Origin of the sequence: Rhodococcus sp. 06-235-1A, from assembly GCF_002258785.1 — a bacterium.
Taxonomy (GTDB): domain Bacteria; phylum Actinomycetota; class Actinomycetes; order Mycobacteriales; family Mycobacteriaceae; genus Rhodococcoides.
Genome location: NZ_NOYI01000027.1, coordinates 393,647 through 508,989, shown reverse-complemented (window position 1 = coordinate 508,989; position 115,343 = coordinate 393,647). Strand labels below are relative to the sequence as shown.

Sequence of the window (115,343 nt, the reverse complement as noted above, 5' to 3'; positions counted from 1 at the left end):
CGCCTGATTCTTGCCTGCCCTATAGTTCCACCTGACGCCGACAGGCCCCCAGCGGCACCCCCGAATCGACCCCGAGAGCGGCCATGACCAACGCACTTCCCGCAGGTAGGTACCCGTCGGGTTCCGGCCCCAACGGAATTCGGCAGGCCCCCAAACGTGCGACGAAGATCGCATTGGTGGCGCTGGTTCTGCTGGTCGGGCTGGGCGTGGCCTACTACGCGTACTCGAAGTTCTCGGTCAAACCGATCGAAGGCAGCCAGCTGTCGTTCGACATCGTCGACGACTCCACGATGTCGATCCGTTTCAGTGTCACTCGGCAGGATCCCGAACAACCGGCCGTGTGCATCGTTCGCGTTCGCTCTCGCGACGGGTCCGAGACCGGCAGGCGTGAGGTCTACATTCCGCCCGAGTCCAGGTCCACCGCCGTGGAGTTGACCACCGAGGTGACGACGTCGGCTGCGCCAGCCGTCGGCGACGTCTACGGCTGCAGCCTCGATGTTCCCGAGTATTTACGAGCTCGATAGGCGAACTGCCTGTTCGTGGTAAGCTGGGGGCTATACACGGCCGCCGTACAGGTGCCGTGTATTGCTGCATTGCGGGCAGGGTTCACCTGCGAACGATGACGACGGCTCCAGGATGCGGGCCGACCAAGGGGATCCAACCATTGGAGTCCCCTGTTCGTTGCGTGCCCTACCTGTTCAGAAAACGGAATCGATGTCGAGATTCCGACTACGAGGGAGTGATCGAGATGACCGAGACCCAGGTGACCTGGCTGACCCAGGAATCACACGACAGGCTCAAGAGCGAACTCGACCAGCTCATTTCCAATCGCCCCGTCATCGCCGCCGAGATCAACGAGCGTCGCGAAGAAGGCGATCTGAAGGAGAACGGCGGATACCACGCCGCGCGCGAGGAGCAGGGCCAGCAGGAAGCACGCATCCGCCAGCTGCAGGAACTGCTCAACAACGCGAAGGTCGGCGAGGCGCCAACCCAGTCCGGTGTCGCACTGCCCGGCTCGGTCGTCAAGGTCTACTACGACGGTGACGAGTCCGACACCGAAACGTTCCTCATCGCCACCCGCGAAGAGGGTGCCCGCGACAACAAGCTCGAGGTGTACTCCCCCGCGTCCCCGCTGGGCGGATCGCTCATCGACGCGAAGGTCGGCGACACCCGCGAGTACACGCTGCCCAACGGCAAGACCATGAAGGTCACGCTCGTCAGCGCGGAGCCGTACCACACGTAAGCCTGCTCGCAGAAGACTCAGAACTGCACCCCCGGTCGCTCAGCGGCCGGGGGTGCAGTTCTGTGTGCAAGGTCAGGCGGTCATCGTTTTCTGGTACTTACGTACCGACAACGGCACGAACACCACCAGCATCACCACGACCCAGATCAGGGTGTAGAGCACTGGATTCTGCAGTGGCCACACCTCCGGCGGCGGCGCCATCGGGTTGGTGTTGCCGAATTGCTCACGTACCGCCAACGTCACCGAAGAGATCGGATTCCATTCTGCGATCGTCTTGAGCACGCTCGGGAAATTGTCGATCGGGACGAAGGTGTTGGCGATGAACGTCAACGGGAAGATCACGATGAACGACGCGTTGTTGAAGATCTCCGGGGAGCGCACGATCAGCCCCACCAGAGCCATCACCCACGAGATCGAGTACGCGAACAACAACAGCAACACGTACCCGAGCAGGGCGTCGAAGAACGACGACGTGATGCGCCAGCCGACGATGAGTCCGGTGATGGACATGATCGTGATGGTGACGATGTTGTTGCCGACGTCGGCTGCAGTGCGTCCGATGACCACGGCCGATCGGGCCATCGGCAACGACCGGAACCGGTCCATGACGCCCTTCTGCAGATCCTCGGCCAGCGAGGATCCGGTGATCGACGCGCCGAAAATCATGGTCTGGACGAAGATGCCGCCCATCAGGAAGCTCTTGTAGTCGATGCCGGGCACGTCGATCGCACTACCGAAGACGTACGCGAACAACAGCACGAACATGATCGGTGACAGCGTCGCGAAGAACAGCAGATCGGGAACTCGCTTGAGCTTGATCAGGTTTCGCTTGGTGATGATCGCCGAATCCAGGAGAACGTTGCTCATTTCTCTTCCTCCGCAGCCTCGGGCTCGCCGGTGGTCTGACCGGTCAGAGACAGGAACACATCGTCGAGGTTCGGCCGACGCAGACCGACGTCGACGACCCCGATCCCCGCAGCCTCGAGGTGGCTCAACGCCGAGGACAGATCCTTCGATCCACCGTTGACCGGCATGACGATACGACCCACCTGCTCGTCCAGGGTGGGCGGCTCGACGCCGATGGGCGAGAGAATCTCCTTGGCTCGATCGGCCTGGGAGCGATCGGTGAGCACGAATTCGACTCGCTCACCGCCGGTTTGAGCCTTGAGCTCGTCCGCGGTGCCGCGGGCGATGATCTTGCCCTTGTTCAGCACGATGATCGAATCGGCGAGCCGATCGGCTTCTTCGAGGTACTGCGTGGTCAACAGAATGGTCGTTCCGTCGCGGACGAGGTCTGCGATGAACTCCCACATGGTGATTCGGCTCCGCGGATCCAGTCCGGTGGTGGGTTCGTCGAGAAACACCACCCGTGGTCGCCCGATCAGGCTGGCCGCGATGTCGAGTCGCCGACGCATGCCGCCGCTGTACTGCTTGGCGGTCCGGTCGCGTGCGTACTCGAGGTCGAATCGCTCGAGCAGTTCGTCGGCGCGTTTCTTGGCCTCGGCCTTGCGTAGGCCGAACAGTCGCCCGACCATCTCGAGATTCTCGTATCCCGTCAGATACTCGTCCACGGCCGCGAACTGGCCGGTCAATCCGATCGTGCCGCGGACCTCGTTCGCCTGCTTCAACACGTCGAGGCCGAAAATTCTCGCCGAACCCGACGTCGCCTTGAGCAAGGTCGCGAGAATGCGGACGGCCGTCGTCTTGCCTGCACCGTTGGGGCCGAGCACACCCAGCACCGTGCCCTCGGGAACGGTGAAGTCGATCCCTCCGAGCGCGACGTTCTTGCCGTACCGAAGTACGAGCTCCTCTACTTCTATAGCGTTCGCCATGGCCCTATCCCCGTTTCTTTCCTGGTCGGTGTAAGGACTTCCGAACGCGTAGAGATTAACCGGTCTTGATCGGACCCGGAGTCCACAGGCCCGAACGCTGGACCTCGGTGGCGGTGATCTGCGCAGGCTCGGCCGACCGATCGTAGGGCGTGTACTGCTCGATCGATCCCCAGTCGCGGTCCCAGTCGTCTTTCAGATACGACGGTATGGTGCGGGCCGAGGCCACGATGTCGATCCAGCCGAGCGGTCCACCGCCGAAGTGGTCCTGCCACGCATTGGTGATGACGGCACCACTGCGATCCGGCAGTACCCGGAACTGCGGAATCTCGGCCACACCGAGGCGGTGGTCGAACGGACGCTGGCAGGGGAAGTTGAACCCGACCTCCCAGTCCAGCAGAACCGGATTCTCTCGCCCGACGACGTCGTTCAGCGTCTGGGTGCGTGGTACTCGCGGCGGGGTGATCGCGAGCCACTGGTCGGGATCACGATCGGTATCGGAGAGCACGAGGCGAATCGTGTTTGCACCGGCTGGAATCCGGTCCATCGGAACTCGCAGGTTGCGCCAGGACGGCGTCGGACCGATGTCGATGGGCGTCACCCGTCCCTGAGCCCGTCCGTCGACTCCGTACTCCAGTTCCAGATTCTGGCCGTAGGTGACAATGCCGTCGGAGTCCACCGAGCGGATGCGTCCGGCAGCAGCGATGGAGATCAGGTCTCCCGGATCGGCGGGCAGCGCGTACCAACCGGTCGTCAAAGTTGCGGGGGTGTCGGATCCGAATGAGCCGAGCACCGGCACGGCCCCGGGATCCAAGCCGTACGGCAGTGCGCTGCCGCCTGTTCCGGCACCGGTGGTCGACGTCGGCTGCTGTTGTTCGTCGGTGTCGACGGTGTTCGAGGTACCCGACGCCGACGCCTCCTTGTCTGCGGTGAGGTCGCCCGCAACCCCGTCCGGGGTGAACCCGTCGTTCTCGGCACCCAGCGCGGCGAATGCGTCGCCGCTCACCGGTTGCAGCACATCGGCATTGGGGTCTGTTTCGAGCAGCACGTCGTTGGCGAGACCGCACGTGTTGCCGGTCAGCGCCGAGATGTTCGACTTCGCGATCGAGTACGACGGCCATTGCGCCACAGCACCCTTGGCCATCGATGCCACGGCCAGCAGCACCATCAACGCGGCCGCGACGGCGATCGGCGGAACCGACCACCACCGAGCCAATGGCTTGTCGGTGCGCACATACGGCGCGCGCAAGTGGAACCACACCGCCGCGAGCAACAGCAGTAGCGTCAGCCCGAGGAACATCGTCGAGATACCGAGGCCTGCGATCAGAATCGGCTTGTCCCAGAACGGAACTCCCCACGCCGAGACGTACCAGTACCCATTGGTTCCGGTGAACGCGACGGCCATCAGGAACGAGACTGCCGCTGCGAACAACAGTCGATTGCGCCGCGAGCGCAGCACTGCCGCGCCGGTCGCCACGGCTGCCAGCACCACCACCGATGCGGCGAGACCGGCGAACACTCCGAAATGGTGCGTCCACTTGGTCGGGGTGATCATCATCAGCGCCATGGACCCGACGGTGATGCCGACGATCCTTCGCGCCGGGCCGGTTGCGGTTCCGGGGATCTTGCCGCCCTTGCGCAGCATCGCCACGACCACCGTGATCAGCGAGACGATCATGACGAACACCCCGAACCGGCGGGCGAGCGAACCGTCGATGTCCATGTTCATCAGCCACTGGTAGCGCAGATACTCGTCGAACCACGCCTGACTGGGGCCGGCCGCGTCGTGCACGCGCTGCATCTCGAGCATGCCGGCGACGGTCTGGTTGCCGAACGCGAACACAAGCACCACCGTGCCCGACGCCACCAAGGGGGCGAGCAGCGTCGCCGCGCCCAGTGCGGTGCTGCGGAACTCGCGGGCGCGGGCCACGACGATCTGCAGCACCGGCCGGGCTCCGGCGATCAGCGGCGCGAAGCAGATGAAACCGGAGGGCGCACACGTGACCGTCAACGCCGCGATGAGAATCGCCGCGGCAGCGGGCAGCAATCTGCGGGTCGCGATGGACCGCTCCACCGAACACCACGTCAGCAGGACTCCGATCGCCACGAACGGTTCCGGGCGCAGCCCGTTGTTGTACGGCAGCCAGAACGCCAGCAGCACCAGGCCGCCGCTCCACAGCGCGGTCTTCGACGCGCGAGCGGCAGCACCGAATCGCGGAATCACCTCACGACTGAGAACGAGCCACGCGACGACAGCGCAGATCAGCGTCGGCAGACGCATCCAGACACTGGCCGTCGAGACGTGCGACATGAAGCCGAACATGTCGTAGAGCGGTGTGCCGAACGGCGTCTCGGGCACACCGAAATAGCGGAAATAGTTGGCCATGTACCCGGCGTGATCGGCCGTGCGGGCCATGCCCAGTTGGTAGCCGTCGTCGGAGGTATTTGCCCCGATCATGTGCCACACCAGCAGCGTCCCGATCACCACCGCGTCGGCCGGCCCGAAGCTCCACCAGCGACGCGGCAGGAACCTCCGGGCGCGCCTACCGTCGGAAAGGTCGAGGCGGTGCAGCGCTATCAGCGAGACGATGGTGGCGAGCACACCGACGATCATCGCGAACCACTTCAGGACGCTCGGCGTCGAGGAGAATCGGCTGTCCAGCTCGGCCTGCAGTTGCAGACCGGGAACGGCGCCCTGAAGATCGCTGAACACACCGACCATCTGCGGCCGAATGTCGCCCTCGCGCGTCACGGTGTCTTCACCGGTCAGTCCGACGGTGGTCGCGGTGCCGTCCGAGGCGATCGTCAACGAGCAGTCGCCCGCAGCCGATGGGCTCAGTTCCGAGACCGGCTTCTCGAGGAGGACCGAATCGCGCAACGTCACCTTCAGTTGCGACGCCTCACCACCGGTTACTTCCGCGACGAGACCGTATCGATAGGCGTCGGGCGATCCCTTGGGCGACGTGGACAGCAGTATCCCGCCGCCGGGGAGCCTGGCCGCGGCGTCACACGGGACGGTCGCGTCGACGCTGATCGGCGTATAGCCGACGAGCGGAGCTGCGACATTACCGACAGTGTCGCTCTGCGGCCAGGTCAACGACGACTGCTGCTGATCGATCGGCAACAACGGTATCGAGATCGTCAGCAGAATTCCCAGGACAGCGGAGACAATCGCGACGAGCCGAGCCATGCAAATATCTCCCACCGATGTCCTGGTCCAGGTCGCTGATCAAGGTACCAGTCGGGTATTGCCGGGCCCGTCCATCGGCGCTAGCATCGGTTCCGCGCCCCCGATGGGCCTACTCACGAGGTACACGATCATGTCGATCACGTTCGATCACACCATCATTGCCGCAACCGACCGCACAGAATCCGCGCAGTTCTATCTCGACGTCCTCGAAGCAACACCCGCCCCGTCCTGGGGCCCGTTCACCAACATCACCCTTGGCGCAGGAGTCATGCTCCAGTTCGCAGAGCCGCCCTTCGAGTACCACCCACAACACTATGCATTTCTCGTCGACGACGAGCTTTTCGATCGGGCCTGCTCGCGATTCTTGGACCTGGGCGTCGAACATTGGGGCGACCCACAGCGCAGTCGCCCGAATGAGACCAACACCGAGCACGGGGGCCGAGGCGTCTACTTCCTGGATCCCGGAGGGAATTTCCTGGAGCTGATCACCAGGAGGTACTTCTAGCTCTCGACGTGCACCGCATATCCCGCTGCGCCCAGGGCATCGAGCACCGAGCCTCGGTGATCGGGTCCGCGGGTCTCGACGGTCAACATCACGTCGACTTCCTCCAATCCCAGGCGCCCACCGGTACGGGAGTGGACCACGTCGACGACGCTGGCCCCGGCATCGCGCAACACGCCGAGCACTCCGGTGAGCCCGCCCGGCTTGTCCGAAATAGTCACGCGCACAGCAAGATAGCGGCCACCCGCCCGGAGTCCGTGGGTGATGACGTGGGTGAGCAGCAGCGGGTCGATGTTTCCGCCGGAGAGGATGGCGCACACCGAGCCGGTCAGTCCGAGCTCGTCGGCGGAATGCGTCATCAGCGCGGCCACCGCCGCCGCACCGGCCGGTTCGACGATGAGCTTCGCTCGCTCGATGCACAGCACCAGGGCTCGGGACAGCGCGTCCTCACTGACGGTGACGACGTCGTCGACCCAGCCCTGCACATGATCGAAGGGCACCGATCCGGGCAGGCCGACAGCGATACCGTCGGCCATCGTCGACATCGATGCCAACGCGATCGGATGCCCCGCCTTCAGCGACGCGGGCCACGCCGCAGCGCCTTCGGCCTGGACACCCACGACCCTGATCTCGGGCTTGGTCAGCTTGACCGCCGCGGCGACACCGGCCAGCAGTCCCCCGCCGCCGGTGGGTATCACGATGGTGCCGACGTCCGGCATCTGCTGCAGCAGTTCGGTACCGAGCGTCGCCTGGCCCGCGACGATGTCGAGATGGTCGAACGGATGGATGAGGGTGGCACCGGTACGGTCGGCGAATTCCCGGGCCGACTTCAGCGCCTCGTCGACGGTGTTGCCCACCAGATGTACCGTCGCGCCGTATGCCTTGGTGGCCACCAGCTTCGGCAGGGACACGCCCACCGGCATGAACACCGTGGATTCGATCCCCACCTGCGACGCCGCCCACGCGACACCCTGAGCATGATTGCCCGCGCTGGCCGCAACGACCCCCAATGCCCGCTGCTCGAAGTCGAGCCGGGCGATGCGGTTGTACGCCCCGCGCGGCTTGAATGATCCGGTGCGCTGCAGGTTCTCGCACTTGAGGCGCACCTCGTGGCCGGTCAGGTCGGAGAGAATCCGCGAGGCCACCACAGGCGTCCGGCGCATGACCGGCTCCAGCAGTTCCTCGGCCGACGCGATATCCGACGCAGTCACCCGCACAATTTCCGACACGGTCGCAGTATGCCAGGAACAATTACTCCTGCGACGGCATCCGCCGTCGGTCGTCACTACAGTTGTGGAGCGCGTGCCGCACCCGAGCGACCCGCGACCGGCAGGAGGATTCTCGGTGACGACGCAGGCTGGATCCGACGAGGTCAGCGATGACCTCGAGATGCGCGGCAGCCTCGAGATCAAGGACCGGGCGATTTCCCGGACCGCCATCGCTGCGGCTTTGAAGGATCCGCGGGTCACCCGCACCACCGGTGGGCTTTCGCGGCTGACCGGGCGAGAGCTTCCCCGCGCCGACGTCACCCTCGGCGAAGACACGATTGCCGTCAACCTCTACATCGGCGTCCGGTGGCCGTCGCAGATCACCGAGGTCACCGAGGCGGTGCACGCAGCCGTCGAGGGCGCACTGGCAACGATGACCGGGCTGCACGTGCATCGAGTCAACGTTCTGGTCTCCGACACCGAACTGCATCGCGCGGAGCGCGCTCCAGCGAAGGAGATTGCCTCGCAAGTGATCTCACCTCGTCCACCCACAGCCGGGCCGGCGGCGATGCCGGTGGCTCTGCTCTTCGGGTTCGCACTTCTCGGTCTCGCCTTCGTGGCCGGTAGGGAATTTCTGATCGCGCAGGGACACTTCGGCGGTGACCAGTGGATCGCCGATGCCACCTCATGGGTCGCTCGATTGCATTGGCAGAGTTGGATGATCGCCGCCGCGATCGGTTCCGCCCTCGTCGGACTGTTACTCGTGTTCGTCGGAGTCAAACCACGAACGAGAACTCATTCCGGCCTGGGCGGCGAGGCGGCGACCGTATGGGCAACTCCCACCGATATCGCTCGGTTGTGCAGTGCTGCAGCGCAGTCCACCCGCGGAGTCGTGGACGTTCACACCGTCGTGACACGGAAGAAGATCGAGGTGCGGGTCGAGCGAGATCCGGTCTTCGACGTCGACAGAATCGACGCGGCCGTGCGCGATGCCCTCGCTCCGGTACTGTCCGTCGCCGCGGGCGGACGGCGTCTGACGGTGCAGCACTCGGTAGCCCAGCCGACGAGGGTCTCGTGAAGACATTCGTCGCGGGGGCGGATCGGCTCCTCGCCGTCGTCGCAGGGCTCGGGCTCGTGGCCGGTGGGAGCTTCGCACTGGCCTGGCACTACGACGTTCCCTGGGCACGAGAGACGCTGTCTCGCTTCGATCGTGCAGAGATTGCGGATTTGCCGCAGCAGGGCTGGTGGGTCGCGACGCTGGCGATCGTGGTCGCAGTCGCCGTCGTGGTGGCTCTGGTGTTGTTGATCGGCAACTTCTCTCCGCGAAGTACCGCGACGGCGAGCGTCATCGAACAGCCACACTTCTCGGCGCACGTGGACCTGAGCGCCATCGCATCGGGGGTGGCGGCGGAGTTGGCCGAGTTCCCCGGAGTTCGGCGAGCCAAGGGGACGGCGATCGATGACAGGGGTATGCCCACCATCGCTGTGTCGGTCTACGCTGCAGCGGATTTCGATGTAGTTGCTTTCACCACGGACGCCGAGTCGCGCGCCGCCTTCGTCGCCGAATCACTCGCGGGGACCCACGTCGCTACCCGCATTCAGTTGCACGTCGACAAGCGGGGATAGTGTTGTCATGACGGTATCGACGCGCAGCAAGTTCGAGCGATGGTCCGGTGGAATGCCTCTCGCGGCCCCTGTGGCATTCGGAGCGGTGCTGGTGATAGCCGCCGTCGCTTCGAATCTCGGCCACAGTTCGGTCTACTTCTACGTCCCCTTGGTATTCGCGGCGACGGGAACGATGATCTGGCTCAAAGGCCGTCGTACCCCCAACCGAAGCGGCATGATGCACGCCGCAGTCGGATCGGCGCTGCTGGTCGGATGCGGCATCGTCGTCGCGGTCTGCGGCCTCGCCGGCGGTCTGATGCTGGACTCGCAGACCTTTTGGGCGTCGATCGCGGTAGCTGCTGCAATCGCGGCACCGATCAGTGCCGGAATCAGTCCGTTCTCGTCGCCCCAGAACTAGTGCCGTTGCCCGCCCCGGTTCGGATCAATGCGCCTTTGTTGCATTCTGAGCGACTGAAACCCACATTGATCCCAGCTGGGGTGGGCGCAGCACTCCCGGTCTAATGGACTGCCGCACCTTCGACTATCAGTACTCGGGCTGGTCCCGCTCGAAACTGTTTGTTCGCGGCATCCGCGTCGAGCATGTGCGGCGCATCGTCGTGGGCTGCCAACGCCTCCGCCGACTCCCAGTGTTCGAGGATGACGAACCCATCCGCGGTGCCGACGACCCGGTGCAGGTCGTACTGGAGGCAACCCGATTCCGCTCGAACCAGTGGTGCCAGCTCGGCGAACGCCTGGACCTGACGTTCGCCGAGACCGGCCTTCGTTTCCACGGACACAACGACTCTGATGGTCATTGCCGCATAGTAGTGCCTGCGGCAGCTACAGGCGCGGGTCCACCGGCTCCGATTCCAGTGCCAGTACGGCGAATACGGCCTGGTGGATGCGATACAACGGCTCATCGCGCACGGATCGGTCCAGTGCTTCCATTCCGAGTGCGTATTCGCGCAGAGCCATCGACTGCTTGTGTCCCACGTTCCGGTTCCGCAACGCTGCAAGTCGGTCCGGGTCGGTGTAATCGGCACCGTAGATCAGCCGCAGATACTCTCGGCCGCGAACCTTCATGCCGGGCTGCATCTTTCCACGCGGAAAGTTTTCGGCCGGTTTGACGACCATGCCCTCACCGCCCAGCGCCGTCAACTCCTCCCACCACTTCTCGCCTGCCGCAACCGAATCGGCCGATGACAGATCCACCTCGATCCGCCGGGTAACGGCGAACACCTCAGGGGCGGCCGCCACCAGCCGGTCGGCAAGATCGAGGTGCCACTCGTGCGGACGATCGGCATAGGTTCCGAGGTTCGACGCCAACACCTGGAACGGCGCGATCCTGACGCCGCTCAACCCGTCGGTCGGCCAGATGTAGCGCCGATAGGCAGCGGTGAACTCCACCAGATTGTCCTGACGAATTCTGTTCCGGTCTCGCAGTTCCTGCATGTCCAGGCCACGCGACGCAGCCTGGGCAAGCACACCTGCTTCGGCCTCGAGAGTGGCCCGAGACTCCGCGGCAACAGCGGCATACTCGGACTTGATCAGCCCCTCCGCCTTCGCAGACCAGGGCATCAGTTCACAGTCGAGAATCAGCCAGCGCGAGCCCAACTCGTCCCACACACCGGCTTCTTCGAGCGTGTAGGCCACCCCCGAGATCAGCTCTCCCGTCAGTTTTTCGTCGAAGACGGGACGACCGGTGCGGGTGTACGCGGTACCGAGAACACCCTCCGGTGCGTCGAACTTCTCCCGCGCGGTGTCGGCGTCGCGACACACCACCACGACGACCCGCGAGCCCATGTGCTTCTCCTCGCAGATCACCGCCGACGCACCGAGCCCCCGATATGCGTCGAACGCCTCCGTCGGATACTCGAGGTAGCCGTCGCGCTCCGAAGTTCGACTCGGTGCCATCGTCGGCGGCAGATAGTGCAGCCACTGCGGAGCGAGGGCAAACCGACTCATCACCTCCAATCCCCCGGCCGCATTCTCTGGCCGAATCGACACGCGACCACGCAGCGACGTCTCGACACCCGTCGGGCCGATCACGTCCGACAGATCGAGCGACGCCGCATCTCGCACGAATGCACCCACCGGACGGGCCGGCTCGTACCAGACCTGCTCGGCCGGCACCGAGACGATCTCGCGCCCCGGGTAGCGCAGCGCCGTCAACTTGCCACCGAATACGCAGCCGGTATCGAGACACGCAGTGTTGTTCTCCCACTCCACTTCCGGCACCGGAGTGTGCCCATAGAGAACGGTCGCCGACCCGCGATAGTCCTTGGCCCAGGGATACCGAACCGGCAGGCCGAACTCATCGGTCTCCCCGGTGGTGTCGCCGTACAGAGCAAAGCTTCGAACTCTGCCCGACGCCCGGTTGTGGTACTTCTCGATCAGTCCGGCGTGCGCCACGACGAGCTTGCCGCCGTCGAGCACGAGGTGCGCGACGAGACCGTCGCAGAACTCGAGTACCTCCCGGCGGAACTCTGCCGGCTCGGCGTCGAGCTGTACGAGGGTCTCGGCGAGACCGTGCGAGGCCGTCACCTTCCGACCCCGCAGCGCCTTGACGAGCTTGTTCTCGTGGTTGCCCGGGACTGCCAGCGCCGCACCGGCACCGACCATCCCCATCACCAGGCGCAGTACGCCGACCGAGTCGGGCCCACGATCGATGTAGTCACCGAGGAACACAGCCGTTCGTCCGTCCGGCGGCGTTGCGCCGACCGCGCGACCGGCCTCGTCAGGCTCCACCGTGTAACCCAATGCTGCGAGCAGGCTTTCGAGCTCGGCGAGACACCCGTGGATATCGCCGATGACGTCGAACGGCCCGGTCAGCTCACGTCGATCACTACGCAGTGGCGTACGAACGAACGTCGCCGACGCCACCGCATCGACACCGTCGAGCACATGGACCGAACGAAACCCTTCCTTGGTCAAACCTCGCATGGACCGCTGCAACTGTGACTGTTGGCGGCGCAACACATCTCGGCCGAAGGTCCTGTCGGTGCGCTCGGCATTGCGCTGTGCACACACCGATTCCGGCACATCGAGCACGACGGCAACCGGGAGCACGTCGTGTTCCCGGGCCAGCGCGATCAACGCCTTGCGGGCCGCCGGTTGCACGTTCGTGGCATCGACGACAGTGAGCAGACCTGCCCGGAGTCTGGTCGCGACCAGGAATTCCAGCAGCGCGAACGCATCCTTGGTTGCGCTCTGCAGATTGGGATCGTTGCTCACCATCCCTCGACACGCATCACTCGACACCGTTTCGTACGGACCGAAGTGCTGCGCCGCGAACGACGACTTCCCTGATCCACTGATGCCGACGAGGACGACGAGGGACAGGTCCGGAATGTCGAAGGTACTCACTGGGACTGCTCCTCTCGGGTGAAGACGGCCATCTGGGTCGGGGTGCCGTGCGTGTCGTCGGCCGGGCCGATTCCCTCGACACGCACCTCATAGGCATGTTCACGTGCCACCGACGAACCCCATTGCTCGAACTCCGCGCGGGTGAACTCGAATCGGTGGTCGACATGACGGAAGGCACCCGGTTCGAGCCCCGGATACAGTGCGTTGTACTCGGAATTGGGTGTGGTCACCAGCACCGTCCGGGGACGAGCCTCGCGAAAGACCGAGCGCACCAACGCCGGAAGCCGATCGAGGTCGACGTGCTCGATCACCTCCATGAGCACCATCGCGTCGAATCGCTGCAACCGCACGTCGCGGTAGGTCGCCGACGACTGAACCAGTTCGATGCGCGTCCGTTGCCGATCCGCCATATCGTCCAGACGGAGCCGACGGTGCGCCTTGGCGAGTGCACGATCGCTCACGTCGGCACCGACGATCCGCTCGAACGTGTTGTTCGCCAACAGCTCTCGAAGCAGACGACCTTCACCGCAACCGAGATCGATCACCGACTTCGCGCCGACGTCTGTCAGTGAAGCCAACACGGCGCGCACCCGCTGCTCGGCCAGAGTCGGATCCCTCGGGGCAACGTCGTCCTGCGGAGCGTCGGGCACCAATCGGTCCAGCGCCGAAGCCACGAGCTCGCGGCGGTGCGCCAGGTAGCGGGACGCGATCAACGACGACTCGGGGTGATCTCCGAGCCAATCCCCTGCTGCTCGAACGAGTTTGTCGGCCTCGTCCTCCCCCACCCAATAGTGCTTGGCGTCGTCGAGAACCGGAAGAAGAACGTACAGGTGTCGCAGTGCTGCCGACAGAGTGAACGTGCCGGTGAGAACGAGGTCGACGTATTCGGAGTCGCCCCATTCCGGTTGCGTCGGATCGAGTGGAATAGGCGTCGCCTCGACGGTCCAGCCCAGGGGACCGAACAACCGTGACGCGAGGTCGGTCGCACCACGAGACGGCGCCGCAGGCATCGACACAGTCAGATCGATTGCAGCAGAAACCAGTTCCGGCCTGGTGGCGCACACCCCGGTCAATGCCTGCTTGAACAACCGAGACAGTGCCACCGCAAGCCCCGATGCGGCAGGACTCTTGTCGTCGGTAGCGTCGAGCAGTACGGCGAGTGTTGTCCGCTCTGCCGAGACCTCGGGATACAGCACCGTCGCGGCACCCATGGGCAGATTTCGACTCAGCACGCGATCGGGGTGCTTGTGCAACAAATACCCGATGTCGGAGGTGTCCGGGAAATCGGTTGTGGCATTTGCAGTCACGGTCAGTAGCACCGCAGCGACGTTACGGGACCGCCGCATCCGATGCGTCCCATTTTTCGGCCGCCACCTCGGGCCGCGTCAATGGACCATTGCATACGTCTGACCGCGGAAAAGGTCCATTCACCCTCTGGGGGTGGCCACCTCATTCTGCGTGAATGGACCATTGCACACGTCTGGGCGGTGCAATGGTCCATTGACGCGGGCGGCGGAGCCGCACGCACATACGCAAAAGCGGCACCCACCCTTTCGGGTGAGTGCCGCTTCGGTAGAGCAGGGTGAAACTAGATCACTTGACGATCTTCGTGACGCGACCGGCTCCGACGGTACGACCGCCCTCACGGATGGCGAAACGGAGGCCGACATCCATGGCGACCGGCTGGATCAGCGTGACGGACATCTCGGTGTTGTCACCGGGCATGACCATCTCGGTGCCCTCGGGAAGGGTCACAACGCCCGTAACGTCCGTGGTACGGAAGTAGAACTGCGGGCGGTAGTTGTTGAAGAACGGCGTGTGGCGGCCGCCCTCGTCCTTCGAGAGGATGTAGGCGTTGCCCTCGAACTCCGTGTGGGGAGTCGTGGTGCCGGGCTTGATGATGACCTGTCCACGCTCGACGTCTTCGCGCTTGATGCCACGAACGAGGAGGCCGACGTTGTCGCCTGCCTGACCCGAGTCGAGCAGCTTGCGGAACATTTCGATTCCGGTGACGGTGGTCTTGGTCGAGCCGGGGCGGATGCCAACGATCTCGACCTCTTCGTTGACGTTGACCGAGCCGCGCTCGATACGTCCGGTGACCACGGTGCCACGACCGGTGATGGTGAAGACGTCCTCGACGGGCATGAGGAACGGCTTGTCGGTCTCACGGACGGGGTCCGGCACGGAATCGTCGACGGCCTGCATGAGCTCCAGAACCGACTCGCCCCACTTCTCGTCACCCTCGAGTGCCTTGAGTGCGGAGACCTTGATGACCGGTGCGTCCTCGTCGAACTCCTGCGAAGCGAGGAGCTCGCGGACCTCCATCTCGACGAGCTCGATGATCTCGTCGTCGTCGACCATGTCGGCCTTGTTCAGTGCGACCAGGATGTACGGAACACCGACCTGGCGGGCGAGCAGCACGTGCTCGCGGGTCTGCGGCATCGGGCCATCGGTGGCTGCCACGACCAGGATTGCGCCGTCCATCTGAGCCGCGCCGGTGATCATGTTCTTGATGTAGTCGGCGTGACCCGGTGCATCGACGTGCGCGTAGTGGCGCTTCTCGGTCTGGTACTCGACGTGGGAGATGTTGATCGTGATACCACGAGCCTTCTCCTCCGGAGCCTTGTCGATCTGATCGAAAGCCGATGCCTCGTTCAGGTCCGGGAACTTGTCGTGCAGAACCTTCGTGATTGCAGCCGTCAGCGTCGTCTTACCGTGGTCAACGTGACCGATGGTGCCGATGTTGACGTGCGGCTTCGTCCGATCGAACTTCGCCTTCGCCACTGTGTGTCCTCCTGGACTGATCTGTGTGTACCCCTGCGGGGCAAACACGCGTATGTGTTGTTACTTATTACAGGTCGAGCGTGGTCCAGCAGCCGAAGAGAATTACTCTCCGGTCGCCTTCGCGATGATTTCCTTCGAGACGTTCGCAGGAACCTCTGCGTACGAATCGAAGACCATGGAGTAGTTAGCGCGGCCCTGCGTCTTCGACCGAAGGTCTCCGATGTAGCCGAACATCTCCGACAGCGGAACCAGTGCCTTGACGATACGGGCACCGCTGCGTTCCTCCATGGCCTGGATCTGACCACGGCGGGAGTTCAGGTCGCCGATGACCTCACCCATGTAATCCTCGGGCGTGATGACCTCGACGGCCATGACGGGTTCGAGAATGACGGGGCTGGCCTTACGGGCGGCTTCCTTGAACGCTTGTGAGCCGGCGACCTTGAAGGCCATTTCCGACGAGTCGACGTCGTGGTACGCACCGTCGAGCAGTGTGACCTTGACGTTGACCAGCGGGTATCCGGCGAGAACACCGTACTGCATGGCGTCCTGTGCACCTGCGTCGACCGAGGGGATGTACTCCCTGGGCACACGACCACCGCTGACCTTGTTCTCGAACTCGTAGGTCGCGCCGTCTTCGCCCTCGAAAGGCTCGAGCTTGATGATGACCTTCGCGAACTGGCCGGAGCCACCGGTCTGCTTCTTGTGCGTGTAGTCGTGCTTCTCGACCGTCTTGCGGATGGTCTCGCGGTACGCGACCTGCGGCTTGCCGACGTTGGCCTCGACCTTGAACTCGCGACGCATACGGTCGACGAGGATGTCGAGGTGCAGCTCGCCCATGCCGCCGATGACGGTCTGGCCGGTGTCCTCGTCCAGCTTCACCGAGAAGGTGGGATCCTCTTCGGCGAGCTTCTGGATGGCTGTTCCCAGCTTCTCCTGGTCGGACTTGGTCTTCGGCTCGATCGAGACCTGGATGACCGGGTCCGGGAAGCTCATGGACTCGAGGATGATCTGGTTCTGCGGATCGCAGAGCGTGTCACCCGTCGTGGTGTCCTTGAGGCCGATGACGGCGTAGATGTGACCGGCGGACGCGGTCGCGATCGCGTTCTCCTTGTTGGAGTGCATCTGGAAGAGCTTGCCCAGACGCTCCTTCTTGCCCTTGGTCGAGTTGATGACCTGAGCGCCGGAGTCGACCTTGCCCGAGTACACCCGGACGTAGGTCAGCTTGCCGAAGAAGGGGTGCGTCGCGATCTTGAACGCGAGAGCCGCGAACGGCTCGTCTGCGGACGGCTTGCGAGTGATCTCCTTCTCCTCGTCGCCGACGGCGTGTCCGATGGTCTCGGCAACGTCGAGGGGAGACGGGAGGTAGTCGATGACCGCGTCGAGCATGGGCTGAACGCCCTTGTTCTTGAACGCGGATCCACACAGGATCGGGTACAGCTCGCTGTTGACCGTCATCTTGCGGATGGCGCCCTTGATCTCGTCGATCGTGAGCTCTTCGCCACCGAAGTGCTTCTCCAGAAGCGCTTCGTCGGACTCGGCCACGGTCTCGAGCAGCTGGGTGCGGTACTCGTCTGCGCGCTCCTTGAGGTGTTCCGGGATCTCCTGGATCTCGTACTTCTCACCGAGCTTGGTCTCGCCACTCCACACGAGCGCCTTCATCTGCACGAGGTCGATGACGCCCTCGAAATCGTTCTCTGCGCCGATCGGCAGCTGGATGACCAGCGGCTTGGCACCGAGGCGATCGATGATGGTCTGCACGGTGTAGTAGAAGTCCGCGCCGAGCTTGTCCATCTTGTTGACGAAGCAGATACGCGGCACGTCGTACTTGTCGGCCTGACGCCACACCTGCTCGGACTGCGGCTCGACACCTTCTTTGCCGTCGAACACTGCGACAGCGCCGTCGAGGACGCGGAGCGAACGCTCCACCTCGACGGTGAAGTCGACGTGACCGGGCGTGTCGATGATGTTGATCTGGTTGTCGTTCCAGAAGCACGTCGTGGCAGCAGAGGTGATCGTGATGCCACGCTCCTGCTCCTGCTCCATCCAGTCCATGGTGGCTGCGCCATCGTGAACTTCACCGATCTTGTAGGAGATACCGGTGTAGAAGAGGATGCGTTCGGTAGTGGTGGTCTTGCCGGCATCGATGTGGGCCATGATGCCGATGTTGCGGACCTTGTTGAGGTCGGTCAGCACGTCCTGTGCCACGAGTTAACCCGCCTTGGTGTTGGAAGAGGTATTGCCTGAGCTGATCAACGCTCCGGCGGTATCGGATAGTTCCGAATACCGCCCGAGCGAGGAGATCACCAGCGGTAGTGGGCGAACGCCTTGTTGGCTTCGGCCATCTTGTGAGTGTCCTCACGACGCTTCACAGCGGCACCGAGGCCGTTGCTGGCGTCGAGCAGCTCGTTCGCCAGACGCTCGACCATGGTCTTCTCACGACGAGCGCGCGAGAACGTGACCAGCCAGCGCAGTGCCAGCGTGGTGGAGCGGCCGGGACGAACCTCGACGGGCACCTGGTAGGTAGCGCCACCGACGCGACGGCTGCGAACCTCGAGGGCCGGCTTGACGTTGTCGAGTGCACGCTTGAGCGTGACGACGGGGTCGGTGCCGGTCTTCTCGCGAGCCTGCTCGAGCGCCTGGTAGACGATGCGCTCTGCGGTCGACTTCTTGCCGTCGAGGAGGATCTTGTTGACGAGCTGCGTGACCAACGGCGATCCGTAGACCGGGTCGTTGATCAGCGGCCGCTTGGGTGCTGGGCCCTTGCGTGGCATATCAGCTCTTCTCCTTCTTGGCTCCGTAGCGGCTGCGAGCCTGCTTGCGGTTCTTGACACCCTGGGTGTCGAGCGAGCCGCGGATGATCTTGTAACGCACACCCGGGAGGTCCTTCACACGACCACCGCGAACGAGCACCATCGAGTGCTCCTGCAGGTTGTGACCCTCACCGGGGATGTACGCGGTGACCTCCACCGAGGAGGTCAGGCGAACACGCGCGACCTTACGGAGAGCGGAGTTCGGCTTCTTGGGGGTGGTGGTGTACACGCGAGTGCACACGCCACGGCGCTGGGGACTGCCCTTGAGGGCAGCGGTCTTCAGTTTCGCGACCTTGTCGGTGCGTCCCTTACGGACCAGCTGGTTGATCGTTGGCATAAACCGGCTTTCTTCGTGTCGATAAACAGGGATCTAGCAGTTGGAGCAAGAGAACACTGCTCCTCACCCGGTACCGCTGCTGCTCCGGTACTACTTCTGCGGGTCTCTTGCACCCCGCGGTCGGGTGTGTCGCATACCCCCACACGTCCAGCCGGTTGCGCGCTCTTTCACACGAACGTGCGCACGGCTGTACCTCGCATAGGCACACAAACGTTCCGGCCAGGCCGGACACGACCCATAACGATACCCGGCGGCGTCGCCTCGGGTCAAAACACCCCCGGTTCTGCTATGTGCCTATCGGCTCAGGTTGAGGGTGAGGTCTGCGAGCTTCGCCGCGGCCTGGCAGGGATCGGGGTGGTTGGCACCGGGTCGGTACTGCACCCACCACCCGAATATGCCGTCCCGATCCGCACCGGCCGAGACCCCGCACGAGTCGGGATCGTCCGGACGCTGAGCCTGTATTGCCTTGCGGCCCTGCACCGTTGTATCGGTGACGGTGTACATCATCTTCTCGTCGGCGGCCCGCTCCGCGGCCAGAGTGCCGGACTCGAACCAATTGAACGTCACCTTGACCGTCCCCGCGGAGCCGACCAGATCCCACCGACAGATGGCCCCGAAGAAGCCGCGCTCGATGGCGTCGGCACCGGTGGTCTCGGCGATCTGGTCGTCGGAAACGGCGTCGCACTCGGTCAACAACTTGGTGAATTCTTGGCCATCGGAGCCGGCGAAGCTCGCCGGTCTCGCGGTCCCCTCGACCGTCTGGGCGCATCCGGCAACGAGCAACAGGGTCGACGCCGCCGCGATCACTCGTCTGCGCGTCATCGCTTGCGCTCCACTGGTCATCGCTTGCGCTCCACTGTCAGCGTCGCGAGTTCGTTTCCGACGTCGCAGGGAGGGCGCGCCGCAGGTCCGAGCGAGTACGTGATGGACCAGTGGAAGAAGTCGTCGCCGAACTGCACGCCTATTTCACACAGAGTGTCTTGCTCGGCCTCGAACCCCGGGTTGCCGTCGATCTCGATGTCCTTCGCCGGACGGCCGATCAGCTCGGAACCGGCGCGTTCGCGTCCGATAGGGCTACCGCGATACCAGGAGAAGCTGACGCCGGGGCCACCGAAACCCACTGTTTCCCACTGACAGCCGACGGAGTTGCGGGTGATCTGCACGAAGGGTCCCGCTCCGAACGCAGATTGCACCTCGGCGTCGGTGACGGAACCGCATTCGCCGAAGAACGGACCGGGCTCGTAGGCCTCGGCGGTCGTCGACGTTGCCTCCTCGGGGACGGCAGCGTCCTCGGAACCGCCACAACCTGCGACCAGCGCGGCGACCGCGGTGATCACCAGTGCCACTCGCTTCATGCCGTCCTTCGCGTGCTGTTCGATGCTGCAGTTCGACGTTTACAGCAGTTCGACGTCGCAGTGAACCTATCAATCGGACGGCACTCCAGTCATGTGCCGTGCACTGCGCGTCCTCGCACGTACACGCCGACGATGGCAGGTTCGCGCATGGCCATCAGGAGGGCGAACAGAACCTGATCCCGGGCCAGCTCTGGATCAGCGGAACGGACGCCGTTGTCGATCGCCGCGGACAACGGCGGCCACGCACCGGGATCGACGACGACGAAGTCGGCTTCCTTACCGGTGTCGAAATTGCCGATCCGATTCTCCATGTCCAGGGCGCGGGCCCCGGCGAGGGTTCCGGTGAACAGCAGTTCGGCCGGATGCAGCGACAACCCGGCGTCTCCGGGCTCGGAGATGTGCACCTTGAAGGCGTCCGCGAGTACCTGAGGCAGCAGCCATTCGTCGCCGCCGCCGAAGTCCGACCCGATGGCGATGTTCACCCCGGCGGCGACGGTTCGTTGCCACGGCATGGTGCCCGAGCCCAGAAACTGTTGCGAGGTAGGACAGTGCGCGACGGAGGTGCCCGTCTCTGCCATTCGCTCCAGTTCGGCGTCCTGACAGTGCACAGCGTGCGCGAGGATCGTGCGTTTACCGAGAAAGCTCTTCCCACCGACCTGCGATCCCGGCAGAAACTTGCCGTCGTACGTGTCGAGGTACGTGTCCACCCCGTAGGCATTCTTGGTCGCGTCGATCTCGCCGGTGCCCGGGCGGTTGTTCTCGTTCAGGTGCGTGTGGAAGTAGACGCCCCGGTCGCGGACGGAATCGTAGAGCTCGCCGAGATTCTTCAGCGTCTCTGTCGTCACCGAGAGCGAGAACCGCGGTACGACGGCCACGTGCAGCATCGCCGTGTCGACGTCGCCGGTATCGGCGGCGTGCCACTTCTCGATCTCCTCGGCGACCAACCGGATCGCCTCGTCCTCACCGGTGATCAACGCCTTCGCCGACGCCGGGCCAGTGGTCTGCACACCGCGTCCGCTGACGATGCGCAGTCCGTGCTCGAGTGTCTGGGAGAACAACGCATCCTGCGCGTGCGGGAAGGCCGATCCGAACACCATCGCCTGCGTGGTTCCGGCCCGGATTCGCGCGGCGCAGAAGTCCCTGGCCGCCGCCGCGGCGAACTCGGGATCGGCGAAGCGCGACTCGGACGGAAAGATGCACGTGTTCAGCCATTCGAGAAGCTGACCGCCGCCATAGGAATCGCCGGCATAGGTCTGCGGAAAGTGAATGTGGGTGTCGACGAATCCAGGCAGTAGAAACCCCGGTCGGTGATCGGCCACGGGGGCCTGCGCGAATTGGGTTGGGAGAGAATCGAACTCGCCGCAGAACTCGATCCTCCCCCCGTCCGATACCACGAGCACACCGTCGGGAATCGACACCAACGCGGCTGCGGCGTCCGTCACGGTGGGCGAGCCTGCAACGTGAAAAATGTGGCCGCGGTACACGCGCGCGATATCGGAAGTCACCCGCCAGACTCAAGCACAGGTCGGTCTGTGCTGCAGACCGTGTGGGTCAGCGCACTCCCGCCGGAGCGGCGGACAGTCGCGTGTTCAACGACGCGTCCAAGACATCGGCCCACGACCGCACCACTTCGGCACGTCGCCGCGCGTCGTCGGTGAGCACGTCGGCAAGACCGAGACCGCGGGCGAGGTCGAGGGTCGCCTGTACCAGACGGTGGGTGACGGGATCGTTGTCGTCGACCCCGAGATTCTCGACGGCCATCTGGTGGGCGCGGCGACCGAACCGTTCCTCGAGGGGCACGATCCGATCGCGCAACTCGGGGTCGGCCGAGGCTGCCGTCCAGACCTGAAGTGCCGCTTTGAACATCGGGCCGGTGTAGTACTCGACGAGCCGCTCCACCACCAGCTTCGTCCGTCCGGGCCCGGGCGGAATGTCCTGGGCTTCGCGACGCGCGTCGTCCATTCGAGTGTCGAACATGTACTCGAGGGCACCGGTGATCAGGTCCTCACGCGTCGGGAAATGGTGCTGGGTCGCGCCACGGGAGACGCCTGCCCGTTCGGCGACGACGCCCACGGTCGTGGCACTCCAGCCCTGCTCGGCGAGTGAATCGATCGTCGCCTCGAGCAGTCGCTGACGCGTGACCCTGCTGCGGTCCTGCTTGGGTTCGCGCGCCATCACCATCTCCCTACCTACTTGTTTACCGACCTACTTGTCGACCGCCCAGGACGGAGGTCTCTTCTCCAGAAAGGACATCATCCCCTCTCGGGCCTCGTCCGATGCAAACAACCTGGCCGATTGCCCGGCGACGGCCGTTCCGCGCTCGTCGATCTCGCGCCTGATCGCCGCCGTGGTGAGTTGCTTCGACTCGGCCAGGCCCTGCGGCGAGCACTTCCGAAACATGATCATGTAATCGGCCACCACGGCCGCGGGGATGGCATCGGCCACGGTGATCAGGCCGATCGATTCGGCTGTGGCACCGTCGAACGTCTCGCCGGTGAGGAAGTACCGACTCGCGGCTCGGGAGCTCAGTCGCGGCAGCACGGCCACCGAGATGACCGACGCGGCGAGGCCGAGGCGAACTTCCGTCAACGCGAACGAACTCTCGGGTCCGGCGACGGCGATATCGCAGGCCGCGACGAGCCCCATCCCACCGGCCCGCACATGCCCGTCGATCTGCACGACGACGGGTTTCGGGGTGTCGATGATCAGCCGCATCAGATCCAGCATCTGCCGGGTACGAAGTTCCGGCGACGCCCCGGCTTCCCTCAGGTCGGCACCGGCGCAGAACGTGGTGCCGGTGTGGCCGAGCACGATCGTTCTGATGTCATCGTCGTGCGCCGCAGCGATGAGGCCGGCCGTCAGCTCCTCGACCAACACCGACGACAGCGCGTTCCTGTTCTCCGGCGAATCCAGCGTCAAATACGCTGTGTCCTTGCCCGACTCGACGAGAACGGCCATCAGTAGCTTCTCGGCAGTCCCAGCGAGTGCTGGCTCACGAAGTTGAGGATCATCTCCCGACTCACCGGCGCGACACGGGCGATACGGGCGGCCCCGAGCATCGCAGCCAATCCGTACTCGCTGCTCAAGCCCGCACCACCGTGGGTCTGGATCGCCTGATCGAGCGCCTTGATGCTGGCTTCGGCGGCAGCGTACTTGGCCATGTTCGCAGCCTCGGCCGCACCGAAATCGTCGCCGGAGTCGTAGAGCACCGCAGCTTTCTGCATCATCAGCTTCGCAAGTTCGAGCTCGATCTTGCACTGCGCCAACGGATGAGAGAGACCCTGGTGAGCCCCGATCGGCGTCTTCCATACGGTGCGTTCCTTGGCGTACTTCACCGCTGCGTCGATGGCGTACCGACCCATCCCGATGGCCATCGCGGCACCGAGAATGCGCTCGGGGTTCAGGCCCGCGAACAGCTGCATCAGGGCAGCGTCGGCCTCACCGACGAGAGCCTCGGCGGGCAGCCGAACGTCGTCGAGGAACAGCACGAACTGGTGATCGGGCTCGACGATGTCCATCTCCATCTGCGTCTTCTGCAGACCGGGAGCGTCCGTGGGCACGATGAACAGGGCCGGCTTGAGCTTGCCCGTCTTGGAATCCTCGGTGCGCGCCACGATCAACACGGCGTCGGCCTGATCGACACCGGAGATGTAGATCTTGTTGCCCTTGAGAATCCACTCGTCGCCGTCGCGACGGGCAGTGGTGGTGATCTGATGCGAGTTGGATCCGGCGTCCGGCTCGGTGATGCCGAAGACCATGATCTTGGACCCGTCGGCGAGAGCGGTGAGCCACTCCTGCTTCTGATCCGCGGTGCCGTACTTTCCGATGATGGTGCCGCAGATGGCCGGACTGACGACCACCAGCAGCAGACCGGCACCGTGCGCGGCCAACTCTTCTTGCACCAATGCGAGTTCGTAGATGCCTGCGCCGCCGCCGCCGTACTCCTCGGGCAGGTTGACGCCGAGGAAGCCGAGCTTGCCCGCCTCGTTCCACAGTTCGGTCAGGGGCTCACCCTTGCGCGCCTTGGGCAGCACGTAGTCGATGTAGTTGTAGCGCTTGCCGAGTGACGAGACTGCGTTGCGCAGCCCCTTCTGCTCTTCGGTTTCGATGAAACTCATGCTTGTTCCTCTCCTACTGTCCTGTCGGTGACCACTGCCAAGACCTGTCCCACTTCGACTTGTTGACCCTGCTTCACATTCAGTTCGGTGAGCACCCCATCTGCAGGCGCGGTCACCGTGTGCTCCATCTTCATCGCCTCCAGCCACAGGATCGGCTGACCTGCTGTGACGGTATCGCCCTGCACGGCAGCGATTCTGATGACACTGCCCGGCATCGGAGCCAGCAAGGAACCAGCCGCGACCTCGTCCGTGGGATCGGTGAACCGCGCCGCCCGGACCAAGCGAACCGGGCCGAGTGCCGAGTCGACGAACACGTCCGACCCGTAGCTCCGCACCTGAAAGATACGACGAATCCCGTTGTCGTCGAGCGTCACCGAGGTCGGCGTGTGCTCGATCAGTTCGACGCCGTCCACCGAGGAGGTGAGTCCGCTGCGTCCGATCGAATATTCGACGGTGATGTCGTTGTACGTTTTGCGCTGCGGTTGGGACCGGAGATTGCGCCAGCCACCGGGCAATCCACGGTTCACCCGCGCCTGCGCCGTGTTGTTCGCCGCGTCCGCGAGCGCTGCAGCGAGCGCCGACAGCTCCTCGGATCGTCCCTGTGCGATCGGCTGCGCCAGCACGTCGAGCCCGTGCGTGTCGAAGAAAGCCGTGTCGGTATCTCCAGTCAGGAACGCCGGGTGCCGCAGAACGTTGACCAGTAGATCGCGGTTGGTCTTCAGTCCGTGAACGATGGCCTTCTGCAACGCTTTCGCCAGCAGATTCGCCGCCTGGTCCCGCGTCGGCGCGAAGGAGATGACCTTCGCGAGCATCGGGTCGTAGTGAGTTCCGACCACGCTGCCGGTCTCGACCCCGGAGTCCACTCTGATGCCGGCCTTCTCGAGCACCTCGAACTGCACACCGGGGATCTCGAATTTGTGCACGGCACCGCTCTGTGGCTGCCAGTCCTGGGCCGGATCCTCGGCGTAGAGGCGAACCTCGATGGAATGACCGCGCGTCGCGGGCTGCTCGGCGGGCAGTCGCTCCCCCGCCGCCACCCGAATCTGCAGCGCTACCAGGTCGAGTCCCGTCGTGCACTCGGTCACCGGGTGCTCCACCTGCAGGCGAGTGTTCATCTCCAGGAAGAAGAAGTTGCCCTTCTCGTCGGCGAGAAACTCGACCGTGCCTGCACCCTCGTAGCCGATGGCCTCGGTGGCGAGTGCCGCCGCATGGAACAGCTTCTCGCGCATGCCGTCGATACGTTCGACGAGCGGCGACGGTGCCTCTTCGACGACCTTCTGGTGTCTGCGCTGAATCGAGCACTCACGCTCGCCCACCGTCCACACCGTGCCGAACCTGTCGGCCATGACCTGAACTTCGATGTGGCGTCCGGTCTCGATGTACCGCTCGACGAACACGGTTCCGTCGCCGAACGCCGAGAGCGCCTCGCGCCCGGCCGCTTCGAGCTCCGACTGCAGGTCCTCGAGATTGCGCACGATCCGCATGCCGCGTCCGCCGCCGCCGGCAGAGGCCTTGATCAACACCGGGAGTTCGTTCTCGGTGACCGACTCGGGGTCGAGCTGGGTCAGCACCGGCACTCCGGCGTCGGCCATCATCTTCTTGGACTCGACCTTCGACCCCATCAATTCGATGGCCTTGACGGGCGGCCCGATCCACGTCAGTCCGGCGTTCTGGACCTGCTGCGCGAAATCGGCGTTCTCGGACAGAAATCCGTACCCCGGATGTACTGCGTCGGCTCCGGCCTGCACGGCGGCGGCGATGACGAGCTCGCCCCGGAGATAGGTCTCGGACGAGCTGTTACCGGGCAGGCGGACGGCCGCATCGGCCTCCCGCACGTGCGGGGCATTCGCGTCGGCGTCGGAGAACACCGCGACGGTATCGATCCCCTCGGCGCGGCAGGTGGTGAACACCCGTCGGGCGATTTCGCCGCGGTTGGCTACGAGAACGGACGTTATGGTCATGGCTTCACATCCGGAAGACACCGAAGTTGGCGGTGCCTTCGATCGGGGCAGAGGCGATGGCCGACAGGCACATTCCCACTACCGTACGAGTATCACGAGGGTCGATGACGCCGTCGTCGTAGAGGCGTCCGGACAGGAACATCGGCAGCGACTCGGCTTCGATCTGAGCCTCGATCATTGCGCGCAGGCCGGCGTCGGCCTCGGCATCGAAGGCCTGGCCTCGGGCCTCGGCAGCGGCGCGTCCGACGATGGAGATGACGCCTGCGAGCTGTGCACCACCCATGACGGCCGATTTGCTGGACGGCCACGCGAAGAGGAACCGCGGATCGAAGGCGCGGCCGCACATGCCGTAGTGGCCGGCACCGTAGGAGGCACCGAGCAGGATCGAGATGTGCGGGACCGTGGAGTTGGAGACGGCATTGATCATCATCGATCCGTGTTTGATCATCCCGCCTTCCTCGTACTCCTTGCCGACCATGTAGCCGGTGGTGTTGTGCAGGAACAACAGTGGAGTGTTCGACCGGTTGGCGAGTTGGATGAACTGCGTCGCCTTCTGCGATTCCTCACTGAACAGCACGCCGCGGGCGTTGGCCAGGATGCCGATCGGATAGCCGTGCAGCTCTGCCCATCCGGTGACGAGCGAGCCGCCGTACATGGGCTTGAACTCGTCGAAGTCGGAACCGTCGACGATCCGGGCGATGACCTCACGCGGGTCGAACGGAATCTTGAGATCGGTGGGCACGATGCCGAGCAGATCTTCTGGGTCGGCCAGCGGCTCGATGACCTCGGTGCGAGGCTCCGGGCCCTTCTTCTTCCAGTTCAGCCGGGAGACGATGCTGCGTCCGATCCGGATCGCATCCTGCTCGTCGACGGCGAAGTAGTCTGCGAGACCGGACTTTCGGGCGTGCATCTCCGCCCCGCCGAGGGACTCGTCGTCGGAGTCCTCGCCGGTGGCCATCTTCACCAAGGGCGGTCCGGCGAGGAACACCTTGGATCGTTCCTTGACCATGACGACGTGATCGGACATGCCGGGGATGTACGCGCCGCCCGCGGTGGAGTTACCGAACACCAACGCGATCGTGGGAATGCCCGCCGCCGAGAGCTGCGTCAGATCACGGAACATGCGACCGCCCGGGATGAACACCTCCTTCTGCGTCGGCAGATCTGCCCCGCCGGATTCGACGAGAGAGATGACCGGAAGCCGGTTCTGCGTGGCGATGTCGTTTCCACGGAACCCCTTCTTGAGAGTCCACGGGTTGCTGGATCCACCGCGCACCGTCGGGTCGTTGGCCACGATGAGGCACTCGACTCCGCAGACGACGCCGATGCCCATGACGGTGCTGGCTCCGACCGGAAAGTCGCTGCCCCAGGCCGCGAGTGGGCAGAGCTCGAGAAATGCGGAGTCCTCGTCGATCAACAGCTCGATGCGTTCGCGGGCAAGAAGCTTGCCGCGCTTCTTGTGCCGCGCCACGTATTTTTCGCCGCCGCCGAGGAGAGCCTTGTCGTGTTCGGCGTCGATCTCGGCGAGTTTGGTGTTCATCGCCTCGACGCTCCCGGAGAACTGCTCCGATGCGGTGTCGAGGGTGGACTTCAGCACGCTCATGCCTGGTACCCCAATCGTTTTGCTGCCAGCCCGGTGAGAATCTCGGTCGTCCCGCCGCCGATGCCGAGTATGCGCATGTCGCGGTACTGCCGCTCGACCTCGCTCTCGCGCATGTACCCCAGCCCGCCGAAGAGCTGCACCGCCTGATTGGCGACCCACTCTCCCGACTCGACGGCGGTGTTCTTCGCGAAGCAGACCTCGGCGATGAAGTCTTGGTTCTCCTGCAGCGACCGTTCGACGAGCGAACGGGTGTAGACGCGGGCGATGTCGATCTTGCGCGCCATCTCGGTGACAGTGTTCTGTACGGATTGCCGTGCGATGAGCGGCTTTCCGAAGGTCTCACGATCGCGAACCCACTGCAGCGTCAGATCGAGGCACCGCTGCGCGCTGGCATAGGCCTGGGCCGCGAGCGCGATGCGCTCGGTGAGGAACGCCTGCGCGATCTGCGCGAAGCCGCTGTTCTCGGCACCGACGAGGTTGCTCACCGGTACTCGGGCGTCGACGAACGACAGCTCCGCGGTATCGGATGCGCGCCAGCCCATCTTGTCGAGCTTGCCGGTAACCTCGAATCCGGGCGTGCCCTTCTCGATGACGAGCAGTGAGACGCCTGCCGCACCCTCGCCGCCGGTGCGGACCGCGGTGACGACGAAATCGGCTCGGCATCCCGAGGTGATGTACGTCTTGGATCCGTTGACGACGTAGTGATCGCCGTCCTTGACCGCCCTGGTCCTGAGGTGGCCGACATCGGAACCGCCACCGGGCTCGGTGATCGCGAGAGAGCCGATCTTCTCCCCCGCCAGCGTGGGCCGGACCCACTTCTCGATCTGATCGGCGTCACCCGCGGCAACCAAGTGCGGCAATGCGATTCCGCTGGTGAACAGCGATGCGAACAGTCCGCCCGACGCACCGGCCTGATGCATCTCCTCGCAGATCACGACCGCGTCGGCCAGGTCTCCGCCGTCCCCGCCGACCTCCTCGGGAAAACCGGCCCCGATCAAACCGAGGGCTGCCGCCTTCTTGTGCAGATCGCGCGGAATTTCACCGTCGGTCTCCCACTGATTCATGTGCGGCGCGATGTCCTGCTCGACGAAGCTGCGCACGGTCTTTCGAAGCTGCTGACGCTCGGCCGTCGTCCAGATGCTCATACGAGTGCTCCCTTGTACGCGAGTGTTTCGGGGATGTCGATGTGCCGCGACCGCAGCCACTCACCGAGTCCCTTGGCCTGTGGATCAAATCTGGCCTGCGACGCCACGCCTTGGCCGAGGATGCCCTCGATGACGAAGTTCACGGCCCGCAGATTCGGCAGCACGTGCCGGGTCACGGTGAGCTCCCCGGCCTCGGGCAGCATCTGCTTCAGGGTCTCGACCGTCAATGCATGGACCAGCCAGGAGAATTCGTCGTCGGTGCGAACCCAGACTCCGACGTTGGCGTTGCCGCCCTTGTCCCCGCTTCGGGCCGCAGCGATGGTGCCGAGCGGAAGCCGGATAGTCGCTTCGGCTGCCCTCGGTGCCGGCAGCGGCGGTTCGTCGAGAGGTTCCAACACCCGCGTGTCCGTCGACGGTGTGACGGTGGTTTCGGTGCCGTCGGCGAGATGCGCAACGTGCGGAACCTGGGCCGCATCGACGAATCCTGCCGTGAACACTCCGTACGGTGCTCCGTTTCCGGGCGGCGCAGTGACCGAGAATCCGGGGTAGCTGGCCAGTGCGAGTTCGACTGCAACCGCGGAGAACTGACGTCCGACGGCGTCGGGATTGCTGTCGCGGGCGACACAGCGCAGCAGGGCGCTGGCCGTCTCCTCCGTCTCGGCGTCCGGCTTGTCGGTGCGTACCAGGGTCCAGTCCAACTCGGTCGGCCGCGCCGGGAGCCAGGACTCGAACTGCCGCTGCGCCAGTGCCGCTTTGGCCTCGATATCGAGTCCGGTGAGCACCATCGTGAATTCGTTGCGGAAGCCGCCGAGTGCATTGAGCGAAACCTTGTAGGTGGGCGGCGGCGCTTCGCCGGTCACACCGGTGATCGACACTCGATCGCTGGTCTCCTGCGTGAGAATCGCCGTGTCGATGCGCGCCGTCACATCGGGGTTCGCGTAGCGACCACCGGTGATCTCGTACAGCAGCTGGGCAGTCACGGTGCCGACGCTGACAGCCCCGCCGGTGCCCTCGTGCTTGGTGATGACGCTCGATCCGTCGCGGTGAATCTCGGCGATGGGAAAGCCGGGACGAGACAAGTCGGCGATCTCGGTGAAGAAAGAGTAGTTGCCGCCGGTCGCCTGCGTTCCGCACTCGATGACGTGTCCGGCGATCACGGCCCCCGCCAACGCGTCGTAATCGGTTGGAGTCCAGCCGAAGTGGGCCGCCGCAGGTCCGACGATGACACTGGCGTCGGTGACGCGCCCGGTGACCACGACGTCGGCACCGGAGTTCAGGCAGTCCACGATGCCCCACGCGCCGAGGTATGCGTTGGCGGTCAGCGGGTTACCGAGACCGAGTTCGGCGGCTCGGCCGAGGAGGTCGTCGCCGTCGACGTAGGCGATCTTCGCGCCGGAGTCCAGCTTCTCCAATGCCTCGGCCAGGCTTCGGGGGTTGAGGCCGCCTGCGTTGGCGACGATCTTGACCCCCTTGTCGAGGGCCAGACCCAGGCAGTCCTCGGCCTGGCGCAGAAAGGTTTTGGCGTAGCCCCGGGTGGCGTCCTTCATCCGATCGCGGCCGAGGATGAGCATCGTGAGCTCGGCGAGGTAATCGCCGGTGAGGTAGTCCAGTTCGCCGCCCTCGAGCATTTCACGCATGGCGGAGAGGCGGTCTCCGTAGAAGCCTGAGCAGTTGCCGATTCGTACGGTCATGCTTTGTCTCGTCCTGACTGTGGCCGTCCGCCCCCTGGAGGGCCTGCGAATGCTTGGGCGATGGTGATCCAGTGCGCGGCGTCGGGCCCCTCGGCACGGATGTCGAGGTTGTCGCGATGAGCGCGCTGGGTGACGAGAAGACAGAAGTCGAGCGCTGATCCGCTCACGCGCTGGGCGGCGTCCTCGGGTCCCCATGTCCACACTTCACCCGAGGGCGCGGTGAGTTCGATGCGAAACTGCTCGGTCGGCGGGGTCTGCTGGTTGACCATGTAGGCGAAATCTCTTGTGCGCACACCGATGTGCGCGACGCCGCGGATTCTGTCGGTGGCAACGCGGGTGATGCCCAGTGCGTCGGCGACATCCTGACCGTGCGCCCACGTCTCCATCAACCGGGCCGTCGCCATCGACGCGGCGCTCATCGGGGGTCCGAACCAGTCGATCTTGGTTCCGGGCGGTACCTGCACGAGAGCATCTGCCATGGCGTGGCGACGGCTACGCCAGATGCTCAGCAGGTCGGGATTGCGCGACTCCTCCTCGGCGGCCTCGTCGACGAAACCGGTGGGGTTCTCCCATGCCTTCTTCAGAGTGAGTGCGAACTCCTCCTTCGCCTCGACATCGCCGGATGCACCGGACGTGGTGCGCTCCGCGACGTGATCGGTCCAGGAAAGATGCCCGATCTGGTGCGCAACGGTCCAACCCTCGGCCGGTGTCGGTGCCGACCACCGTTCCGGAGTCAGCTCGGCCACCAGGGCATCGAGGTCGTCTCCCTCGGCACGGAGGTCGCCGACGAGTGTGTCGAGGTCTGCCATGGGGTCAAGCTTCACAAAGGCACGAGAAAAAAGCAAGCACGCTTGCTTGTTAATTCGTAACCTTACGTTCGCCTGCCGTCTCTACGGTGAGGAACGTGGAAATGTCGAGACTTGTGGCCGTCACCGTTACCCTCGCCTTCATGTCCGCCGGTTGCTCCTCTGTGAATCCAACCGCTGGGGACCCGGCCACCGACGAACCGTCGAGCATTCGGGTGGCGACGTTCAACGCCAGCCTCAATCGATCCGCGGCCGGCCAGTTGGTAACCGACCTGCGGGGCGACAACGCTCAGGCTCGCGCGGCGGCCGAGGTGATCGCCGCGAACTCACCGGATGTGTTGTTGGTCAACGAGTTCGACTACTCGGGTGATGAGGCGGTGAGGCTGTTCAACGACAACTACCTGGACAAGCAGTACCCGTATTCGTTCACTGCGCCGGTGAACACCGGCGTCGATTCGGGACTCGACCTGGACCGGAACGGCACACTCGGCGGGCCGGGCGATGCCTGGGGGTTCGGTCAATTCCCAGGTCAGTACGGGATGGTCGTGTACTCGAAATTTCCGATCGACACAGAATCGGTACGTACGTTTCAGAATTTTCTGTGGAAGGACATGCCGGATTCGCTGTTGCCACGCGACTACTACGGCGACACGTCGGACGCACTTCGGCTGTCCAGCAAATCGCACTGGGACGTGCCGATCGACGTGAACGGGAAGACCCTGCACGTGCTGGCCTCGCACCCCACTCCCCCGTCCTTCGACGGGCCCGAGGACCGCAACGGTAAGCGCAACCACGACGAGATACGCCTCAGTGCCGACTACATCTCGGGTGCGGATTACCTTTACGACGACAAGGGAGTTCGCGGCGGGCTCGACGAGGGAGCGTCGTTCGTGATGGTGGGCGATCAGAACAGCGACCCGGTCGACGGAGACTCGGTGGCCGGCTCCATCGCGCAGGTCCTCGACCTTCCGCGGGTTCAGGATCCTGCAGCCACCTCGGCTGAACATGGCACGGACACAGCCGATTTCGCCGACCCGACTCCCGGTGACCTTCGGGTGGACTACGTGCTGCCGTCGAACGATCTGACGGTGGTCGATTCGCAGGTGTATTGGCCGGACCAGGCCGAGCACCCCTCGGACCATCGACTGGTGTGGGCCGACCTCGAAATATGATGAGCCGGTGACCGATCTACCGATTGTCGAATTCGCCTACCCCGGCCCCCTACGAGACAAGCTGGTTGCGGCCGTGCTGTCCGGTGCAAAGACCACGACGGCAAGTCTGCTGGTGCAGTACATAGACGAGGAGTTGCCGCGAGTCGGCGAGCGCGGTGCAGTGGTGAATTCGGCGGGAGTCGTGGTCGGGGTCATCGAGACCACGGGTGTCGATATCGTTGCGCTGAGAGATATTTCGCTCCAACATGCCCTTGACGAGGGTGAGGGGTACGCCGATGTGGCGCAGTGGCGCGCCGGCCACGAGAGATTCTGGCAGTCGACCGAGGTTCGCGCGGAACTGGGCGATCCACACTTCACCGTCGACGACGACACTCAGGTGGTACTGGAGCGGTTCACACTCGTGTGAAGTCGTTCTCCGCTGTGGTCCGTCGGTTCGATGCCTACTGCTCGGAGGGTTGCCGCTTCTGCGCTGTCCGGATCATACGGCCGTGCCGCTGTCATGATGACCCGCGCATTCTCCGGAGTGTGGATCTCGAGCTCGACGGAATTCCATGGTCGAGTGTGCGGCCCGGTAACCGAGCCGGGTCGGATTCGGGTGCAGGCCTCGACTACGGCGTCGAGCTGGTCGAGAACACAGGCGAAGCTCACCGTCATCTCGGGCAGAGTGGCCGACCGGGCCGCAGGTACGAGCAGAACATCTTGGAACGCCCAGCGGCGCAGATGAACCAATCGACCTGGGATCGCGAAGAGCTCGAAGAAACCCAGAGCATCGATCCAGAATTCGGTCGACTCCGCGAGATTCGCGGCGGGGATGGTGACGAACATGGGCATGCCGTACAGGCCACGAAACAGTTGGGGTGCGGTGGCGTCCGGGCCCGGAATCGGTACGGGGCTCACTTCGAAGGCGGGGTAGTTCTCGATCATGTCCACCATCCTGAAGCCTGACGCGGCGTGAGGGTCAAACAGTTTGTCGGTGGGTGGGTGTAGAGACGCTCTGCCTCTAATCCTTCTTCATAACAACATGATTGGGGTTGACGGATGGTGTGATCCCCGATATCATCGAACACACGTTCTATTTTGTTGGAACACCTGCCGGGGGGCGAATACACAGTGACCACATCTGCGCGCAGTCGATTCGCGGCCTACCTGGGGCCGCAATCGAAGCCGTACATCGAGCCTGCTTCGTTGGCCGAGATTCGGGATGTCGCGATTCTGGAGAATCAAGCGTGCGCTCGGAAAGTAGCTGTGGCCGCCGCCATCTGGGATTCGTGTATTCATCAGAATGTGCTCGTCGGTGATGTCATTCAGGACGCGGGTAACTATGCGGCTTCCGAAATTGCGCACGTTCTGGGCTGCTCGAAGACCGTTGCGAACACCTACGCCGAGGTCGGAATGGACCTTCGGCTTCGGCTTCCTGCCGTCGCGGCTGCGTTCGAGGCCGGCGAGATCGACCTACCTCGGGTGCGTGCGATCTACCGCTGCACTCACAATCTGACGCAGGACGCGGCGACCGCCGTCGAAGGCGAGGTTCTACTGGCCGCCCGACGCCTGTCGCCCGGTCCGCTCGCGACGGAAATCTGGTCGATCATGTACCGCGTCGCACCCGAGCAAGCCGCCGCTCTCCGCAAGGACTTGGAACGGCACACCAACGTCACGTACACCGACAAAGACGTGCTCTCGACGCTGAAGGCCGACCTCACCGCAGCAGAGGCCGCAGCGGCCTGGCAGTTGATCAACGAGATGGCCGCGACCGTGTGCCGGCGTGATCCGCGAAACCGGGGGCAGAAGCGTGCCGCAGCGTATGTGGCTCTGCTACAGCAGGAGTCGTCGATGGCATGCATGTGCGAACCCGATGACGACAATCCGTGCACGGCCGATACTGTGCGTCCTGATCGACGCGCCCCACTGACGGTGATCACGGTCGACCTCGCCACGCTCGCCGGTCTGCTGTCGAATCCTGCTCACCTGGCCGGCCACGGGACCATCGATGCCGAGTACGCCCGAGAACTCGCCGACAACGCGCACTGGCAGATCCTCCTTACCGAAGCCCGCAATCTGGCGGAGAAGGTCGGTTACGGCGAAGATCTGGAGTCGTTCATCGACCTCGACACCGACACCGACACCGAGACCGAGAACGGCGCAGGCACCGAAGACAAGGGTGCAGAATGCAAGGCCGACAGCGGTGGCAGCAGCAGATCGCATGTGGTGTTTCATCCGCTGGGGCGCGGTCGTCGTCGTGTCGGCGGTTCTGTTCCTCGGCCCCCACGAGCGCAGAACTCCTCACTTCCACCGCGAAGCAGCTGTGTCGCCACTCCGTATCGCGGTACCTACACGTTCGTTGCCGAACTCGAAGCCGCGATTGCAGCCGATCCCGCTCTCGGGATCGCGCTCCATCCCGACGGTCACGGCGGTCTCGTGCTGCCGCCACCCGGAGCGCTCGTCTATCGGCCCACTACTGCGCTCGCAGAACGTATTCGGTACCGCGATCGCACCTGCCGGCACCCCGGCTGCGACGTCTCGGCCCAGCAGTGCGAGATCGACCATGTAGTTCCGTATTTCCATCGCGACCCCGAGTCCGGTGGCTGGACCATCGACTCCAACCTGCATTGTCTGTGCCGCTATCACCACAGCCTCAAGACCATGGGCCTGTGGACTCCTGTCATGCTCGCCGATGGTGTCGAGTTCTGGGTCTCCGAAGCCGGCACCACCGCAGTCACCGTCCCCGGCACCACGCAGTTCGCAGACCTGAGCCATCTGCCGGACGTCTATCGCAGGCCCAAGGGTGAAGTTGTGCAGGCGGATACCTCGAGCCTCGAGATTGCCCAGCCGCTGCCCGCGCCGGTACCTACGTCAGCACCGGACGATGATCCTCCGCCTTTCTGATTGATCTCGGATCAGTACACAGAAGTTCCACCGCAGTCGAAGTGTCTGCGGTGGAACGACTGTGCGCGTTGGGTGTCGCTCTGTTCGGTCGGTGTCAGCCCGTGTAGGTGCTGAGGTCGTACACCGTCGTACTGCCGACCGTGGTGGCGGTGAAGCTCGCCTCGACCCATTCCTGGATCTGCGAGGACGTACTCGCCGAGTCGCCGTCCGCTCCCCCACGAGCCATTCCGCCACCCATTCCGCCCGACACGTAGTACGTCACTTCGTGATCGGCCACGTACTGGATGAACTGGTCGAGCGACGGCGCAGGATCACCGCTCCAACCTCCGATGGCCATGACCGCGGTATCGGACGACAACTCGTAACCCGCAGCCGACATCGAACCGTTCACCGCAGCAGACCATTTCGTCGTCGTGGACTCGAGCAGAGTCGTCAACTCCTCGTCGGTCTCCCCCATACCGCCCATCGACATACCGCCCATCGACATACCGCTCGGCAGGTCGCCGCTGCCGAAGCCGGCCGGAAGATCGGCCGGCATACCCGCATCATCGCCCGACACAGCATCAGCCGGCACAGCATCGCCCGGCATCGCTCCCGTCGGCATCCCACCACTGGGCATACCACCACTGGGCATTCCACCGCCCGGCATACCGCCTGGGCCGCCGTCTTCGACCGCACCTGTCGGGCCTGCGGTGGGGACGGATCCGCTGTGCGCGTTGGTCGTCGTGGCAATGGCATACGACGCACCGCCGCCCAGGCCCGCCACCGCACCGAGTATCAGTGCTGCCGCAGTGAGCTTTCGGTACCGTCCGGCGAGCAGAATCATCACGGCCGCAACGACGGTTCCCACCAACAGGATCCATTTCAACGCCGGCAGCCAGTCCGCGTTGCGGTGCAGCAGTACCCAGCTCCAGACACCTGCCGCAATCATCATCGTTGCCATACCTGCTCGGCCCCACATCGATTCGCGCCGCAGCCACAGTGCGTAGCCGCCGGTGCCGATCATCCCCGCGATAGCCGGAGCGAGTGCGACGGTGTAGTACGGGTGAATCGTGCCGGACATGTAACTGAAGATCAGTGCCGTCACCAGGAACCAGCCGCCCCACAGAATCAGGGACGCTCGCAGCAAGTCTGTCCGCGGCGCTCGGCCACGAGCAATGAGACCGAAGACCAACGCCACCAGCGCCGCAGGAATCAGCCACGAAATCTGAATCCCCATCTCACTGCCGAACAGTCGATCCAGGCCGGTCGACCCGCCGAAGCTCGATCCGGCAGCGCCTGCACTCATTCCGGCCGGAGCCTGCATGCCGCTCCCGCCGGTGTTACCGAAGATGCGGCCGAGGCCGTTGTATCCGAGCACCAGATCCATCACGGTGTTGTCGGTGGACCCGCCGATGTACGGTCGAGCACTTTCCGGCCACAGCTGAACCGTCACCACCCACCATCCGGCGGCGACCACCAGTGCAGCGAACGCACCGACCAGATGCAGCAAGCGTGCCCGCAACTGCGCCTGTCCGGCAACAAGATAGGTGAGACCGAACGCGGGCAGCACCAGCAGTCCCTGCAGCATCTTGGTGAGGAACGCGAATCCCAGCGCCACACCAGCCAATGCGAGCCACATCGCGGCCCGTCGTCCGGCCGCTGTCTGTAGAGACCTGACGACGAAGTACCCGCCGAGCGTCATCAAGAGAACCAGCAGCGCGTCGGGGTTGTCGAAGTTGAACATCAACGCCGCCGCCGGGACCGACGCCAACGTGAAGCCGGCGAGCAAACCGGCCGTGGGGTTCGCGACCCGCTTGACCGCGGCATACACCGTCGCCACGGAAGCGACACCCATCAGCGCCTGGGGAAGTAGCAGGCTGAAGCTCGAGAACCCGAACAGGCGTGCCGACAGTCCCATCACCCACAGCGAGGCCGGTGGCTTGTCGACGGTGATGAAGTTCTCGGAGTCGAGCGATCCGAAGAACCACGCCGTCCAATCCTTGGTACCGGCCTGCACCGCAGCGGCGTAGAAGGTGTTCGCGTAGCCACTTGCGGTCAGGTTCCACAGATACAGCGTTGCCGTGGCCGCGAGCAGAACCAGCAGCCCGAGCAGGTGCCGGCGGCGATACCACCACTTGTCCTGCCAGGACGGCTGGCGGGCGTGCGATGGAGGCATCGCTGCCGGTCGGTCGAGTTGGGCGGTCATCGCAGTCCTGTTCGTCGAAGTTGTCGACTACGAGAATGTGCGATGGACCGTCGGACAGCCTGGGAGCAGCCTGGAAGTCAGCTGTGAATGGAGCCTGCGTTCACGCCCGGCGAATCGGCGCGCATCACAGCAGTCCCGTACCCGCCTCGTTCGCTCGTTCTTCGTCACGCTCCTGCTGAGCTGCGGCAAGGCCCGACATCGTGCGCAACGGCACCTCCTTCAGGAACAGCACCAGCACGAAACCGATGACCATCAGGATCGACACGGCCAGGAACACGTAATCCATGGCATCGGAGAACCCGATGCGGAACGGCTCGGCGAGTGCGGGTTCGAGCTTCTGGATGAAGGAGCTGTCCTGCAATGCGCTGCCTGCGACCGAGGCGTCACCCGATGCAATGGCCCGAGCGAAGCCGGATTCCAGCGGATCGGAACTGGTTGCGGCACTTTGCACTGCCTGCTGGAACGCAGGCGTCGAACTTGCGGCGATCAGCGCGTCGCCCGTCTTCGGGGTCAGCTGTGTGAACAGCATCGACAGGAACACCGCCACACCCACTGTCGCACCGATCTGCCGAAAGAACGTTGCGGCAGAGGTCGATACGCCCATGTCCTTGGGTGGCATCGCGTTCTGGATCGCCAGCGTCAGCGGTTGCATCATCGAACCGAGCCCCAGGCCGAACACACCCATCACGACCATCGTCTGCCACAGCGGCGTATCGGCGTGCACGTAGTGGAATGTGAACATCGCTATCGCCATCAGTGCGGTACCGACGATCGGAAAGATCTTGTAGCGCCCCGTCTTCGAGATCATGCGACCCGAGACGATCGACGCGATCATCAGGGCACCGACGAGCGGAAGGGTCTGATAGCCGGCCAGAGTGGGCGAGGACCCCTTGACCACCTGCAGGTACTGCGGGAGCAACGAGATGCCACCGAACATTGCTGCGCCCGCGATGACGCTGACGGCAATACACAACGAGAACAAGGGGTTTCGGAAGAACCGCATGGGGATCAACGCGTCGTCGCCCATCTTGATCTCGGCGAGCACGAACGCAACGACACCGACGATGCCGACTCCGAAGCACAGCAACGCTCGCGGTGAGCTCCATCCCCACACACGACCCTGCTCGGCGATGATGAGCAGCGGCACGAGCCCGACACTGAGCAGCACTGCGCCCCACCAGTCGACGCGCGCTTCGCGTCGGTACACCGGCAGGTTCAGCACCCGCCACACGACAACGAGTGCGATGATGCCCAGCGGCACGTTGATGTAGAAAACCCAACGCCAGCCGGTGATTCCGAGGATCGACGACTGCCCGGCGAGCAGTCCACCGATGACCGGCCCGAGCACGCTCGACGTACCGAACACGGCCAGGAAGTAGCCCTGGTACTTCGCACGTTCGCGCGGCGGGACGATGTCGCCGATGATGGCCAGAGCCATCGACATCAGACCACCCGCACCCAGGCCTTGGATCGCGCGGAAGGCGGCGAGCTCGTACATCGACGTAGCGATGCCGCACAGCATGGACCCGACGACGAAGATCGAGATGGCCGTCATGAAGAACGGCTTGCGCCCATACAGATCGGAGAGCTTGCCGTACAACGGAGTCGAGACCGTGGAGGTGATCAAGTAGGCCGTCGTCACCCAGGCCAGCACCGAGAATCCGTTGAGATCGTCGGCGATGGTGCGCACGGACGTCGAGACGATGGTCTGATCGAGCGCAGCGAGGAACATGCCCATCATCAGGCCCGACAGGATCGTCATGATCTCGCGATGCGAATACTCGCCGGACGCGGGTGTCACTTCAGGCTCGGTTACCATCTCTTTGACGCACCTTTACGTAGCATTTGCTTGTGTCCTACAACAATATTGGGACACCAGCATGCGCGCAGAAAGCCGTCAGTGCAAAGAATTATTTACGCCGCATCCGGTCGCGCACCTCACGCATCGTGTGCGGATGAATTCCCTCCGCCGCGAGCACTCTTCTGGTCTTGCGGCGCGTCAGCAGAACTCCGGTGATCGCGACGATCCACACCGGGAACTGCACGAGCAACGCCACCCGGAAGCCGTCGAACGTGTAGCCGCCCATCGCGTCGAGAATCCATCCGATCCCCGCGATCACCAATAGAGACGCCAAGAAACCACCGATGTTGACCATCCCCTGGGCCGTCCCCAGATTTGCGCTCGGATTGAACGTGCGGGCGAGGTCGAAACCGATCACCGAACCGGGGCCGCCCACCGAGATCACCACCACGAGCAGCACCAGCAACCACAGCGGCGCAGGGCCGGGCAACGCCAATACGATCGCCCACATCGCGGCGTTGCTGACCATGATCGCCAGCACCAGCCACGACCGTCGCATCGGATAACGCCCGGTGAGAAGACCGACCACGATGCCCGACACCACCGCGGCCGCCACCGACACCGTCAGCAGAGCTCCGGCCGTCGCCGCCGACAAGCCCTGCGCCGACGTCAGGTACGGCACACCCCACAGCAACGCGAACACGGTGATCGAGAACTGGGTGCCCATGTGGGAGAAAAAGCCCAGCCGGGTGCCGGGGCGTCGCCACACCTCGGCAATGGAGGTGAGAGTCTGCCGCAGCGACGTCGGCTCGAACACCGGTTCGGCCCCGTCGCTCGGGCGATCGCGCACGAGAGCCAGGACCAACACCAGGGCGAGGAGCCCCAGCGCTGCGGCACTGCCGAACGCGAACGTCCAGCCCGGCCCGTTCAACAGGATCAGAAACGGCACCGCCGAGAGCACCTGACCGAGCTGGCCGAGCAGACCGGTCAGCTGCGAGACGATCGGCACCCGCCGCGGCGTGAACCACAGCGGTACCAATCGCAGCACCGAGATGAAGGTGAGAGCATCGCCCACGCCGACGAATGCGCGCGCGGCCACCGCGACCGGGAGCGACTCGGTGAGTGCGAGGGTGATCTGCGCGGACGCCATGATCAGCGCGCCCGCCGCGATCATCCTGCGCGAGCCGATCCGGTCCAGCAGCACGCCGGCCGGAATCTGCATCGTCGCATAGACGATCACCTGCAACACCACGAACGACGACAGCAGAGACGGCGACACCGAGAAACGATCCGCAGCGCTCAAACCCGCGACCCCGAACGACGTTCGATGCAGCACGCCGACGATGTAAGCGAAGACACCGACGCCCCACACCACCCACACGGTTCTCACTCGGTCACTGTTCTCACTCGGTCACTGCCTTCACCGGACGATTGTGTCAACCCGCTGTGAAATGATCGGACTCGGTAGTACCAGAAGCAGGAAGTAGTTCTCGAAGCAGGAGAAGGAGTGACGTCGTGGCCAAGCAGCTGTTGGTGCTCAACGGTCCGAATCTGAACATGCTCGGCACCAGGCAGCCCGAGGTGTACGGCCACGCCACCCTCGCCGATGTCGTCGCCCTGTGCGAGAAGACCGCCGCCGACCTCGGACTGACGGTCAGGGCCGAGCAGTCCAACCACGAGGGACAGATCATCGACTGGATCCACGAGGCCCGCGGGGTGGCGTCGGGCATCGTCATCAATCCGGGCGGACTGACCCACACCTCGGTCGCGCTGCGCGACGCCCTCGTCATCCCCGAGGTCCCGATCATCGAGGTGCACATTTCCAACGTGCACGCTCGGGAGGAGTTCAGGCACCACTCCTACGTCTCCCCCATCGCCAGCGGCGTCATCGCCGGACTCGGGATCGACGGATACCGCTTCGCCATCGAAAGACTGGCTGCACTCATCTGACACACGCTCTCATTGACACGAGCTCTCATCTGACACTCAGGTTGCCCTGCCTAAACTGGTCGCCGTGAACACCAGCAACAAGGCATCGAGAGACGGCAGAGCATCCAAGGACATCCGGGCAATGCAGAACGGCGACAAGAATCGCCGAACGCTGATCCAGATCGTCGTCGCAGTGGTTCTCATCGCGCTCGTTGCAGCAATTGCCTTGTTCATCGTCAACAAGGATTCGACGTCGGGCGAGGCGTCACCGACCATGGGGGCCGGCATGTCGAGCGGGAACCAGCTCACCCCCACGTCGCTGACCGAGAACGGTGCCATTCGCTTCGGTAATCCCGATGCCACCACCGTGATCAGCGTCGTCGAGGACTTTCAATGCCCGGCGTGCAAGAACTTCGAGTCCATCAGTGGGTCGACTCTCGAGCAGCTGGCCGATGCAGGCAACGTCGCCGTCGACTACCGACCCATCTCGATCCTCGACCGCTTCTCCAGCGGCACGATGTACTCGACGCGTGCCGCGAGCGCCTCGATCTGCGTTGCCGAGAACGATCGAGACAGCTGGATGAACTGGCACAACGCGATGTTCGCGGAGCAGCCCGCCGAGAACGGCACCGGATTGACCGACGACAAGCTCGTCGAGATCGCGGCCTCCGCGGGTGCCGACTCCCCGGCCACCGCGTCGTGCATCACCGACGGCAGCTACACCGACTGGGTCACCAGCCAGACGCAGACCGTCATCGGCGAGGGCATCAACGGAACGCCGAGCGTGCGCGTCAACGGCACGGACATCTCCAACCCGACGCCCGAGAACATTCTCACCGCCGCAGCAGCAGCCGGTAACTGAGCGGCAGCCGGTACCAGAGCATGAGGACCCGCGTCGGTGCCGCCGTCTTCACCGTCTTCAGCGCTTTCGGCCTGCTCGCTGCGTCGACGCTGACGATCGAGCGATTCAAGCTGCTCGAGGACGCGTCGTACGTCCCGTCGTGCAGCCTGAATCCGGTTCTCTCGTGCGGATCGGTGATGGTGACGAAACAGGCCGCGCTCTTCGGTTTTCCGAACCCCATTCTGGGCATCGCGGCATTCTCGATCGCGCTCGTCGCCGGCGTCCTGTGGCTCGGCCGCGTCGAACTGCCGCTTTGGTTCTGGCTCGGCATGAGTGGCGGACTCCTGCTCGGCGAAGTGTTCGTGCACTGGCTGATCTTCGAGAGCCTGTACGAGATCGGTGCGCTGTGCCCCTACTGCATGGTGGTGTGGGCGGTGACGATGCCGCTGTTCGTGCTGGCGCTGAGCCGATTGATCGAGACCGGCTCGGCCAACACCGGAGAAGCCCCCGGCACGGTCGGCCGTCTTTTCCTCGAATGGCGGTGGACGCTACTCGCCGTGTGGTACGCAATCGTTATCGCGCTCATCGGAATCCGCTTCTCGGACTACTGGGCCTCGCTGTTCTGAAAACCCTGATCTGACAACCCTGCATTTCCTTTTGCGAATCTCATGAGTCGATCGGCTGCACCGTGCATGATGGGTGCAGCACCCGAGTGAGCCTGATCACAGCTACTGGCTCGGGGAAGATCGTTCGAGTAGCAGGAGTCGATACATGGCAGGCGATCCATTCGCAGTCATCGTTGCCGTCATCGTGTCCGCCGCCGGTGTTGTTGCCGGAACCGATGCCCCGGCTCCGATTCCGGATCAGGCGGTGACGGATCAGGCGGCAGAAATTGCTGCGACCGCCGAGGATCAGGCGAAGACGATGAGCGATCAGTGGACCGAACTCTTGGGCACGATGCCCGAGCCGGCCGCCGACATCGCCGACCGCACGTTGTCCGACGCCGCCGACGGCCTGCACACTGCCGTCGAACCGATGCTGCCGAACCTACCGACGGTGGACGATATCGAAGCCGCCGAGGTTGCTGCAGTACCGACCGACTCGGCGGATGCAGTGGCCGGTCTACCTGCGGCAGTTGCGGCTGCTTCTACTGCAGGAGCGGCGTCCAGTCCTCTGCCGTTCAGCGTGTTCTCGTCCAGTGCTGTCGCGTCCAATGCTGTCTCCACCGCCGCCGCAGCTCTCGGGGCCGGAGCCGTTCAATTCGCCGGCCGCACGTACACCGCAGTCGATATCGCCACCCAGACGGCATTCATGGCATCGGCCGAGGCCATTCGCCGCGCACTGTTTCCCGGGCTGCCCGTGACCTTCACCGGTATCAACGTTGGCCCGATCGGTTTGGGTGCAGTGGGAGCCATCACCGCATTCGTGCCGTGGCTACAGAAGGCGGGCAACATCTGCGGGGGCGTCAAGGCCACCACGATCGCCGCACTCTATGCCGCCGAGAACGGCTTTCGGTACGGGCCGACCGCTCCGGTCTCGAGCACCGGTGCGCAGGGACCAGGGCAATTCATGCCGGGCACGTGGGCGACCTACGGCAAGGACTACGACGGCAACGGCGTGGTCGATGTCAACAGCGTCGGAGACTCGGTCATGGCGTCGGGCACGATGCTGTGCGATATCTACGGGCAGGTCGACGGCTGGAAGCGAGAGGGCAAGGTCTCCGGTGACACGATGGACCTGACCCTCGCCGGCTACAACGCGGGTGCGGGAGCGGTGCTGCGATCAGGTGGTATGCCATCGGGCACAGTCGATTACGAGACACAGACCAAACCGTACGTCGCCCGCATCAGGGCGACCGAAGCGCAGTTCGCCGCGATACTGACCCCGTTCGCGGGGCTCGACCTCACCGGAATGGGCGGCCGCGCAGTGCAATTGGCGATGGACTACCTGGGGCTGCCCTACGTATGGGGTGGCGGAAACATCAACGGTCCGTCCGGCGGTGGGTTCGACTGCTCCGGCCTTACGTCGTACGCCCTGTTCAAGGCATCGGGCGGGAAGGTGACGCTGCCCCGGACCTCGGAGACCCAGTGGAACGTCGGCACCGAGGTACCGATGGAACTGGCGCAGCCCGGTGATCTGCTGTTCGGAAACTGGGGACCGGCCGGTCCCGGACACGTGGCGATCTACATGGGCAACGGCCAGATGGTGCATGCTCCGACCACCGGCGACGTCGTGCGCGTGGCACCGGTGTTCGACGGAATGCGCGCCCGTCACATCGTCTAGAGGTGCACTGTCGGCCTGTCCGCGTACAGTGCGAACGTGACCAACGCACGCGTGGAACCGGCCGGCTTCGACGACGAACTGGCACCGGAGCCGCCGCCCGGTGAGGGCTTCGAGACCAGCTGGCCGGTGCGGACCGGGGACATCGATCCCAACAACCGACTGCGGTTCGACGGAGTCGCTCGCTATCTGCAGGACATCGGCACGGACAATCTCGATGCCACGCCGCTGGGCAAGACCGATCCGATGTGGATCGTGCGACGCACCGTCATCGACGTCTTCGAGCCCATCCACTTCCCGGACCGCGTGCACATGCGCCGGTGGTGTTCCTCGATGTCGACGCGATGGTCCAACATGCGGGTGGCGCTCACGACGCCGAAGGGTGGCCGCATCGAAACCGAGGGCTTCTGGATCAACATCAGCAAGGACACGGGAATGCCGACCCGCATCAGCGACGGGGCATTGGAAATGCTAGCCAGAACCACCGACCAGCACCGGTTGCGTTGGAAGGCGTGGCTGACCGAACCGGCGCCGGACGAATCTCCCACCGACCTCCACTTCCCTTTGCGGGCAACCGATATCGACCCCTTCAACCATCTCAACAATGCTGTCTACTGGCACGCGATCGAGGAGTTGTTGGTGGACGTGCCCGAGCTGGCGGCGTCGCCGCACCGCGCCGTCATCGAGTACCTGACCCCGGTGCTGGCGAACGAACGCGTCACTCTGCGCCACCGCTACGACGGCAGTGCGCTCACCGTCTGGTTCGTCGTCACGGGAGCAGCGGGAGAATCGTCGGTCCGCACCGTCGCCAAGGTTGCCGCCAAGGCCTGACGGTCGAGCTTGCCGCGCGGTGTGCGTGGAAGCCCGTCCACGACGGCGATCACCACCGGTAGGCTCGGACCGGGCACCATCGGCCGGAGCTGCAGTCGAATCTGCTTGGCGGACAGCGCATTCCTCTGTGCAACAACCACTCCGACTACCGGAACCTCCCCGGCTCGTTCGTCTTCCACGCCGACGACGCCGGCATCGAGAACGCCGGGGATCGACAACAGAGCCGCTTCGATGGGAGCCAGTTCGACGTTGAGTCCGGCTCGGACGATCGTCTCGCTTCCGCGGCCGAACAAGGCCAGTCGACCTTTGTCGATGCTGCCGCGATCGCCGACCGTCATCCACCCGTCGACCGGCCCGTTCGTCAGGGTGGTGTGGTCGCCCACCCGGCTCAGGTAGCCGTCGAACAGCATGTCGCTGCGCACGTACAGCAGTTCGTTCCTGGTCTCCGCCTCCACCCCGCCGAACAGCCGTCCGCTGACCTCTGTGCCACTGCTTTCGGTTCGGTCGTAGGAGACGAAACTGAGCTCGGACGCCCCGTAGAAGTGCGTCATGGTTGCGTTCGGTAGCACCGTCGCCAATGCCGTGCGGGCAGACTGCGGCCATCGCGCCGCAGACGAGAGCACCTCGCGGACGCCGGGATACCGGCCGCCGGAGCGAGCGATGTCCCAGGCGATGGTCGGTACCGAATACAGATGTGTCGGAGCATCGTCGAGAGCCACCGCGGCCTTGCGTAGGTCCACCGTCGCACCGCGGGTGAGCCCGTGCACCGCACCGTAGAGAAAGTGCGTGTGATCGAGGGTGCCGGATGCAGACACTCGATCGCCCGGCTCGAGCTCGAACAGCGCATCGGAGCGGTCGAGGGTGGCTGCCCACGATGCCTGATTGCGCACGAACAACTTCGGTGGCCCGGTGGTGCCGGACGTGATGCCGACCAGCAGTTCGGCACTGCGTGCGGGTGCATCGAGCGGCGCGGCACGGCCGGTGGTGAGCTCCTCGGGCGCCAGCACGGTGTCGGCACCCCAACGATGCACTCGTGCGTGCTGGCGCGGATGCGCGACAATCAGCGAGGGTTCGCACACCCTCACGGCGTCGGCGAAGTCCCCGGGGAGCAGATATCGGTGCAGCAGAACAACACTCACTCCCGCCTGCATCGCCGCAAGAACCACGACCAGCGACCCGATGTCCGACGTCGGCAGCACCGCGATGCGTCGCATCCCCGTCAACGATGCTGCGGTGCGCACCACCCGATCCCAGAGTTCGCGGTAGGTGATCCGGTCGGTCGCATCGACAATTGCGATGTCTTGGCGGTCGGAATGCCGCGCTATTCGGGCGGCAAGAAGCTCACTGGTCATCGCGTGTTTCGTCTACACCGTCGTCGTCTACACCATCGTCGTCTACACCACGGGCCACGAGGGCATCACCCATCGCGTCGGCGGTACGGAGGGCGCGCACGAGGACCGGGGTGGCCAGAGCCGTCATCGACCACTGGAGTCCGCGGGCCTTGCGGGCCTGCGACACCTCCTGCACGATGGTCGCCAACAGTGGGATGCACCGAATGGCAAGGGCCAGGAGCAGTCCGATGCGATCCGGGTCGATCCCGAAGCGGCGGACGGGTTCGAGTGCCCTCGTGACGGTGTCGAGCATGTCGGTCACCCGGGTCGTCAGGGTGACCAGTGCCGCCAGAGCAACGGAAATCACCAACACCCCGCACACCACCACGGCGCGCTGCCACGTGGTGATCAGTATCTGGAACACACCGATGATCAGCAGCATCCACAGCACCGGACGAAGTTGCGCCAGTGCTACTTTCGCCGGAATGCCGGCCACAGCGAACAGGGCGGCGACCACCAGAGCCACCACGCCCACCTCGACCGGGGTGCGCGCGAAGATCACGGTCGCCAAAATTGCAACTATGAGCGACAGGAGTTTCCAGACCGGACTCATCCGGTGCAGCAGCGAGGTGCCGGGGCGGTAGAGACCGATCATCCGATCAACTCCCGATACGCCGGAACCGCGGCTGCGGGGGCACCGTCGAACGCGACGCGGCCGTCGTCGATGACGATGACGCGCTCGAAGCTGTCCAGCAGAGCAAGTTGATGGGTCACGACGATCACTTGCTGATCCATCGAATCAAGGGCCTGCGCGACGACGCGTCCGTTGCGCAGATCGAGCAACGTGGTCGGCTCGTCCGCAACGACCACCTCCGGCCGCCTGATCAACACGGCACCGATCGCGAGCAATTGCTTCTGTCCGCCGGAAAGCAGGTGCGCCGGGTGATCGCGATGCTGATCCAGTCGAAAGCGGACGAGAATTTCGTCGACGCGGTCGGCTACCTCTTTCTTGCTCAGCCCGGACCTACGCAGAGAGAACGCGAGATCCTCTGCAACAGTGGGCATGACGATCTGCGAGTCGGGGTCGGTGAACACGAACCCGACCTTCTTGCGAACCTGCGCGCCCTTCTTCGCGGCGTCGACGCCGTCGACCGTGACGCGGCCGGAGTCGGGCTTGATCAACCCGTTGATCATCCGAGCCAGCGTCGACTTCCCCGACCCATTTGATCCGATGATGCCGATGCGTCGCTCGTCGAATTCCAGGTCGATGCCACGGAGCACCTGCCGCTCCCCGAAGGAGTGGGAAATGTTCTCGAACTTGATGCTGCTCATGTAACCCTGCTCATGTCACTCGCTCCACCAACATCGCTATTCCTTGACCGCCGCCGATGGCGCAGGCCGCCAATCCCAGTGCCGGACCGTTCGGTTGCAGCATCCGAGACGCCAATCGCACCAGCAGAATTGCGCCCGAGGCTCCCCACGGATGACCCATCGCGATGGCCCCACCATCCGGGCAGATGCGCTCCTCGTCGAGACCGAGCGCATCCGAGACCGCGAGCACCACCGACGCGAACGCCTCGGTAATCTCGATGACCCCGATGTCGTCGAGTGACACCCCGGTGCGCGCGAGTAGCTTCTCGATCGCCGGTACCGGGCCCAGACCGGGAAGTGCGGGATCGGACCCGGCCACCGCGCTGCCGAGAATGCGCAGTGCCGGCATTCCGGCGGCACGTTCGCTGGAGGTGATCGCCAGAACCGCTGCGCCGTCGGAGATTCCGCACGAGTTGCCCGCAGTCACAGTGCCGTCGGAGGTGAATGTGGGGCGCAGTCTGCCCAGGCGCTCGGCAGTCATGTTGGGGCGGATGCGCTCGTCTGCGCCCATCTGTCCGATCGGGACGATCTCGCTGGAGAAGTCGTGGGCCGCAGCTCGGGCGAAGGACCGTGCGGCGTATTCGTCCTGCCGCTCCCGGTCGATTCCGCGGATCCGTGCGAGATCGTCTGCGGCGAGCCCCATGTCGGGATCGTCGAAACCGTGGGGAGCGAATGGTGCTCGGGTGTACCGAACAGGTTCTGCGCCGTCGACCGGCGGCCAGAACCGCCACGGACTCGTACTGGCCGATTCGACGCCTCCCGCCAGAATCAACGTCTCGTCGCCGCTGCGAATGCGCGATGCAGCCTGCATGACGGCGTCCAGCCCGGATCCGCATTGGCGATCGACAGTGACGCCGGGAACGCCGACGCCGAGTCCCGCGAGCAAGGCCGATACACGCGCAACGTCGCCGCCGGGGCCGAGACAGTTGCCGAGGATCACGTCGTCGATCGGGATTGCGAGCGAACTGATCTCTGCTGCAACAGCTTTCAACACCGGTGCAGCGAGGTTCGGTGCGGTTGTTCCGGCGAAGCCGTGACCAGCGATACCTATTGCCGAACGTTTAGCCGCAACGACGACGGGGGTGATCACAGCAGCGACATTCACAGCAGGGCTTTTCGGGCGATCTTGCCGCTCGCGGTACGAGGCAGCTGCTCTACCACCGTCCACTTTCGCGGCAGAGCCTCTTTGGCCATGATCGCGCGGGCATCGGCGCGGATACGGTCGAGATCACGAGTCCCGTCGAGTTCGACGACAGCACAGACTGTTTCGCCCAATATCGCATGGGGAGACCCGATGGCAGCCGCGGCTCGAACGCCGTCGAGTGCGGTCAGGATGTTCTCCGCGTCCTCGGCGATGACGGTGGTGCCGCCGACATTGATCGCCGCATCCCCTCGGCCGTGGACGAGAAGGTCGCGGCCACGGAGCTCGGCCAGATCACCGACACCGAACCAGCCCGTGGAGCCGAGTGCCGAGTACGGCGAGCGGACGAACAGATACCCGTCCTCGATGCGCGCCTCGACATCGCGGAGCAGACGCAGTGACGAGTGTTCGCCCATCACCCGCGCCGCCACCAGCGACAGTTCAGCCGATCCGTAGTAGTCGACCAGCCGTGTCTCACCCGCGGAGATCGATTGCACCGCAGCTGAATCCAGTCCTGCCCCGGCCGCGATGGCAACCCGCACGTTGGGCATCCGGCCGACGACGTCGCGAAGAACAGCGGGCACCGCATGCACGACGGTGGCCGCGGCCGGATCGTCGGTGACGCAAGCCCCCAGCCACAGTGCGTGCACCGCGGCGAACAGGTACATCGTGGCGTGCAGCGGGCCAGTGATCAGTACAGAATCGGTGGGGCGGATGTCTGTGATCTCGGTGAATTCGGGAAAGCTGTCGACCCACGACGCGGCGGTGCGCTCCAGCGGCTTGGGGCGTCCGGTGGAGCCGGAGGTCGCGACCAGCAGGAATGCGTCGGGATCGATGTTCGCAGGGCGCTCGGGACGGGCGGCCGGGTCCTCCACACGGACCGCGCTGCCCCGCCGCGCTGCGGCGAACACACAGATCAACGCCTCGGGTAGATCCAGCGCTGATGCGTCGTGCACCGGGAGGTGAGGCCACTGCTCGATGGCGTCGTCCAGGTCCGCGTGCGTGAGCGCGCGACCCGCCCAGACGATGGCGGTGCCGTTGCCTCGACCTCCCAGCTCCAGGGTCACGCCTTGATCAGGCCCGGGTACGCACGGTGGACGCTCTTCGCGACGACAGAGGCGACGACGACTTTGGCGATGTCGCCGGGCAGGAACGGCCCGTTGCTGGTGATCGCAGCCCAGACTCCGACGTCGGTTCGCAGAACGAGTCCGATGATGCCGAATGCGTAGACGACCACGATGCCACCGAGCGCGTTGATCAGCAGACCGAGCACGATCGAGTACTTCGGCAGGATGCGCGCTGTGAGCAGGCCGATGAGGAAAGCTGCCGGGATCCAGCCGATGAGGTACCCGACGGTGGGCCCGGCCATGGCGGCGAGACCGGTGCGTCCGCCGGCCAGCAACGGCAGACCGATCATCGTCAGCGCGAGGAACACCAGGACTGCAGCGGTGCCCTTACGGGGCCCGAGGATGGCCCCGGACAGGATGATGCCGAGGGTCTGCAGGGTGATGGGGACGCCCGAGAACCCGACCGTGATCGATCCCGGCAGGCCGAGTGCAGCGATGAGTGCTGCGAACACTGCGATCTGCGCCATGTCGCGGGCGGAGACGTTCATTCGGTTGACCTTACGGCTCGGCGGACGAGTACTGCTGTCGACTTCTGACACGGATGGCTCCTCGAGGAGTGGGGCGGTGACCTACCCCAAAGACTTGAACGGCGTTCAAGGTAGCAGGTGCGCGGCTCCGACCACACGTTGCAGGTCTAGGTTCTAGAAGGGCGCGGGGTCGTACCGACTGCGATCGGCCCGAACCCGGACGTGGACGACGCGGCAATGGTCGAGGTAAGCCCGCCTCTTCTCTGCAACTTTCCTTCTCTCGTTTTCCGTTGATGCACAACGAAAGTCCTCGAGCGTCGGCGGTGCAGATCCATTGAATTCGAGCTCCCATCGGGTGGGTTCGCACGGGGACAGCGAAGTCTCGGCCGACTTCTTCCGGCGACGGCGGCGTCGAGGAGGCGATGCGATCGAGAAGTCCGGCAACGTGACCGCACGTAGACCGACGGAGTTCGACCACAGAATCGCCCCTCCGGCGAGCATCACCGCCGACCAGGCCTTCGAGGTCTTGGCTTGATGATGGAACACGCACACCGGCTGAAGATTGGTCACGATCGTCCAGCCGCCACGCTCGGGATCGTCGTGATCGAACGGAACCAGATGATCGATCTGACACCGGGCCGACGGCACGGAGCAGTTCGGGAACGTACACGTGCGATAAGCAGCCCGAACGAACGCGGCGACCCGGGCACTCGGCCGATACGTCACCCTCGACTGCGACGGATCGGACTCGCCACCATGACCGTCGGGAAAGATGCCGCGAGCACGCTCGGGCTGTTCGGCAATCCAGGCAAGCCACCGTGCAACAAGCCCGTCGCGGACAGACTCCTCCCCCAGTATCGGGGCGGCGTGTGGGCGGCAGTGGGCATCCGCAAGACGTACGGACGGAAGCTCGGCGGCACCGCACACACGGCCGATGCCCACCACTGTGCGCAACAGGAGTAAGCCGGGTGGAGACGGTAAGACCGGATCGTCAGGGTTTTCGGGATCGTCACGATTACGTGGGTCAGCCGAGTGGTTCGAGCCCTTGATCGAGGGACCGCGACCGTCATCCGGGTCGTCGCTTCCGATGGAACCAGCGCCCCCATCATCGGGACTGCCGGGTCCATCGCCGTCAGAACCGCCGGGTCCATCTCCGTCAGGACCGCCGTCGTCATCAGGACCGTCGTCATCGTCAGGACCATCGTCATCCGGGGTGTCGTCGTTCGAGTTCTTGCCCTTCGGGCTTTTGCCGTTCGGGCTCTTGCCGTTTGAGCTCTCGCCATTCCGCCCGACCTCGTCGGGATTGTCCTGTTCGGGCTTCAGCATCTCCACCAGCTCGGTCAGCAATGCCTGCCATTTCGCGTCGGTAGCGACGATGCGCGCCACCTCGGGATCGATGGGAGACCCGTCGGCCAGGGTCGCCGGATCCGAGGACAGCCCTAGCAGCGTCTCCACCGCCACTACGATCTGCAGGAGATGCCCACGCCGAGGAGGGAGATCATCGGCGGCACCGGCAACCGGGCACTCGTCTCCGCGATCGCACTCACAGACCAAAGAATGCTCGCCGTGCAGCAAGGCCATCAACCCGGCGGCCCGCAGCATCCCCGTCGACCGCGGATCGTCCTTGCAGACCGTGCCGACGATCTCGACGATGAGCGCATCTGCCTCGGCCGCTTCCAGATCCGTTATCTTCGCGATGAGCGACGAGATACCGCCGGGACCGGTTCGGTCGATCCGCACTCCGACTTCCTCTGACTTCGACGATTCTCGAGCCGCCGCAGCACCGTCCGGATCGGCCTTCATCCACAGTCGCCAGATCCGGTTCCTCAAGGCCTGTGGGCGCATTCGCCCACCCGCCGCACACACCTCGAATTCGATTGCGGCGATCGTCTCGTCACTGGCGCGATGCAACACCGAGGTGATGGTGACCACCGTCGACCAGTCGAAGCTGCCGGTCACGAAACGCAAGGCCGTCAACGGCATTCGATGCAGACGCTCCGCGACGTCGTGAACCACCGACGCATCGCGACGCGTGCCGGTCATCGTCACTGCCAAGTCGCACAAGGCACCGCGGACGGTCTCGGCCGGATCTCCACCGGCGGCTTCGGCTGCTTCGAGCCGCATCTCGAGCACGTCGCAGTACGCGAGCACAGTCGCGGCGCGAGCAAGGTTCTCGTGGACACGGTTGAGCGCGATGACATCGAGAAATCCCGCGATGCAGTCATCGACCGGCGGCGTCTCCGCCACCCCCCACCCACCGATATCGAACATGCATTCGATAGTACGAGAAGGGTCCGACAAGAAATCGACGTGACGTCAACCGTGCGCAGATACTCGATCCGTCGCGCATTCGGCCGACCATGGAATCACCGAGACGTCACCTGCGCCGGGTCGGCCGGGACGAACTCGCGCAGCGCCGCAGCGAACCGTTCGGGCTGATCTTCCGGAATGAGCGTCCACGAGTCGTCGACGAGCACCTGACGTGCGTCGGCGAACAATTTCCGAAGCCTGTCCGCATGAGCGAGTGGCATCATCGGGTCCTCTGTCGCCCAGACGACGAGGACCGGGCGGTCGAACGTCGAGAGTCGAGCGGCCCACGCCAACAAAGTCTTTCGCGATGGAGTGCCGGTGGCGAACTTCCGTAGATCGCGGCGGATCTCCGCGTTGCGCGTCGCAGGCGCGAACCAGTCGTCGAGCACCTCGTCGGGAATCCCGCGCTTGCTGAGCCCGCCCCACGCGCGCTTGTCGTGTCGGACGAACTGTGTGCCGAGGAGTTTCAGAAACAGCGAGGTACCACCGGGAACTCGACAGAGCGCCACTGCCGGCCGGGCGGGCTTCGGCGGAAAGTTGTCGAACGCCTCGCATGACGCCAGGACCAGACGCCCGACTCGATCGGCGCGGCCGTCGGAGACGATGAATTGCCCGCCGCCGCTGTCGTTGAGGACCAACGTGACATCGGTGAGGTCGAGCGCGTCGAGGAAATCGGCGATGATCCTGGCGATGCCACGCTGCGTGAGGTCTGCGTCCGGATTCATCGGGCTCCGATGGGCACCCAAGGGCAGCGTCGGAGCGATGCAGCGATAGCCCCCGAGAAGTGGGATCACTTTGCGCCACTGAGTCTCGTTCATGAGCAGTCCATGCCCGAAAACCACCACCGGGCCGTCACCGCCGGTGTCGAGGTAGTCGATAGGTCCAGCCGCCAGGTCGACTCGCTTCACAGATCCTCCACTGGATAGATCGTTCTAGTGAATCGGAAGGTACTCTGGGGCACTCTCGGATGCAAGGCTCGGATGCAAGGACGATATTCATGGCCAATGACACTCGCGCGCGAATTCTCGACGCGACCGCAGAGCTGTACCGGCGTCAAGGCATGACCGCGACCGGACTCAAACAGATCGCTGCGGCGGCCAACGCCCCCTTCGGTTCCATCTACCACCACTTCCCCGGCGGCAAAGAGCAGATCAGCGAAGAGGTCATTCATGCCGAGGGCGTGCGCTACGGCCTCCTGGTCGGCAGGCAACTTGCCGCCGTCACCGATGTCGTGGACGGGATACCCGAGATTTTCGCCTCGGCGGCAACGTTGTTGGTCGAACTCGACTACACCGAGGCGTGCTCCATCGAGACCATCGCACTCGAAGTGGCCAGTACCAACGAACGATTGCGTCTCGCAACGGAAGCCGTGTTCACCGGCTGGATCGACGGCCTCACACAGTGGTTCGCCGAAACCGGCCTGCCGCACGAAGTATGTCGGAGCCTGGCTCTGGGATGCCTGACGAGCCTCGAAGGTGCCTTCGTGTTGTGCCGCAGCTTGCGGTCCACAGAACCGATGATCGCCGCCGGCCTTGCGGTCCGGGATCGCACGCGCGCCGCTGTGCGCGCGGGTACCCAGTAGTGAGGGTCAGGGCTTGACGGGCGGGTTTCGTGTGGGTGCATCCGGATCGAGCTTCTCGGGATTGAGCACGACCTCGGCCACCATGGGTGTTGCCTCGACGGTCGAATCTGCGTACCGAACGGCCACCGTGTTCGGCAGAAACGCCTCGAGCGCCCTCGGGGTCAGCCACCAGAGCAGCGCGGTGAACAGGATCAGGATGTTGACCCACTGCATGATCGTTGCGGCGTTGTCGGACGGAATCACTCGATCGAACACCTGAACGTTCATCACCAGACCGTGCACGGCGATCAACACCCACAGCCGTCGGTAGCGATAGAACACCCACACCGCCGCCGCGCCCCAGCACAACGCCCAGAGGAAGCCACCACCGCCGAAATACAGATAGAGGAAGCCCCGCATCGTCGCCGACAACGCCATGATGGCCCAGATCGGCACCCTGCCGACGAGCAGCAGCACCGGAAGCGCCACCAGGATCGGCTCCTCGCGCAGACCCACGGCTAGAGCCGAAACTACTGCAAGCCAATCGGATTCGACCGAAGCCGGAACCGAGAAGCTGAAGCGGAGCACATCCATCCGAGACAGTACGAGCAGCAATGCGGACGCAGCACCGATTGCAGCGCACCAGGTGATCGCCGCCTCGAGCGCAGTACCGCGACGCATCGGCCATACCGCGGGCAACGTGCGACGCCGAACGAAATACACCGCAGCGATCGCCGCGACCCCTACCGCCACCTGAACCAGGCCGACCGCAAGGTCCATCCATTGATCCGACAGCGTAAGGACGGGCGCAGGCGCATTGGGCTCGCGGAATCGCCACAGCGCACCCACCAGGCCGATGAAGTAGACGACGCCCCAACCGGCCACCAGGCACAGAACCATCAACGTAGTACCGGCTGCAGTCAGGCCACGCCGACGCGAGTGAGCCATGGCATTCGCATCCAGACTGCTCGCCACCAGGTCACCACCATCCACTCAGCACCGCATCGCCTGTTATCGAACAGCTGTCGACCCCCGGACCTGTTTATCACGCGGGGACCGAAAATTCAGTACCGTGGCGGCGATGTGAGTCACCGTCGACCATCGCAGTCCGGTGCGTCGGTCGAATCGTCGCGTCCCAAAATGCCCTCGCGTCCGAAAATGTCGTCGCGTAACTCGCGGACAATCCCGCGCCTGCCGGTGGCGCGCCGCGAGTCCCATACGTCGACCACAGCAAGGACCATCAGGACGCAGCCGAGTGGGCCGCCCTGGAACCAGAACACCCGCAGGTCCCAGAAGAACAGTGCCAACACTGCGCCGACGACGATCATGACGATGCTGCGCGCATCGGTTGCTCGGATTCTTCCTGCTTTCACGTGCATCCTTTCATCGGGTCAGACCAGATTCATTTCGATGGCAGCATCTGCGACCAGCAGAGCACCCACGACGATCAGTACCGTCCCCACCACGTCCTGACTCCAGCGTTGGACGCGACGCATCAGACGCCGCTGAAGTGCCGGAAACCGTTGCGATGCAGCGACTCTGACAGCGAGCAGACCCAGAGCCGGCAGCAGGGTGATGAGCACGTAGACCGCGAGAATCGAGACCGAGAACGCCCATCCCCGGCCGGACGCGGCCACCGTGTCGATCGCGGCAAAGTAAGGCAACATCGTCGCCACCTCGACCGCGCCCACTGCAACAGCGAGTAGGGCCACCCCTCGCGCGCTCGCCGGTGCCCGCATCCACCACGTGCCGCTCGGGCGTCGACGCCGTCGATCGCAGACGAGCCCCGCAACCAGGACGACGACACCCACTGCCATCCGCACCCACGCATTTCCGGGCACGGCATTGGCCACAGACGCAAGGGTCACGTCTTGGAACACCGTCAGCAGCGTGATGCCGACCCCGAGATACAGCAGCCCCAGCACGCCGAGGTGCAGCAGTACCACTCGAACCCGAAACGACGGCCGCAGCATCATCCACAGCGGAACCGCAAGAGTCCCGACTCCGATGCTGTCCACCACCGCGAACCCGGCCAGCTGAATTAACACAGCTGTACCGTAACAGGATTTCAGTACAGTTGTGTGAAAAAATTTCCTCGTGCTAGAACAGAGCGATGCCGAAGATCGTCGACCACGACGCACGCCGGGCGGAGATCGTCGCTGCCGTCTGGCGCGTGATCGAGCAAGCAGGCATGAACGGGGCGACTGTCCGCAGCGTCGCCGCCGAAGCCGGCGTCTCCCCCGGATCGCTGCGGTACTACTTCTCCGATCAGGGAGAACTCGTCCTCTTCGCAGCCGAGGCCATGACGCAACGCATCGTGCATCGGTTGGAAGCACACTCCGCCGACGGCGATGGGCTCACCCGCGCGGTCCGCATACTCGAGGAAATGCTCCCGCTCGACCAGGACCGCCGCGTCGAGGCGTCGGTGTGGCTGGAAGCGATCGTGCGTGCCAGATTCGACGAGCGACTCGCTGTCCTCAAGACGGCCGGGTGGTTCGGCAGCCGGTATCTGTGCCGCCTCGCGTGGGCGCACCTGCACGATCTCGATCGACCGAACTCCCCCGCATTCAGCTTCGACAGCACCGCGGACGAACGTGCAGCGGCCGAACTGCATACCTTCATCGACGGGCTGACGCTGCAGGCAGTGACGTATCCCGAACAACTGACGGCCGACGAGGTGCGTCGGTTGTTGCGGGACTACCTGAAGACGCGGCTTTAGGCCGTCCTCGCAGCCACGACGAATCCGGCCGGATCCGTTACTCGAGGTAACGTCGATGGGATGCATGTGTCCGACCGCCTCACCGACCACGTTCCCCAGCGCTGGCTCGAGCCCCTCGTCAAGCACGCCGAGGCCCTCAAGTTCCTCATCGTCGGAGCGATCACGTTCGTCGTCACCGTCGTCCTGTTCTTCGGCCTGAAGTGGATGATCCTGCAGGACAAGCCGGTGACAGCGAACGTTCTGGCCGTGCTGATCGCGACGATCGTGTCGTACATCCTGAACCGGGAATGGTCGTTCACAGCCCGTGGCGGACGCCGTCGTCACCACGAGGCAGCGCTGTTCTTCGCCGTCGCCGGAACCGGCCTGGCAATCAACCAGCTACCGCTGTGGGTGTCCAGTTATATGCTGGATCTGCGTGCGCCGAACGTGTCCTTCCTCACCGAAAACATTGCCGACTTCGTCAGCGGATCCATCATCGGCACGTTGCTGGCAACCGCATTCCGATGGTGGGCGATGCGTAAGTTCGTCTTCCCGGAACCGGTGAACGTTGTCCCCGATTCTGCGCCTCTGACCGTTTACGGTGGACGGCATGGCGACCACTAGGACCCTCGTGCTGATGCGGCACGGCAAATCCGGCTACCCCGACGGAGTACCGGATCACGAACGCCCCCTGGCCGCCCGCGGCCAACGTGAGGCGGCACTGGCCGGAGCCTGGATCGCCGAGCACGTCGGTCGCGTCGACGCAGTGCTGTGTTCGACGGCCCTGCGCACTCGCGAAACCCTCGCCGCCACCGGTCTCACTGACACACCCACTCGATTCGAGCGAGACATCTACGGCGGATCGGCTGACGAGATCATCGACGAGATCCACCTCGCCGACACGTACTTCGACGACGTGACCGTATCGACGTTGCTGGTCGTCGGGCACGAACCCGGAATACCGTGGACCGCACTCGAATTGGCGGCAGACGACGACACCGACGTAGCCCGCGAGGTTCGGCACCGCTTCCCCACTTCTGCGATCGCAGTGCTCACCACCGAAAAATCATGGGCAGAGCTCGTTGCAGGGTCGGCCACGATCACCGAGTTCTGCATCCCGCGCGCCGATCAGTAGTCAGCGGTTCCTGAGGTAGAGGTAGCTGGCGCCGCCTACTGCGATCAGCAGAATCAACGCGGCGGGGAACCCGAGCAGCCACCACACCACTGCCAACACCACCAACGCAGGTGCGGCGGCGATCAATGCGATGCCGGGGTTCTCGCGAACCGTCTCCAACGCGGACTGTGCGTGCACTCTGTCGATCTTCTTGCCTGCCATGGCGGACTCCCTGGTATTGCCTACGTGTCCTGTATGCGTGATTCCACAGTAGCGCGTTCGGCTACGACTTTCGGTGGAGCGCAGCGTCGTACCTTCGGCCGAACCACCAGGTACGACGCCTCCGTGGGGGTGTCGCGCGCACGTCGGCCGCGATGAGATGGGGCCATGAACAATTCGATTCTGCTCACCATCGCGATCTGCGAGGTCGGCTTCTGGGTACTGGTGATCGGTGGCCTGTCCCTGCGCTACGTGGCACGGATGCGACGCGCCAGCACCGTCACCCTCGCCCTGCTCCCAGTACTCGATGTCGTCCTGATCGCTGCGGTGGCACTGGATCTGCACCGTGGCGGCGAGGTCGAATTCGCCCACCGTCTCGCCGGCATCTACCTCGGGTGGACGGTCGTGTTCGCGCACTCGACGGTGGCCTGGCTCGATGTGCGCTTCGCGCACCGATTCGCCGGCGGCCCCGCACCGGTGAAGCCTCCGAAGACCGGTCCGCAGGCCTACCGCAACGAGATCCGAGGATTCGTGAAGTGGCTGGGTGCAGCGGCGATCGCTCTGGTGATCACCTACGGACTGGCGTACACCGTGGCAGACTCTGAGCAGGCAACAGCGCTGAAGACCGTGATCCAACCACTCGGCGTCATCACGTTCTTCTGGTTCGTCACCGGACCGCTGTGGGTAGTGGGCAAGAAGAACTCGAGCTCGAAAGAAGCGGCAGGAGAACGGAGTCGACTCTGATGCTGGGTGGTGCTCGGGTGCCGGCTGGTTCCAGGATGCTGCGCAGGTTCAGACCCGCGTGGCGGCCGCGCAATCCCGTGGTGTTGCCGATCGAGATGCTGCTGGCCACGCTCGTCTACGCCGGGTTCCAACTCTCCACGGGCATGGTCGGCGACACCAGAGACGAACTCGTCAGCAGCCCACGCCTCATCGCGGTGAGTGTCGTTGCACTGCTGGCGATGACCGCGGTGACGTGCGTGCGCCGATCCTTTCCCATCACGTCGTATCTGACGGTGGTGGCGATCAGTGTGGCGCTGATTCTGATGCTGCCCGACCGGACCCTCGGGTTCACCCCGCTGTACTGGTTTGCCATCGCCGCCTTGGCTATTCGCGTGACCGGGCCGCGCCTGTTCGCACCCCTCGCCGTCGGGCTGATCCTCGAAATCGTGGTCAGCGTCGACACCCGCCTGTCCTTCCCCGATGCCACAGCCGGACCCGGTGGCACACTCGGCGTCGTGGCCGAGCAGGTCGTGAACCTGGCCATCAATTACACCGTGCTCATCGCTCTGGGCAAATACATCGCACGGAACCGGGCGCAGGAACTCGAGAACGAGGCTGCACTCGATCGAGCCGAACTCGAACACCGGCAACGGCTGAACGAGGCGCTCGAGAACGAACGGAGAACCATGGCGCGCGAGCTCCACGACGTCGCTGCCCACCACCTGACCGGCATGCTCATTCAAGCCAAAGCATCGAAGACGCTCATCGCGAGCGAGCCGGAGCAGGCCCGCGAACTGCTCACCGGCGCAATCGGACACGGCCAACGCACCCTCGACAGCCTGCGCCAGATCGTCGGCATCCTGCGCCCGAGCACTGTGAACAACTCGAGCACTGTGAACCTCTCGAGCACTGTGAACCAGAACGCACCGCAGCCGATGATTGCCGACATCCCCGATCTGATCGAGCAATCACGAATGTCGTTCGCGTCCATCGAGACAGACATCGGGGGAATCGTCGCCGGAGACACAGTCGACACCGACAGTGCAGTGCAACTGGCCTGCTATCGCGTCGTTCAGGAATCTCTGTCCAACGCCCGACGCCACGCGCCGAACTGCGCTGTGCGCGTGCAGGTGACCGTTCGTTCGTCGGTCGTCGAGGTGACCGTCACCAATACGATGCCGTCGGATGGCTCGAAACAGCGTGAGTCCTCGGGGCAGGGATTCGGTATCCTCGGAATGCGGGAGCGGGCTGCGTTGCTCGGCGGCACCCTCGATGCAGGATCGTCCGACGACCGAACGACGTGGACCGTGTGCGCTCGAATCCCCGTCGGCGGAACGATCTCTGAGCGCGGTGCCGGTGTGCGGGGTACTGGTGCGATGGAGTCGCACGCATGATCACCGTACTCATCGCCGACGACCAACCCGTGGTTCGGCAGGGATTCGGACTGTTCCTCGCCGGTCGCCCCGAGATCCGCGTCGTCGGCCAGGCGACATCGGGAAAGCATGCGATACAGCAAGTTTCGGCACTGCAGCCCGATGTCGTGCTGATGGACATCAGAATGCCGAACGGCGACGGGTTGACTGCAACACGAGAGATTGTGGCCCGATTCGACACCGTGCGCGTCATCGTCGTCACCACGTTCGACCTCGACGAGTACGTGTTCGCGGCCCTCGACAGCGGGGCATCGGGCTTCTTGCTCAAGGACACCGACCCCGACGAACTCGCCGAGGCGGTGGTCACCGTCGCCGGCGGCGGGGCGGTGTTGTCACCACGATTGACTCCGCGTCTGATGGCCGAATTCGCCCGCCGGGGCGCGCCGGGTCCAGCTACTTCCGCTGCACCGCAACACGATCTGAGCCTTCGCGAGATGGAAGTGGTGCAGCTGTTGGCGCAGGGCCTGGGCAACAACGAGATCGCCCGGGCACTGCACCTCGAACAGAGCACCGTGAAGACCCACATCGGCAACATCTGCCGCAAACTCGACGTCAATACCCGAGTGCACGTGGTGATCTGGGCCTACCGAAACGGTATTGCGACCTAGGCCGCGTTGCGCTCCTCGTCGTCCGCAGTCTCGCTGGCGACCTCGGCCCGCGGTTCGATCGTGGCGGCAGAGTGGTCGGTGTACTGGAAGTGCGGGCGCTTGTCGCCGATGTACGACGTCATCCACGACACCACCGCAACGTAGCGGTTTCGGAAGCCGACCAGGTACATCAGGTGCACCGCGAGCCACATGAGCCAGGCGATCGGACCGGACATGTCGACCTTGCCGAACAGCCGTGCCACAGCACTGAATCGGCCGACGATCGACATGCTGCCCTTGTCGGTGTATTCGAACGGCTTTCCGGCGTCGACCTTCCCGATGATCATCTTCGCAACGTGCCTGCCCTGCTGCATCGCCACCGGTGACTGTCCGGGGAGCTTGTTCAACGACGTCACGTCGCCGATCGCGTAGATGTCCTTCGCCGAGCCGACCGTCAGGTCGGCGTGTACGAGAAGGCGTCCGGCACGGTCGGTTTCACATCCGGTGCGCTCGGCGATCGTCGCTGCCAGCTCGCTCGCCTGAACGCCCGCCGACCAGATGACGGTCTTGGCCGGGTAGGTACGCGAAGTCTTGGTGTCGACATCCTGCACCGTGACGACGTCGTCGGCGATGTCGGTGACCATGGCCCCGGTGACGACGTCGACGCCGGACTTCTCGAGCTTCGTGCGGGCGTATGCGCTGAGCTTGCCGCCGAACGCGGGGAGAACTTCCTTCACACCGTCGACGAGGGTGACGGTGACGTCGCCCGGGTCGATGTCGGGGAACGAGCCGGCGAAGTACCGGTGCGCGAGATCCCTGATCTGGCCGGCCAATTCGACGCCCGTCGCGCCTGCACCGACGACGACGAAGCTCAGCAACTCCTTGCGGGCGGCCGGATCGGTCGTCATGTGCGCGGTCTCGTAGCAGCTCAGGATTTGCTCACGGAGCGCGATCGCGTCGTCCACCGTCTTGAGCGCGAACGTGCGGTCCTTGAACTCGTCGCGGCCGAAGTACGCCTGGGTGGCACCGGTTGCGACGATGAGGCGACCGAAGCCGATGGTGTGACTCTGCCCGGCACCGATGTAGGTGACCTGGTGAGCCTCGGGATCGACATCGACGACACGTCCGAGACGGACGTCGGCGGAGTCGTACTGCGAGAGGATGCGCCGGATCGGCGGGGCGATTTCACCCGTCGAGAGCATTCCGGTGGCGGCCTGGTAAAGCAGTGGCTGAAAGAGGTGCTCGGTGGTGCTGGAGATCAGCGAGAACGTCACACCGGCCTTGCCCAGAGACTTGGCGGCGGCCAATGCTCCGAATCCCGATCCCACGATGACGACGTCGTACGTTTGCACAGCACTTTCCTTTTCGGCTCGAGTCTTTCCCTTGGAGAACTACCTCCATGAAACTCCGACCTCGGTGGTCTATCAACGCGGAAGTTCACATAGCATCCATGAGTAGAACTCATGGATGGAGACGCGGATGGAACTGCGACAGCTGAAGTACTTCCTCGCAGTCGGGGAGGAACTGAACTTCTCGCGTGCCGCCGAGCGTTGCTACGTCTCGCAATCGGCGATCAGCCTGCAGATTTCCAAGCTGGAACGAGAGATCGGTGAGCCCCTGTTCGAGCGCACCTCTCGCACGGTCCGATTGACCGTTGTCGGAGCACAATTGGTATCCATCGCCCGGCACATGGTGGAGCTCGAGCAGGCGGCACTGGCCCTGACGGCGCGCCGCCGGAACCAATTGCGCCTGACCGGGAACATGACCTTCGCCGCGAACGCCATCGCCGCCATCGTCGCCGTGCGCGAACGCCATCCCGACGCCGAGATCGACTTCGTCCTGAAACGATTCGCAGAACAGATCGAAGCGGTGACATCCGGCGACTGCCAGGTGGCGCTGATCCGTGGCAGCGTCGAACGCTCGGGCCTGCACGTGACCGAACTGTGGACCGAGGACCTCGTCGTCGTTCTCCCCGAGGGCCACCCCCTGGCCGGGGAGGGAAACCCGAGCCTGAGCCAACTCGCCGACTACCCACTGCTGCTGCCCAAACGCAGCGAGCAGATCCTGCTGCACCGGGTGATCGAGCGTGAAATGAAACGTAGCGGGCTCCCACTGACGTTCGGGCCTCCCGTGGCGTCGGATCACACCGCCAGCGCCGAACTTCTCAACCATCCGCAGAGCTGGTCGATCCTGTACGCAAGTACCGCCGACAGCGCTCCTCGGACCGGGCTGGTGTTCCGCACCGAGGCCGACCGAAAACTGCGACTCCCGGTATCGGCGGTGGTCGACGCGACCGTGCCCGCTACCGACATTCAGCGCGACCTCGTGGCTGCGCTGGCGGCCACCGCGCCGGTTCAGCCGGTCGCGCCGGCCAGCTGAGCGAACGCAGTGTCTGCATCGAACAATTCGGCGCGATCGTACGTCGATGTCGAAGCCATGATCTCGTGCGCGCCGGTGCGCTCGATCAACGCTTCAAGCCGGGGACGCACCTGCCCCGCCGTGCCGAGAATTCTCGACGCCAATGACGCCTCGATTCGGTTCCTCGTCTGCGGCGTCCATTGCGATTCATCGATCGCCGACGCCGGTTCCAGGGCCGGAAATTCACCCTCACGTCGTGACCTGGCCATCGCCCATGCCTCCGGAACGGCCAGCCTGCGGGCATCGGCGGGGTCGGCTGCGATCGTGACGTCGAGCGAGACGATCACGTACGGTTCGGGATTCGATGAAGTGGGCCGAAAGTGCTTGCGATACAGCGCCAATGGATCATCGTGTTGGAGCACCGGCCCACCGACGACAACCGGAAGCCCGGCGCGGGCGGCCACCTCCAGACCGGCACCGGTCGCGAGAACGAACACCGGCGGAGACGGAGCAGCAGGCCGCGCCGTCACCGCTGCCGAACCGTCCAGATACGAACGCAATTCGGCGATGTCGGTATCGAAGGTATCCGGTTCGTCGCGGTCTCGACGCAGCGCTGCCCGCACCGGTTCGGTGAACCCGAGCGAACGGCCGACACCCAGATCGATCCGGCCGGGAAAGAGGGACTCCAACATCAGGAACTGCTCGGCCACGATCAGCGGCTGATGGTTGGGGAGCATCACTCCCCCGGATCCGACGCGGATGCGTGAGGTGCGCGACGCCACCGCCGCCGCCAACACCGCCGGAGCGCCCGACGCGATGCCGGGAACGCCGTGATGCTCGGCCAACCAGAACCGATGCAGCCCGATCTTCTCCGCGTGCACCGCCCGTTCGACGGTATGACGCAGCGCCGAGGCGTCGTCCGTACCGGATCGAGTGCGGGATCTGTCGAGAATGGAAAGCAACACAGCCAGGACAACCGCCGGGGCGTCGGGCATATTTCTCGTCATGAGTTGGTGGGTGTTGACGCACGTCGATGTCGAGGGCCCCGCGCTGATCGGAACGATCATGGCCGAGCGCGGAATCGAGTACACGGTGGCCGCGGTGGGAAGTGGGGACTCGTTGCCCACAGCCGATGCGGTCGCGGGGTTGATCGTGATGGGCGGACCCATGGACGCGTGGGGCGATGTCGCTCACCCTCACATGCGGACCGAACGAGAACTGATCTCCGAGTGTCTGCGACGGGACATTCCCGTGCTCGGGGTGTGTCTCGGCGCGCAGCTCCTCGCCGCCTCGCAGGGATGTGCGGTGTATCGGGGGCCGGTTGCCGAGTTCGGCTCCGGTGAGGTGACCGCGACCGAGGCCGGCGCGACGCTGTTCGGAACAGAGCCGGTGGCAGTCGTGCACTGGCACACCGATACGTTCGACCTGCCCGTCGGGGCTGTGCTCCTGGCCAGCTCGAATCTCTACCGGAATCAGGCGTTCCGGTTCGGCAGCGGTCTCGGTCTGCAGTTCCACGTCGAGCTCACACCTGCGCAGCAACCGATGCTCGACGCCCACATGCCTGCGGGAACGGCACCGAGCGCACAGGTCCTCGGCCGCGTCGCCGTGGACGGACGAAGAATTCTCGAAACATTCTTCGACGAGATGTCATAGCGGACCGAATGTGTCCGCAATGGCGCTCATCATTGCCTCATGAACCTCACCATGAAGCTCGAACTCGTCACCCTGGCCGTCACCGACGTCGACCGCGCCAAGGACTTCTACGTCTCGATCGGCTTCAACGCCGACCACGATGCTCGCCCCTGGGACGGCATCCGGTACGTCCAGCTCACTCCCCCGGGCTCGGCGTGCTCCATCGCGATCGGCGAGAACATCACCGATGCCGAACCGGGCAAGGGAGCCGGAATCCTGATGGTCGTGGAGAGTGTCCAGGACGCCTACGAACACCTCACCGCGGCCGGACTGACCATCGACCCGCCCAAGGACGAGGGCTGGGGCACGTTCGTGTACTTCGCCGACCCCGACGGCAACAAGTGGTCGGTGCAGCAGTTGCCCGCGCAGCCCTGATCAGCTCTGACTGGGACAGAAGGCCAGCCGAGCCAGGATGCCGCGGTGGTCGGAGCCTGGAATCGTCACGGCCTCGACCGAACGAACCGCCATGTCGGCCACCAGAACGTGATCGATGGCAATGACAGGCGGGTGCCAGGTGTGCGCCGGGTACGTCCTGAGCATGCCGGCTCCGGTTGCCACCGCGGCATCGACGAAACGCCCGTCCTGCAGGTCTCGATATCGCCGATGATCCTGCGTCGCGTTGAAGTCGCCCGCGACCACCACGGGACCGTCGTCGATGGGGATCTTGGCCAGTAGTTGCCGTAGCAACCCCAGCTCGCGGACCCATTCGGACGGCTCCCGCGGCCACGGCGGCACGGGGTGAACCGCGAACACCAGCGGTCGGCCCGGCATCTCCACCCGCGCCGAGAGCAGTTCGGTGACGAAGCCGTCGTGGCGCTGCTCGTCCACGAGCGGGAGGCGGCTGTAGATGCCGGTGCCGTTACCGCCGGGCGCCGCACTGACGTACGCGTGCGGTAACGACCCCGCCAACCTGGGGCGAAGACGCGCGTCGGCCTCCGGTGTCAGCTCGACCAGCGTCAGAACGTCGGGTCGGTGCTGCTCGACCAACGCCACCAACCCGTCGAGATCGGCCTGTCCCAGCCAGATGTTGGCGTGCAACACCGTCAGGTTCGACTCGTCGGATTTCCTGGTGAATCTGCGTTTTTTCTCAAATCTGCGCCGCTTCAGCGGCATCTGGGTTGCGGCGGCACTCGCCAGTACCGCCGCGCCGGCCGCCAGACCCCACCACCCGAATGCCACGGCCGCGAGAACGGCGCCGGGGAGAGCAGCGAGCATGAGGACATGTGCCAACGAAGCGGCCACGAGCATCGACTGCCCCCGCGCGTCCAACAGGTGCGCCACGATGCCGACCACCGCTACGACGAGCAGTAACAGAGCCGCCGATGCCGAAACCATGAGCGGAGTCTGACAGGCAAACCTGAGGCCGAGCTGGGAACCATCCTCGAGACCGACCGAACCGTTCGCTTTCTCGCGGCAAACACGACAGAATCGACAACGCTGTCCGTGAGTCAAGTAGGGGGACTTTCCGTGAACCGAAGGCAACTGCTGCGGTTGGCCGCTGCCGGAATGCTCGGCGCTGCTACCGCTCCGGTCCTGAGCTCCACCGGGACACCGGGCTCCCCTACTGCAGGCGCGCTGCCGATCGGTGCCGAACGAATCCGAGCACTGGTTCCCGAACTGTTCGCCGATCCCCCGCGCCCACCGGACCACTCATCCGTCATCGTCATCGGCTCCGGATTCGGTGCCAGCGCCGCCGCTCTGCGTATGGCGCAGGCCGGCACCCAGGTGACCGTGCTCGAGCGCGGACTCCGCTGGCCGCGCGACCCCTGGCGCGAGATCTTCACCGCCGACATGACCGCAGACGGACGCGGACTGTGGCAGCAGAGCTCGTTCACCAACATCACCGGCATGCCCGTCGGACCGGTCGACCTCTTCGGCGGCGTCCTCGACACCACCCGCTACGAGAACCTCTCGGTCTGGCGCGGCGCAGCCGTCGGCGGCGGCTCGATCGTCTACACCGGCGTCACCATCGCCCCCGACAAGAAGTTCTTCGACCTCTCCTTCGGCGGACGTCTGAACTACGACGAGATGGCCGCAACCTGGTACCCCAAGGCGCGCTCGATGCTCCGGCCGTCGACGATGCCCGAGGACGTCTACAACAGCCCGAACTTCACGCACTCGCGCACCTGGGACGACCACGCCCGGCGGGCAGGATTCACCCCGGAAGCGGTCGACGGCAACTGGAACTGGAACGTCGTGCGCGACGAGATCGCCGGCCGCTCCAGGCCGTCCGCGACCGTCGGAGCCAGCACGTTCGGCAACTCCAACGGTGCCAAGCACGACCTGACGCAGAACTACATCCCCCAGGCCGAGGCCACCGGTCGCGCGGCCGTGTGCCACAGCCACCGCGTCGCAGCCATCGGAACCGAATCCGGCGGCCGCTACCGCGTCGAGATCGAACGACTCGACCCGTTCGGCAACGTCGTCGAGACTCGCACCGTCACCTGCGACACCCTCGTCCTCGGAGCCGGATCCATCGGTACCACCGAACTACTGATGCGCGCTCGTACCACCGGAGCGCTCGCGAACCTCAACGAGTTCGTCGGCACCGGATGGGGTACCAACGGCGACGCCTCGATGACGCGGTCGCTCGGCCCGATGTCTGCCGGACCGCAGGGAGCGCCGTGCGCATCCCGCATCACCGACGACTCCGGGCTGCCCCTGACCGTCGAGAACTGGTACGTACCAGGCGTTCCCGTGAACCTCGGCTTCATCGGCTCATTGGGTATGACCATCGACCCACTGCGTGGAAGCTTCGGATTCGATTCCGCTGCAAACAAGTTGACGCTCAACTGGCCGAAGGGCGGCAGTCGCGACACCGTCGAAGCCCTACGCGCAGTACAGAACCGGATGGCCCAGGCCGGCGGCACAATCGTCGCGGCCGAACCGTTCACCCGCGACGTCGACGACACCTTCACCGCCCACCCCCTGGGCGGCGCGGTACTGGGCGACGTCACCGACGACTACGGCCGAGTCAAGGGGCACCCCGGACTCTACGTCGTCGACGGTGCGCTGATCCCGGGAAGCACCGGAGCGGCCAACCCGTCGCTGACCATCACCGCACTCGCCGAACGCAACGTCGCACAGATCATCGCCGACGGGCGCTAGCCGACAGGCGCTAGCCGAGCTGGACCTCGGGGCGGCCTTCGGGGACGGTGACCGTGGCTGCGGTTCGCACCGATGCGCCCGGCGTGGAAACGCGATCGAGAACCCTTACCTCCGAACGCCATTCGGTGTTCGTCAGCGTGCTGCGGAGGTAGCCGCGCCGAGCGTTGCCGTACTTGACGTGCGGTGAGGCTTCCGCGATGGCCGCACCGGCGGTGTCGACATCGGCACCGTCCTTGCCCGACGCGATCGACGTGGCCGCGATCTCCACACCTTGTATCGGCGACACCTGATCCTGGTAGTCGCGCCTCAGCTCCGAGACGATCGTGCGATGAATGTCGCCGACGATCGACGCCACGTTCTTCGTGCCGCGATCCCTGGCTCCGTCGAGGATGCGATGACGCGAGGCCTCGTACCCGCTCCACGGATCCATGCCGACCTTGCGATCGTCCCCCTGCACCCGCGCCAGATCGGAGATGACCGTCTGGTGTGCCAGAAAGTTCCACCTCGACGGTGACGCGAACCCGTCGAGGATCCATTGCTCCTGTGCCGCACCGGTAATGGTGCGCGATGGATCGGCCGTCTCGGCGTCCTGCGCATGCTCACCGTCTCCGTGCGCCTGATCGCTGCGGTACTGCCGGGTATCGAGCACCGAGAAGTCCACCAGGTCGCCGAACGAGAAGCGACGGTAGACCTTCATGTCCGGGCCCACGGGCTTCAGATTCGCGCGGACCGGAGTGTTCTCCCACCACGCCTTGAAGGCATCGGCTCTGCGCAGCAGGAATTCTCGCGGATCGTCGTTGTCCTGACTGATCTGCGAGGCCCAGTTGTTGTCCACCTCGTGATCGTCGAACGTGGAGACGAACGGTGCCGACGCGTGCGCGGCAGCGAGGTTCTCATCTGCCTTGTACATCGCGTATCTGTCGCGATAGTCGCTGAGCACCATGGTTTCTCGAGCCGCCGACTCGGTGCGCGGCTCGCCTTGTCGCGCACCCTCGTCCTTGATCGCGTACTCGTAGATGTAGTCGCCCAGAAAGAACACCACGTCGAGATTCGAGGCTGCCAGGTCCCCGTACGCGCCGAAGAAACCGTCCTCCCACTTCTGGCACGAGGCCCAGGCGAAATCGAGCCTGTTCGACGGCTGGCCCAGTGCCGGTGCAGTTTTGGTGCGTCCGATCGGGCTGGCGTGTGCTCCGACGAGGAAACGATAGAAGTATTCGCGAGCCGGCTCCAGACCGCGGACGTCGACGTGAATCGACCAACCGTCGAATTCGGTGGCGAGCTCGATCCCTTCGCGGCTGATGTGTGCGAATTGCTCGTCGGTCGCAATCTGCCACCGCACGGGTACGACGCCCGGAGTCATTCCACCCAGCGGAGCGAAGGGATCGGTGGCGAGCCTGGTCCACAGCACCACCGAATCGGGCAGTGGGTCGCCGGAGGCCACGCCGAGACGGAACGGGTAATCAGGCGTCACCACGGACTGCGCGCCTGCCGTCGCCGTGGTTCCCGCGAGTTCAGGAGTGAACGCCAGCGCCCCCACCAATGCACTCCACGTCAGAAACTGTCGACGTGTGGCCCCCGCCCGCAAAGAGATGTCCTGCCCGATCCGTATCTCGTTACCCCGTCTCACCATTGGTCGAGACTCTCGTGCCCGGGCAAACTCCGCCCGTCATCGATTCGACGCCGAGGTGAACACGACGGATCCATCCGATTCAGGACCGAAGTCGTCCGCAATCTAGACAAAGCTCACAGGCATGACGAACACCGACCGCACCGGATCCCAAATCGACCACCTCAACATCGGCGTCGCCGATCTCGCCGCCAGCGCCGAGTTCTACGGCGCGGCACTTGCACCGCTCGGTATCACCGAGATCATGCGGGTACCGCACACCCCCGAGGCGAACCAGCTCGCCATGATCGCGTTCGGTTGGGCGCGGGTGAAGCCCTTCTTCTGGATCGTGGACGCGCCGGGTTCGGCCATCGGACCGCATACTCATCTCGCATTCAGCGCCCCGGATCGCGCCACGGTCGACGCCTTCCACGCTGCGGCACTGTCGGCAGGAGCAGTCGAGCTCCGGCCGCCGGGACTGCAGCCGGAATACCATGCCACGTACTACGGATCATTCGTGCGCGACGTCAACGGCATCGACCTCGAGGCCGTCTGCCATCACGAATGAATCGACGAACGCAACCTCGGCCTGTCAGCTACTGCCGAATATCGGAGGCAGGGCGGGAATCGGCGGGACGGGATATGCAGCAACGTTCACGACCACGGTGCCGTCGCAGTAGCCGCCGTAGATCGTGGTCGTCCACACGCCCTCGAAGCTGCCGTCGGGTTTCGGGGTGTAGTAGGCCACCGAGCGAGCATCGTTGTAGTCCTTGGGAACGCCTTCGCCCTTGTAGCAGTCCCACACCCAGTCGTAGGTGTGCACCCAGCTCGTTCCGTCCCAGACGTACTCGATCGGGCGGTTCTGAAGAGACTCGTTTGCCGGTGGTGGCCCGGCGACAACGGAGGCGACGCACTCTCCTGCGGTGCAGTCGGTGGCGAAGGTGTAGACGTCGGAGAAATCCGGTTCGCGCTGCGACGCCGCTGCGCTCGTGCCGGTCTTGCTCGCCGCGAATCGCATCAGCGAATAATCGCCGGACCACGACGGGTCATCACCTGGCACCGCACCGGCCGGGAGGGCGGCCGCGAAAATCCACGCCATGACCAGCGCAAGCACGAGCGTTGTCTTTCGCATTTGGACAACGATAACGGTCGAAGCGTCCCACCGACCCCCGGACGACGAGATTCTCCGACCGGTTGGGTTTGTTTCAGATCAGCTGCGCCCCCGGCCCCGCCTTACCGAGCTCGTCGCCCGGATTGAGCAAGGTGCACTTGTTCAATGAGAGGCAGCCACAGCCGATGCACCCGGTCAGTTCCTGTTGCATCCGCGCAATGGACTGCTTCCGATCCTCCAACCTCTGGTTCCATGCGGACGAGATCTTGGCCCAGTCACGCTTGTTCGGGGTGCGACCCGACGGCAACGACGCGAAGACCTCGGCCACCTCCGCCAGTGGTATCCCGAACCGCACCGCCACCTGAATCAGCGAGATCCTCCTGATGACGTGACGTGGAAACTTGCGTACGTTCCCGGCCGTCCGCTCGGCGTGAACGAGCCCGAGGGACTCGTAGTACCGAACTGCCGACACTGCGGCACCGGTTCTGGCCGCAACCTCACCGATGGACAGCAGCTCGTCACTCTTGCGGATCATCCTGCCTCCCAGCCGACGAACGGATTTGACCTGAAGTGCACTTGAGATCCTAACCTTCGTCATCATGCACCCCTCCACCGAACCCACGACAGGAACCTGGCGACAGCTGCTCAGCGCTCGCTACCTCGGCACCGCAACCGTCCTCGCGGGCGGCGTAGCGCTGTACGCCACCAACGTCTACCTCACCACCAGCCTGCTCCCCACAACCATCGACCAGATCGGCGGCCAGCGCTACTACGCCTGGACGGCAACGGTTTTCCTCATTGCGTCCGTTATTTCCTCAATGCTGGTCAGCAATGTCCTCGCCGCCCGCGGACCACGAGGTGCCTACCTGATCGGCCTGACGATCTTCGCTCTCGGAACTGTCGTGTGCGCTCTGAGCCCCACGATGGAACTGCTACTGGTGGGCCGAACGATCCAGGGCGCAGGAGGCGGGCTCCTTGCAGGACTCGGCTACGCCGTCATCAACGCAGCTCTGCCACAACATCTCTGGACCCGTGGAGCTGCACTGGTCTCGGCGATGTGGGGCGTCGGAACGTTCGCAGGCCCGGCCATCGGCGGCATCTTCGCCCAATTCGGTGCCTGGCGAATGGCGTTCGGTGTGCTCGTGGTGGCGGCACTCGCCGTCGCCGCCCTCGTCCCCAAGGCACTCCCGGTCCGCACGACCGAGACCACCGAGGCGAGCCCTGTGCCGATCCTGTCGCTGACCCTCCTCACCACGGCTGCACTGGCGGTCAGCGCTGCCGGAGTGATGTCCAACCTCACCACCACCGCAGTGATGGTCTCGGCCGGCGTGCTGCTCCTGGTCGCCTTCGTGGCTGCAGACCGTCACGCACCCCACGGCGTGCTACCGCCGTCGACCTTCAGCGCATCGTCCCTGAAATGGGTGTACCTGACCATCGTCGTCCTCGCCGTCGCCTCGACGGTGGAGACGTTTATCCCGCTGTTCGGCCAGCGACTGGCAGGCTTGGCACCGTTGGCCGCCGGATTCCTCGGAGCTGCACTGGCATTGGGATGGACTCTCGGCGAGATACCGAGCGCATCGGCCACAGCACCACACATCGTACGACGGATCGTCATCGGTGGACCGATCCTCGTCGCCGCCGGATTGTGCACCATGGGAACGTTTCTCACCGACCGAGCAGGTGCCGGCCTGGTCACCCTGTGGGTAGTGGGTCTGATCATCGCGGGAGTCGGAATAGGAATCGCGTGGCCGCACCTGGCGGTCGGTGCCATGACATCGGTCACCGAACCGGGCGAAGGCGCACGAGCCTCAGCCGCCATCAATACCGTCCAACTGATAGCCAACGCTTTCGGCGCAGCCCTTGCGGGAGTGCTGGTGAACCTCGGAGAATCATCGACGCTGCGATCGGCTCAGTTGCTGCTGTTCACCTTCGCGGCCGTGGCACTCGTCGGTGTGGCAGCGGCCGCGCGATCGCAGCGGACATAGGTCCGAGGTTGATCATCTACCGCATCAGGCCTGAACCACCCACACCGAATTGCCGTCGGGATCACGCAGCGCGAACATGGGCGGCGCACCGTCCTCCGCCCCGGAAATCGCGTCCATGTCGACACCGCCGATCGCGCTCAGTCGGGCATGTTCCGCCTCGACGTCGGGAGTTTCGACACCGATGGAGGCCCCGCCGGGCGAGTCACCCATCGGCGGATTCAGGGCGAGCCGCGCCGTCGAACCGGGCGGAGCCACCTCAACCCACCGATACTCGCCCTCGGGACCGAAGCGCGTATCGTCGCGCAGCTCGAAGCCAAGTACACGCGAATAGAACTCGAGAGCCGCGTCCTGGTCTGAGACGGTGAACATGGCCACGCCGATGTTCACGATGGTGCTGGATGTTTGATCATTCATGTCCGTACCGACTCGAGTGACGCGGAAAACACACCGCGCACCCAGATACGACTCCACCCCCGCATCGACCGAAGTCGATGCGGGGCTTAGGTCTGCAGGCTCTGTCATCCGGAAAAATAACACCGTTCGGCAAATTTGCGCCTTACTAAGCGCAGTTCCACAGAACATCTGGTACCCTGCCAATGTCTTACACCCACTTTCGAGACGATAGGCCAACTGGCAAACGCTGATGATGCAATCGAATCGCGAGCTACAGATAGACTTCGATTCGCTTCGTGAAAGCATGGATTCGAGTCCGGAAGACACGGTTTTTTTCGTCCTCAGTTACGGAAAAGATGTCAGGCGCTGGTACGTCGGCGACAAGAAGAAAAAGCGATGGCGTTCGAAGGTACTGCGAGTGGTTGTACTCACCGCCGGTACGGCAGGCACTGTTGTCCCTACGATCTCCTCCATTTGGGGGTCGATCCCCTTAGGGATAGGCTATCTCCTTCTCGCCACGGCAGCTCTTGCATACGCCGTAGACAAATTCTTTAACCTATCCGCCTCATGGATACGAGACCAACTAACCATTCACAAAATTGAATCCCTAACAATAGCGTTTATTGCTTCGTTAGCAACAGCAGGTCAGGTGGCAGGAGAGTCGCTCGAACGCGAAACCCTTCTCAAGGCTATTGCCTACCTCCAAGATTTACTCGCGCTTACCGTTGACGAGACCAACAGCTGGGCCGATGATTTCCAATCGACGCAGGAGCTTCTCGCCACGCACAATTTCTCGACATCTTTTACTGGTTCACCTTCCCGCACAGATGAATCAAACAAGTTACCGAATGCTGATAGATGACCATGACGAACTCTGCTTCAACCTCGCATGCCACTGCAGGCCCCATCTTAAGATGGGCTGGAAGTAAACGTCGATTGTTGCCCCTACTGCTCGCGACCGCGCCTACCGTCTTCGACCGTTACCATGAGCCGTTTGCCGGATCTGCATGTTTCTTACTTGCATTGAATCCCAAAAAGGCGACTTTAAATGATGCCAATTTCGCGTTGATTAGCGCCTACAGGTCGATATCGAGAGATACAGAAGGTATCTACCGACGACTTACGCTGATACCTAATGACGAGAACACTTACTACAAGATTAGGAACATCAAACCAGAGACGCTGTCTGAGCAAGATCGCGCGACCCGATTTGTGTATCTCAATCGAAATTGTTTCAACGGGATATATAGAACCAATCGACAGGGACAGTTCAACGTTCCTTACGGAAATCGAACGGGACCACTTCCTACACTGGCCGAGTTTCATGCTTTTGGCCGCCGCCTACGACGTACAACGCTTAAGTCCGTAGATTTCGAGAAAGCTCTGCATGCTTGCAGGCCTGGAGACTTTGCTTACCTTGACCCTCCGTACTTCAGCGCCAATCGCCAGACGTACGGCGAGTATGGATACGAAACGTATCGAGATTCTGACGTAAGACGCCTAATCGAATCGGTTCAAACACTGACCAGCAACGGAGTTAGAGTGATGATTTCCTACAAAGCTGACGCCGAACTGCTTAAAGCACTTGCCACTTCGACGTGGACTATCCGAAGCTTCGATGTTCATCGGGGCCTTGCCGCCTCGGCTAACGCACGCACATCCACGCGCGAAATATTGGCGACTAACTACAGTTTCCGCGAATAAGAGTACGCCAAATTAGGTTAGAGACTTCTTCTTTCGCAGAAGAACACTGACACCGACTGGATCTGTTGTGCAGACACGGTTCTCAGGCGTTCGAGCAGAGTCAGCGGACAACCTCCAAACCGCCAATTCGTCACCGTAAGCTACTCCGACAAGGAAGCAAGCAAGCGCAAATATTTTGGTACCAATCGGGACTAGTATTACCCGTCTACTCCTCACAAGCGAGTGAACGATCGACTCAACCGCCAGCGCAGTTCTCATCGGCGAACGAACAGAATACTGATAGATGTTTTCCGTGACGCCCTCAATCAGCGCAGAATTCCGATCCATAACAATGTGGTCGTAACGATCGTCGACCCCGCTTGCCACAAACAAATATGCGTCCGTAGGCTCCAATGTCTCTAATGCGCCGAGCGCCAAGTTGTGCTCGAAACCCAAGCCCAGCACACACGCCAGCGGCAAATCGGGGGTGCTGGTCCAACCCTCGAAACCTGAAATTGGTCGGTTGACGTGAATAGGGCCTTCGCTTCCGACGAGCTTTTCGTCGAAATCTGCGCACGAATAGTAAAAGTCGATCTCGATTTCCTCGACTTGATCAACCATCAGCGCTAACACCGTACCGGCAAGGCGATCACGGTCCATGGATGAGATGTCGATTGCAAACCGCAACGTCTGCGATTGCTCTGAATTCGCGTCCCTCCTGGCTGCTAAGCGTCCAGCTACCAATTCTCTCAAGAATATCCTGTAACTATGAGCATTAGTGTGGTAGATCGTTCCCATTGCCTTATATCTTTCCTCGTTCAGCGAGTAATCAAACGAAGCCACTGCAGGGTACGAGAACGCCCAAATATTTTCGGTCTCTCTTTGCAATCTTTCCGCCACATACCGTGCACGAGTTTCATACCCGAGAGTGCAGATCAGAGCATCATATCGATACTGACCGTTGAGACTCCCTTCTGGTCCCTGTCGGCTCTCAAGCAAGGGCTTTAAGTCGAAATTTACTCGTGGATCAAACTCGTCGAAATACATCGCTATTCCTCCTCAGTCAATGCAAAGCGAAGTTGGGGACTGGCCGAGTTACCTTCCGCCGGTCGCCTCGAACCCGATCCGCGAGATGAAATCGTCCAGCGACCAGGGAGCAATCCACTTAAAGAAACATCTCTCCCCAGTCTCATAGGCAAACCATATCTCGGAGCAAGCATATGGGCGAGTCTAAACCGACTCCCGAGAACCGAACCACTCAGCTTTCCCGCCGTATCCCTCGCCACATAAATAAGCGAGCCTGTATCGACGCCCAACTCGACTAGTTCTACAATCTTCGGATGCGTTGCTTTATCCACGATGAACCCAAGTGGGGCATCTGCGTTGAAGTCCTCTTCGACCAGCCTTTTGGAGAAGTTTGTACCCACCGCATCGAGCAAATCAAGTAGCGACACGGCGCGTCCGTCGACTAGCGAAGAAGGCTGCACCCGGATGAGCGCCAAGAATCGATCGAGAGTGTCGTCAATTACTCGATTCTGCTCGGCTGTTGTCAATTTCCGCCCAACAGATGACGCGTCGATCTGATTCAAAATTGCTTTTGCAAGCGCCAAGATCATTCGCGGATTGCCGTCTGGCAGGGCAAGAAGACTATCAGCCCCGGTATAAATTTTATATGTTTTACGAGACCGACGTCGGCCCCTATCATTTCGGTACTCATCACGAACCAACACGATATTCCGGATTTTCCGCAATGCAGACGAACGAGCTGAAGCACTAAGCTTGCCGAGATCTTCTAGATCGACCTCATTGCTTTGCAGATAGGAAGCGAAAGATGGATCTTTGTCACGCAAGCTTACATATCGCTTCCACAGTTGGCTACCTACTGCATACGGATCCGATCCTGACCGTTTAACAGAAATCTCGTTAGCGTCCTCTGCGTGCAGGTACTCCCGATTATCCATCTCACTCGCGCCGAGAAGGCGGTTTAGGCTTGTTGCAATAGGCGGTTGCCGCATTCGTAGAATTGAACTAATAACATCCCGAGTAAATTTTTCATTTGGCTGCCTAAAAGCCGACGTCAATGGGACGTGATCGTAATCCTGCCCATGAACGGCCGCTAAACGTCCCTCTAAAGCCCGTAGCGCGTGATCTGCGGGTGAAATTGAAAGCTTGTACGAAAGCACGGCCTCCGGGCCACGTAGCCTTCCGATCAGCTCATCAACAATACTCGTCGGTACCAGTTCTAGCTCATCGAACAGCAGATTCCATTTATGGTCATTTTCCCCACTTATCGAATTAAATGCCTCAAGAGCTGACGATGCATCAGCGAAAGGGTCGGCGTCGACCCAAGATGGAATCTGCCGGTCCCGTCCAGCCAAGAATGCGCGGCGAAGAATACCCAGCGAACGCAAGCGTGATTGAAACTCGGACGATACCGACTGGAATGTGGAGCAGACAACAGGGAGTTCGTATATTTTCGTTAAAGCGATACAAATTGTTTCTTCTTGCGCGTCAGTGATGCTGACTCGTAGATGGGCAATGTCTTCTGGGTCGTATGGACCGCTAGTCCTGTAGCTCATCGCCCGCACCACACTTCGAGCGATATGACATGAAAACGCCCCCCAGGAGATCGAAGTTTTCAAACCCTGATCAATATCCGCGGATGTCATTGTCAGCTGCGCATTCCACGATCGGTCAGCACCCACAAATATTCCGGACGCTTGCACGTTTAAGCGCGCAATATCTGCATTTTCATGCTGCCAGTGCTCAAGGGCCTCAGACTGCAGCATGCGAAGCAACGTTGTCTTTCCGCTACCGCGTGGACCTGTCAACAAAGAGTTCCCTGATTGTTGGATCTTCCAGAAAGCATCCGAGGGCACAAAGGTTTTCGCGATATCCCTAGCACTAAGCTTGTTCGCATTGTAGGCGCTGATGTGCTCGGGGAGAAAATCTGATCCAAGATGGAGCGGTCCGTTCATGTCAGGACACTCCCTCTGCAAGAATCCGCTTTTCAATTTTGAGCCAGCGGCCGGCTTCATCAAGGCTCACTCGGATTGGTTCGTCCAACGACCCCATAATTTCTACAACGCGCTGCTTATCATCTGGTGGAAGATAGTCCAATCGCGGTTCCCACTCAAGGAGATCCTGGTAGGAAGCTGAATTAGTGGGGTGCGCCTCAAGCCACCTTTCAATCTGGGAAGATAACCGATGTGGGCCGGTTCGCCATCCCAATCCACATTCCCCTGGTAGCCCGTCATTGGCGCCCGCTCTTCGCCAGCCGTCCAGTCCGGTCCATGACCAACTGTGGACCTTCGCAGCAATGTCGAGCGAAAGCGACTCTGCGATTTCACTGTTCTGGATTTCTATGACATGGAATTGGTTGCGGAATGCGTTACCAAAGTTGTTGCCGCCGTTGTTTACGCTGAAGCTGCTTGCCGAAAAGATATAGGGAGCACCTCCGCCCCCGTGTGCTGTGTGGATCCAGGGTCGGTGCTTGTGACCATGCACAACCAACCAGACACCTGATTCCTCGAGGGTCCTCAATAAGAGTTCCGCGTCGAGCATCTGGCTCCGTTCGCGCGTGTCGATCATGGGCAGCTGTACGACATGGTGATGCGTCAATAGGACGTTCGCGCGCTTATTTAAGCTACTAACCGATAAGGTCCCCGGCAGTCGGGTCGCGGCAACGTCCCCGAGTCGACCATGGTGATACTCGGGATGCCCATCGGCATCGTAGCCGTGGTGAGACGAAGAGTTTAGACTAACTAGATTGATGCGGTCGGTGTCGTACACAGCGTAATCTTGCGAAAAGTATCGCATTTGAGGATCATCACTGGCCTTCGGATGCTCAAATGGGAACAACGGCGAGAGCGCCATCAACGAGGCCTTCGGGTTGGGCCCACCGGACCCTCTGCTGTCGTAGTCATGATTGCCTGCGGTCGCAATGAGCGGCGCATCGAGGCGAACAGACAGCTTATTGAGATCTTCCCATGCGTTTACAAGTCCAGTCACGTCTGCCTGGTGAGCAATATCGCCGGGGCAAATTATTGCATCTACCTTTGACCACCCCATCTCCTCCACCGAGGACCCACACAAGTCAAACATCTTATTGGCTTGAGATCTGGCTCCCCCGTAGCCAAGTAACGAAGGCGCGGAGTCGTCGTCAGGTCCGCCGTGGGCATGCAAATCGGAAATGACGAGCAAACGCACCGGTGAATCACACATGTCCGGAGACTACACGGGGTTCAAGTGCGTATCGCCAAGATGGCTGTCAAACTGACAGGCCCTTCAGGCTGAAAGGCTGACCTGCGTCATAGCAATGGACTCCGCAAAAGGGCCTGCACGCATTTCTGGATGCAGGGCCTTTTTGCGTCACCCCAGATACAACAAAGCCCCGCACCGACCGAAGTCGATGCGGGGCTTGTGTCTGCAAGCTCTGTCGTCGTGAGCGGAAATTCGTAGTGGACTACGAATTTCTGCTCACGTGCGACGAAGTCGCTCTAGCGGTATTCGTTGGAGAAACCGTAGTCGTCGAGCGGCACTGCAGCGCCGGTTCCCTGGCCGAAGCCGTCCGGGCTGTAGTACTGATCGTCGTACGACGGCACCGCGTATGCCGCGGCACGCGCCTCTTCGGTCGGCTGCACCGTGATGTTCCGGTACCGGTTGATGCCGGTACCAGCCGGGATGAGCTTACCGATGATGACGTTCTCCTTGAGACCTATGAGCTTGTCGCTGCGGCAGTTGATCGCCGCATCGGTGAGCACACGAGTGGTCTCCTGGAAGGACGCTGCAGACAGCCACGAGTCGGTGGCCAGCGACGCCTTGGTGATACCCATCAGGACCGGACGTCCGGCTGCGGGCTCGCCACCCTCGGAGACGACGCGACGGTTGCTCGACTCGAATTCGCTGCGCTCGGTGAGTGAACCGGGCAGGAATTCGGTGGAGCCGCTGTCGATGATCGTCACGCGACGGAGCATCTGGCGCACGATCGTCTCGATGTGCTTGTCGTGAATCGACACACCCTGCGACCGGTACACCTCCTGGACCTCGTTGACCAAGTGAATCTGAACCTGGCGAGGACCCATCACGCGCAGCACCTCGTGCGGATCGGCAGCACCTTCCATGAGCTGCTGGCCGACCTCGACGTGGTCACCGTCCGCCAGAAGGCGCTCGGTGCCGTCGTCGTGCTTGAAGACGCGCAGACGCTGACGCTTGGAGAGCTTGTCGTAGACAACCTCTTCGCCGCCGTCGTCCGGGACGATGGTGATCTTGTAGAAACGATCGCCGTCCTCGAGCTGAATGCGTCCCGACACGTCCGCGATCGGAGCCTTGCCCTTCGGCACACGTGCCTCGAACAGCTCCTGCACGCGAGGCAGACCACCGGTGATGTCATCTCCGGCGACACCACCCTGGTGGAAGGTACGCATGGTCAGCTGAGTTCCGGGCTCACCGATGGACTGTGCGGCAACGATACCGACGGCCTCACCGATGTCGACCAGCTTGCCGGTGGCCATCGAGCGGCCGTAGCAGGTGGCGCAAACGCCGGTGCCGGTGGTGCAGGTGAGCACCGAGCGAACCTTGACCGACGTGATGCCCGCAGCGAGCAGCGCGTCGATGGCCGGGTCACCGAGATCGTGTCCGCGAGCGACGATGACCGTGCCGTTCTCGTCGACAGCGTCGTTCGCCAACGTGCGGGCGTACGTGCTGGTCTCGACGTGAGCGTCGCGGATCATCTTGCCGTCGGCCGTCTTCTCGGCGATCGTCGTGACGATGCCGCGCTCGGTGCCACAGTCGGTTTCCCGAACGATGACATCCTGCGAGACGTCGACCAGACGACGCGTCAGGTAGCCCGAGTCGGCGGTACGAAGCGCCGTGTCGGCCAGACCCTTACGAGCACCGTGCGTGTTGATGAAGTACTCGAGGACCGTCAGGCCTTCCTTGAAGGAAGACTTGATCGGACGAGGGATGAACTCACCCTTCGGGTTGGTCACCAAGCCCTTCATACCGGCGAGCGAGCGAACCTGAGTCATGTTTCCGGCTGCGCCGGACTTCACGATCATCGGGATCGGGTTGTCGTCGGGGAAGTGCGCTTCCATGGCCTTACCGACCTGCTCGGTCGCGTCCTGCCAGATCTTGACCAGTGCGGAGTTGCGCTCGACCTTGTCGAGAGCGCCGCGCTGGTACTTCTTCTCGATCTGATCGGCCTGAGCCTCGAAGGTCTCCATGATCTGCGGCTTCTCCGGCGGCACGAGGACGTCGGAGATCGAGATGGTGACACCCGAACGCGTGGCCCAGTAGAAGCCTGCGTCCTTGAGCTTGTCGACGGTCTGTGCGACGACGATCATCGGGTAACGCTCGGCGAGATCGTTGATGATGGTCGACTGACGCTTCTTCGGCATCTGCTCGTTGACGAACGGGTAGTCCGCCGGCAGCAGCTCGTTGAAGAGCACGCGTCCCAGAGTGGTCTCCGCGGTCCATGCCTCGCCGCGGTTCCAGCCCTCGGGGAACAGCTTGTTCTCGATCTCACGCGGCGGGCGCTGCGTGGTGAGACGAACCCGAATCTGCGACTGCACCGTGAGCGATCCACGGTCGACGGCCATCTGAGCCTCGGCCGGGGAGGAGTACGCCCCGAACTCGGCATGGTCGGTCTTCGCGTCGGCGCGCTCGCCGACAGCACCGGCGTCCAGACGTGTCAGGTGGTACAGACCCGTCACCATGTCCAGACGCGGCATGGCGAGCGGACGGCCCGATGCAGGCGAGAGGATGTTGTTCGACGACAGCATCAACACGCGTGCCTCGGCCTGAGCCTCGGCGGACAGCGGGAGGTGGACAGCCATCTGGTCACCGTCGAAGTCGGCGTTGAACGCCTCACACACGAGCGGGTGCAGCTGAATGGCCTTGCCCTCGACGAGCTGCGGCTCGAACGCCTGGATGCCCAACCGGTGCAGGGTGGGTGCACGGTTCAGCAGCACGGGGTGCTCGGCGATGACCTCTTCGAGAACGTCCCACACCTGCGGACGCTGACGCTCGACCATGCGCTTGGCCGACTTGATGTTCTGCGCGTGGTTCAGATCCACCAGACGCTTCATCACGAACGGCTTGAACAGCTCGAGAGCCATCAGCTTCGGCAGACCGCACTGGTGCAGCTTGAGCTGCGGGCCGACGACGATGACCGAACGGCCCGAGTAGTCGACGCGCTTGCCGAGGAGGTTCTGACGGAATCGACCCTGCTTGCCCTTGAGCAAGTCGGAGAGAGACTTCAGCGGACGGTTACCCGGTCCGGTGACCGGACGTCCACGACGGCCGTTGTCGAACAGGGCGTCGACCGACTCCTGCAGCATCCGCTTCTCGTTGTTGACGATGATCTCGGGAGCACCGAGATCGATCAGACGCTTGAGGCGGTTGTTGCGGTTGATGACGCGGCGGTACAGATCGTTGAGGTCGGACGTCGCGAAACGGCCACCGTCGAGCTGCACCATCGGACGAAGCTCCGGCGGGATGACCGGGACAGCGTCCAGGACCATGCCCATCGGCGAGTTACGGCCGGCCTGGAATGCGGCGACGACCTTCAGACGCTTGAGCGCACGCAGCTTCTTCTGACCCTTGCCACTGCGGATGGTCTCGCGAAGAGATTCCGCCTCGGCGTCGATGTCGAAGGTCTGCATGAGCTTCTGGATCGACTCGGCACCCATGGCACCGGTGAAGTACTCGCCGTACCGGTCGATGAGCTCGCGGTAGATGAGCTCGTCGACGATGAGCTGCTTGGGAGCGAGCTTGGTGAACGTGGTCCAGATCTCTTCGAGACGATCGAGCTCACGCTGCGCGCGGTCACGGAGCTGACGCATCTCGCGCTCGCCGCCGTCCTTGACCTTGCGACGCACGTCGGACTTGGCACCCTCGGCTTCGAGCTCGGCGATGTCGGCTTCGAGCTTCTGCGCGCGAGCCTCGAGATCGGCGTCGCGCTGATCTGCGACGGCCTTCTTCTCGACCTCCATCTCGGCCTCGAGCGTCGAGAGCTCGTTGTGACGGAGCTCGTCGTCGACCGTGGTGATGACGTAGGCAGCGAAGTAGATGATCTTCTCGAGATCCTTCGGAGCCAGGTCGAGCAGGTAGCCCAGACGGGACGGCACACCCTTGAAGTACCAGATGTGCGTGACCGGAGCGGCCAGTTCGATGTGACCCATGCGCTCACGACGCACCTTGGCGCGAGTGACCTCGACGCCACAGCGCTCACAGATGATGCCCTTGAAGCGGACGCGCTTGTACTTGCCGCAGTAGCACTCCCAGTCCCGAGTGGGGCCGAAGATCTTCTCGCAGAAGAGGCCGTCCTTCTCGGGCTTGAGCGTGCGGTAGTTGATGGTCTCCGGCTTCTTGACCTCGCCGTAGGACCACTGACGGATGTCGTCCGCAGTGGCAAGGCCAATGCGAAGTTCATCGAAGAAGTTGACGTCGAGCACGTAACTTCCTTTCCCCGTTATGGGTGTTGTGATACCGAATCAAAAACAAGAAATATCGCCCGGTGGGCCTGCATCGCTGCAGGCCCACCGGACCACAGAACTACTGTGCGAGGTCGTCGACCGTGGCAGCTTCGTTGCGGGAGAGGTTGATTCCCAGGTTGGCTGCGGCACGCTCGAGGTCTTCGTCGTCACCGTCGGCCATCGTGATGGCAGCGCCGTCCGAGGACAGCACCTCCACGTTGAGGCACAGCGACTGGAGCTCCTTGAGGAGCACCTTGAAGGACTCGGGGATACCGGGCTCGGGGATGTTCTCGCCCTTGACGATCGCCTCGTACACCTTCACGCGGCCGACAACGTCGTCCGACTTGATGGTGAGAAGCTCCTGCAGCGTGTACGCGGCACCGTAGGCCTGCATGGCCCAGCACTCCATCTCACCGAAGCGCTGCCCACCGAACTGAGCCTTACCACCGAGGGGCTGCTGCGTGATCATCGAGTACGGCCCGGTCGAACGAGCGTGGATCTTGTCGTCGACCAAGTGGTGCAGCTTGATGATGTACATGTAGCCCACCGACACCGGGTACGGGAACGGCTCGCCGGAGCGGCCGTCGAACAACGTGGCCTTTCCGTCGGATCCGACCATCTGCTCGCCGTCGCGGTTGGGAATCGTGCTCTCCAGCAGGCCGGCGAGCTGATTCTCCTTGGCACCGTCGAACACCGGGGTGGCGATGTTGCTGTCGGCCGGAGCCGCCAACATCTCCTCGGGCAGGCGATCGGCCCAATCGGGCTTGCTGCCGTCCGCGGCGATCTGCACGTTCCAACCGGTCTTGCCGATCCAACCCAGGTGGGTTTCGAGGACCTGACCGATGTTCATACGACGCGGAACACCGTGCGTGTTCAGGATGATGTCGATCGGGGTGCCGTCGGGCAGGAACGGCATGTCCTCCTGCGGGAGGATCTTGCCGATGACGCCCTTGTTGCCGTGACGGCCGGCGAGCTTGTCGCCGTCCTGGATCTTGCGCTTCTGAGCCACGTAGACGCGGACCAGCTCGTTGACGCCGGGAGGCAGATCGTCGTCGTCGTCGCGCGAGAAGACGCGGATGCCGATGACCTTTCCGTTCTCGCCGTGCGGAACCTTGAGCGAGGTGTCGCGAACTTCGCGAGCCTTCTCACCGAAGATGGCGCGCAGCAGGCGCTCTTCGGGGGTCAGCTCGGTCTCGCCCTTCGGAGTGACCTTTCCGACCAGCACGTCGCCGTCACGAACCTCGGCACCGATCCGGATGATGCCGCGCTCGTCGAGGTCCGCGAGAACCTCGTCGGAGACGTTCGGGATGTCGCGAGTGATCTCCTCGGCACCGAGCTTGGTGTCGCGAGCATCGATCTCGTGCTCCTCGATGTGAATCGAGGTGAGAACGTCCTCTTCCACGAGGCGCTGCGACAGAATGATCGCGTCCTCGTAGTTGTGGCCCTCCCACGGCATGATCGCCAGCAGCAGGTTCTTGCCGAGTGCCATCTCACCGTTCTCGGTGCAGGGGCCGTCGGCGAGGACCTGGCCGGTCTCGACGCGCTGTCCCTCGTCCACGATCGGACGCTGGTTGGCGCAGGTGCCCTGGTTGGAACGCGCGAACTTGCGCATCCGGTAGGTCTTGCGGGTTCCGTCGTCGGCCATGACCGTGACGTAATCGGCGGAGACCTCTTCGACGACACCGGTCTTCTCGGTGATGACGACGTCACCGGCGTCGACCGCGGCACGCAGTTCCATGCCGGTTCCGACGATCGGGGCCTCGCTGCGAACCAGCGGGACCGCCTGACGCTGCATGTTCGCGCCCATCAGGGCACGGTTTGCATCGTCGTGCTCGAGGAACGGAATCATCGCGGTTGCGACCGACACCATCTGGCGAGGCGACACGTCCATGTAGTCGATGTCGTCGGACGAGACGAACTCGACCTCTCCACCCTTACGACGAACGAGAATCTTGTCCTCGATGAAGTGACCCGAATCGTCGACCGGAGAGTTCGCCTGCGCGAGCGTGTGGCGGTCCTCCTCGTCGGCGGTCAGGTAATCGACATCGTCGGTCACCTTGCCGTCGACGACCTTGCGGTACGGGGTCTCGATGAAGCCGAACGGGTTGACCCGTGCGTACACCGACAGCGATCCGATCAGGCCGATGTTGGGGCCTTCCGGGGTCTCGATGGGGCACATGCGGCCGTAGTGCGAGGGGTGCACGTCGCGGACCTCGAGGCCGGCGCGCTCACGAGAGAGACCGCCGGGTCCCAGTGCCGACAGGCGCCGCTTGTGCGTCAGACCCGACAGCGGGTTGTTCTGGTCCATGAACTGCGAGAGCTGGGACGTTCCGAAGAACTCCTTGATCGCAGCGACGACGGGACGGATGTTGATCAGGGTCTGCGGCGTGATCGCCTCGACGTCCTGAGTCGTCATACGTTCGCGCACGACGCGCTCCATGCGGGACAGGCCCACGCGGATCTGGTTCTGGATGAGCTCGCCGACGGTACGCAGGCGACGGTTGCCGAAGTGGTCGATGTCGTCGACCTCGACCGGAACCTCGACGCCGTCGGGTGCGGTCATCGAGGTCTCACCTGCGTGCAGACGCACGAGGTACTCGATGGTCGCGACGATGTCTTCCTCGGTGAGGGTCGACGCCACGATGGGCTGACCCGAGTTGAGGCCGAGCTTCTTGTTGATCTTGTAGCGACCCACGCGAGCGAGGTCGTAGCGCTTGTCCTTGAAGAACAGGTTCTCCAGCAGGGTCTGCGCCGACTCCTTGGTCGGCGGCTCGCCCGGACGCAGCTTGCGGTAGATGTCGAGGAGCGCCTCGTCGGTACCGGCGGTGTTGTCCTTCTCCAGGGTGGCCATGAGGATCTCGGAGAAGCCGAAGCGCTCCGTGATCTGCTCGGTGGACCAGCCGAGAGCCTTCAGCAGCACCGTGACGGGCTGGCGACGCTTGCGGTCGATACGGACACCGACGGTGTCGCGCTTGTCGACGTCGAACTCGAGCCATGCACCGCGGCCGGGGATCACCTTGACGCTGTGCAGGTCCTTCTCGGTGGTCTTGTCGATCGAGTGATCGAAGTAGACGCCCGGAGAACGCACCAGCTGCGACACAACGACACGCTCGGTGCCGTTGATGATGAAGGTGCCCTTGTCGGTCATCATCGGGAAATCACCCATGAAGACCGTCTGGCTCTTGATCTCACCGGTGTTGTTGTTGATGAACTCGGCCGTGACGAACAGCGGGGCCGCGTACGTCATGTCCTTGTCCTTGCACTCATCCGTCGAGGCCTTGACCTCGTCGAATCGTGGGTCGGAGAAGGAGAGAGACATCGAGCCCGAGAAGTCCTCGATCGGAGAGAGCTCGGTCAGGATGTCCTCGAGTCCACCGGCGACACTGCTGTCTCCCCGGGCGGCGGCACGGTCACGCCAACTCTGCGCACCTACCAGCCATTCGAACGAATCCGTCTGTACATCGAGGAGACCGGGTACCTCCAACGGCTCGCGAATGTTCGCGAACGAAACCCTCCTCGGGGCTCCCGGTGTTCCGACAACTGCCTTGGTCTGGCTAGAGACTGCCAAGATGCGTCCTTCCAGCACCTCACGCGGGTCGCTCGTGCAGTGCGACCGCCGCTGTATCTGTTTGCTATATGTGGGGCGAATTTCGGCCGGTGCAACCAGACCGAATCCCCATCACAGCGGCCCGAAAACGAGCTTTCGGGTAACAGCGATCGAGAGGTGGACAGGAGGCAGCCAGCGCAACGTCCAAAGGTACCCCAAATGTGCGCACAGCGCAACGGGGGCATCAAAAGTAGCACCCGAGGTCCGTTCGCGCGCCGAGTCGGCAACAGCGTGTCGACCTTCCTCGCCGCGACCCGACCGAGAGCGACCGCGAAGCGGACGCCGTATCGGCAGGAAACTGAACGAACAGCTGCGGCGAACGGAAAGCTGTGGTGACCGATCGCGTGCGGTCGTCACCACGGGGGTGCTCCTTCACGACAAGAGTGACCCCTGCGCCTTCCTTCGTCAAGAGGTCCGAGGGAATCCGACGCTGCTATGGCAATCGAGCACGGCTTCTGATTGTATTTCCTCTGTCGCAATCGGGGGTGACGTCGTCAGGTGATCGGGTTCGCCGCGTGACAGGTCTTCCTCTGTGCCACAGGCATATTCACGGAGCACTCACATCACGTCTCGCGGGGGGACAACATGAATACGGTGGTAGTGGTCGACGTCGGATGCAGGCGTCGAGCCTTCGGTAGTGCCGCGTGACCAGGGGTTCGCCCGTCGTCGACTTCGTGGTCGCCCGTGCGCGCTGGGTCCTGGCAGTCGTGGTTGCGACCGTTCTGCTCGCCGGAACCTGGGGCCTGGGCGTCGTCGACGAACTCAGTCTCGGTGGCTACAGCGACCCCGACAGCGAGTCGGCGAAAGTCGATGCTCTCGTCGAATCCCGGTTCGGCCGTGACGTTCCGGACATCGCGGTGATCTACACCCCCGCAGACGGTCGGACGGTCGACGGAATCGGCGACACCGTGGCCTCGAGCCTCGCCGACATCGACGCCGGAGTGCTCGCCCGTGATCCCGTCTCCTATTGGACGGTGCCCGACGCCTTCGCTCCAGGCCTGCGATCGTCGGACGGGAACTCCGCCCTCGCGGTGCTGACACTGACCGGCGACGAGGATCAACGCGTCAAGTCCTACCAGGACCTGCGCGAAAGATTGAAGATCGACGGGGTGACCGTCCAGTTCGGTGGATTCTCGGCCGTCGTCGACGCGTACAACGAGCAAGCGCGAGCAGATCTGGTGCGAGCCGAGACCATCACCTTCCCGATTCTGCTGGTTCTGCTGCTGATCGTCTTCGGCGGACTCGTCGCCGCAGGAACTCCGTTGGTGATCGGCGGGCTGAGCGTGCTGGCGTCACTGGCCGTGCTGCGGGCACTGAACAGCGTCTCCGAGGTGTCGGTGTTCGCGACCAATATCGCGTCCCTGGTCGGACTCGGAATGGCCGTCGACTACAGCCTGTTCGTGATCACGCGGTTTCGAGAGGAGTTACGCGACGGGCGCGAAACGGTGGACGCGGTACGCCGCACGATGTCCACCGCAGGCCGGACCGTGGCGTTCTCGGCACTGTTGCTGATCTGCGGCTTCATCGGCATGCTCATCTTCCCGCAGGCGATGATCCGCTCACTGGGCTTCGGCGGCATGGCAGCAGTGGCCGTCGCCGCCGCGATCTCGCTGACCGCCCTCCCCGCTGCACTCGTCCTCCTCGGCCCCCGCATCGATTCCCTGAGCTGGCGCAAGGGTGCGATCGACCGCGGCGAGGCCCGGGCGCAGAAGTTCTGGGGCACAGTGGCGGACCGTGTCATGCGCAGGCCAGTTCTCGTCGCCGCCGCCATAGTCGGCGTGCTGGCCGTGCTCAGCGCACCCATCTCCGGCGTAGCTCTGGGCGACCTCGACCACACCGGCCTGCCCCAGGACTCGCCCGCCCGAATCGCGACGCAGAAGCTCCTCACCGAATTCACGCTCGCGAACACCGGCGTCACCGTCGTCGTCGAATCGGTCACCGATGCACCGCCGAGCCCTGCCGCGGTCTCGGCAGTCACCGACGCCATCGGCCGCGCGGACGGAGTCGCGGCAGCGTTTCCCAGTGGCAGCGCCGACAATCTGACCGTGGTCGATGCCATCATGACCTCGGCCGATCGCACCCCGGCTGCACTCGCGACCCTCGACGCGATTCGATCGATCCCCGCTCCCGCCGGGACCACGCTGAGCGTGGGCGGCAGCACCGCGCAGAGCGAGGACGGCATCGACGCGATCTACTCCACCATTCCGTGGATGTTGGCCATCATGGTGCTGGCCACTTTCACGATGACGACACTGGCATTTCGTTCGATCGTGCTCAGCCTCAAGGCAATTGCCATGGCGATGATCAGCCTGGCAGCCACCTTCGGAGTGCTCACCTGGATCTTTCACGACGGCCACGGCGGCGGGCTGATCGGCGTCACGGCAGGCCCCTTGCAGTCCACGATGAGCATCCTCGTCATGGCGGTCGTGTTCGGCCTCTCCACCGACTACGAGATCTTTCTGCTCTCACGCATCGTCGAGGCCCACGACAACGGAGCCACCACCAGGGAAGCAGTCCGCATCGGAGCCGCTCGCACCGGACGGATCGTGACGGCCGCCGCGCTGTTGCTCATCAGCGTCACCGCGTTCTTCTCGTTGTCCGAACTGTCGATGATGCGACTGGTGGGCATCGGCATCATCGTCGGTCTTCTCATCGACGCCACCATCGTGCGGATGATGCTCGTGCCCGCCCTCGTCACACTGATGGGGAACGCGAACTGGTGGGGTCATCCCACTCCGAGACGATCGACGTCGGCAGACAAGGACAGGACCGAGACGGGCGGGGCCGGAGTCCACGAACCTCCGGGAACTCCGGCCCCAGCCGACTACTGACCTACTGACCTACTGACTACTGACTGACCTCGCGCCATCGGGTGGCCTCGGCGAGCGCGAACCCGTGGACGTCGGCCAGCTCACCCAACCGTTCGACGCTCTCGCCGTCGAGCGTGGTGCCTATGCTGCGCAGACCGAACTCACCGGACAACGCGATCAGCATCGTCTCGGCCATGCAGGCGTACGTCAGGCCCGGAGCCAACCCGTAGGTCAACCCGAAATCCGAACCCGACGGCACCCGCACGATGCCGCCGTCGAACACCGTCACGTCCGGCCGCTCACCGCGCACGTCGCGGCCGATGTTCGGTGGTTGAGCGACATCGCAGACGATGGCATCCTCCATCAGATCCGTCGGATCGATCAGCGCATGCGGGGCCGACGTCGCAGCGATGACGATCAACGAATCCTGTACCGCAGCAACGGGATCGGTGAAGAATTCGACATGACGTGATCTGATCAGATCGTCCAGATCGCCATCGACCTCGTGTGCAGCCACGGCGAGGTCTCCCGAACCCGACCCGTTCCTCGCACTCGCCACCATCTCCTGCGCGGCCGCCCACAGCTTGGGCGCGATGACCGAGCTCTCGCCCTTCCTACCGACCAACGCGATACTGCCGACCTCTCCGGCCAGCTGTTTGCCGATGGTCCGCCCGATGGCCCCGGCCGCACCGAGAATCGTCACCCTGGCCTGCGCGACATCGATACCGCGTTCGCGGCACACCCGTCGAACAGCTCGCAGACTCGCCGCGGCGGTGAACGTGTTGCCGGTGGTGATGGGTCGAGACGTTGCACCGAGGCCAAGCCCGTTCCCCGTGATCACCGACGAATAGCCGCCCAGCCCCACGACCGTCGCACCGCGCGAGATCGCCAGTTCGACGGCACCGCCGACCACCCGCAGCGCCTGCTCGGTGGGCAGATGCAGCAACTGCGCCGACGTGTACGGCAGGCCGATCAGGTCACCGTGCGCCGTTGCACCCCCGCCCCCGGCGACCCGGCCACTGCCGATGACGAACGACGCTGGGTCGAGCTCGGACGTCGACGCGGCGAACCTCTCGAGCAGGTCCTGTCGCTCGGAGTGATCGAACACCTCGAGCGCAGGATCGAATGCAGCGAAGAACCCCAGATCGAGAGGGTGCGCGATGAACGCGAACCGCCGATCCGTCGGACGCACCGCGATATCGGGCGTCCGACCCGGACGCAGCGCCGCGAGGGCCGGCGGAGTGACGACGGTCGAGCGGCCGAGCAGGTGACCGAACAATCCGTCCAGGTCCCCCACCGCGGCGTAGCCGAGTGCCCTGTCCAGCGCCGCGACCAACCGTGCACACTGCACAGCCGAGACCGTCAGTGGTGGCTCGATCCGAATCACTCTGGTACCGAACAGAGTCGGCGCAACTCGGATCCCCTCGACATTGAGCAGGTAGGAGCAGATCACCGCAGCCAGATTGTGTTGCTCCGCAATCGACCCGAGCAGCGACTGACGCCCCACGAAATTCACGTCTGCACCGAGCTCGACACCGAGCAGCAAACCGCGTCCGCGAACGTCGGTGACTACCGACGGATACTTCTCGGCCAGCGCGCGCAGATCCTTCTTCAACTGCCGCCCGAGCACGGCAACGTTCGTCACCACAGCGCAGTCGTCTCGAGTCAGCTCGTCGAGAACTGCGATGCCCACCCGCGCCGCCAGTGCATTGCCCGCGAACGTCGACGTGTGGCGCAGCGCGAAGCTGTCGTTCACCAGCGCCGGTGCACACAGCACCGCACCCACCGGCACGATGCCGCCGCCGAGCGCCTTGGCCACCGTCATGATGTCCGGTACCACCCCTTCGTGTTCCGCCGCGAACATCCGCCCGGTACGACCGAGTCCGGTCTGCACCTCGTCGAGCGCGAGCAACACCCCGTGCCGATCACAGATCTCCCGCACGCGGCGCAGATAGCCGTCGGGGGGACACACCACTCCCCCCTCACCCTGGATCGGCTCGACCAGAAACACCGCGTAGTGCCCAGGCGCAGCCGCCAGAGCCGCGTCGAGCGCATCGGCGTCACCGAACGCAATATGGTCGAAGCCCTCGACCGGTGCGCCGAATCCGGTTTGGTACCTGATGTTTCCGGTAGCGGACAACGCTCCGAGCGTCTTGCCGTGGAAGCTGTTCCCGGTCGTCAACACACCCAGCCGCCCGGTATGCGCGCGGGCGATCTTGAGTGCTACCTCGGTCGCCTCGGTACCGCTGTTGACGAACGTCGTTCGCGTCAATCCGTCCGGGGCGATGCGTCCCAACCGATCTGCAAGTTCACCCGCCGCAGTCAGCACCGAAGGCTGCACGAAGATCGCCTCCCCGCTGCAGCGAACATCGTTGATCGCCTGCCAGATCGGGGTGGGGCCGTGGCCGAACGGTAGAGCACCGTAGGCCCCCGCGAAGTCGAGATACCGGCGGCCCGCGGCATCGAACAGGACGGTCCCGTCACCGCGCACGTATTCGCGATCCAGATTCAGGGCAGACAGAAGTCGGTACAGTTCCGGGTTGACGTTCTCCGCAAAGCCCGATCGACCGGACCGTGATTCCAGGGCGGAAAAATCGATAGTTGTGTCAGTCATGACCAGCATGCTCCGTTTTCGTCGGATCCACCCCTGGCTGTCGAGCGTCGAAATGGTTGTCCCGAACAACCAGGGCTCGTCCCAAGCCAGGACGCAATCGCGATGGTAACTCCGACACGGGCGCTCGACAGATGACCGACCAGCGCACGAGAAAGCCCCGCCCGAGCAGGGTTTCTGCGTCGAACGGGGCTCGATCGAGAGACCGGGCGAAACGGTCGCTACTGATCGTCGATGGCAGACAGCTTCCAGGTGCCGTCGATCTTTTCCATGTTGACCGTCAACGGGCCCTCGGCACTCCCCGTCGCAGAACCGTTCTGCGTTGCACTGATGTTCACGTTGGCGAGCAGCTCGGCCTTGTCGTCCTCCAGCCGCGTGACGCCGATGTCCGTCACGCTGGCCTCGGTTCCCGTATTCGTCTGCACCACAGCAGATTTGGTTGTCTCAGCGGTGGAGTTGAACTCGTCGAGCATCGACTGATTCAACACCGCACGAGCTGCATCGAAATCGGCATCGATCGTCTCGGCCTTGTACGTGTACAAGGTCTGCAGCGCATCGGTCGTGGCCGAGGTCACTTCCTGTGTGGCGGCAGAATCCACCCAAGCAGCATTGTCGATGGTGGCGAAAGGCTTGAACGCAGCAACCGCAGCGAATGCACCGAGCACCACTGCGATGACCGCGACGATCATCACGTGTTTGTAGCCGATCCCCGAACGTGCTCCAGCGGACGGCGTAGCGGAGGATTCGGCTGTCGCGGGCTCGGCGAGCGAGGACTCGGCAGGGACGGTCTCGGCGGCGACGGACTTGCCGGTAACGGTCTTGGCTGTGACGGTCTTGCCTGTGACCGCCTTGCCTGCGCCTGTCTTGGCGAGCGAGGGCTTATCGGTGGCCGTCTTGTCGGCAACCGGCTTGTCCGTAGCCGTCCTGTCGGCAACCGGCTTGTCCGTGGCGATCTTGTCAGTGGCTGCCTTGTCGGCCGTCTCGGATCCTTCGAGGCGGGTCGAGTCCGAGTCGGCGGGCACAGGCTTTCCGGTGCCGGCCACCTTGCGGCGCACCTTGCTGGTGGTGGTGGGTGGAACGATCTTGCGACGCTGGGGAGGCACTACAGAACTCCTTCGAAACTCACTTCACAACACACGGAGACGACATTGCCGGGGAACGTCAGTTGCCGCCGGAATCCGGCTGTGGGGCCGGCGTCGCTTCCGTACCGGGGGTGACCGCATTCGGGTCGGTGGCACCCGGTTCGGACGGGATGACGGGGTTGGTGCTCGGATTGTCGAGCGAGATCCGTGAACCGATGGGGTCGACCTTGTTGGTCTTCCACACTCCGTCGACCTCTTCCATCGCCAGTCGCATCGTGAGCTTGCTTCGCTCGACACGGTCGGGCCAGGTGGTGGTCGTGGCGATGACCACGAGCGCGGTGGCAGTGTTCTCGTCAGTACTCAGTTCCGTCACGGTGCCGTGGAGAACCTCGGCCTCGCTCTTGGCTCCGGACTGACGAACCTGATCGGTGATCCCCGAGCGCGTCTGCTCTAGGTCGTTGAGCATCAAGTCACCGGTGATGGACGACTTCATGTTGTCGAACGACTGATCGATGTTGGCGGCGTCCACAGTGTTCAGGTTGACGGCCGCTTGCTGAGCGCCGGTGAGGGCAGCGTCGCGCGTATCCGCGGTCGGCTTCTGACTGAGCAACGCCTGGCCCCAGCCGTAACCGAAGAACACTGCCGCCGCGAGCGCCGCCACGGCGAGCACGGTGACGACGGCAAGGAGAATTTTCGCTGTCTTGTTCTGCCCTGGAGTCGCTGGGGACTCCAGGGCTTCGGTGCTCGAGTTCACAATTTCACCCTACTACTCGGTAATATCCGGCCGAACCACTCTCGGCCCGACGATAGTGCTGAGCAGCAGTTCTTCCGATTCCGCTACTTCGGCGTGACGCCGATGAGCGGTGCCAACTGGGTGGCGATGGGGTTGAGGTTGAGCTTCTCGGGATCGACCTTCGGCTTGAGGTCCCACGGCTGCGGCACGTCCGGATCGGCGAAGACGATTCGGTTCGCGCTACGAACGCCCGTGACGCTGCCCTGCGGAGTCGCACAGTTCGCATCGAGGTTCAGCGGGTAGTTCTCCCGCGTCGGATCGAAGTTGGGGTTCTTGCGCTTCTCCTCGTCGAGGATCGCCTGACTGCCCTCGTAGCCCACCGTGCACGGCGGCGGGTTGTTCACCTCGAGCAGCAGACCCTGATGGATCGTGCCGTCGTTCGGGACGATGGTGGAGATACCGGCACCGAGCGCAGGCAGGAACGTCAGGAACGGACGAAGAGCGAGATACCGCGGCTCGGCCTGAGCGGCAACCAACGCAAGGTTGTTGATGTCGGTCGTCAAAGCAGGACCGGCATCGGTGATCAGACCACCGAGCTGATCGCCGGCAGCGGTTCCGGTGTCGATGAGCCGCCGGATGTCGGGATCGTTGGACTTCAGCTGAGCCGTCACCTGATCCAGGCTGGTGGAGAACTCCCGGATGAGGTCCGACTGCTCGGACTGCGTGTCGAGCACCGGCACCGCGTCGCGCACCAACGCCAGCGTCTGCGGCAACGCCTCGTTGCCTGCCTCGGAGATGTTTCCGAGCGAATCGACGAGCGATTGCAGATCGTTGCCCTTGCCGTCGAAGGCCACACCGAGTTCGTTGACCACCTTCGTCAAGTTGTCGAGCGGCACCGACCGAACCAGCGTGTTGGTGTTGGCGAGCACGTCCTCCACCGGAACGGGTGTCGCGGTGTCGGCCACCGCGATCTGGGAGCCGTCGACCAGGAACGGTCCCTGGTCGGTCTGTGGCTGCAGATCGACGTACTGCTCACCGATCGCGGACCTGTTCGCCACGACGGCCTTCGTGTCGGCCGGGATGTCCGGCCCGCCGCTGTCGAGCTTGAGTTCGACCTGGACACCGTCCTGAGTCAACTGCAACCCACCGACGGTACCCACCGGAACACCGCGGTACGTGACCTCGGCGTTGGTGAATATTCCACCGGAATCGGCGAGGTTCAGCGCCACGTTGTACTGCCCGAACCCGAGCATGTTGTCCAGGCGGACGTACTTTCCGCCGACGAAGATCAGCCCGACTACGGCGACCACGACGAATATCACCAACTGGTACCGAACGAGCTTCGATCTCACTGGCCAACTCCGAACTGTTCGAGCAGATCATTCAACGGTGCCAACGGGTCGAACGGCGCAGGCGCTGGATTTTCACCCGCACCCGGTGCACCCGGGCCGGGAACCGGCGACGGGATGATCGGTGGCAGCGGCAGCAGCGAAATCGTCGGCCAGCCCGGACGTGGTCCGTTTCCGTTGTAGTACGGATTGGACGGGTCGACGACGGGGAGTGTCTTGCCGTACTTCGGCTGGATGTAGACGGGGTCTCCCTCGCCCACACCGAAGTTGCGCAGCGCAGTTCCGATCGACAGGTCGAGCGACAGGAACAGGTTGGCCGAGTTGCCCTCGATGATCTTCTCGGTGCCGTCGGCGAACGGCAGTGTCGGGATCACCGCGAGCGAGGTCACCACGTCGTCCGCCGAATCGGCGAGCGCCTGCAGCGTGGGGCGCAGGGCCCGCAGGTCGGCGATCAGATCGTCCTTGGACCGGTTGATCACGTCGGTGCCGACCGAGCCGAGACGATCGAGCGCACCGAGCATTTCGGTGAGCTGCGGTCGCTGCTGCTCGAGAACCTCGGTGGCGATCGGCAGGTCCTTCAGCACCCCGTCGATCTTGTCGGTCTGCGAGTTGACGCGACCGCTGAGTGTGTCGAGACCGTCGATGGCGCGGGTGATGTCGTCACGCTGCTGGTTGAGTCCGTCGATCAGCGTGTTCGCCTGCTGCAGAAGGTCTTTGGTCTTGCCCTCACGACCGTCGAATGCCGTGCTCAACTCCTTGACGATCGGTGAGAGCTGTCCGACGCCGCCACCGTTGAGCAGCAGCGAGAGTGCGCCGAGCACCTGTTCGATGTCGGTGGCGTGGCGGGTTCGATCGAGCGGGATCGTGGCACCGTCCTGCAGACGGGCGGCCTCCTCGTCACCCGGAGGTGCCGAGAGCTGCACGAACTTCTCGCCGAGCAGGTTGGTCTGCTGAACCGACGCGATCGCGTTGGCCGGCAGGTCCACGTCGGAGTTCAGAATGACGTTGACGTCGGCGGTCCATCCGTCGTTGGGAACGGTGATCGAGTCGACCCGGCCGACGGCCACACCGTCGACCTTGACGGTCGACTGCGGAACGAGGTCCAGAACGTCGTCGAACTGCACTGTCAGGTTGAACGGGTTGTCACCGATGTCGGCACCACCCGGCAGCGGGATGGCGTAGATACCCGCCGACGAGCATGCGCCGGCAGACAGCGCCACCACGCAGAGCCCTGCTCCCAGGGACAACGAACGCTTCACACGAGCTCGATTCCGATTCACAGGGGTACTCACTGTCCCCCACCTCCGATGTACGACTGCTCGAGTCCTGGCATCGAGCTGGTTCCCAGCTTGGGCGAGACCACACCGGGGACCGTGCCGGGCACAGATACGTTCTGTTCGATGTCGTTGGTGAGAACCCCGAACGGCAGCACGATCCGGTTCTGGTCGGCGAGAGGTGCCTGGATCATGGTGGTGATGTTGGCGCACTGATCGATGATCGGCTGAATCTGCGCACCGAGAGCCTCGAAGCGAGGATCACCCGGTACCAGCTTGCCGAGGTCGATCAGTCGGCAGACGGTGCCGAGCGGATCCTGCGTCTCGTTCTGCAGGTTGGCACGCGATGCGAGCGTGCCCGACTCGGCGTCGTACGCATTGACCAAGTTGCTGATCGCCAGCGGCAGCAACGTCAAGGTCTGCACCAGCTGCTCACGGTTGTCCGCCAGAGTTTGCGTGGGCTGTACGAGCCCGTTGGCCGCGTCCGTGAGTTCCGTGCGGTTGTCCGCAACGAACGTCGCGACATCACCGAGCGCTACCGACAGTTGCTGCAGCGCAGCACCGAGATCCTCACGCTGACCCGACAGGAAGCCGGTCAGGTCGGCCAACTGAGTGTTGAAGTTGCGTACCTGCTGATCGTTGACGGCGAGCGCACTGACGAAGGTCTGCAAGTTCTTGATCGTGTCGAACACGTCGGTCCGTGAGTCGCTCAAGGTCCGACCCGCCGCCGAGAGCTGAGTGATGCTGTTGCCCAGCGCTTCACCGTTGCCGTCGAGGTTTGCCGCACCGGTGTTCACGAAGTCCGTGAGCGCACCGTCCTTGTTGGCCCCGTCGGGTCCGAGAGCTTTGGACAGGTCGTTGATCGACGAGTACAGCTCGTCGACCTCGACAGGTGTGGCCGTGCGATCGCGACCGATCGTCGTTCCGCTGGCCATCGTGTCGCCGCCGGTGTACGCGGGTGCGAGCTGAACGTAGCGATCGGCGACGAGCGAGGGGGTGACCTGGACGGCCTTTGCATCGGCCGGAATGTCGATGCCCCGGTCGACTCGGAGGACGACCTCGACGTCGTCGCCCATCGGGGTGACGGAGTCGACGGTGCCGACCTTGACGCCGAGCACGCGGACCTCCGAGCCGGAGTAGATGCCGACCGACTTGTCGAAATATGCGGTGATCTTGGTCGTTCCGGCCCTGGTGAACAGCCACCAGCCTGCGACAGCCACGACCAGTGCGACCACCACAACGACGGCGATGATTGCGAGCTTGTTCTTGTTTCGCGGCGCTGCCTGAGTGTCTGTCATCAGTTCCCCGCCAACTTGTCGACCGAGGGCTCGCGGTAACCAGGTATCAACGGAACTCCGGGTGGTGTGAGGTTGGCCAGGACGATGTCGAGCCACCGGCCGTTACCGGTCACGTTGGTGTACAGGCGAATGAACGGCTCGTACAACTTGAGTGCGCGGTCGAGATTGTCGTTGTTGCGCTGCAGGATCTCGATGACACCGTTGAGCTGCTGCAGCATCGGGTTGATGGTGGCCTCGTTGTCGCGGACCAGACCGGTCAGCTCCTGGGACACGCGCTGTGTGCCGGTGAGAAGCTGCGAGATGGCCTGCTGTCGGTTGTTGAGCTCTTCGAGCAACGGGCCGGCATCTGTGATCAACTTGTTGAACTGCTCGTTGCGGTCGGCCAGCACCTTCGATGTCTCGCCGGTGGCAGCGAACAGCTTCTTCAGTTCCTCGTCACGGCTTGCCACCGTCTGAGACAGCCGAGTCACACCGTCCAACGAGGCACGGATGTTCGCCGGCGTCTCCGAGAACGCCTCGGACAGGGTCCGCATGCTGGTGGCGAGTTGATCGGTGTCGATGTCGTTGATGGTCGAAGCCGCTGCCGAGAACGCATCGATGACGTCGTACGGAGACGTGGTGCGATCGAGCGGAATCGTGTCCTTGGGGCTCAAGGTGTCCGGTCCGCTCGGGTCGAGGGCCAGATACTTCTGGCCCAGCAGTGTCTTGATGGCGATGGCCGCGCGTGACTCGTTGCCGACCCAGGCGTCCTGCACCGTGAAGTCCACGAGCACCCGGTCGCCTTCGAGACGAACATCGGTGACCTTGCCGACCTTCACGCCCGCGATACGGACCTCGTTGGACGGCTTGAGACCAGCTGCTTCGCTGAACTCCGCGGTGTACACCGAGCCTGCACCGATGATCGGAAGCCGATCGAGAAAGAAGACCGACATCGTGGCGAGCAGGATGATTGCGATACCGAGCGCACCGATGGTGGCCGGACTACGACGAGATTTCATTGCTTGATCCCCCCAGCTTTGCAACGCTCTGCCGAGTTCGTGTACAGCGGCTGGTTGACGGTCGGCAGCCCGGTCGGCAGATTCAGATTCGGCGAGCTACCCGGTCCGGCGACGATGTCGATGCCGCAGAGGTAGAACGTGAACCAGGATCCCTGCTGGGCCGTGCGGATGAGCTTGTCCAGCTTGTTCGGCAGAATCCCGAGGACCTTGTCCACATCGTCACTGCGCCGATTGATCGTCTCCGACAACGTGTTCAGTGCGGTCACCGATCCCTGGATCGACGGCCGAGTCGGCTCGAGCAGGTCTGCGGTGGCGTTCGTCAGACCGGCGAGCGACGTGACGGCGGAGCCGACCACGTCACGGTCGGCCGACAGGCCCGAGACGAGCTGCTGGGTGTTGACGATCAAGCTGTCGAGCTGGCCGTCGTTCTGATTGACCGTCGCCAGAACGTTGTTGAGATTGGTGATGACCTGGCCGATGACCTGATCCTTGTCGGCGACGGTGTTCGTCAGACTCGCCGTGTTGGATACCAGCTCGTTGATGGTGCCCGACTCCCCCTGGAACACCTGGATGATCTGGTACGACAGCTTGTTGACGTCGTCTGCGCTGAGGGTGGTGAACAGCGGCCGGAAACCGTCGAACAGTGTGGTCAGGTTGACCGCGGGCTTGGTCCGCTCCAACGGGATCGTCGCACCCCCGTTGATCTTCTGGCCCTGGTCCCCCGAGCCCTGCTCGATGGCGATGTAGCGCTGGCCGACCAGGTTCCGGAACCGGATGGTTGCCGTGGAACTCGCCGGCAACCAGTCGCGGCTACTGAGTGTGAAGCCGACTTTCGCTTCGCGCTCGTTGGTGATCTCGATGGTGTCGACCTGGCCGACACGAACGCCTGCGATACGAACCTCGTCGCCTTCGTTGAGAGACGTGACGTCGGAGAACACAGCCGAGAACTTCGTGCCGCCGCCGCCGCTCGAATTGGCAATGGTGAAGGCAAGGGTGGCCGTGGCGATGATCGTGATCACGGCGAACACGACCAACTTGATGATCGGCGCGAGAAGGCCTCTCATTTCACGCTCACCTCCGCTCCTCTCAATGCCGGAGCGCCGATAGCGGCGGCCCACGACGGAATACTGTCCGGTGCAACGCCACTCGCCTGTCCGTAGATCACGGCGAGGGTGTCGCGTTCGAAGTCCGATCCCTCGTAGCTCGCCGGCTGCGCGGATTCGGCAATGGCCGGAACGATGGAGCTCTGAGCCGACTTCGGTGGTCCCTGTCCTGGGATCTCCTGCGGACCCGGGTTACGAGTAGGCACCTGGTAGGAACCGTCGTTGATGGAACCTCCCGGGTACTGCGGGAAGAACTCACCCGGAGCTGCGGGCTCGAAGCACGTGGCTCCGCGATCGTCGAACAAGCGTGGCTCGTCCTGGTTCGGCAAGTAACGGCCCTTCGGGTTGACGAACGATGCGGAGACGTTGATGCCGGGGTAGTCGTCGCCTTCGCCGAGCACGATCGCGCCGCGCCTGGCACCTTCGGCGAACTGGCTGAACGTGCAGCCGAACGTCGGCGAGAACTCCGCAAGCAATTCCAGTGCCTCACGCGAATTCGACGCCAAGCTGATCAGATTCTCGGAATTCGCCTGCAGGAAGTCCGCGGTGACGTTCGACACCGACGTGAGCGAGCCGTACAACGTCTCGAGACCGGACTGACGCTCGACGACGGTGTTGCCCGTCGTGCGCAGATTGTCCAGAGCCGAGATCAATTCCGGCGCCGCATCCGCGTAGGTCTGGGAGAAATCTGCTAGGCCGACGAGGGTCTGCTGAATGTTCGGCAGCTCCGTGTTCAGACCCGACACGATGTTCGTCAGATTGTCGATGGTCTGCCCCAGTTGCTCCCCACGCCCGCTGAGACCCTGTGCAAGAGACCCGAGGGTGTTGGCGAGATCCTGCGGCGGAATCGCCTGCAGCAGAGGGAGCAAGCCGTCGAGCAGCTGCCCGACCTCGATCGCGTTCCCGCTCGTGTCCTGACGCAGAACCGTGCCGTCGGTGATCGGCGACGCCGAATCGTTCTCGGGCACGATCAGCGACACGTAACGCTCGCCGAACAGAGTCTTCGGAAGCAGCCGAGCCGTCGCGTTCGACGGAATCAGCGGTGCCTTGTCCGGATCGATGGCCAATTGGGACGTGACGACACCGTCGACGGTGGCCGCAGAACGGACCTCGCCCACGATCATTCCGCGCACCTTCACGTCCGCATTCATCGGCAGAGAGTTTCCGACCGAGTCGGTTTCGAGGCTGACGTTCACCACGGACTTGAACGTCTTGTTGTAGGAGGTGATGCTCCACCCGAGAAACAGGATGAGCACCAGGAAGAATGCAAGTCCGAGCAGTACTCGCTGCAGTCGCGACGGCGAGTCGATCATCCGGCAACCCTCACTGTGGTGGTCGTGCCCCAGATGGCGAGGCTCAGGAAGAAGTCCAATACGGCGATCGTGACGATTGCCGTACGCACGGCGCGGCCCACTGCGACGCCGACGCCTGCCGGTCCGCCGGAGGCGTGATAGCCGTAGTAGCAGTGGATCATGATCAGCACGAAGGCGAAGATGAGCACCTTGAGGAAGGAATACAGCACATCTTCAGGAGGTAGGAACAGATTGAAGTAGTGGTCGTACGACCCCGACGACTGCCCGTTGAAGATCGTGCTGATCCCTCGCGAGGCGACATAGGACGCAAGCAGACCCACGATGTAGAGCGGGATGACCGCGACGAAGCCGGCGATCATGCGGGTGGTGACGAGGAAAGGCACGCTCGGCACAGCCATGACCTCGAGCGCATCGATCTCCTCGGAGATCCGCATGGCACCGAGTTGTGCGGTGAAGCCGCAGCCGACGGTTGCCGAGAGCGCCAGGCCCGCGACGATCGGTGCGATTTCACGGGTGTTGACGTACGCGGATAGGAATCCGGTGAGCACGGAGCTACCGAGCTGTTCGAGCGCTGCGTAGCCCTGCAGGCCGACGACGATGCCGGTGAAGCCGGACATCATCACGATCACGCCGATGGTGCCGCCGATGACGGCGAGCGCACCGCTGCCGAAGGTGACCTCCGCCAGCAGGCGGAGTACTTCCTTCTTGTAGTGCACTGCAGTCTTGGGAATCCACCCGATCGCCCGCAGATAGAACGACATCTGCTCGCCTGCGCGGTCGAGCACGTTGAGCGGGGCATTTCCGACACGCTTGACGCGCATCAGTGTGCGGTCACCGCGACCTCTTGCGATAGTCATCGCGGTTACGCTCCCTTCGCTGGGACGACCTGGAGGTACACCAGGGTCAGAATGAGGTTGGCGAAGAAGAGCAGCAGGAACGTGATGACCACCGTCTGGTTCACTGCCTCGCCGACGCCCTTGGGTCCGGGGTTGGGGTTGAGCCCCTTGTACGAGGCGATGATGCCCGCGATGAGTCCGAAGATCGCCGCTTTCGCTTCTGCGACATAGAGATCCGGAAGCTGTGCCAACGCCGAGAACGATGCCAGGTACGCACCGGGTGTACCGCCCTGCAGGATCACGTTGAAGAAGTAGCCACCCGCGATGCCGACGACCGAAACCAAGCCGTTGAGCAACAGAGCGATGAGAATCATGGCCAGCACACGCGGAACGATCAAACGCTGCACCGGGTCGATACCCAGGACCCGCATCGCGTCGATCTCCTCGCGAATGGTCCGCGATCCCAGGTCTGCGGTGACCGCGGATCCAGCGGCACCGGCAACGAGCAGGGCTGTCACCAGAGGTGAACCCTGCTGGATGACCGCGAGCACACTGGCCGCGCCGGTGAACGATTCGGCACCGAGCTGCTTGATGAGCGATCCGGTCTGCAACGAGACCACAGCGCCGAAAGGAATGGCGACGAGCGCAGTCGGCAGAATCGTCACGCTGGCGATGAACCAGGCCTGCTCGATGAACTCACGGAACTGGAACGGCCTCCGAAAGGTGTTCCGAACGACCTCGACCAGAAGTTCGACGATATTGCCGGCTTGTGTCAGAGCGGCGTTCGCCGGAGCGAACGCGGACTTCTTCGATCCCCCCATGTCTGCTATTGACCCCGACCTTGCGTAGGAGCTTGGTAGCCCTGTTGATCATGACCTTGTCCGCCGTAGCCCTGCTGGTCGTAACCCTGCTGGTCGTAACCCTGCTGGTCGTAACCCTGCTGGTCGTAGCCCTGCTGGCCGGCGTACGCGGGGTACTGCTGACCGGGGTCGGTGGTGTCGAGGCTCTCCTGGATGGCGACCTGCGCGTTGTGCGGCAGGGTGTGCATGATCTGACGGACCCGCTCCTGCCTGCGTCCGACGGCCTGACGGACCGGGGTGCCGGGGGTGGCCTTCATCTGCGGCACGATGCCTTCGACGTCGTCGACGCCACCTGCATGGTGCCCGGCGTCGACGAGGGCCTGCTCGTGCGCCATCTGCGCCTCGTCCTTCTCCTCGGACATGCCGATCGGACCGATCATCGTGCCGTTGAGGAACTGCTTGACCACCGGCTCGTCACTGGTGAGCAGCACCTCGCGTGGCCCGAACATCACCAGCTGACGACGGAAGAGCATGCCGATGTTGTCGGGCACCGTACGAGCGAGGTTGATGTTGTGCGAGACGATCAGGATCGTGGCATCGATGTTGGCGTTGATATCGATGAGAGTCTGCGAAATGTACGTCGTACGAACAGGATCGAGGCCGGAGTCGGGCTCGTCGACCAGGATGATCTCGGGATCGAGCACCAGGGCACGGGCGAGTCCGGCACGCTTGCGCATACCGCCGGAAATCTCGCCGGGCAGCTTGTCCTCGGCACCGAGCAGACCCGTCAGTTCGAGCTTCTCCATGACGATCTTGCGGATGTCGGACTCGGACTTCTTGGTGTGCTCACGGAGCGGGAAGGCGACGTTGTCGTAGAGGTTCATCGAGCCGAACAGCGCACCGTCCTGGAACAGCACCCCGAACAGCTTCCTGATCTCGTAGAGCTCACGCGAGGAGCACTGCAGGATGTCGGTTCCGTCGATGAAGATCTTGCCCTGTTCGGGACGCAGGAGGCCGATCAGAGACTTCAGGAAGACCGACTTGCCGGTACCGGAAGGACCGAGGAGCGCACTGACTTCACCCTTCGGCAGAGTCAACGTCACGTCCTGCCAAATCTTCTGTACACCGAAAGACTTGGTCAATCCTTCGACCGAAACCTCGACTCCCACGCTGACCTCCACAATTCGTACACATCGACCCGGATGTGGGTTGCGTCACTGTATCCCATGCAGGTGTCCGCACCGACACGGGAGCTTACCGCCCAGTAAGAACTTCCCCGAGTCAGGCTGTAGAGCTTGCATCAGTGTGGCTCATCTCACGCGACACGGTCGGCGACTCGCCAGAACTGTGACAAGTACCAGTCGCGCAATGCTGTGAAACACCACAAGTGAACCCAACCGAAACCCTTCGACATGCTTCAGACTTCGGCGTGACCGAGTAAACAGGGGCTGAATCCGGGTGTCACGCGATCCAGCAGAGTCAGTGATCGATCACAACGACGCGCCCGATCCAGCGCCTGAAACACAGAAAAGCGGAGGGCTCGAAACACAGAAAAGGGCCGCTCCCACCGAGGTGGGAACGGCCCTTCTGCGCTCGTGCGTTCAGAGCACGAAGTACGACTGCAACGAAGCGGTCTTACTTGACGGAGATCTTTGCGCCGGCAGCTTCCAGCTTCTCCTTGGCAGCCTCGGCTGCATCCTTGGCTACCTTCTCCAGGATTGCCTTCGGAGCGCTCTCGACGAGGTCCTTGGCTTCCTTCAGGCCGAGGCCGGAAACGACCTCACGGACGACCTTGATGACCTGGATCTTCTTGTCGCCGGCCGACTCGAGAACGACGTCGAACTCGTCCTGCTCTTCAGCAGCCTCGGCGGGAGCAGCGCCGCCGCCTGCAGCAGCAACAGCGACGGGAGCAGCTGCGGTAACCTCGAAGGTCTCCTCGAATGCCTTCACGAACTCGCTGAGCTCGAGGAGGGTGAGCTCCTTGAACTGGTCGAGCAATTCTTCGGTGCTGAGCTTCGCCATGGTGGCGGGTCCTTCCTGTAAGTACCTGGCCGCTGATCCGCGGCATGGTGTTGGTGGTGTGGAGCTGAGCTGTTCGCCAATACCAGCGGATCAGCTTTCGGCGGGAGCTTCCGCCGGTGCTTCTGCTTCTGCAGGTGCCTCGGCCGCGGCAGGTGCGCCGGCAGCCTTCTTCTCCTGCAACGCGAACGCCAAACGCGCGAACTGCGATGCGGGAGCGTTGAACAGGCCTGCAGCCTTCGACAAGTTGCCCTTCATGGCGCCGGCGAGCTTGGCCAACAGGATTTCGCGCGACTCGAGGTCTGCGATCTTGTTGATCTCGTCCACGGACAGCGTCGCGCCGTCCATGTAGCCGCCCTTGACGATCAAGGCCTTGTTGTCCTTCGCGAAGGCCTTGATGGCCTTCGCAGCGTCGACCGGCTCGCCCTTGATGAATGCAATGGCGGTCGGTCCGACGAACAAGTCGTCGAGTCCGGTGATACCGGCCTCGGCAGCTGCGCGCTTGACCAGGGTGTTCTTGGCGACGGAGTACGTGGCACCTTCGCCGAGCGCACGCCGGAGCTGAGTCAGACCGGACACCGACAGGCCACGGTATTCCGTGACGACGGCAGCCGTCGAACCCTTGAACTGTTCGGTGATCTCCGATACTGCTGAGACCTTTTCGGGCTTTGCCATACTTCGCCTCCTCTCGTGGGAAGTTGTGTCGATCGCGAGAGGGCCGGAAAACGACGAACGCCCCGGCGCAAGAAGCACACGGGGCGTGAACGAGCGGGCAACCGCGAGGGCCGCATACAAGTTCCCTACCTCGTTCTCCTGCGTGGGCCGTCCGAAGCGATCTCGGACCTTCAACCGCGCAACTCCCGGAAGTGAATCCTTCGAGAAGGCGGTGACCAACGGTCTTGGGTAGAACTTGATTGGGCGGTCTGGATTCGAGTGCGAGCACTTGTGATCCGAACCGTCGACCAGACTACAACACGCGGCGGACCAACTCCAAAACGTCTCGACTAGGGGCGGACCCCGAAGACGACCAGGTTGCGCTCGTAACTGCCGACGGCTGAGTCGAAATCACCCGAGCAGGTGATGAGTCGGATCTCGTCGGCAGTCACCGCGCCGAAGACGAGCGCCGTCGGGAACTCCACTTTGCCGTAGTCACGGACTCGGTCGACGAGGTACTCGGTGCTGCCGCCCGCCTCGTCCGCCACCGTCACGACATCGCCCGGTCGCAGTTCGGACAACCGATCGAACACCGCGGGCCCGGTCGTGGAATCGACGTGCCCGGCAACCACCGTCGGGCTGCCGATCGCGCCGGGTCGACCCCCTCCGGTGAACCACCCGACGTCGTCGTAATCGGTCGGCACCTGCATCTCCCCCGACTCGGTCAGACCCAGTCCGATCAACGGCTCGTCGAGATCGATCGCCTCAGCACTCATTCGCGCCGGGGCCGGTCGCACCGAGTCCACCACGGGCGCAGTCGGGGCAGCACTCGACGGCGGCTGTGAGGACACGGGCGCGGCCGGCGGTTGTGGCGGCGGCGGTGAGGAACAGCCCACCACCACCACCGCGGCCGCGGCCGCGGCCGCGGCCGCGATCAGGACCGAATATCTCAGCTCCGCACCTCGCGTCGAGCCGCGAACGTCACGCCCGCGACGACCATCGCACCCAGAGCCACCGCGCCGACGACGGGAACCACCGAGCTCGACGCCGAATCGGGCGCCAGCGCCGAGCCGCCACCTCCGGTTGCAACGGACCCGACCGGGATCTGGGTGAGCTGTCCGCGTACCGCTCCGGCCGAGAAGTCGACGGTATGGGTATCGGCAGCGAAGGCCGCGGGATCGGCTTCGATCTGATCGAGGGTGAATCCGGTTCCGCTGTCGGCGGTGGCACCGGCCGGAGTCAGTCCGGTGGTGAACGGTCCCTGCATGCACCCACTGCTGGTACGCGGGCCGTCGCCGATCGGCGTGGGGTTCGGGAACGCCAGACGCGGAGGACCGGCGGCACCCGCCGCCGCCTGGTGAATGTGCGTGGCGGTCTTGGCCGGGCTCATGTAATCGCCGGTGACGCCCTCGAGCGCAATGTCGTAGCAGACGATGTCGAGATCGGAATTGATGCGCAGTGTGAAGGTACCCATCGCGCCGGGCTGACCCGGCGTGGCGACGCCCTCGCCGTTGAGCACCTGGTCGGGTGTGGCCATTGCGGTGAACGCGCTGGTGAACGAATCCGGTTCGGCGACAGGGGTATCTGCCCCGGCGGGGGCGGCGGTGAACAGCATCAGAGCGGTTGCCGTGCCACCGACGACTGCTGCGGCGGTGCCGCGGACGGACATTGCCGGGCGGGTGATCGAGCGTGTGGTCATCTCGTGTGCCTTCCGTGGGAGTATCGGGCAGGCGAGCCCGTGCAAAGGTGTACGACCGTTGATGCCACGATGTTCAAAGCTCGGTAAAGAAATATCCCAGTCCCGGATATGAACGCCCGGGCGTCCGTCGACGTAGTCACTGTCATGAGCATCGGGAGCGTGATCGAACTGGACTTCGACGTCGCTGTCGCGTACGACGAGCACGCGTCGGCCATGCTCGGTTTCGCCGTCAATGCGCTACGCGACCGAACGCTCGCCGAGGATTGCGTCCAGGAGACGTTCCTTCGCGCGTGGCGAGCGCGATCCCGCTTCGAGCCAGGTCGAGGATCGCTGCGCACGTGGTTGTTCGCCATCGAACGCAACGTCATCGTCGACGTCCAACGGTCGCTGAGCAGAATGCCGATCTCTGCGTCGGAACGGATCGAGGACGTCGACCGGCAATCGGTTGCGGTCTCGAGGGACACCAGTCCGGACGTCGACGAGCGGCTGCGCATCATCGCCGCGCTGGCGCTGCTCTCTCCCGACCACCGACAGGTCGTCGTCGCCGTGCACCTGGCCGGAACGACCTACGCGGAGCTCTCCGAGTCGACGGGAGTGGCCGTGCGAACACTGCGCACCCGCGCCTTCTACGCATTGAGGGCGCTCCGAGACCATCTCGACGGACAGGAGGAAGCATGAACGCCCGAGACGATCGCCGAGCCGAGCTGATCGCCGCTGCCGTCGCCTACGACCTCGACGAGAACGAAGCCGCCGAACTGCGCGAGCTCGCCGCGTCCGATCCCACCGTCGACACCGACATCGCCGAACTACGCGCACTGACCGGGACTCTCGGTTCTCGCGGTCCGACCGGACCGTGGCTCGAATCTCCGACGTCGCCCGACCTGCGCGAGCGAGTTATGGGTACGACGGGCGACTCGGCGTGGCGGTCACCTCGTGAAAACAACGCGCCGCGATTCGGTGGGCGACGTAGGTCTGCCGCTCTGGTGGCGGCAGCCGCCACTGTGGGACTGGTGGTCGGCGGTGGCGTCGTACTCGGGATCGACGCCTTTCGGCAACCGGCGGACCCACCGGCCGCGATCACCGGCCCACCGGGCACGCTCGGTGCGTACGAGCAGGTCGCCTTCACCACGAGTGTGCCGAGCGTGGACATCGAGGGCGGCCTCGTTGCCCACACCTGGGGCACCGAGACCATCCTCGAGATGGACGGCATATCCGGTCGGGGCCCCTACGAGGTCGTTCTCGTCGACCGGTCGGGTACCGAACTCCCGTCCGGCACGTTTCTCGGTAGCGACATCACCATCGAGTGCCGCATGAACGCCGCCGTTCTTCGGGGCGACGTCACCGAGATCGAGATCCGCAGTTCCGACGGTTCCGTGCTGGCTTCGGCTCAGCTCCCGGCAGCCTGAATCCGACGCACCCCCGGCCACCAGTTTCGAGCGCCGAACAGCTTCATCATCGCGGGCACCATCATCATTCGCACCAGCACGGCATCGAACAGGACGGCGACGGCCAACGCGAAGCCGAACTGTTGCAGCTCCAGTACGTCGGCGGTGAGGAAGCTCGCGAACACCGCGATCATGATCGCTGCTGCCGCGGTGATCGGCCTGGCCGTGTGCTCGAGCCCGTCGACGATCGCCGTGTCGTTGGCCCTGTCGGTGTCGGTTCCCGCGTTTCGGACGAACACTTCCCGCATCCGGCCGATGAGGAACACCTCGTAGTCCATCGACAACCCGAAGACCACGGCGAACACCGTCACGGGCAGGTACACCTGGATGTACCCCGGGCTGTCGAAGCCGAGGATCGACGAACCCCATCCCCACTGGAACACGGCCACGGTCGCTCCGAGCGCGGCACCGGTGACCAGCAGGTTCATCGCTACAGCCTTCACCGGAATCACCACACTTCGGAACACGATGCCCAGATACACCAGAGAGAAGGCCAAGACGGCTGCGATGACCAAGAGGAATTTGCTCGAGATCTCCTGCGAGGCGTCGACCACCAGTGCCGTGGTGCCACCGACCGAGACACTCGTCCCGTCGCGCTCGGCCGCCACCAGAGCCTGCGATCTGATCGACGCGACCAGGTCGGAGGCGTCGGTCGAATCGATCGGCACCGACGGAACCACGATCAGCAGCGTCCGACCACCGTCCTGCTGGGCGAGTGCGTATTCGACGCGGCCATCGGCACGGACGTCGTCGGCGAACGACGCGACCGTCGACGTCTGACCCGAATCGAGTGGGCGGTCGTCCTCGCCGGTGAACACGATGGTGATGGGCGAGATGGTGCCGGGAGCGAACTTGTCGGTCAGTACCGCGTTGGCTTTGCCACTCGGTTCGGCGCTCAGCGCGTCGGCTCCGAGATCCACGCCGTACTGAATCGAGCCGATCGGTGCGAGGCAGGCGAACAGAACTGCCGCGGTGACGGCGGTGTAGCGCCACGGCCGTTCGATGACGTGCCGGGCCCATCGCGACCACCATGTGGGGACGGCCGCGGCCTGTTCCCCGACCGACGGTGGCTGAAAGCGCTGCGGGAGTGACAGTCCGGAGATTCTCGGACCCAGGACTGCGAGGATCGCCGGCAGCAGGGTCCACGCCACGATGACGACACACGCGACCGTCAGCGCAACGACGAACGAAATGCTTTGCACCGCAGGAACATCGACGATGGCCAACGCACCGAGAGCGATCAGCACCACCAATCCCGAGATGACGATCGTGTGCCCGGCCGTCCCCATGGCGGCACCGACGGCAGCGTCGGTGCGGGCACGGCCGTCGGGCTCGCCCGGAACGGCTCGGTCCATCTCCTCGCGGAATCGGCTGACGATGAACAGCGCGTAATCGATACCGAGACCGAGCCCGAACATCGACGCCACCGTCGTCACCAGCACATCGAACGTCATGACGTTGGACAGGAGCGCGAACACTCCGAAGGCGGCCAGCACTCCGATTCCCGTGGTGACGAGCGGAACGACACCGGCGACCACCGAACCCAGAGCCAGGATCAGCAACACGAACGCGATGGGCAGTCCGATGCTCTCGGCGCGCACGGCGTCGTCGGATTCGACCTTCGTCAGGTCCACGGTCATCGGGGAGTATCCGGTGACCGCCACCTCGACGCCGTCACGGGATGCGCCGCCGATCAGCTCCTGTATCCGTTCGGCCACGGCGATGCGATCACGCGGATCGCCGCCGACGCCGACGAACGCCAGCGCCGACGTCCCGTCCGCGGAGATCGTCGGGACGAATCCGGCGCTCTCGTAGGGATCGACGACACGCAGCACGTCCGGTGACTGCCGGAGCTCCCCGACGACCTCCCCTACCCGTTCACGAAAGGCGGGGTTCCGGCTGTCCACCGAATCGGAGGTGAACGTGACGACGAGCTGTTCGGACCCGAAGGACGCGAAATGCTGTTCGACGAGTCGGTCGGCGCGGCTGGATTCGGTTCCCGGAACGGAGAAGTTGGCTCCCACCAAGGAGTTCTGCAGCGCCGGATAGAGCACGGCCGACCCCACCGCCAGCAGCAGCCACACCGCCAGCACGGTCCATCTGCGACGCGCGACCGTCCGTCCCCACCGGTCGCCGATGCTGCGCCGGTGTCGGTGGGATGTCAGCACTGCCGCCCCGGTCATGTCCGCGGGAGCTCGCGGCTGAAGATTCGGTAGGTGCGGTGCGGTGATTTCTCCATCCGAGTGAGCACCGAACCTTTCATCCAGGGACTGTCGTCGAGTACCGGCGCGGCTTCGACTCTGGTGAATCCGAGATCGCGCATCCGCACCGACATCTCCATGATGAGCAACGAGGACACCGCCCGGTCGGGGCAATCGGGATCGACGAACAGCATGTCCACGCGGACACCGTCGATCACGTCGGTCCGACCCGGCCGCTTGACGTGCCACAGCGTCACCAGGTCGCGCAGCCACCTCGATTTCAGGTGCGCTGCCTTCGCGGCTGCCTGATTCACGTCCGGAATTCCCATCAGAAATCCGACCGGCTTGCCGTTCAACTCCGCCAACAGCGTGAGCCTGCGATCGAGTACGGGCAGCATCATCTTCAGCAGCTCGAACAGTTCGACGAACGACAGCGGAGAGTAGCCCCAGAAGTTCACGAACGTCTTGTTGTAGAGGTCCCGCACGATGCGTGCGTCGCGGCGCAACGTCCGATACTTCATCGACCGGAACGTGACCTCGGACCGCGCCTTGATCTTCTCGAAAATCTGCATGTGCCGGGCGTATTCGGGACGGTTGTAGATGACGCACGGATCGTCGAACAGATAGCTGTAGAAGTCCTTGATGCCCACCAGGCCCCACTTCTCGAAGTGGGCGGCGTAGTACAGCGGGTTGTGCGGCATCCCCACCAGTGGCAGGACGGGCACTTCGTCGACGACGATGCCCGCGCTGTAGAACATCGACGGCCCGAACGGCCCGGACATGGTCGCCAGCCCGCGCGCCGACAACCACGTTGCTGCCGCGTCGAGCAGGCCGGTTGCGATCTCGTGGTCGTCGACGGCCTCGTAGAACCCGAAGAATCCGATCGACTCGCCCGTGTACTCGGTGAAACTCTTGTCGTGAATGGCCACCACCCGTCCGACGGCGACGCCGTCCTCACGGGCGACGAAGGCACACGTATCGCGAGTCGCCGCGATGGCGGCGGGCGGCGAGATCAGGATGCGATCGAGATCCATCGACTCGTCCGGCAGTCGGTGCGGGTCACCTCGGTACACCAGATCGGCGACGGCCTCGAATTCTTTCCAGTCCTTACCGGACTCGACCTGTTCGACGGTGATCATCGTTCCTTCTCACGAGATATGTTGCTGGACACAGAAATCGGTGACCGAACCACGACGGTCTCCCCCGCGAACACGTACTGCCCCGGCCGGACGGCGATGCTCGCGACCAGTGCGTCGGGCACGAACACGTCGCACTGTGAACCGAATTTGATCATTCCGTACTGCTCGCCGCGCTCGACCGTGTCGCCCACCGCGATGTGCGCGACGATGCGGTTCACCCACAGGTCGGCTATCTGCGTTACCGTCACCACCGCGCCGCAGGCATGCTCGACCGAGATGGTGAGCCGCTCGTTGGTGAGCAGATAGTCGCACCCCTCGTCGTACGGAGTTCGGCGCGTCAACAGATTGGCCCCGACCCGGGCCATCGACTTGTTGAACGGGGCCGCGGACCGGTGCCTTCGCATCCCGACCGTGCCCGAGATGGGAATTCGATTGCGGTGCACCGAGTATTCCGACATGTAGATCCCGATGAGGTATCCACTGTCGGACGCGGAGACGCCGGCGATCTCGTCGAGGGCAATCGTTCGCCCCTTCTTGACGGCGAACGCGGTGGCACCTGCCTCCACCCGTTTCACGTACGTGACGAACCCGTCCGCGGGTGCCACTACCGCCCGCGGATCGGCGGGCGGTACGCGATGCGGATCGCGAAAGAAGAACCGCGTGCGCCAGTAGACGAACAGCGCGAACGGAACAGCCGTTGCGGAGCCGACGCCCACAGCCCATCGCGCGAGGGACATCAGGTGTGCCGGCGTTCGTCGATGCTTTCCGACCAGCCGACGAAGGCGTCGGCCGCTCGGTTTCGCAACGGTTCCGGCAGCAGCCCGATGGATCCACAGACGATGTAGAAACCCAGGGAGAGAACGGCATTGGTGACCTCGTGCCCGACGGACAGGTCTCGCAACCGTACCGACGTCGGCTCGAATCCGTCCGCCACGTCAGTTGGCGACGGCGGGAGTGAGCGTCTTGAGCTGAGCCTTTTCGAAGTAGAGCTCGAAGAGCCTGCGGTGATCGCACCAGGAGACGTCGTAGTCGACCGGCAGAATGGCCTCGGGCTTGTGCACCAGGCGCATGAGCTTGTCGATGTTGTCGGCCAGCATCGTCTCGGCGAACCGAGGTGAGATGCGCGCGCTGACGCGCTCCTTGAACTCCTCCCAGCTCACCAGATCGAGCCCGAGGAGGTCGGCGTAGAGATCGTGACCGTAGCCGGTGGGATTGCTCGGCAACAGCCTCGTCAGAGGATGGCTACGCAACGAGTTGCTCGCCATGACGTCGCACATCACGTCCACCGGAACGTAGTTCATTCCCGGGCCGTCCCAGATGGCACCGGCGGCGATCGCCAGTTCGATGATGCGCCAGAAGCTGTAGACCCTGCCCGGGTCACGCCCGAGTTCGGTGCTGCCGAGTATGTAGGGGGCCTCGCACAGGGTGACGGAGTAGGTGTCCGACATCGACAGCCATCCCAGCAACGTTGCGTTGACCCACTTCATCTGCGCGTACCCGGAGTACCACCACGAATCGGGACGACGGAAGTCCTCGGGCTTCTGATAGAGGTGAGCACCGATACTGCCCACGTACGTCAGGTGTTTGCGGGTGGACGTGACGCTGAATTCGAGGATGCGCAGGACGCTGACGAACCAGTCGTCGCGCAGCTCGGCGTAGCTTTCGGTGTAGTCGGTGGAACTGGCGCAGTTGAAGATCTGCCCCACTCCGGCTGCCAGGTCGTAGTAGGCGGCCTTGTCGAGGCCGAACCGGAACGTCGTTGGAGTGCCCTCGACGATGCGAATCTTGTCGGCGTCCACCGCGATCTCGTACTGATCGAGGGTGCGCTGCAAGCGCTCGAGAGCCGACTCCTCCTCGGTGGGACGAACCATCGCGTAAACGACGTCGACGGACGCATCGCGGGTCAGGCGTCCGATCAGGTGAGCCCCGAGAAACCCGTTGGCTCCGAACACCAGAGCGGTGTCGGTACGCGGGGGTGGCATCGCGGCCACGCGGCGACGGGTCTCTTCGTCGATGAACGGCCGCAGCGCCGTCGGATCGCCGTTGCTCAGCGCGACGACGTCCGCGTATTTCCCGCCGAAGCGAAGCCCCGGGCATTCGTTGGTGATCAGTGCGTCTGCGTGCGGCCAGATCGGACGCAACGATCCGTCTCCGAACAGTGCTTCTACGTGCATTCTCGCTCCCCTGCAACGATCGGTGTCCCATGTCACTTCGGACGGGCCGACGTTAGCAATCGCGCGGGTCTGCGACTCGGTGACCGAAAAAGTCTGGTAAGCCCCATAGCGGCGCTCAACTTTTGTTGAGAATGTTCCCAACACATCACAGGACGACGGCCGTTTCGTTGGAGCTGATGACGACCGATCGGCGTTCCTCAGGACAAACGGGGTCGTTCGAGGGTC

Annotated in this window: 103 protein-coding genes; 32 read left to right on the top strand and 71 right to left on the bottom strand. The window is 63.7% G+C overall.

What is annotated here, in order from left to right; all coding sequences use genetic code 11:
- Nucleotides 1-83 precede the first annotated feature (83 nt).
- Nucleotides 84-524 carry a DUF4307 domain-containing protein gene (locus CH275_RS26130; RefSeq protein WP_094681006.1) on the top strand — a complete coding sequence of 147 codons (441 nt, stop codon included), beginning with the start codon at nucleotides 84-86 and terminating at the stop codon, nucleotides 522-524.
- Between the two features lie 224 nt (nucleotides 525-748).
- Nucleotides 749-1,243 carry a transcription elongation factor GreA gene (gene greA, locus CH275_RS26125; RefSeq protein WP_032394210.1) on the top strand — a complete coding sequence of 165 codons (495 nt, stop codon included), beginning with the start codon at nucleotides 749-751 and terminating at the stop codon, nucleotides 1,241-1,243.
- 72 nt (nucleotides 1,244-1,315) lie between these two features.
- On the opposite strand, the gene CH275_RS26120 is transcribed toward greA, so the two are convergent.
- From CH275_RS26120 to CH275_RS26110, 3 genes are read right to left on the bottom strand one after another with little or no spacing between them, the layout of a single operon-like run.
- Nucleotides 1,316-2,110, bottom strand: a complete 795-nt coding sequence (locus CH275_RS26120) for an ABC transporter permease (protein ID WP_032380514.1) — start codon at nucleotides 2,108-2,110, stop codon at nucleotides 1,316-1,318.
- Nucleotides 2,107-3,075: an ATP-binding cassette domain-containing protein gene (locus CH275_RS26115; RefSeq protein ID WP_094681005.1), complete on the bottom strand. Its 969-nt coding sequence runs from the start codon at nucleotides 3,073-3,075 to the stop codon at nucleotides 2,107-2,109. Before CH275_RS26115 ends, CH275_RS26120 begins: the two co-directional genes overlap by 4 nt.
- A gap of 55 nt (nucleotides 3,076-3,130) precedes the next feature.
- Nucleotides 3,131-6,262, bottom strand: a complete 3,132-nt coding sequence (locus tag CH275_RS26110; RefSeq protein WP_094681004.1) for an arabinosyltransferase domain-containing protein — start codon at nucleotides 6,260-6,262, stop codon at nucleotides 3,131-3,133.
- A 130-nt stretch (nucleotides 6,263-6,392) separates the two neighbouring features.
- Here CH275_RS26110 and CH275_RS26105 point away from each other — a divergent pair, with 130 nt between their 5' ends.
- Nucleotides 6,393-6,767, top strand: coding sequence for a VOC family protein (locus CH275_RS26105; protein ID WP_094681157.1), 375 nt, complete (start codon nucleotides 6,393-6,395; stop codon nucleotides 6,765-6,767).
- Here CH275_RS26105 and ilvA read toward each other — a convergent pair.
- Nucleotides 6,764-7,927, bottom strand: a complete 1,164-nt coding sequence (ilvA, locus tag CH275_RS26100) for a threonine ammonia-lyase (protein WP_218828826.1) — start codon at nucleotides 7,925-7,927, stop codon at nucleotides 6,764-6,766. The genes CH275_RS26105 and ilvA overlap by 4 nt on opposite strands.
- 181 nt (nucleotides 7,928-8,108) lie before the next feature.
- Between ilvA and CH275_RS26095 the strand changes: the two genes are divergently transcribed.
- Genes CH275_RS26095 through CH275_RS26085 form a run of 3 tightly spaced genes read left to right on the top strand, consistent with a single transcriptional unit; the run spans nucleotide 8,109 to nucleotide 9,995 of the window.
- Nucleotides 8,109-9,050 carry a DUF6286 domain-containing Asp23/Gls24 family envelope stress response protein gene (locus tag CH275_RS26095; RefSeq protein WP_179276355.1) on the top strand — a complete coding sequence of 314 codons (942 nt, stop codon included), beginning with the start codon at nucleotides 8,109-8,111 and terminating at the stop codon, nucleotides 9,048-9,050.
- A complete protein-coding gene (locus CH275_RS26090) occupies nucleotides 9,047-9,598 on the top strand; it encodes a hypothetical protein (protein ID WP_094681001.1) in 552 nt (183 codons plus the stop codon). The genes CH275_RS26095 and CH275_RS26090 overlap by 4 nt, the downstream gene beginning before the upstream one ends.
- A gap of 7 nt (nucleotides 9,599-9,605) precedes the next feature.
- Nucleotides 9,606-9,995: a hypothetical protein gene (locus CH275_RS26085; RefSeq protein WP_094681000.1), complete on the top strand. Its 390-nt coding sequence runs from the start codon at nucleotides 9,606-9,608 to the stop codon at nucleotides 9,993-9,995.
- A 100-nt stretch (nucleotides 9,996-10,095) separates the two neighbouring features.
- Here the strand turns inward: CH275_RS26085 and CH275_RS26080 are convergent, their stop codons facing one another.
- The 18 genes from CH275_RS26080 to CH275_RS25995 all read right to left on the bottom strand — a co-directional run bounded on the left by CH275_RS26080 (nucleotide 10,096) and on the right by CH275_RS25995 (nucleotide 31,556).
- On the bottom strand, nucleotides 10,096-10,392 hold the full coding sequence (locus tag CH275_RS26080) for a putative quinol monooxygenase (protein ID WP_179276354.1): 297 nt from the start codon (nucleotides 10,390-10,392) through the stop codon (nucleotides 10,096-10,098).
- Between the two features lie 25 nt (nucleotides 10,393-10,417).
- On the bottom strand, nucleotides 10,418-12,943 hold the full coding sequence (locus CH275_RS26075) for a polynucleotide kinase-phosphatase (RefSeq protein WP_094680999.1): 2,526 nt from the start codon (nucleotides 12,941-12,943) through the stop codon (nucleotides 10,418-10,420).
- Complete coding sequence (locus CH275_RS26070; protein WP_256991218.1) at nucleotides 12,940-14,250, bottom strand: 3' terminal RNA ribose 2'-O-methyltransferase Hen1; 1,311 nt, start codon at nucleotides 14,248-14,250, stop codon at nucleotides 12,940-12,942. Before CH275_RS26070 ends, CH275_RS26075 begins: the two co-directional genes overlap by 4 nt.
- A 286-nt stretch (nucleotides 14,251-14,536) precedes the next feature.
- Nucleotides 14,537-15,727: an elongation factor Tu gene (gene tuf / locus CH275_RS26065; protein WP_032380840.1), complete on the bottom strand. Its 1,191-nt coding sequence runs from the start codon at nucleotides 15,725-15,727 to the stop codon at nucleotides 14,537-14,539.
- A gap of 102 nt (nucleotides 15,728-15,829) precedes the next feature.
- The gene (gene fusA / locus CH275_RS26060; protein ID WP_094680997.1) at nucleotides 15,830-17,932 is read right to left on the bottom strand and encodes an elongation factor G; all 2,103 of its coding nucleotides are present in this window, start codon (nucleotides 17,930-17,932) and stop codon (nucleotides 15,830-15,832) included.
- 95 nt (nucleotides 17,933-18,027) lie between these two features.
- Nucleotides 18,028-18,498 (bottom strand): 30S ribosomal protein S7, encoded by a 471-nt coding sequence (gene rpsG / locus CH275_RS26055; RefSeq protein ID WP_003941856.1) that lies wholly within the window; start codon nucleotides 18,496-18,498, stop codon nucleotides 18,028-18,030.
- A 1-nt stretch (nucleotide 18,499) separates the two neighbouring features.
- Complete coding sequence (rpsL, locus tag CH275_RS26050; RefSeq protein WP_008714048.1) at nucleotides 18,500-18,874, bottom strand: 30S ribosomal protein S12; 375 nt, start codon at nucleotides 18,872-18,874, stop codon at nucleotides 18,500-18,502.
- Between the two features lie 294 nt (nucleotides 18,875-19,168).
- Nucleotides 19,169-19,717: a DUF3558 domain-containing protein gene (locus CH275_RS26045; protein ID WP_256991217.1), complete on the bottom strand. Its 549-nt coding sequence runs from the start codon at nucleotides 19,715-19,717 to the stop codon at nucleotides 19,169-19,171.
- On the bottom strand, nucleotides 19,714-20,229 hold the full coding sequence (locus CH275_RS26040) for a DUF3558 domain-containing protein (protein ID WP_094680996.1): 516 nt from the start codon (nucleotides 20,227-20,229) through the stop codon (nucleotides 19,714-19,716). The genes CH275_RS26045 and CH275_RS26040 overlap by 4 nt, the downstream gene beginning before the upstream one ends.
- An 89-nt stretch (nucleotides 20,230-20,318) precedes the next feature.
- Nucleotides 20,319-21,734, bottom strand: a complete 1,416-nt coding sequence (locus CH275_RS26035; RefSeq protein WP_256991216.1) for a guanine deaminase — start codon at nucleotides 21,732-21,734, stop codon at nucleotides 20,319-20,321.
- 46 nt (nucleotides 21,735-21,780) lie between these two features.
- Complete coding sequence (locus CH275_RS26030) at nucleotides 21,781-22,404, bottom strand: TetR/AcrR family transcriptional regulator (RefSeq protein ID WP_094681153.1); 624 nt, start codon at nucleotides 22,402-22,404, stop codon at nucleotides 21,781-21,783.
- 30 nt (nucleotides 22,405-22,434) lie between these two features.
- Nucleotides 22,435-23,187: an enoyl-CoA hydratase family protein gene (locus CH275_RS26025; protein ID WP_094680995.1), complete on the bottom strand. Its 753-nt coding sequence runs from the start codon at nucleotides 23,185-23,187 to the stop codon at nucleotides 22,435-22,437.
- Nucleotides 23,187-24,347 (bottom strand): acyl-CoA dehydrogenase family protein, encoded by a 1,161-nt coding sequence (locus tag CH275_RS26020; RefSeq protein ID WP_032401976.1) that lies wholly within the window; start codon nucleotides 24,345-24,347, stop codon nucleotides 23,187-23,189. Before CH275_RS26020 ends, CH275_RS26025 begins: the two co-directional genes overlap by 1 nt.
- Complete coding sequence (locus tag CH275_RS26015) at nucleotides 24,344-26,308, bottom strand: acetyl/propionyl/methylcrotonyl-CoA carboxylase subunit alpha (protein ID WP_094680994.1); 1,965 nt, start codon at nucleotides 26,306-26,308, stop codon at nucleotides 24,344-24,346. The genes CH275_RS26020 and CH275_RS26015 overlap by 4 nt, the downstream gene beginning before the upstream one ends.
- A 4-nt stretch (nucleotides 26,309-26,312) precedes the next feature.
- Entirely contained in the window at nucleotides 26,313-27,911 is a 1,599-nt protein-coding gene (locus CH275_RS26010) for an acyl-CoA carboxylase subunit beta (RefSeq protein WP_094680993.1), read from the bottom strand.
- The gene (locus CH275_RS26005) at nucleotides 27,908-29,056 is read right to left on the bottom strand and encodes an acyl-CoA dehydrogenase family protein (RefSeq protein WP_094680992.1); all 1,149 of its coding nucleotides are present in this window, start codon (nucleotides 29,054-29,056) and stop codon (nucleotides 27,908-27,910) included. The genes CH275_RS26010 and CH275_RS26005 overlap by 4 nt, the downstream gene beginning before the upstream one ends.
- Nucleotides 29,053-30,747: an acyclic terpene utilization AtuA family protein gene (locus tag CH275_RS26000; protein WP_094680991.1), complete on the bottom strand. Its 1,695-nt coding sequence runs from the start codon at nucleotides 30,745-30,747 to the stop codon at nucleotides 29,053-29,055. The genes CH275_RS26005 and CH275_RS26000 overlap by 4 nt, the downstream gene beginning before the upstream one ends.
- On the bottom strand, nucleotides 30,744-31,556 hold the full coding sequence (locus CH275_RS25995; protein ID WP_094680990.1) for a TIGR03084 family metal-binding protein: 813 nt from the start codon (nucleotides 31,554-31,556) through the stop codon (nucleotides 30,744-30,746). Before CH275_RS25995 ends, CH275_RS26000 begins: the two co-directional genes overlap by 4 nt.
- A 101-nt stretch (nucleotides 31,557-31,657) precedes the next feature.
- On the opposite strand from CH275_RS25995, the gene CH275_RS25990 reads away from it, so the two are divergent.
- Nucleotides 31,658-32,725: an endonuclease/exonuclease/phosphatase family protein gene (locus tag CH275_RS25990; protein WP_094680989.1), complete on the top strand. Its 1,068-nt coding sequence runs from the start codon at nucleotides 31,658-31,660 to the stop codon at nucleotides 32,723-32,725.
- 7 nt (nucleotides 32,726-32,732) lie between these two features.
- Complete coding sequence (locus tag CH275_RS25985; protein ID WP_094680988.1) at nucleotides 32,733-33,131, top strand: ASCH domain-containing protein; 399 nt, start codon at nucleotides 32,733-32,735, stop codon at nucleotides 33,129-33,131.
- On the opposite strand, the gene CH275_RS25980 is transcribed toward CH275_RS25985, so the two are convergent.
- On the bottom strand, nucleotides 33,098-33,649 hold the full coding sequence (locus CH275_RS25980; protein ID WP_094681152.1) for a VOC family protein: 552 nt from the start codon (nucleotides 33,647-33,649) through the stop codon (nucleotides 33,098-33,100). The two genes, CH275_RS25985 and CH275_RS25980, sit on opposite strands and share 34 nt — an antisense overlap.
- A gap of 186 nt (nucleotides 33,650-33,835) precedes the next feature.
- Between CH275_RS25980 and CH275_RS25975 the strand changes: the two genes are divergently transcribed.
- Nucleotides 33,836-35,608, top strand: coding sequence for an HNH endonuclease signature motif containing protein (locus CH275_RS25975; protein WP_094681151.1), 1,773 nt, complete (start codon nucleotides 33,836-33,838; stop codon nucleotides 35,606-35,608).
- Nucleotides 35,609-35,702: 94 nt separating this feature from the next.
- Here CH275_RS25975 and CH275_RS25970 read toward each other — a convergent pair whose 3' ends face one another.
- The 3 genes from CH275_RS25970 to CH275_RS25960 form a co-directional block, all read right to left on the bottom strand.
- Nucleotides 35,703-37,796 (bottom strand): ArnT family glycosyltransferase, encoded by a 2,094-nt coding sequence (locus CH275_RS25970; RefSeq protein ID WP_179276353.1) that lies wholly within the window; start codon nucleotides 37,794-37,796, stop codon nucleotides 35,703-35,705.
- A gap of 124 nt (nucleotides 37,797-37,920) precedes the next feature.
- Nucleotides 37,921-39,615: an MDR family MFS transporter gene (locus CH275_RS25965; RefSeq protein WP_094680987.1), complete on the bottom strand. Its 1,695-nt coding sequence runs from the start codon at nucleotides 39,613-39,615 to the stop codon at nucleotides 37,921-37,923.
- A 91-nt stretch (nucleotides 39,616-39,706) separates the two neighbouring features.
- Nucleotides 39,707-40,987, bottom strand: a complete 1,281-nt coding sequence (locus tag CH275_RS25960; RefSeq protein ID WP_094680986.1) for an MFS transporter — start codon at nucleotides 40,985-40,987, stop codon at nucleotides 39,707-39,709.
- A gap of 125 nt (nucleotides 40,988-41,112) precedes the next feature.
- Between CH275_RS25960 and aroQ the strand changes: the two genes are divergently transcribed.
- From aroQ to CH275_RS25935, 5 genes are all read left to right on the top strand, one after another.
- A complete protein-coding gene (gene aroQ, locus CH275_RS25955; protein WP_094680985.1) occupies nucleotides 41,113-41,547 on the top strand; it encodes a type II 3-dehydroquinate dehydratase in 435 nt (144 codons plus the stop codon).
- A gap of 64 nt (nucleotides 41,548-41,611) precedes the next feature.
- The gene (locus CH275_RS25950) at nucleotides 41,612-42,388 is read left to right on the top strand and encodes a DsbA family protein (protein WP_179276352.1); all 777 of its coding nucleotides are present in this window, start codon (nucleotides 41,612-41,614) and stop codon (nucleotides 42,386-42,388) included.
- Between the two features lie 20 nt (nucleotides 42,389-42,408).
- A complete protein-coding gene (locus CH275_RS25945; RefSeq protein WP_094680983.1) occupies nucleotides 42,409-42,993 on the top strand; it encodes a vitamin K epoxide reductase family protein in 585 nt (194 codons plus the stop codon).
- A 145-nt stretch (nucleotides 42,994-43,138) separates the two neighbouring features.
- Entirely contained in the window at nucleotides 43,139-44,650 is a 1,512-nt protein-coding gene (locus CH275_RS25940) for a C40 family peptidase (RefSeq protein ID WP_094680982.1), read from the top strand.
- 36 nt (nucleotides 44,651-44,686) lie between these two features.
- Nucleotides 44,687-45,478 carry an acyl-[acyl-carrier-protein] thioesterase gene (locus CH275_RS25935; protein WP_373453742.1) on the top strand — a complete coding sequence of 264 codons (792 nt, stop codon included), beginning with the start codon at nucleotides 44,687-44,689 and terminating at the stop codon, nucleotides 45,476-45,478.
- Here CH275_RS25935 and CH275_RS25930 read toward each other — a convergent pair.
- From CH275_RS25930 to CH275_RS25895, 8 genes are all read right to left on the bottom strand, one after another.
- Nucleotides 45,382-46,830, bottom strand: a complete 1,449-nt coding sequence (locus CH275_RS25930; protein ID WP_094680981.1) for an AMP-binding protein — start codon at nucleotides 46,828-46,830, stop codon at nucleotides 45,382-45,384. The two genes, CH275_RS25935 and CH275_RS25930, sit on opposite strands and share 97 nt — an antisense overlap.
- Nucleotides 46,820-47,464: an energy-coupling factor transporter transmembrane component T family protein gene (locus tag CH275_RS25925; protein ID WP_094680980.1), complete on the bottom strand. Its 645-nt coding sequence runs from the start codon at nucleotides 47,462-47,464 to the stop codon at nucleotides 46,820-46,822. Before CH275_RS25925 ends, CH275_RS25930 begins: the two co-directional genes overlap by 11 nt.
- Nucleotides 47,461-48,141 (bottom strand): energy-coupling factor ABC transporter ATP-binding protein, encoded by a 681-nt coding sequence (locus CH275_RS25920; protein ID WP_094680979.1) that lies wholly within the window; start codon nucleotides 48,139-48,141, stop codon nucleotides 47,461-47,463. The genes CH275_RS25925 and CH275_RS25920 overlap by 4 nt, the downstream gene beginning before the upstream one ends.
- A 10-nt stretch (nucleotides 48,142-48,151) precedes the next feature.
- Nucleotides 48,152-49,270: a thiolase family protein gene (locus tag CH275_RS25915; protein ID WP_094681148.1), complete on the bottom strand. Its 1,119-nt coding sequence runs from the start codon at nucleotides 49,268-49,270 to the stop codon at nucleotides 48,152-48,154.
- Between the two features lie 11 nt (nucleotides 49,271-49,281).
- On the bottom strand, nucleotides 49,282-50,388 hold the full coding sequence (locus tag CH275_RS25910) for an AMP-binding enzyme (protein WP_094680978.1): 1,107 nt from the start codon (nucleotides 50,386-50,388) through the stop codon (nucleotides 49,282-49,284).
- Nucleotides 50,385-50,915, bottom strand: a complete 531-nt coding sequence (locus tag CH275_RS25905) for a biotin transporter BioY (RefSeq protein ID WP_094681147.1) — start codon at nucleotides 50,913-50,915, stop codon at nucleotides 50,385-50,387. Before CH275_RS25905 ends, CH275_RS25910 begins: the two co-directional genes overlap by 4 nt.
- 174 nt (nucleotides 50,916-51,089) lie before the next feature.
- Nucleotides 51,090-53,186 (bottom strand): HNH endonuclease signature motif containing protein, encoded by a 2,097-nt coding sequence (locus CH275_RS25900; RefSeq protein WP_094680977.1) that lies wholly within the window; start codon nucleotides 53,184-53,186, stop codon nucleotides 51,090-51,092.
- A gap of 95 nt (nucleotides 53,187-53,281) precedes the next feature.
- Nucleotides 53,282-54,133, bottom strand: a complete 852-nt coding sequence (locus tag CH275_RS25895) for an alpha/beta fold hydrolase (protein ID WP_094680976.1) — start codon at nucleotides 54,131-54,133, stop codon at nucleotides 53,282-53,284.
- Nucleotides 54,134-54,222: 89 nt separating this feature from the next.
- Here CH275_RS25895 and CH275_RS25890 point away from each other — a divergent pair, with 89 nt between their 5' ends.
- Nucleotides 54,223-54,807, top strand: a complete 585-nt coding sequence (locus CH275_RS25890) for a TetR/AcrR family transcriptional regulator (RefSeq protein ID WP_094680975.1) — start codon at nucleotides 54,223-54,225, stop codon at nucleotides 54,805-54,807.
- Nucleotides 54,808-54,813: 6 nt separating this feature from the next.
- Here the strand turns inward: CH275_RS25890 and CH275_RS25885 are convergent, their stop codons facing one another.
- The 3 genes from CH275_RS25885 to CH275_RS25875 all read right to left on the bottom strand — a co-directional run bounded on the left by CH275_RS25885 (nucleotide 54,814) and on the right by CH275_RS25875 (nucleotide 56,834).
- The gene (locus CH275_RS25885) at nucleotides 54,814-55,761 is read right to left on the bottom strand and encodes a CPBP family intramembrane glutamic endopeptidase (protein WP_094681146.1); all 948 of its coding nucleotides are present in this window, start codon (nucleotides 55,759-55,761) and stop codon (nucleotides 54,814-54,816) included.
- A gap of 113 nt (nucleotides 55,762-55,874) precedes the next feature.
- Nucleotides 55,875-56,159 (bottom strand): hypothetical protein, encoded by a 285-nt coding sequence (locus tag CH275_RS25880; RefSeq protein WP_218828820.1) that lies wholly within the window; start codon nucleotides 56,157-56,159, stop codon nucleotides 55,875-55,877.
- An 18-nt stretch (nucleotides 56,160-56,177) separates the two neighbouring features.
- A complete protein-coding gene (locus CH275_RS25875; protein WP_179276351.1) occupies nucleotides 56,178-56,834 on the bottom strand; it encodes a GAP family protein in 657 nt (218 codons plus the stop codon).
- A gap of 65 nt (nucleotides 56,835-56,899) precedes the next feature.
- Here CH275_RS25875 and CH275_RS25870 point away from each other — a divergent pair, with 65 nt between their 5' ends.
- Genes CH275_RS25870 through CH275_RS25860 form a run of 3 tightly spaced genes read left to right on the top strand, consistent with a single transcriptional unit; the run spans nucleotide 56,900 to nucleotide 58,619 of the window.
- Nucleotides 56,900-57,505 carry a TetR/AcrR family transcriptional regulator gene (locus tag CH275_RS25870; protein WP_094680974.1) on the top strand — a complete coding sequence of 202 codons (606 nt, stop codon included), beginning with the start codon at nucleotides 56,900-56,902 and terminating at the stop codon, nucleotides 57,503-57,505.
- Between the two features lie 60 nt (nucleotides 57,506-57,565).
- On the top strand, nucleotides 57,566-58,108 hold the full coding sequence (locus CH275_RS25865; protein ID WP_094680973.1) for a GtrA family protein: 543 nt from the start codon (nucleotides 57,566-57,568) through the stop codon (nucleotides 58,106-58,108).
- On the top strand, nucleotides 58,095-58,619 hold the full coding sequence (locus CH275_RS25860; protein ID WP_094681144.1) for a SixA phosphatase family protein: 525 nt from the start codon (nucleotides 58,095-58,097) through the stop codon (nucleotides 58,617-58,619). Before CH275_RS25865 ends, CH275_RS25860 begins: the two co-directional genes overlap by 14 nt.
- Here the strand turns inward: CH275_RS25860 and CH275_RS25855 are convergent, their stop codons facing one another.
- Complete coding sequence (locus CH275_RS25855) at nucleotides 58,620-58,820, bottom strand: hypothetical protein (RefSeq protein WP_094680972.1); 201 nt, start codon at nucleotides 58,818-58,820, stop codon at nucleotides 58,620-58,622.
- Between the two features lie 165 nt (nucleotides 58,821-58,985).
- Between CH275_RS25855 and CH275_RS25850 the strand changes: the two genes are divergently transcribed.
- Genes CH275_RS25850 through CH275_RS25840 form a run of 3 tightly spaced genes read left to right on the top strand, consistent with a single transcriptional unit; the run spans nucleotide 58,986 to nucleotide 61,581 of the window.
- Nucleotides 58,986-59,561 carry a hypothetical protein gene (locus tag CH275_RS25850; RefSeq protein ID WP_094680971.1) on the top strand — a complete coding sequence of 192 codons (576 nt, stop codon included), beginning with the start codon at nucleotides 58,986-58,988 and terminating at the stop codon, nucleotides 59,559-59,561.
- Between the two features lie 35 nt (nucleotides 59,562-59,596).
- A complete protein-coding gene (locus CH275_RS25845; protein ID WP_179276350.1) occupies nucleotides 59,597-60,934 on the top strand; it encodes a sensor histidine kinase in 1,338 nt (445 codons plus the stop codon).
- The gene (locus CH275_RS25840) at nucleotides 60,931-61,581 is read left to right on the top strand and encodes a response regulator (RefSeq protein WP_094680969.1); all 651 of its coding nucleotides are present in this window, start codon (nucleotides 60,931-60,933) and stop codon (nucleotides 61,579-61,581) included. The genes CH275_RS25845 and CH275_RS25840 overlap by 4 nt, the downstream gene beginning before the upstream one ends.
- Here CH275_RS25840 and CH275_RS25835 read toward each other — a convergent pair.
- Nucleotides 61,578-62,912 carry an NAD(P)/FAD-dependent oxidoreductase gene (locus tag CH275_RS25835; protein ID WP_094680968.1) on the bottom strand — a complete coding sequence of 445 codons (1,335 nt, stop codon included), beginning with the start codon at nucleotides 62,910-62,912 and terminating at the stop codon, nucleotides 61,578-61,580. The genes CH275_RS25840 and CH275_RS25835 overlap by 4 nt on opposite strands.
- Nucleotides 62,913-63,039: 127 nt before the next feature.
- Here CH275_RS25835 and CH275_RS25830 point away from each other — a divergent pair, with 127 nt between their 5' ends.
- Nucleotides 63,040-63,939, top strand: coding sequence for a LysR family transcriptional regulator (locus tag CH275_RS25830; RefSeq protein WP_094680967.1), 900 nt, complete (start codon nucleotides 63,040-63,042; stop codon nucleotides 63,937-63,939).
- Here the strand turns inward: CH275_RS25830 and CH275_RS25825 are convergent.
- Nucleotides 63,915-64,883, bottom strand: coding sequence for an MsnO8 family LLM class oxidoreductase (locus tag CH275_RS25825; protein WP_179276349.1), 969 nt, complete (start codon nucleotides 64,881-64,883; stop codon nucleotides 63,915-63,917). The two genes, CH275_RS25830 and CH275_RS25825, sit on opposite strands and share 25 nt — an antisense overlap.
- Before the next feature lie 40 nt (nucleotides 64,884-64,923).
- Here CH275_RS25825 and CH275_RS25820 point away from each other — a divergent pair, with 40 nt between their 5' ends.
- The gene (locus CH275_RS25820; protein ID WP_094680965.1) at nucleotides 64,924-65,571 is read left to right on the top strand and encodes a type 1 glutamine amidotransferase; all 648 of its coding nucleotides are present in this window, start codon (nucleotides 64,924-64,926) and stop codon (nucleotides 65,569-65,571) included.
- Between the two features lie 39 nt (nucleotides 65,572-65,610).
- Entirely contained in the window at nucleotides 65,611-65,985 is a 375-nt protein-coding gene (locus CH275_RS25815; RefSeq protein WP_094680964.1) for a VOC family protein, read from the top strand.
- Here the strand turns inward: CH275_RS25815 and CH275_RS25810 are convergent, their stop codons facing one another.
- A complete protein-coding gene (locus CH275_RS25810) occupies nucleotides 65,986-66,945 on the bottom strand; it encodes an endonuclease/exonuclease/phosphatase family protein (protein WP_094680963.1) in 960 nt (319 codons plus the stop codon).
- Between the two features lie 132 nt (nucleotides 66,946-67,077).
- On the opposite strand from CH275_RS25810, the gene CH275_RS25805 reads away from it, so the two are divergent.
- Nucleotides 67,078-68,718 (top strand): GMC oxidoreductase, encoded by a 1,641-nt coding sequence (locus CH275_RS25805; RefSeq protein WP_094680962.1) that lies wholly within the window; start codon nucleotides 67,078-67,080, stop codon nucleotides 68,716-68,718.
- 10 nt (nucleotides 68,719-68,728) lie between these two features.
- Here the strand turns inward: CH275_RS25805 and CH275_RS25800 are convergent, their stop codons facing one another.
- Nucleotides 68,729-70,348: an alkaline phosphatase D family protein gene (locus CH275_RS25800; RefSeq protein WP_094680961.1), complete on the bottom strand. Its 1,620-nt coding sequence runs from the start codon at nucleotides 70,346-70,348 to the stop codon at nucleotides 68,729-68,731.
- A gap of 121 nt (nucleotides 70,349-70,469) precedes the next feature.
- Between CH275_RS25800 and CH275_RS25795 the strand changes: the two genes are divergently transcribed.
- Nucleotides 70,470-70,892: a VOC family protein gene (locus CH275_RS25795; RefSeq protein WP_094680960.1), complete on the top strand. Its 423-nt coding sequence runs from the start codon at nucleotides 70,470-70,472 to the stop codon at nucleotides 70,890-70,892.
- Nucleotides 70,893-70,916: 24 nt separating this feature from the next.
- Here the strand turns inward: CH275_RS25795 and CH275_RS25790 are convergent, their stop codons facing one another.
- Both CH275_RS25790 and soxR read right to left on the bottom strand, forming a co-directional pair.
- The gene (locus CH275_RS25790; protein WP_094680959.1) at nucleotides 70,917-71,456 is read right to left on the bottom strand and encodes a hypothetical protein; all 540 of its coding nucleotides are present in this window, start codon (nucleotides 71,454-71,456) and stop codon (nucleotides 70,917-70,919) included.
- 73 nt (nucleotides 71,457-71,529) lie between these two features.
- Nucleotides 71,530-71,970, bottom strand: a complete 441-nt coding sequence (gene soxR, locus CH275_RS25785; RefSeq protein ID WP_094680958.1) for a redox-sensitive transcriptional activator SoxR — start codon at nucleotides 71,968-71,970, stop codon at nucleotides 71,530-71,532.
- A gap of 64 nt (nucleotides 71,971-72,034) precedes the next feature.
- Here soxR and CH275_RS25780 point away from each other — a divergent pair, with 64 nt between their 5' ends.
- Nucleotides 72,035-73,420, top strand: coding sequence for an MFS transporter (locus CH275_RS25780; protein ID WP_094680957.1), 1,386 nt, complete (start codon nucleotides 72,035-72,037; stop codon nucleotides 73,418-73,420).
- A 24-nt stretch (nucleotides 73,421-73,444) separates the two neighbouring features.
- On the opposite strand, the gene CH275_RS25775 is transcribed toward CH275_RS25780, so the two are convergent.
- On the bottom strand, nucleotides 73,445-73,834 hold the full coding sequence (locus CH275_RS25775; protein ID WP_094681143.1) for a VOC family protein: 390 nt from the start codon (nucleotides 73,832-73,834) through the stop codon (nucleotides 73,445-73,447).
- A gap of 229 nt (nucleotides 73,835-74,063) precedes the next feature.
- On the opposite strand from CH275_RS25775, the gene CH275_RS25770 reads away from it, so the two are divergent.
- Both CH275_RS25770 and CH275_RS30465 read left to right on the top strand, forming a co-directional pair.
- Nucleotides 74,064-74,675, top strand: a complete 612-nt coding sequence (locus CH275_RS25770; RefSeq protein ID WP_094680956.1) for an SLATT domain-containing protein — start codon at nucleotides 74,064-74,066, stop codon at nucleotides 74,673-74,675.
- Nucleotides 74,672-75,517 (top strand): DNA adenine methylase, encoded by an 846-nt coding sequence (locus CH275_RS30465; RefSeq protein ID WP_094680955.1) that lies wholly within the window; start codon nucleotides 74,672-74,674, stop codon nucleotides 75,515-75,517. The genes CH275_RS25770 and CH275_RS30465 overlap by 4 nt, the downstream gene beginning before the upstream one ends.
- Nucleotides 75,518-75,529: 12 nt before the next feature.
- On the opposite strand, the gene CH275_RS25760 is transcribed toward CH275_RS30465, so the two are convergent.
- The 5 genes from CH275_RS25760 to rpoB all read right to left on the bottom strand — a co-directional run bounded on the left by CH275_RS25760 (nucleotide 75,530) and on the right by rpoB (nucleotide 87,559).
- Nucleotides 75,530-76,543 carry a hypothetical protein gene (locus CH275_RS25760; RefSeq protein WP_143546875.1) on the bottom strand — a complete coding sequence of 338 codons (1,014 nt, stop codon included), beginning with the start codon at nucleotides 76,541-76,543 and terminating at the stop codon, nucleotides 75,530-75,532.
- Between the two features lie 2 nt (nucleotides 76,544-76,545).
- Nucleotides 76,546-78,474: an ORC-CDC6 family AAA ATPase gene (locus CH275_RS29285; protein WP_143546874.1), complete on the bottom strand. Its 1,929-nt coding sequence runs from the start codon at nucleotides 78,472-78,474 to the stop codon at nucleotides 76,546-76,548.
- Between the two features lies 1 nt (nucleotide 78,475).
- Nucleotides 78,476-79,720, bottom strand: coding sequence for a metallophosphoesterase family protein (locus CH275_RS25755; RefSeq protein WP_094680953.1), 1,245 nt, complete (start codon nucleotides 79,718-79,720; stop codon nucleotides 78,476-78,478).
- 275 nt (nucleotides 79,721-79,995) lie between these two features.
- Nucleotides 79,996-83,952, bottom strand: coding sequence for a DNA-directed RNA polymerase subunit beta' (locus CH275_RS25750; protein ID WP_094680952.1), 3,957 nt, complete (start codon nucleotides 83,950-83,952; stop codon nucleotides 79,996-79,998).
- 100 nt (nucleotides 83,953-84,052) lie between these two features.
- Nucleotides 84,053-87,559 carry a DNA-directed RNA polymerase subunit beta gene (gene rpoB, locus CH275_RS25745; protein ID WP_094680951.1) on the bottom strand — a complete coding sequence of 1,169 codons (3,507 nt, stop codon included), beginning with the start codon at nucleotides 87,557-87,559 and terminating at the stop codon, nucleotides 84,053-84,055.
- 665 nt (nucleotides 87,560-88,224) lie between these two features.
- On the opposite strand from rpoB, the gene CH275_RS25740 reads away from it, so the two are divergent.
- The gene (locus CH275_RS25740) at nucleotides 88,225-90,411 is read left to right on the top strand and encodes an MMPL family transporter (RefSeq protein ID WP_094680950.1); all 2,187 of its coding nucleotides are present in this window, start codon (nucleotides 88,225-88,227) and stop codon (nucleotides 90,409-90,411) included.
- A gap of 16 nt (nucleotides 90,412-90,427) precedes the next feature.
- Here CH275_RS25740 and CH275_RS25735 read toward each other — a convergent pair whose 3' ends face one another.
- From CH275_RS25735 to CH275_RS25655, 16 genes are all read right to left on the bottom strand, one after another.
- Entirely contained in the window at nucleotides 90,428-93,004 is a 2,577-nt protein-coding gene (locus CH275_RS25735; RefSeq protein WP_094681142.1) for an aminotransferase class III-fold pyridoxal phosphate-dependent enzyme, read from the bottom strand.
- 218 nt (nucleotides 93,005-93,222) lie between these two features.
- A complete protein-coding gene (locus CH275_RS29690) occupies nucleotides 93,223-94,104 on the bottom strand; it encodes a hypothetical protein (protein WP_179276346.1) in 882 nt (293 codons plus the stop codon).
- Between the two features lie 58 nt (nucleotides 94,105-94,162).
- Complete coding sequence (locus tag CH275_RS25720) at nucleotides 94,163-94,837, bottom strand: hypothetical protein (protein WP_094680947.1); 675 nt, start codon at nucleotides 94,835-94,837, stop codon at nucleotides 94,163-94,165.
- An 83-nt stretch (nucleotides 94,838-94,920) separates the two neighbouring features.
- On the bottom strand, nucleotides 94,921-96,168 hold the full coding sequence (locus CH275_RS25715; RefSeq protein ID WP_094680946.1) for an MCE family protein: 1,248 nt from the start codon (nucleotides 96,166-96,168) through the stop codon (nucleotides 94,921-94,923).
- Nucleotides 96,165-97,424: an MCE family protein gene (locus CH275_RS25710; protein WP_094680945.1), complete on the bottom strand. Its 1,260-nt coding sequence runs from the start codon at nucleotides 97,422-97,424 to the stop codon at nucleotides 96,165-96,167. The genes CH275_RS25715 and CH275_RS25710 overlap by 4 nt, the downstream gene beginning before the upstream one ends.
- Nucleotides 97,425-97,453: 29 nt before the next feature.
- Complete coding sequence (locus CH275_RS25705) at nucleotides 97,454-98,737, bottom strand: MCE family protein (protein WP_094680944.1); 1,284 nt, start codon at nucleotides 98,735-98,737, stop codon at nucleotides 97,454-97,456.
- A complete protein-coding gene (locus tag CH275_RS25700; protein WP_094680943.1) occupies nucleotides 98,737-99,735 on the bottom strand; it encodes an MCE family protein in 999 nt (332 codons plus the stop codon). Before CH275_RS25700 ends, CH275_RS25705 begins: the two co-directional genes overlap by 1 nt.
- Complete coding sequence (locus tag CH275_RS25695) at nucleotides 99,732-100,799, bottom strand: MCE family protein (protein WP_094680942.1); 1,068 nt, start codon at nucleotides 100,797-100,799, stop codon at nucleotides 99,732-99,734. The genes CH275_RS25700 and CH275_RS25695 overlap by 4 nt, the downstream gene beginning before the upstream one ends.
- Nucleotides 100,796-102,151 carry an MCE family protein gene (locus tag CH275_RS25690; protein ID WP_094680941.1) on the bottom strand — a complete coding sequence of 452 codons (1,356 nt, stop codon included), beginning with the start codon at nucleotides 102,149-102,151 and terminating at the stop codon, nucleotides 100,796-100,798. The genes CH275_RS25695 and CH275_RS25690 overlap by 4 nt, the downstream gene beginning before the upstream one ends.
- Nucleotides 102,148-103,008, bottom strand: a complete 861-nt coding sequence (locus CH275_RS25685) for an MlaE family ABC transporter permease (protein ID WP_032365270.1) — start codon at nucleotides 103,006-103,008, stop codon at nucleotides 102,148-102,150. The genes CH275_RS25690 and CH275_RS25685 overlap by 4 nt, the downstream gene beginning before the upstream one ends.
- 5 nt (nucleotides 103,009-103,013) lie before the next feature.
- Entirely contained in the window at nucleotides 103,014-103,808 is a 795-nt protein-coding gene (locus CH275_RS25680; protein ID WP_094680940.1) for an MlaE family ABC transporter permease, read from the bottom strand.
- Nucleotides 103,809-103,813: 5 nt separating this feature from the next.
- Nucleotides 103,814-104,956 carry an ABC transporter ATP-binding protein gene (locus CH275_RS25675; protein ID WP_179276345.1) on the bottom strand — a complete coding sequence of 381 codons (1,143 nt, stop codon included), beginning with the start codon at nucleotides 104,954-104,956 and terminating at the stop codon, nucleotides 103,814-103,816.
- 466 nt (nucleotides 104,957-105,422) lie between these two features.
- Nucleotides 105,423-105,809: a 50S ribosomal protein L7/L12 gene (gene rplL / locus CH275_RS25670; RefSeq protein WP_057475236.1), complete on the bottom strand. Its 387-nt coding sequence runs from the start codon at nucleotides 105,807-105,809 to the stop codon at nucleotides 105,423-105,425.
- 90 nt (nucleotides 105,810-105,899) lie between these two features.
- Nucleotides 105,900-106,481 (bottom strand): 50S ribosomal protein L10, encoded by a 582-nt coding sequence (gene rplJ, locus CH275_RS25665; RefSeq protein WP_032380459.1) that lies wholly within the window; start codon nucleotides 106,479-106,481, stop codon nucleotides 105,900-105,902.
- A 329-nt stretch (nucleotides 106,482-106,810) separates the two neighbouring features.
- Nucleotides 106,811-107,236, bottom strand: coding sequence for a class F sortase (locus CH275_RS25660; protein ID WP_256991215.1), 426 nt, complete (start codon nucleotides 107,234-107,236; stop codon nucleotides 106,811-106,813).
- Nucleotides 107,237-107,409: 173 nt separating this feature from the next.
- Complete coding sequence (locus CH275_RS25655; protein ID WP_094680938.1) at nucleotides 107,410-108,159, bottom strand: CHRD domain-containing protein; 750 nt, start codon at nucleotides 108,157-108,159, stop codon at nucleotides 107,410-107,412.
- 144 nt (nucleotides 108,160-108,303) lie between these two features.
- On the opposite strand from CH275_RS25655, the gene CH275_RS25650 reads away from it, so the two are divergent.
- Together CH275_RS25650 and CH275_RS25645 are read left to right on the top strand one after the other, a co-directional pair.
- A complete protein-coding gene (locus CH275_RS25650; RefSeq protein WP_256991214.1) occupies nucleotides 108,304-108,837 on the top strand; it encodes an RNA polymerase sigma factor in 534 nt (177 codons plus the stop codon).
- Complete coding sequence (locus CH275_RS25645; RefSeq protein WP_094680936.1) at nucleotides 108,834-109,565, top strand: hypothetical protein; 732 nt, start codon at nucleotides 108,834-108,836, stop codon at nucleotides 109,563-109,565. Before CH275_RS25650 ends, CH275_RS25645 begins: the two co-directional genes overlap by 4 nt.
- Here CH275_RS25645 and CH275_RS25640 read toward each other — a convergent pair.
- Genes CH275_RS25640 through CH275_RS25620 form a run of 5 tightly spaced genes read right to left on the bottom strand, consistent with a single transcriptional unit; the run spans nucleotide 109,547 to nucleotide 115,118 of the window.
- Entirely contained in the window at nucleotides 109,547-111,787 is a 2,241-nt protein-coding gene (locus CH275_RS25640) for an MMPL family transporter (protein ID WP_094680935.1), read from the bottom strand. The genes CH275_RS25645 and CH275_RS25640 overlap by 19 nt on opposite strands.
- On the bottom strand, nucleotides 111,784-112,944 hold the full coding sequence (locus CH275_RS25635) for a hypothetical protein (protein WP_094680934.1): 1,161 nt from the start codon (nucleotides 112,942-112,944) through the stop codon (nucleotides 111,784-111,786). The genes CH275_RS25640 and CH275_RS25635 overlap by 4 nt, the downstream gene beginning before the upstream one ends.
- Entirely contained in the window at nucleotides 112,941-113,681 is a 741-nt protein-coding gene (locus CH275_RS25630; RefSeq protein WP_094680933.1) for a phosphatidylserine decarboxylase, read from the bottom strand. The genes CH275_RS25635 and CH275_RS25630 overlap by 4 nt, the downstream gene beginning before the upstream one ends.
- A complete protein-coding gene (locus tag CH275_RS25625; protein ID WP_094680932.1) occupies nucleotides 113,681-113,878 on the bottom strand; it encodes a serine/threonine protein phosphatase in 198 nt (65 codons plus the stop codon). Before CH275_RS25625 ends, CH275_RS25630 begins: the two co-directional genes overlap by 1 nt.
- 1 nt (nucleotide 113,879) lies before the next feature.
- Nucleotides 113,880-115,118, bottom strand: coding sequence for an SDR family oxidoreductase (locus CH275_RS25620; protein WP_094680931.1), 1,239 nt, complete (start codon nucleotides 115,116-115,118; stop codon nucleotides 113,880-113,882).
- Nucleotides 115,119-115,343 lie beyond the last annotated feature (225 nt).

Excerpts from the sequence above, each read along its gene's own strand:
- CH275_RS25700 (WP_094680943.1), bottom strand. The coding sequence starts at position 99,735 with ATGAAATCTCGTCGTAGTCCGGCCACCATCGGTGCGCTCGGTATCGCA.
- CH275_RS25865 (WP_094680973.1), top strand. The coding sequence starts at position 57,566 with ATGCATGTGTCCGACCGCCTCACCGACCACGTTCCCCAGCGCTGGCTC.
- CH275_RS26025 (WP_094680995.1), bottom strand. The coding sequence starts at position 23,187 with ATGGCCGTTCTCGTCGAGTCGGGCAAGGACACAGCGTATTTGACGCTG.
- CH275_RS25780 (WP_094680957.1), top strand. The coding sequence starts at position 72,035 with ATGCACCCCTCCACCGAACCCACGACAGGAACCTGGCGACAGCTGCTC.
- CH275_RS26120 (WP_032380514.1), bottom strand. The coding sequence starts at position 2,110 with ATGAGCAACGTTCTCCTGGATTCGGCGATCATCACCAAGCGAAACCTG.
- CH275_RS25620 (WP_094680931.1), bottom strand. The coding sequence starts at position 115,118 with ATGCACGTAGAAGCACTGTTCGGAGACGGATCGTTGCGTCCGATCTGG.
- CH275_RS26015 (WP_094680994.1), bottom strand. The coding sequence starts at position 26,308 with ATGACCATAACGTCCGTTCTCGTAGCCAACCGCGGCGAAATCGCCCGA.
- CH275_RS25820 (WP_094680965.1), top strand. The coding sequence starts at position 64,924 with ATGAGTTGGTGGGTGTTGACGCACGTCGATGTCGAGGGCCCCGCGCTG.
- CH275_RS25635 (WP_094680934.1), bottom strand. The coding sequence starts at position 112,944 with ATGATCACCGTCGAACAGGTCGAGTCCGGTAAGGACTGGAAAGAATTC.
- CH275_RS26000 (WP_094680991.1), bottom strand. The coding sequence starts at position 30,747 with ATGACCGTACGAATCGGCAACTGCTCAGGCTTCTACGGAGACCGCCTC.
- CH275_RS25650 (WP_256991214.1), top strand. The coding sequence starts at position 108,304 with ATGAGCATCGGGAGCGTGATCGAACTGGACTTCGACGTCGCTGTCGCG.
- CH275_RS25830 (WP_094680967.1), top strand. The coding sequence starts at position 63,040 with ATGGAACTGCGACAGCTGAAGTACTTCCTCGCAGTCGGGGAGGAACTG.
- CH275_RS25890 (WP_094680975.1), top strand. The coding sequence starts at position 54,223 with ATGGCCAATGACACTCGCGCGCGAATTCTCGACGCGACCGCAGAGCTG.
- CH275_RS25645 (WP_094680936.1), top strand. The coding sequence starts at position 108,834 with ATGAACGCCCGAGACGATCGCCGAGCCGAGCTGATCGCCGCTGCCGTC.
- CH275_RS25845 (WP_179276350.1), top strand. The coding sequence starts at position 59,597 with ATGCTGCGCAGGTTCAGACCCGCGTGGCGGCCGCGCAATCCCGTGGTG.
- CH275_RS25945 (WP_094680983.1), top strand. The coding sequence starts at position 42,409 with ATGAGGACCCGCGTCGGTGCCGCCGTCTTCACCGTCTTCAGCGCTTTC.
- greA (WP_032394210.1), top strand. The coding sequence starts at position 749 with ATGACCGAGACCCAGGTGACCTGGCTGACCCAGGAATCACACGACAGG.
- CH275_RS25995 (WP_094680990.1), bottom strand. The coding sequence starts at position 31,556 with ATGGCAGACCTCGACACACTCGTCGGCGACCTCCGTGCCGAGGGAGAC.
- CH275_RS26110 (WP_094681004.1), bottom strand. The coding sequence starts at position 6,262 with ATGGCTCGGCTCGTCGCGATTGTCTCCGCTGTCCTGGGAATTCTGCTG.
- CH275_RS26030 (WP_094681153.1), bottom strand. The coding sequence starts at position 22,404 with ATGGCGCGCGAACCCAAGCAGGACCGCAGCAGGGTCACGCGTCAGCGA.
- CH275_RS25630 (WP_094680933.1), bottom strand. The coding sequence starts at position 113,681 with ATGTCCCTCGCGCGATGGGCTGTGGGCGTCGGCTCCGCAACGGCTGTT.
- CH275_RS25770 (WP_094680956.1), top strand. The coding sequence starts at position 74,064 with ATGATGCAATCGAATCGCGAGCTACAGATAGACTTCGATTCGCTTCGT.
- CH275_RS25640 (WP_094680935.1), bottom strand. The coding sequence starts at position 111,787 with ATGACCGGGGCGGCAGTGCTGACATCCCACCGACACCGGCGCAGCATC.
- CH275_RS25680 (WP_094680940.1), bottom strand. The coding sequence starts at position 103,808 with ATGGGGGGATCGAAGAAGTCCGCGTTCGCTCCGGCGAACGCCGCTCTG.
- CH275_RS25800 (WP_094680961.1), bottom strand. The coding sequence starts at position 70,348 with ATGGTGAGACGGGGTAACGAGATACGGATCGGGCAGGACATCTCTTTG.
- CH275_RS25660 (WP_256991215.1), bottom strand. The coding sequence starts at position 107,236 with ATGAGTGCTGAGGCGATCGATCTCGACGAGCCGTTGATCGGACTGGGT.
- CH275_RS25855 (WP_094680972.1), bottom strand. The coding sequence starts at position 58,820 with ATGGCAGGCAAGAAGATCGACAGAGTGCACGCACAGTCCGCGTTGGAG.
- CH275_RS25925 (WP_094680980.1), bottom strand. The coding sequence starts at position 47,464 with ATGATCGGTCTCTACCGCCCCGGCACCTCGCTGCTGCACCGGATGAGT.
- CH275_RS26040 (WP_094680996.1), bottom strand. The coding sequence starts at position 20,229 with ATGAAGCGAGTGGCACTGGTGATCACCGCGGTCGCCGCGCTGGTCGCA.
- CH275_RS25850 (WP_094680971.1), top strand. The coding sequence starts at position 58,986 with ATGAACAATTCGATTCTGCTCACCATCGCGATCTGCGAGGTCGGCTTC.
- CH275_RS25940 (WP_094680982.1), top strand. The coding sequence starts at position 43,139 with ATGGCAGGCGATCCATTCGCAGTCATCGTTGCCGTCATCGTGTCCGCC.
- rpsG (WP_003941856.1), bottom strand. The coding sequence starts at position 18,498 with ATGCCACGCAAGGGCCCAGCACCCAAGCGGCCGCTGATCAACGACCCG.
- CH275_RS25980 (WP_094681152.1), bottom strand. The coding sequence starts at position 33,649 with ATGATCGAGAACTACCCCGCCTTCGAAGTGAGCCCCGTACCGATTCCG.
- CH275_RS26080 (WP_179276354.1), bottom strand. The coding sequence starts at position 10,392 with ATGACCATCAGAGTCGTTGTGTCCGTGGAAACGAAGGCCGGTCTCGGC.
- CH275_RS25990 (WP_094680989.1), top strand. The coding sequence starts at position 31,658 with ATGTCGAGACTTGTGGCCGTCACCGTTACCCTCGCCTTCATGTCCGCC.
- CH275_RS25840 (WP_094680969.1), top strand. The coding sequence starts at position 60,931 with ATGATCACCGTACTCATCGCCGACGACCAACCCGTGGTTCGGCAGGGA.
- CH275_RS25930 (WP_094680981.1), bottom strand. The coding sequence starts at position 46,830 with ATGACCAGTGAGCTTCTTGCCGCCCGAATAGCGCGGCATTCCGACCGC.
- CH275_RS25760 (WP_143546875.1), bottom strand. The coding sequence starts at position 76,543 with ATGTATTTCGACGAGTTTGATCCACGAGTAAATTTCGACTTAAAGCCC.
- CH275_RS26085 (WP_094681000.1), top strand. The coding sequence starts at position 9,606 with ATGACGGTATCGACGCGCAGCAAGTTCGAGCGATGGTCCGGTGGAATG.
- CH275_RS26020 (WP_032401976.1), bottom strand. The coding sequence starts at position 24,347 with ATGAGTTTCATCGAAACCGAAGAGCAGAAGGGGCTGCGCAACGCAGTC.
- CH275_RS26045 (WP_256991217.1), bottom strand. The coding sequence starts at position 19,717 with ATGACCAGTGGAGCGCAAGCGATGACGCGCAGACGAGTGATCGCGGCG.
- CH275_RS25970 (WP_179276353.1), bottom strand. The coding sequence starts at position 37,796 with ATGACCGCCCAACTCGACCGACCGGCAGCGATGCCTCCATCGCACGCC.
- rpsL (WP_008714048.1), bottom strand. The coding sequence starts at position 18,874 with ATGCCAACGATCAACCAGCTGGTCCGTAAGGGACGCACCGACAAGGTC.
- CH275_RS25655 (WP_094680938.1), bottom strand. The coding sequence starts at position 108,159 with ATGACCACACGCTCGATCACCCGCCCGGCAATGTCCGTCCGCGGCACC.
- soxR (WP_094680958.1), bottom strand. The coding sequence starts at position 71,970 with ATGATCCGCAAGAGTGACGAGCTGCTGTCCATCGGTGAGGTTGCGGCC.
- CH275_RS25685 (WP_032365270.1), bottom strand. The coding sequence starts at position 103,008 with ATGACTATCGCAAGAGGTCGCGGTGACCGCACACTGATGCGCGTCAAG.
- CH275_RS26010 (WP_094680993.1), bottom strand. The coding sequence starts at position 27,911 with ATGAGCGTGCTGAAGTCCACCCTCGACACCGCATCGGAGCAGTTCTCC.
- CH275_RS26005 (WP_094680992.1), bottom strand. The coding sequence starts at position 29,056 with ATGAGCATCTGGACGACGGCCGAGCGTCAGCAGCTTCGAAAGACCGTG.
- CH275_RS30465 (WP_094680955.1), top strand. The coding sequence starts at position 74,672 with ATGACCATGACGAACTCTGCTTCAACCTCGCATGCCACTGCAGGCCCC.
- CH275_RS26105 (WP_094681157.1), top strand. The coding sequence starts at position 6,393 with ATGTCGATCACGTTCGATCACACCATCATTGCCGCAACCGACCGCACA.
- CH275_RS25705 (WP_094680944.1), bottom strand. The coding sequence starts at position 98,737 with ATGACAGACACTCAGGCAGCGCCGCGAAACAAGAACAAGCTCGCAATC.
- CH275_RS25695 (WP_094680942.1), bottom strand. The coding sequence starts at position 100,799 with ATGAGAGGCCTTCTCGCGCCGATCATCAAGTTGGTCGTGTTCGCCGTG.
- CH275_RS25860 (WP_094681144.1), top strand. The coding sequence starts at position 58,095 with ATGGCGACCACTAGGACCCTCGTGCTGATGCGGCACGGCAAATCCGGC.
- rplL (WP_057475236.1), bottom strand. The coding sequence starts at position 105,809 with ATGGCGAAGCTCAGCACCGAAGAATTGCTCGACCAGTTCAAGGAGCTC.
- CH275_RS25815 (WP_094680964.1), top strand. The coding sequence starts at position 65,611 with ATGAACCTCACCATGAAGCTCGAACTCGTCACCCTGGCCGTCACCGAC.
- CH275_RS25775 (WP_094681143.1), bottom strand. The coding sequence starts at position 73,834 with ATGAATGATCAAACATCCAGCACCATCGTGAACATCGGCGTGGCCATG.
- rplJ (WP_032380459.1), bottom strand. The coding sequence starts at position 106,481 with ATGGCAAAGCCCGAAAAGGTCTCAGCAGTATCGGAGATCACCGAACAG.
- CH275_RS26130 (WP_094681006.1), top strand. The coding sequence starts at position 84 with ATGACCAACGCACTTCCCGCAGGTAGGTACCCGTCGGGTTCCGGCCCC.
- CH275_RS25755 (WP_094680953.1), bottom strand. The coding sequence starts at position 79,720 with ATGTGTGATTCACCGGTGCGTTTGCTCGTCATTTCCGATTTGCATGCC.
- CH275_RS25870 (WP_094680974.1), top strand. The coding sequence starts at position 56,900 with ATGCCGAAGATCGTCGACCACGACGCACGCCGGGCGGAGATCGTCGCT.
- CH275_RS25920 (WP_094680979.1), bottom strand. The coding sequence starts at position 48,141 with ATGAGCAGCATCAAGTTCGAGAACATTTCCCACTCCTTCGGGGAGCGG.
- ilvA (WP_218828826.1), bottom strand. The coding sequence starts at position 7,927 with ATGCGCCGGACGCCTGTGGTGGCCTCGCGGATTCTCTCCGACCTGACC.
- CH275_RS25810 (WP_094680963.1), bottom strand. The coding sequence starts at position 66,945 with ATGGTTTCGGCATCGGCGGCTCTGTTACTGCTCGTCGTAGCGGTGGTC.
- CH275_RS25905 (WP_094681147.1), bottom strand. The coding sequence starts at position 50,915 with ATGGCGCAGATCGCAGTGTTCGCAGCACTCATCGCTGCACTCGGCCTG.
- CH275_RS25690 (WP_094680941.1), bottom strand. The coding sequence starts at position 102,151 with ATGATCGACTCGCCGTCGCGACTGCAGCGAGTACTGCTCGGACTTGCA.
- CH275_RS25900 (WP_094680977.1), bottom strand. The coding sequence starts at position 53,186 with ATGTTCGATATCGGTGGGTGGGGGGTGGCGGAGACGCCGCCGGTCGAT.
- CH275_RS26115 (WP_094681005.1), bottom strand. The coding sequence starts at position 3,075 with ATGGCGAACGCTATAGAAGTAGAGGAGCTCGTACTTCGGTACGGCAAG.
- CH275_RS25795 (WP_094680960.1), top strand. The coding sequence starts at position 70,470 with ATGACGAACACCGACCGCACCGGATCCCAAATCGACCACCTCAACATC.
- CH275_RS25965 (WP_094680987.1), bottom strand. The coding sequence starts at position 39,615 with ATGGTAACCGAGCCTGAAGTGACACCCGCGTCCGGCGAGTATTCGCAT.
- CH275_RS29285 (WP_143546874.1), bottom strand. The coding sequence starts at position 78,474 with ATGAACGGACCGCTCCATCTTGGATCAGATTTTCTCCCCGAGCACATC.
- CH275_RS25735 (WP_094681142.1), bottom strand. The coding sequence starts at position 93,004 with ATGACTGACACAACTATCGATTTTTCCGCCCTGGAATCACGGTCCGGT.
- CH275_RS25790 (WP_094680959.1), bottom strand. The coding sequence starts at position 71,456 with ATGCGAAAGACAACGCTCGTGCTTGCGCTGGTCATGGCGTGGATTTTC.